Origin of the sequence: Cellulosilyticum sp. I15G10I2 (genome assembly GCF_900095725.1) — a bacterium.
Lineage (GTDB): Bacteria > Bacillota > Clostridia > Lachnospirales > Cellulosilyticaceae > FMMP01.
Map to the genome: position 1 here is coordinate 115,344 of NZ_FMMP01000028.1, position 115,343 is coordinate 230,686.

Annotated in this window: 115 protein-coding genes (2 of these 115 cut by a window edge); 12 read left to right on the plus strand and 103 right to left on the minus strand. The window is 34.9% G+C overall.

Translation table 11 applies throughout. The annotated features are described in order from the left end of the window. Both BN3326_RS19470 and ppk1 read left to right on the plus strand, forming a co-directional pair. Positions 1 to 814: the 3' portion of a Ppx/GppA phosphatase family protein gene (locus tag BN3326_RS19470; protein ID WP_070000920.1), read on the plus strand. 116 nt of this gene lie to the left of the window's left edge; 814 of the gene's 930 nt are visible here — the last part of the coding sequence; its start codon lies beyond the left edge, outside the window; its stop codon occupies positions 812 to 814. After that, a complete protein-coding gene (ppk1, locus tag BN3326_RS19475; RefSeq protein ID WP_070000921.1) occupies positions 795 to 2,945 on the plus strand; it encodes a polyphosphate kinase 1 in 2,151 nt (716 codons plus the stop codon). The genes BN3326_RS19470 and ppk1 overlap by 20 nt, the downstream gene beginning before the upstream one ends. 22 nt (positions 2,946 to 2,967) lie before the next feature. Here the strand turns inward: ppk1 and BN3326_RS19480 are convergent, their stop codons facing one another. Then, positions 2,968 to 3,411 carry a hypothetical protein gene (locus BN3326_RS19480; RefSeq protein WP_070000922.1) on the minus strand — a complete coding sequence of 148 codons (444 nt, stop codon included), beginning with the start codon at positions 3,409 to 3,411 and terminating at the stop codon, positions 2,968 to 2,970. 141 nt (positions 3,412 to 3,552) lie between these two features. Here BN3326_RS19480 and BN3326_RS19485 point away from each other — a divergent pair, with 141 nt between their 5' ends. Further along, the gene (locus BN3326_RS19485; protein WP_070000923.1) at positions 3,553 to 3,759 is read left to right on the plus strand and encodes a hypothetical protein; all 207 of its coding nucleotides are present in this window, start codon (positions 3,553 to 3,555) and stop codon (positions 3,757 to 3,759) included. Positions 3,760 to 3,972: 213 nt separating this feature from the next. On the opposite strand, the gene citG is transcribed toward BN3326_RS19485, so the two are convergent. The 10 genes from citG to BN3326_RS19535 all read right to left on the minus strand — a co-directional run bounded on the left by citG (position 3,973) and on the right by BN3326_RS19535 (position 14,657). Continuing rightward, positions 3,973 to 4,857, minus strand: a complete 885-nt coding sequence (gene citG / locus BN3326_RS19490; protein WP_070000924.1) for a triphosphoribosyl-dephospho-CoA synthase CitG — start codon at positions 4,855 to 4,857, stop codon at positions 3,973 to 3,975. A 32-nt stretch (positions 4,858 to 4,889) separates the two neighbouring features. Beyond that, the gene (locus BN3326_RS19495; RefSeq protein ID WP_070000925.1) at positions 4,890 to 6,398 is read right to left on the minus strand and encodes a tripartite tricarboxylate transporter permease; all 1,509 of its coding nucleotides are present in this window, start codon (positions 6,396 to 6,398) and stop codon (positions 4,890 to 4,892) included. Between the two features lie 15 nt (positions 6,399 to 6,413). Next, positions 6,414 to 6,884: a tripartite tricarboxylate transporter TctB family protein gene (locus BN3326_RS19500; protein WP_070000926.1), complete on the minus strand. Its 471-nt coding sequence runs from the start codon at positions 6,882 to 6,884 to the stop codon at positions 6,414 to 6,416. A 92-nt stretch (positions 6,885 to 6,976) separates the two neighbouring features. After that, positions 6,977 to 7,978: a Bug family tripartite tricarboxylate transporter substrate binding protein gene (locus BN3326_RS19505; protein WP_070000927.1), complete on the minus strand. Its 1,002-nt coding sequence runs from the start codon at positions 7,976 to 7,978 to the stop codon at positions 6,977 to 6,979. A 103-nt stretch (positions 7,979 to 8,081) separates the two neighbouring features. Next, positions 8,082 to 8,597: a citrate lyase holo-[acyl-carrier protein] synthase gene (gene citX / locus BN3326_RS19510; protein WP_070000928.1), complete on the minus strand. Its 516-nt coding sequence runs from the start codon at positions 8,595 to 8,597 to the stop codon at positions 8,082 to 8,084. A 13-nt stretch (positions 8,598 to 8,610) separates the two neighbouring features. Continuing rightward, complete coding sequence (gene citF, locus BN3326_RS19515; RefSeq protein WP_070000929.1) at positions 8,611 to 10,152, minus strand: citrate lyase subunit alpha; 1,542 nt, start codon at positions 10,150 to 10,152, stop codon at positions 8,611 to 8,613. Next, entirely contained in the window at positions 10,145 to 11,050 is a 906-nt protein-coding gene (gene citE / locus BN3326_RS19520) for a citrate (pro-3S)-lyase subunit beta (RefSeq protein ID WP_330389798.1), read from the minus strand. The genes citF and citE overlap by 8 nt, the downstream gene beginning before the upstream one ends. Continuing rightward, positions 11,047 to 11,343, minus strand: coding sequence for a citrate lyase acyl carrier protein (gene citD / locus BN3326_RS19525; RefSeq protein WP_070000930.1), 297 nt, complete (start codon positions 11,341 to 11,343; stop codon positions 11,047 to 11,049). The genes citE and citD overlap by 4 nt, the downstream gene beginning before the upstream one ends. 13 nt (positions 11,344 to 11,356) lie before the next feature. Next, positions 11,357 to 12,400, minus strand: coding sequence for a [citrate (pro-3S)-lyase] ligase (gene citC / locus BN3326_RS19530; RefSeq protein WP_070000931.1), 1,044 nt, complete (start codon positions 12,398 to 12,400; stop codon positions 11,357 to 11,359). A gap of 22 nt (positions 12,401 to 12,422) precedes the next feature. Continuing rightward, positions 12,423 to 14,657, minus strand: coding sequence for a sensor histidine kinase (locus BN3326_RS19535; protein WP_070000932.1), 2,235 nt, complete (start codon positions 14,655 to 14,657; stop codon positions 12,423 to 12,425). Between the two features lie 283 nt (positions 14,658 to 14,940). On the opposite strand from BN3326_RS19535, the gene BN3326_RS19540 reads away from it, so the two are divergent. Further along, on the plus strand, positions 14,941 to 15,639 hold the full coding sequence (locus tag BN3326_RS19540) for a response regulator transcription factor (protein ID WP_070000933.1): 699 nt from the start codon (positions 14,941 to 14,943) through the stop codon (positions 15,637 to 15,639). Between the two features lie 72 nt (positions 15,640 to 15,711). On the opposite strand, the gene fucU is transcribed toward BN3326_RS19540, so the two are convergent. Further along, positions 15,712 to 16,143 carry an L-fucose mutarotase gene (fucU, locus tag BN3326_RS19545; protein WP_070000934.1) on the minus strand — a complete coding sequence of 144 codons (432 nt, stop codon included), beginning with the start codon at positions 16,141 to 16,143 and terminating at the stop codon, positions 15,712 to 15,714. A gap of 146 nt (positions 16,144 to 16,289) precedes the next feature. Continuing rightward, positions 16,290 to 18,086 carry an L-fucose isomerase gene (locus BN3326_RS19550; RefSeq protein ID WP_070000935.1) on the minus strand — a complete coding sequence of 599 codons (1,797 nt, stop codon included), beginning with the start codon at positions 18,084 to 18,086 and terminating at the stop codon, positions 16,290 to 16,292. A 389-nt stretch (positions 18,087 to 18,475) separates the two neighbouring features. Between BN3326_RS19550 and BN3326_RS19555 the strand changes: the two genes are divergently transcribed. Beyond that, entirely contained in the window at positions 18,476 to 19,543 is a 1,068-nt protein-coding gene (locus tag BN3326_RS19555; RefSeq protein ID WP_070000936.1) for a GntR family transcriptional regulator, read from the plus strand. Between the two features lie 73 nt (positions 19,544 to 19,616). Here BN3326_RS19555 and BN3326_RS19560 read toward each other — a convergent pair whose 3' ends face one another. Beyond that, the gene (locus BN3326_RS19560; protein WP_070000937.1) at positions 19,617 to 20,090 is read right to left on the minus strand and encodes a hypothetical protein; all 474 of its coding nucleotides are present in this window, start codon (positions 20,088 to 20,090) and stop codon (positions 19,617 to 19,619) included. A 206-nt stretch (positions 20,091 to 20,296) separates the two neighbouring features. Here BN3326_RS19560 and BN3326_RS19565 point away from each other — a divergent pair, with 206 nt between their 5' ends. The 3 genes from BN3326_RS19565 to BN3326_RS19575 all read left to right on the plus strand — a co-directional run bounded on the left by BN3326_RS19565 (position 20,297) and on the right by BN3326_RS19575 (position 24,721). Continuing rightward, a complete protein-coding gene (locus BN3326_RS19565; protein WP_070000938.1) occupies positions 20,297 to 20,992 on the plus strand; it encodes a response regulator transcription factor in 696 nt (231 codons plus the stop codon). Further along, positions 20,982 to 22,418, plus strand: a complete 1,437-nt coding sequence (locus BN3326_RS19570) for a sensor histidine kinase (protein ID WP_070000939.1) — start codon at positions 20,982 to 20,984, stop codon at positions 22,416 to 22,418. Before BN3326_RS19565 ends, BN3326_RS19570 begins: the two co-directional genes overlap by 11 nt. A gap of 230 nt (positions 22,419 to 22,648) precedes the next feature. Next, positions 22,649 to 24,721 carry a methyl-accepting chemotaxis protein gene (locus BN3326_RS19575; protein ID WP_070000940.1) on the plus strand — a complete coding sequence of 691 codons (2,073 nt, stop codon included), beginning with the start codon at positions 22,649 to 22,651 and terminating at the stop codon, positions 24,719 to 24,721. Between the two features lie 72 nt (positions 24,722 to 24,793). Here BN3326_RS19575 and BN3326_RS19580 read toward each other — a convergent pair whose 3' ends face one another. The 19 genes from BN3326_RS19580 to BN3326_RS19670 form a co-directional block, all read right to left on the minus strand. Beyond that, complete coding sequence (locus BN3326_RS19580) at positions 24,794 to 25,660, minus strand: aldose 1-epimerase family protein (protein WP_070000941.1); 867 nt, start codon at positions 25,658 to 25,660, stop codon at positions 24,794 to 24,796. Next, entirely contained in the window at positions 25,657 to 26,088 is a 432-nt protein-coding gene (locus BN3326_RS19585) for an RbsD/FucU family protein (protein ID WP_070000942.1), read from the minus strand. Before BN3326_RS19585 ends, BN3326_RS19580 begins: the two co-directional genes overlap by 4 nt. 15 nt (positions 26,089 to 26,103) lie before the next feature. Then, complete coding sequence (locus BN3326_RS19590; protein WP_070000943.1) at positions 26,104 to 27,117, minus strand: aldo/keto reductase; 1,014 nt, start codon at positions 27,115 to 27,117, stop codon at positions 26,104 to 26,106. A gap of 12 nt (positions 27,118 to 27,129) precedes the next feature. Next, positions 27,130 to 28,059 carry a 1-phosphofructokinase gene (gene pfkB / locus BN3326_RS19595; protein ID WP_070000944.1) on the minus strand — a complete coding sequence of 310 codons (930 nt, stop codon included), beginning with the start codon at positions 28,057 to 28,059 and terminating at the stop codon, positions 27,130 to 27,132. 11 nt (positions 28,060 to 28,070) lie between these two features. Next, the gene (locus BN3326_RS19600; RefSeq protein WP_070000945.1) at positions 28,071 to 29,117 is read right to left on the minus strand and encodes a galactitol-1-phosphate 5-dehydrogenase; all 1,047 of its coding nucleotides are present in this window, start codon (positions 29,115 to 29,117) and stop codon (positions 28,071 to 28,073) included. A gap of 18 nt (positions 29,118 to 29,135) precedes the next feature. Further along, complete coding sequence (gene xylB / locus BN3326_RS19605) at positions 29,136 to 30,647, minus strand: xylulokinase (protein ID WP_070000946.1); 1,512 nt, start codon at positions 30,645 to 30,647, stop codon at positions 29,136 to 29,138. Positions 30,648 to 30,752: 105 nt separating this feature from the next. Then, positions 30,753 to 31,760, minus strand: coding sequence for a LacI family DNA-binding transcriptional regulator (locus BN3326_RS19610; RefSeq protein WP_070000947.1), 1,008 nt, complete (start codon positions 31,758 to 31,760; stop codon positions 30,753 to 30,755). A gap of 18 nt (positions 31,761 to 31,778) precedes the next feature. Beyond that, on the minus strand, positions 31,779 to 32,627 hold the full coding sequence (gene fba, locus BN3326_RS19615; RefSeq protein ID WP_070000948.1) for a class II fructose-1,6-bisphosphate aldolase: 849 nt from the start codon (positions 32,625 to 32,627) through the stop codon (positions 31,779 to 31,781). A gap of 174 nt (positions 32,628 to 32,801) precedes the next feature. Further along, positions 32,802 to 33,827 carry an ABC transporter substrate-binding protein gene (locus BN3326_RS19620; protein ID WP_083258971.1) on the minus strand — a complete coding sequence of 342 codons (1,026 nt, stop codon included), beginning with the start codon at positions 33,825 to 33,827 and terminating at the stop codon, positions 32,802 to 32,804. Positions 33,828 to 33,865: 38 nt separating this feature from the next. Then, on the minus strand, positions 33,866 to 34,891 hold the full coding sequence (locus BN3326_RS19625) for an ABC transporter substrate-binding protein (RefSeq protein ID WP_207646379.1): 1,026 nt from the start codon (positions 34,889 to 34,891) through the stop codon (positions 33,866 to 33,868). A 125-nt stretch (positions 34,892 to 35,016) separates the two neighbouring features. Further along, entirely contained in the window at positions 35,017 to 35,979 is a 963-nt protein-coding gene (locus BN3326_RS19630) for an ABC transporter substrate-binding protein (RefSeq protein WP_070000949.1), read from the minus strand. Positions 35,980 to 36,130: 151 nt separating this feature from the next. Then, a complete protein-coding gene (locus BN3326_RS19635; protein ID WP_070000950.1) occupies positions 36,131 to 37,159 on the minus strand; it encodes an ABC transporter substrate-binding protein in 1,029 nt (342 codons plus the stop codon). Positions 37,160 to 37,223: 64 nt separating this feature from the next. Next, a complete protein-coding gene (locus BN3326_RS19640; protein ID WP_070000951.1) occupies positions 37,224 to 38,246 on the minus strand; it encodes an ABC transporter permease in 1,023 nt (340 codons plus the stop codon). A gap of 31 nt (positions 38,247 to 38,277) precedes the next feature. Beyond that, positions 38,278 to 39,759 carry a sugar ABC transporter ATP-binding protein gene (locus tag BN3326_RS19645; RefSeq protein ID WP_442857208.1) on the minus strand — a complete coding sequence of 494 codons (1,482 nt, stop codon included), beginning with the start codon at positions 39,757 to 39,759 and terminating at the stop codon, positions 38,278 to 38,280. A 264-nt stretch (positions 39,760 to 40,023) separates the two neighbouring features. Further along, a complete protein-coding gene (locus BN3326_RS19650; protein ID WP_070000953.1) occupies positions 40,024 to 41,001 on the minus strand; it encodes a substrate-binding domain-containing protein in 978 nt (325 codons plus the stop codon). A gap of 10 nt (positions 41,002 to 41,011) precedes the next feature. Next, a complete protein-coding gene (locus tag BN3326_RS19655) occupies positions 41,012 to 42,769 on the minus strand; it encodes a sensor histidine kinase (protein ID WP_070000954.1) in 1,758 nt (585 codons plus the stop codon). Between the two features lie 2 nt (positions 42,770 to 42,771). Further along, entirely contained in the window at positions 42,772 to 44,370 is a 1,599-nt protein-coding gene (locus BN3326_RS19660; protein ID WP_070000955.1) for a response regulator, read from the minus strand. 240 nt (positions 44,371 to 44,610) lie between these two features. Further along, positions 44,611 to 45,876 (minus strand): L-rhamnose isomerase, encoded by a 1,266-nt coding sequence (gene rhaA, locus BN3326_RS19665; RefSeq protein WP_070000956.1) that lies wholly within the window; start codon positions 45,874 to 45,876, stop codon positions 44,611 to 44,613. A 347-nt stretch (positions 45,877 to 46,223) separates the two neighbouring features. Continuing rightward, positions 46,224 to 47,726, minus strand: a complete 1,503-nt coding sequence (locus tag BN3326_RS19670; RefSeq protein WP_070000957.1) for an L-fucose/L-arabinose isomerase family protein — start codon at positions 47,724 to 47,726, stop codon at positions 46,224 to 46,226. A 258-nt stretch (positions 47,727 to 47,984) separates the two neighbouring features. Here BN3326_RS19670 and BN3326_RS19675 point away from each other — a divergent pair, with 258 nt between their 5' ends. Beyond that, positions 47,985 to 48,845 (plus strand): AraC family transcriptional regulator, encoded by an 861-nt coding sequence (locus tag BN3326_RS19675; protein ID WP_070000958.1) that lies wholly within the window; start codon positions 47,985 to 47,987, stop codon positions 48,843 to 48,845. Between the two features lie 104 nt (positions 48,846 to 48,949). On the opposite strand, the gene BN3326_RS19680 is transcribed toward BN3326_RS19675, so the two are convergent. The 13 genes from BN3326_RS19680 to BN3326_RS19740 form a co-directional block, all read right to left on the minus strand. Next, on the minus strand, positions 48,950 to 50,209 hold the full coding sequence (locus BN3326_RS19680; protein ID WP_070000959.1) for a DNA polymerase Y family protein: 1,260 nt from the start codon (positions 50,207 to 50,209) through the stop codon (positions 48,950 to 48,952). A gap of 11 nt (positions 50,210 to 50,220) precedes the next feature. Further along, a complete protein-coding gene (locus tag BN3326_RS19685) occupies positions 50,221 to 50,490 on the minus strand; it encodes a hypothetical protein (protein WP_070000960.1) in 270 nt (89 codons plus the stop codon). 128 nt (positions 50,491 to 50,618) lie between these two features. Continuing rightward, entirely contained in the window at positions 50,619 to 51,119 is a 501-nt protein-coding gene (locus BN3326_RS19690) for a hypothetical protein (protein WP_070000961.1), read from the minus strand. A 19-nt stretch (positions 51,120 to 51,138) separates the two neighbouring features. Next, on the minus strand, positions 51,139 to 51,912 hold the full coding sequence (pstB, locus tag BN3326_RS19695) for a phosphate ABC transporter ATP-binding protein PstB (protein ID WP_070000962.1): 774 nt from the start codon (positions 51,910 to 51,912) through the stop codon (positions 51,139 to 51,141). Continuing rightward, positions 51,912 to 52,850, minus strand: a complete 939-nt coding sequence (pstA, locus tag BN3326_RS19700) for a phosphate ABC transporter permease PstA (RefSeq protein WP_070000963.1) — start codon at positions 52,848 to 52,850, stop codon at positions 51,912 to 51,914. Before pstA ends, pstB begins: the two co-directional genes overlap by 1 nt. Further along, positions 52,816 to 53,898 (minus strand): phosphate ABC transporter permease subunit PstC, encoded by a 1,083-nt coding sequence (gene pstC / locus BN3326_RS19705; protein WP_070000964.1) that lies wholly within the window; start codon positions 53,896 to 53,898, stop codon positions 52,816 to 52,818. Before pstC ends, pstA begins: the two co-directional genes overlap by 35 nt. Before the next feature lie 112 nt (positions 53,899 to 54,010). Next, positions 54,011 to 55,168: a substrate-binding domain-containing protein gene (locus BN3326_RS19710; RefSeq protein ID WP_083258973.1), complete on the minus strand. Its 1,158-nt coding sequence runs from the start codon at positions 55,166 to 55,168 to the stop codon at positions 54,011 to 54,013. 230 nt (positions 55,169 to 55,398) lie between these two features. Next, complete coding sequence (locus tag BN3326_RS19715) at positions 55,399 to 56,436, minus strand: LacI family DNA-binding transcriptional regulator (protein WP_070000965.1); 1,038 nt, start codon at positions 56,434 to 56,436, stop codon at positions 55,399 to 55,401. A 333-nt stretch (positions 56,437 to 56,769) separates the two neighbouring features. Continuing rightward, positions 56,770 to 57,615 (minus strand): carbohydrate ABC transporter permease, encoded by an 846-nt coding sequence (locus BN3326_RS19720; RefSeq protein WP_070000966.1) that lies wholly within the window; start codon positions 57,613 to 57,615, stop codon positions 56,770 to 56,772. Continuing rightward, positions 57,612 to 58,592 carry a carbohydrate ABC transporter permease gene (locus BN3326_RS19725; protein WP_070000967.1) on the minus strand — a complete coding sequence of 327 codons (981 nt, stop codon included), beginning with the start codon at positions 58,590 to 58,592 and terminating at the stop codon, positions 57,612 to 57,614. Before BN3326_RS19725 ends, BN3326_RS19720 begins: the two co-directional genes overlap by 4 nt. A 226-nt stretch (positions 58,593 to 58,818) precedes the next feature. Continuing rightward, positions 58,819 to 60,255, minus strand: coding sequence for an ABC transporter substrate-binding protein (locus BN3326_RS19730; RefSeq protein WP_070000968.1), 1,437 nt, complete (start codon positions 60,253 to 60,255; stop codon positions 58,819 to 58,821). Between the two features lie 364 nt (positions 60,256 to 60,619). After that, on the minus strand, positions 60,620 to 61,480 hold the full coding sequence (locus BN3326_RS19735; protein ID WP_070000969.1) for a helix-turn-helix transcriptional regulator: 861 nt from the start codon (positions 61,478 to 61,480) through the stop codon (positions 60,620 to 60,622). Between the two features lie 311 nt (positions 61,481 to 61,791). Continuing rightward, on the minus strand, positions 61,792 to 62,736 hold the full coding sequence (locus BN3326_RS19740) for a helix-turn-helix transcriptional regulator (RefSeq protein WP_070000970.1): 945 nt from the start codon (positions 62,734 to 62,736) through the stop codon (positions 61,792 to 61,794). A 94-nt stretch (positions 62,737 to 62,830) separates the two neighbouring features. On the opposite strand from BN3326_RS19740, the gene BN3326_RS19745 reads away from it, so the two are divergent. Then, on the plus strand, positions 62,831 to 63,250 hold the full coding sequence (locus BN3326_RS19745; protein ID WP_070000971.1) for a pyridoxamine 5'-phosphate oxidase family protein: 420 nt from the start codon (positions 62,831 to 62,833) through the stop codon (positions 63,248 to 63,250). Positions 63,251 to 63,428: 178 nt separating this feature from the next. Here BN3326_RS19745 and BN3326_RS19750 read toward each other — a convergent pair whose 3' ends face one another. From BN3326_RS19750 to BN3326_RS19895, 31 genes are all read right to left on the minus strand, one after another. Continuing rightward, positions 63,429 to 64,172 (minus strand): CPBP family glutamic-type intramembrane protease, encoded by a 744-nt coding sequence (locus BN3326_RS19750; RefSeq protein WP_070000972.1) that lies wholly within the window; start codon positions 64,170 to 64,172, stop codon positions 63,429 to 63,431. Positions 64,173 to 64,376: 204 nt separating this feature from the next. After that, positions 64,377 to 65,573, minus strand: a complete 1,197-nt coding sequence (locus BN3326_RS19755; protein ID WP_070000973.1) for a flavodoxin family protein — start codon at positions 65,571 to 65,573, stop codon at positions 64,377 to 64,379. A 400-nt stretch (positions 65,574 to 65,973) separates the two neighbouring features. Next, on the minus strand, positions 65,974 to 66,486 hold the full coding sequence (locus tag BN3326_RS19760; RefSeq protein ID WP_070000974.1) for a dihydrofolate reductase family protein: 513 nt from the start codon (positions 66,484 to 66,486) through the stop codon (positions 65,974 to 65,976). A 134-nt stretch (positions 66,487 to 66,620) separates the two neighbouring features. Beyond that, positions 66,621 to 67,037 carry an NAD(+)--rifampin ADP-ribosyltransferase gene (gene arr / locus BN3326_RS19765; RefSeq protein ID WP_070000975.1) on the minus strand — a complete coding sequence of 139 codons (417 nt, stop codon included), beginning with the start codon at positions 67,035 to 67,037 and terminating at the stop codon, positions 66,621 to 66,623. A 240-nt stretch (positions 67,038 to 67,277) separates the two neighbouring features. After that, entirely contained in the window at positions 67,278 to 67,853 is a 576-nt protein-coding gene (locus BN3326_RS19770; protein WP_070000976.1) for an AAA family ATPase, read from the minus strand. A 559-nt stretch (positions 67,854 to 68,412) separates the two neighbouring features. Then, complete coding sequence (locus BN3326_RS19775; protein WP_070000977.1) at positions 68,413 to 69,258, minus strand: cell division protein; 846 nt, start codon at positions 69,256 to 69,258, stop codon at positions 68,413 to 68,415. A gap of 220 nt (positions 69,259 to 69,478) precedes the next feature. After that, positions 69,479 to 69,865 (minus strand): VOC family protein, encoded by a 387-nt coding sequence (locus BN3326_RS19780; RefSeq protein ID WP_070000978.1) that lies wholly within the window; start codon positions 69,863 to 69,865, stop codon positions 69,479 to 69,481. Continuing rightward, positions 69,862 to 70,317: a GNAT family N-acetyltransferase gene (locus tag BN3326_RS19785; RefSeq protein WP_070000979.1), complete on the minus strand. Its 456-nt coding sequence runs from the start codon at positions 70,315 to 70,317 to the stop codon at positions 69,862 to 69,864. The genes BN3326_RS19780 and BN3326_RS19785 overlap by 4 nt, the downstream gene beginning before the upstream one ends. A gap of 195 nt (positions 70,318 to 70,512) precedes the next feature. Next, complete coding sequence (locus tag BN3326_RS19790) at positions 70,513 to 71,478, minus strand: hypothetical protein (RefSeq protein ID WP_083258974.1); 966 nt, start codon at positions 71,476 to 71,478, stop codon at positions 70,513 to 70,515. Between the two features lie 182 nt (positions 71,479 to 71,660). Further along, positions 71,661 to 72,143 (minus strand): GNAT family N-acetyltransferase, encoded by a 483-nt coding sequence (locus BN3326_RS19795; RefSeq protein ID WP_242876038.1) that lies wholly within the window; start codon positions 72,141 to 72,143, stop codon positions 71,661 to 71,663. 198 nt (positions 72,144 to 72,341) lie between these two features. Continuing rightward, a complete protein-coding gene (locus BN3326_RS19800; RefSeq protein WP_070000980.1) occupies positions 72,342 to 72,731 on the minus strand; it encodes a hypothetical protein in 390 nt (129 codons plus the stop codon). Between the two features lie 204 nt (positions 72,732 to 72,935). Beyond that, positions 72,936 to 73,160 carry a PF20097 family protein gene (locus tag BN3326_RS19805; protein WP_070000981.1) on the minus strand — a complete coding sequence of 75 codons (225 nt, stop codon included), beginning with the start codon at positions 73,158 to 73,160 and terminating at the stop codon, positions 72,936 to 72,938. 482 nt (positions 73,161 to 73,642) lie between these two features. After that, positions 73,643 to 74,095 carry a GNAT family N-acetyltransferase gene (locus tag BN3326_RS19810; RefSeq protein ID WP_070000982.1) on the minus strand — a complete coding sequence of 151 codons (453 nt, stop codon included), beginning with the start codon at positions 74,093 to 74,095 and terminating at the stop codon, positions 73,643 to 73,645. 133 nt (positions 74,096 to 74,228) lie between these two features. Next, complete coding sequence (locus tag BN3326_RS19815) at positions 74,229 to 74,888, minus strand: hypothetical protein (protein WP_070000983.1); 660 nt, start codon at positions 74,886 to 74,888, stop codon at positions 74,229 to 74,231. Positions 74,889 to 75,084: 196 nt separating this feature from the next. After that, complete coding sequence (locus BN3326_RS19820; protein WP_070000984.1) at positions 75,085 to 75,900, minus strand: class I SAM-dependent methyltransferase; 816 nt, start codon at positions 75,898 to 75,900, stop codon at positions 75,085 to 75,087. Between the two features lie 206 nt (positions 75,901 to 76,106). After that, entirely contained in the window at positions 76,107 to 76,451 is a 345-nt protein-coding gene (locus BN3326_RS19825) for a helix-turn-helix domain-containing protein (RefSeq protein WP_070000985.1), read from the minus strand. 24 nt (positions 76,452 to 76,475) lie between these two features. After that, the gene (locus BN3326_RS19830) at positions 76,476 to 77,288 is read right to left on the minus strand and encodes a hypothetical protein (RefSeq protein WP_070000986.1); all 813 of its coding nucleotides are present in this window, start codon (positions 77,286 to 77,288) and stop codon (positions 76,476 to 76,478) included. A gap of 325 nt (positions 77,289 to 77,613) precedes the next feature. Continuing rightward, on the minus strand, positions 77,614 to 78,189 hold the full coding sequence (locus BN3326_RS19835) for a GNAT family N-acetyltransferase (protein WP_070000987.1): 576 nt from the start codon (positions 78,187 to 78,189) through the stop codon (positions 77,614 to 77,616). A gap of 345 nt (positions 78,190 to 78,534) precedes the next feature. After that, positions 78,535 to 78,855, minus strand: coding sequence for a hypothetical protein (locus tag BN3326_RS19840; RefSeq protein WP_070000988.1), 321 nt, complete (start codon positions 78,853 to 78,855; stop codon positions 78,535 to 78,537). A gap of 315 nt (positions 78,856 to 79,170) precedes the next feature. Then, positions 79,171 to 79,776, minus strand: a complete 606-nt coding sequence (locus BN3326_RS19845; RefSeq protein ID WP_070000989.1) for a GrpB family protein — start codon at positions 79,774 to 79,776, stop codon at positions 79,171 to 79,173. 217 nt (positions 79,777 to 79,993) lie between these two features. Continuing rightward, positions 79,994 to 80,590, minus strand: coding sequence for a hypothetical protein (locus tag BN3326_RS19850; protein WP_141722961.1), 597 nt, complete (start codon positions 80,588 to 80,590; stop codon positions 79,994 to 79,996). A gap of 221 nt (positions 80,591 to 80,811) precedes the next feature. Next, complete coding sequence (locus tag BN3326_RS19855) at positions 80,812 to 81,426, minus strand: class I SAM-dependent methyltransferase (protein WP_070000991.1); 615 nt, start codon at positions 81,424 to 81,426, stop codon at positions 80,812 to 80,814. Positions 81,427 to 81,682: 256 nt separating this feature from the next. After that, positions 81,683 to 82,066, minus strand: coding sequence for a type II toxin-antitoxin system death-on-curing family toxin (locus tag BN3326_RS19860; protein WP_171903875.1), 384 nt, complete (start codon positions 82,064 to 82,066; stop codon positions 81,683 to 81,685). Next, a complete protein-coding gene (locus BN3326_RS21800; RefSeq protein ID WP_141722962.1) occupies positions 82,066 to 82,239 on the minus strand; it encodes a DUF2281 domain-containing protein in 174 nt (57 codons plus the stop codon). Before BN3326_RS21800 ends, BN3326_RS19860 begins: the two co-directional genes overlap by 1 nt. Positions 82,240 to 82,555: 316 nt before the next feature. Continuing rightward, entirely contained in the window at positions 82,556 to 82,969 is a 414-nt protein-coding gene (locus BN3326_RS19865) for a GNAT family N-acetyltransferase (RefSeq protein ID WP_070000993.1), read from the minus strand. 368 nt (positions 82,970 to 83,337) lie between these two features. Continuing rightward, on the minus strand, positions 83,338 to 84,210 hold the full coding sequence (locus BN3326_RS19870) for a M23 family metallopeptidase (protein ID WP_070000994.1): 873 nt from the start codon (positions 84,208 to 84,210) through the stop codon (positions 83,338 to 83,340). 494 nt (positions 84,211 to 84,704) lie between these two features. Next, on the minus strand, positions 84,705 to 85,196 hold the full coding sequence (locus tag BN3326_RS19875) for a pyridoxamine 5-phosphate oxidase (RefSeq protein ID WP_070000995.1): 492 nt from the start codon (positions 85,194 to 85,196) through the stop codon (positions 84,705 to 84,707). Between the two features lie 49 nt (positions 85,197 to 85,245). Next, positions 85,246 to 85,842 carry a DUF6273 domain-containing protein gene (locus BN3326_RS19880; protein ID WP_070000996.1) on the minus strand — a complete coding sequence of 199 codons (597 nt, stop codon included), beginning with the start codon at positions 85,840 to 85,842 and terminating at the stop codon, positions 85,246 to 85,248. A gap of 427 nt (positions 85,843 to 86,269) precedes the next feature. Beyond that, on the minus strand, positions 86,270 to 86,698 hold the full coding sequence (locus BN3326_RS19885; protein ID WP_070000997.1) for a VOC family protein: 429 nt from the start codon (positions 86,696 to 86,698) through the stop codon (positions 86,270 to 86,272). Positions 86,699 to 86,929: 231 nt separating this feature from the next. After that, complete coding sequence (locus tag BN3326_RS19890; RefSeq protein ID WP_070000998.1) at positions 86,930 to 87,751, minus strand: creatininase family protein; 822 nt, start codon at positions 87,749 to 87,751, stop codon at positions 86,930 to 86,932. 250 nt (positions 87,752 to 88,001) lie between these two features. Continuing rightward, entirely contained in the window at positions 88,002 to 88,550 is a 549-nt protein-coding gene (locus tag BN3326_RS19895; protein WP_070000999.1) for a GNAT family N-acetyltransferase, read from the minus strand. 306 nt (positions 88,551 to 88,856) lie between these two features. On the opposite strand from BN3326_RS19895, the gene BN3326_RS19900 reads away from it, so the two are divergent. Next, positions 88,857 to 89,123 carry a type II toxin-antitoxin system Phd/YefM family antitoxin gene (locus BN3326_RS19900; protein ID WP_070001000.1) on the plus strand — a complete coding sequence of 89 codons (267 nt, stop codon included), beginning with the start codon at positions 88,857 to 88,859 and terminating at the stop codon, positions 89,121 to 89,123. Continuing rightward, a complete protein-coding gene (locus BN3326_RS19905; RefSeq protein WP_070001001.1) occupies positions 89,116 to 89,421 on the plus strand; it encodes a type II toxin-antitoxin system RelE/ParE family toxin in 306 nt (101 codons plus the stop codon). Before BN3326_RS19900 ends, BN3326_RS19905 begins: the two co-directional genes overlap by 8 nt. Positions 89,422 to 89,587: 166 nt before the next feature. Here BN3326_RS19905 and BN3326_RS19910 read toward each other — a convergent pair whose 3' ends face one another. The 26 genes from BN3326_RS19910 to BN3326_RS20040 all read right to left on the minus strand — a co-directional run. Next, positions 89,588 to 90,427, minus strand: a complete 840-nt coding sequence (locus BN3326_RS19910) for a TIR domain-containing protein (RefSeq protein WP_070001002.1) — start codon at positions 90,425 to 90,427, stop codon at positions 89,588 to 89,590. Between the two features lie 213 nt (positions 90,428 to 90,640). Then, positions 90,641 to 91,093, minus strand: a complete 453-nt coding sequence (locus BN3326_RS19915) for a GNAT family N-acetyltransferase (protein ID WP_070001003.1) — start codon at positions 91,091 to 91,093, stop codon at positions 90,641 to 90,643. Positions 91,094 to 91,304: 211 nt separating this feature from the next. Continuing rightward, positions 91,305 to 91,982, minus strand: coding sequence for a hypothetical protein (locus tag BN3326_RS19920; protein ID WP_070001004.1), 678 nt, complete (start codon positions 91,980 to 91,982; stop codon positions 91,305 to 91,307). A gap of 280 nt (positions 91,983 to 92,262) precedes the next feature. Further along, complete coding sequence (locus tag BN3326_RS19925) at positions 92,263 to 92,811, minus strand: GNAT family N-acetyltransferase (protein ID WP_070001005.1); 549 nt, start codon at positions 92,809 to 92,811, stop codon at positions 92,263 to 92,265. A 965-nt stretch (positions 92,812 to 93,776) separates the two neighbouring features. Further along, positions 93,777 to 94,118, minus strand: coding sequence for a cupin domain-containing protein (locus BN3326_RS19935; protein WP_070001007.1), 342 nt, complete (start codon positions 94,116 to 94,118; stop codon positions 93,777 to 93,779). A 333-nt stretch (positions 94,119 to 94,451) separates the two neighbouring features. Continuing rightward, a complete protein-coding gene (locus BN3326_RS19940; protein WP_070001008.1) occupies positions 94,452 to 95,261 on the minus strand; it encodes a hypothetical protein in 810 nt (269 codons plus the stop codon). 340 nt (positions 95,262 to 95,601) lie between these two features. Next, positions 95,602 to 96,375: a hypothetical protein gene (locus tag BN3326_RS19945; protein WP_070001009.1), complete on the minus strand. Its 774-nt coding sequence runs from the start codon at positions 96,373 to 96,375 to the stop codon at positions 95,602 to 95,604. Between the two features lie 443 nt (positions 96,376 to 96,818). Continuing rightward, the gene (locus BN3326_RS19950; protein ID WP_070001010.1) at positions 96,819 to 97,142 is read right to left on the minus strand and encodes a DUF5713 family protein; all 324 of its coding nucleotides are present in this window, start codon (positions 97,140 to 97,142) and stop codon (positions 96,819 to 96,821) included. Positions 97,143 to 97,537: 395 nt separating this feature from the next. Further along, complete coding sequence (locus tag BN3326_RS19955) at positions 97,538 to 98,011, minus strand: GNAT family N-acetyltransferase (RefSeq protein WP_083258976.1); 474 nt, start codon at positions 98,009 to 98,011, stop codon at positions 97,538 to 97,540. Between the two features lie 369 nt (positions 98,012 to 98,380). After that, the gene (locus BN3326_RS19960) at positions 98,381 to 98,950 is read right to left on the minus strand and encodes a hypothetical protein (RefSeq protein WP_070001011.1); all 570 of its coding nucleotides are present in this window, start codon (positions 98,948 to 98,950) and stop codon (positions 98,381 to 98,383) included. 214 nt (positions 98,951 to 99,164) lie between these two features. Beyond that, positions 99,165 to 99,626: an SLATT domain-containing protein gene (locus tag BN3326_RS19965; protein ID WP_070001012.1), complete on the minus strand. Its 462-nt coding sequence runs from the start codon at positions 99,624 to 99,626 to the stop codon at positions 99,165 to 99,167. Positions 99,627 to 100,095: 469 nt separating this feature from the next. Beyond that, positions 100,096 to 101,241, minus strand: a complete 1,146-nt coding sequence (locus BN3326_RS19970) for a zinc metalloprotease (protein ID WP_070001013.1) — start codon at positions 101,239 to 101,241, stop codon at positions 100,096 to 100,098. Between the two features lie 179 nt (positions 101,242 to 101,420). Further along, positions 101,421 to 101,747 carry an L-rhamnose mutarotase gene (locus BN3326_RS19975; RefSeq protein ID WP_070001014.1) on the minus strand — a complete coding sequence of 109 codons (327 nt, stop codon included), beginning with the start codon at positions 101,745 to 101,747 and terminating at the stop codon, positions 101,421 to 101,423. 243 nt (positions 101,748 to 101,990) lie between these two features. Beyond that, positions 101,991 to 103,076 carry a rhamnose ABC transporter substrate-binding protein gene (gene rhaS, locus BN3326_RS19980; RefSeq protein ID WP_070001015.1) on the minus strand — a complete coding sequence of 362 codons (1,086 nt, stop codon included), beginning with the start codon at positions 103,074 to 103,076 and terminating at the stop codon, positions 101,991 to 101,993. Between the two features lie 97 nt (positions 103,077 to 103,173). Then, a complete protein-coding gene (locus BN3326_RS19985) occupies positions 103,174 to 104,172 on the minus strand; it encodes an ABC transporter permease (protein ID WP_070001016.1) in 999 nt (332 codons plus the stop codon). A 3-nt stretch (positions 104,173 to 104,175) separates the two neighbouring features. Next, positions 104,176 to 105,150 carry an ABC transporter permease gene (locus tag BN3326_RS19990; RefSeq protein ID WP_070001017.1) on the minus strand — a complete coding sequence of 325 codons (975 nt, stop codon included), beginning with the start codon at positions 105,148 to 105,150 and terminating at the stop codon, positions 104,176 to 104,178. 12 nt (positions 105,151 to 105,162) lie between these two features. Further along, positions 105,163 to 106,659 carry a sugar ABC transporter ATP-binding protein gene (locus tag BN3326_RS19995; protein ID WP_070001018.1) on the minus strand — a complete coding sequence of 499 codons (1,497 nt, stop codon included), beginning with the start codon at positions 106,657 to 106,659 and terminating at the stop codon, positions 105,163 to 105,165. A gap of 205 nt (positions 106,660 to 106,864) precedes the next feature. Next, complete coding sequence (locus BN3326_RS20000; protein ID WP_070001019.1) at positions 106,865 to 108,376, minus strand: response regulator transcription factor; 1,512 nt, start codon at positions 108,374 to 108,376, stop codon at positions 106,865 to 106,867. After that, positions 108,376 to 110,091, minus strand: coding sequence for a sensor histidine kinase (locus BN3326_RS20005; RefSeq protein ID WP_070001020.1), 1,716 nt, complete (start codon positions 110,089 to 110,091; stop codon positions 108,376 to 108,378). Before BN3326_RS20005 ends, BN3326_RS20000 begins: the two co-directional genes overlap by 1 nt. A 136-nt stretch (positions 110,092 to 110,227) precedes the next feature. Next, on the minus strand, positions 110,228 to 111,646 hold the full coding sequence (locus BN3326_RS20010; RefSeq protein WP_070001021.1) for a rhamnulokinase: 1,419 nt from the start codon (positions 111,644 to 111,646) through the stop codon (positions 110,228 to 110,230). Positions 111,647 to 111,761: 115 nt separating this feature from the next. After that, complete coding sequence (locus BN3326_RS20015) at positions 111,762 to 112,307, minus strand: BMC domain-containing protein (protein WP_070001211.1); 546 nt, start codon at positions 112,305 to 112,307, stop codon at positions 111,762 to 111,764. Between the two features lie 14 nt (positions 112,308 to 112,321). Continuing rightward, entirely contained in the window at positions 112,322 to 113,629 is a 1,308-nt protein-coding gene (locus tag BN3326_RS20020; RefSeq protein WP_070001212.1) for a 4Fe-4S dicluster domain-containing protein, read from the minus strand. Between the two features lie 40 nt (positions 113,630 to 113,669). Continuing rightward, a complete protein-coding gene (locus BN3326_RS20025) occupies positions 113,670 to 113,939 on the minus strand; it encodes a EutN/CcmL family microcompartment protein (RefSeq protein WP_070001022.1) in 270 nt (89 codons plus the stop codon). Between the two features lie 20 nt (positions 113,940 to 113,959). Further along, positions 113,960 to 114,598 carry a phosphate propanoyltransferase gene (gene pduL, locus BN3326_RS20030; RefSeq protein WP_070001213.1) on the minus strand — a complete coding sequence of 213 codons (639 nt, stop codon included), beginning with the start codon at positions 114,596 to 114,598 and terminating at the stop codon, positions 113,960 to 113,962. Between the two features lie 52 nt (positions 114,599 to 114,650). After that, positions 114,651 to 114,926: a BMC domain-containing protein gene (locus BN3326_RS21805; protein WP_070001214.1), complete on the minus strand. Its 276-nt coding sequence runs from the start codon at positions 114,924 to 114,926 to the stop codon at positions 114,651 to 114,653. A 205-nt stretch (positions 114,927 to 115,131) separates the two neighbouring features. Beyond that, on the minus strand, positions 115,132 to 115,343 hold the 3' portion of the coding sequence (locus BN3326_RS20040) for a BMC domain-containing protein (protein WP_070001023.1). It continues 79 nt past the right edge of the window; the window shows 212 of its 291 coding nt (coding positions 80-291); its start codon lies off the right edge, out of view — the gene reads right to left on this strand; it ends in the stop codon at positions 115,132 to 115,134.

The following is a 115,343-nucleotide window of genomic DNA, read 5'->3' on the forward strand; positions in this document are numbered from 1 at the left end:
CTATATAGAAAAAAATCAATTAACCTCGCAAGGCATTGAAAAACTTAAACGTATCCTTATCTATATGTATGGACATATTCAGTTAATGGGATGTAATAACTATTGGTGCTTTGCAACAGCGTCCCTACGAAATATAGATAATTTAGAAGCGGTTGTGGAGCTCATAAAACAAAAAGCTGGTCTTACCATTCTACCTATTACGGGGACTGAAGAAGCTTATTATGATTACGTCAGCTTAAAAAACTCTCTTCTTGCAACCAGCTTTATAGGTTGTGATATAGGTGGTGGAAGTGCTCAGATTATTGAGTGTAAAGATAAAAACCTTATTGCCAGTACAAGTTTACCCATTGGTTCTCTCAGGATGTATAAAGACCACGTCGAAGGCTTTTTCCCAAACACAGATGAAAGTCAAAAAATAACAACTTGTGTAGAAAAACATTTAGATGCCCACTCCTTTATTTCTAATAATAGTCATAAAACACTTTATGCTATCGGCGGAACAGCAAGGGCTACTGCAAAACTTCATCGAGAACTCTCAAAAAATAATAATACGCTGCACGGCTATGTATTAACTCCCCAAGATCTTGATATGATGCAACAAACTATAGATCATTTAGGTATACAGGGTGCAAAGGTTATTAATAAAGTTCTGCCTGAGCGTTTACTGACTATTATTCCAGGAATGATTGTACTTCAAACGCTGGTTAATAAAATGAACATCCAGCAAATAGTGATATTAAAAAAAGGCATTCGTGAAGGTTTTCTCATTGAAAAATTAATGGATGGTGACTATAATGAACGAAAAAAAATATGATCTTTATATCAATCGTGAGCTTAGTTGGTTAAAATTTAATGAACGTGTATTAGATGAGGCTGATAATGCAGCAAATCCTGTGTATGAAAGATTGCGTTTTTCTGCCATCTACTGCAGTAATTTAGATGAATTTTATATGGTAAGAATGGGGAGTTTGCTAGATCAAACGCTTTTAAAAGCTGAAGTTAAAGAATCTAGAACAGGTATGACACCCCAAGAACAAATTGATAGTGTGAACCAAACCCTTCAACATCTCAAAGAAAAAAGAGACAGAGTATATTGGGATAGTATGATGGATCTAAGTGCCTATAATATAGTACACAGCAGAATAGCTAACTTAAATGCTGAAGAAAAATGTTATTTAGAAACGTATTTTATGAATCAAATTTTTCCACTTGTATCGCCCCAGATTATTGATAGGCACCATCCCTTTCCATTTCTTGAAAACAAAAAACTTTATATAGGCGTACATATACTTTCAAAAAATAATAATATAAAATTAGGTATTGTTCCTATTGATAAGCATTTTGACCGCATTATTTTTATTCCTCACCAAACACAAATGAAGTTTGTATTAATAGAAGAACTTATACATTATTTCATTGATAAAATATTTAATGAAAAATCTATAGTAGATAAAATTATTTTCAGAATTACGAGAAATGCAGATATTAATGTAGAAGATGATATAGGTGATGTAGATATTGACTATCGCGAAGTCATGCAAGAACTTCTTAAAAAAAGAAGAAAACTTGCGGCTGTCCGATTAGAAGTTTATATCTCTTATAATACAGAACTTATTAGATATTTGTGCAAAAAATTAGAACTCGATCAAAGTCAGGTCTTTTTACGCCATGCACCTTTAGATATGGGGTTTATATTTCATTTAGAAAACAAATTGCCACCTCTAGAAGATTTGGTGTTCAAACCCCTTAAACCACAACAACCTGTAACTATTAATAAGCTAGAGCCTATGTATAAGCAAATTCAAAAAAGAGATATTTTATTACACTATCCCTATGATAGTATGAGTGCCCTTATTAGACTCTTAGAAGAATCAGCTATTGATCCTGAGGTTATTTCAATAAAAATTACACTCTATAGGGTAGCAAGAGATTCTAAGATTATCAATGCATTAGTTAATGCAGCAGAAAAAGGGATAGAAGTTAATGTAGTTGTGGAGCTGCGCGCAAGATTTGATGAAGAAAACAATATTGAGTGGTCTAAGCAATTAGAAGAAGCTGGTTGCAAGGTTATATATGGTATCGTAGGTTTTAAGATTCATTCTAAGCTTCTTTTGATCACAAGAAAATCAGGTCATAAAATTACTTATATTACACATGTAGGAACAGGTAATTTTAATGAAAAGACCGCAAAAATATATACAGACATTGCGCTTTTAACCGCCCATAAAGAAATAGGTATAGAAGCTTCCACCCTTTTTAACAGTCTATTCATGGGGGAATTTGTAAAACATGCGCACCATTTGTTAGTAGCTCCTAAATGTTTCAAAAATAGAATTATTGAATTAATAGATCAAGAGATAGCTCATGCAAACCAAGGACAGACAAGTGAAATTATTTTAAAAGTTAACTCTCTCACAGACAAAATTATCATTAATAAACTTATAGAGGCTTCACAAGCAGGAGTTAAAGTTATCATGATTATACGCGGTATCTGTTGTGTAAGAGCAGGTATAGAAGGTTATACCCATAACATGACGGTAATCAGTATTGTTGGGAGATTCCTTGAACATTCTAGAATATATGTCTTTGGTTCTAAAGAAAGAGCCCAAATCTTTATTTCCTCTGGAGACTTCATGACACGAAACACAGAACGTCGTGTAGAAGTTGCTGTCCCAATCTATGATGCATTCAATAAACAGGAGATTTTAGAATGGCTGAATACTATGATGCGTGACAATGTAAAGGCCAGAGTACAAAATAGTGATGGCACTTACTCTTTAAGAAGTACGCCGGCAGATCCTCTTGATTCACAGCTTTATTTCTATGAGGCAGCTTATAAAAAATCAGCCCAAAAACAAGATTTCTCTCTTCCTCCAAAAAGCAAGTTCAAAATAGTTGATCTCATTAAAAATAAGCTCAAACACCTTATACTAAAAAAATCATAAGCAAATAGCGGCTTATGATTTTTTAGTATTCTTCTACTTCCCACTCATCTTCCCATTTCATAATATTTTTAATGGCACGGGAGTTTTTGTCCATGAATTCTGTTGCGAAGTTATCCGCATCCTCTTCACTCATTATTCTGTTTGTCATATACTGAAATCTATGCCTTAATTCATGACATAATGCATGAAGTGTGTAAAGCTGAAAACTTTGCTTATCTTCTCCATCATCGTTTTCTGAAAATACAAATAGACATATTGTATCAGAACCCATGTTATAAAAACCTTCTGTTCTTCCAAATAATATAGGTAAAAAAGACAACCCTATAGGCAACAAATTTTTAAATAGATCCCGCCTTTTTTCATAGATAATAATTGTTTCTGGCCTATAGGCCTCATCAAATAGTTTTAAAAACTTTTTGATTTGTTTAGCTTTAAAGTAAAATTCTCTTTGATTAATTATTTTCATTTAATCTCCCTTTTAACGAATAATCTATACTCGTTTTATTTGTTACTTACTTTCACCCTCATTATAGCATTTTGACTTTATTTATGATATGCTATTAGCTAATTCAACTATCTTTTTCCAATTTAAAACGGAGGTCTGTCTATGTCAAAATATAAGATTTGTAAACATACCTATCATTATAATAAATTAATTAAGGCTTTAGAAGATAATCATATTGAATTTAAGGTCAAAGATTGTATTAAAAAATGCTCAAAATGCCGTGATAAACTCCTTATTCAAAAAGATGATGACTACATATCTGCTAAAACTATAGAAAAACTATTATCAAAATTAGATCATAAAGTATAGAGACAATAAAACATCCTGTAGTTTAGCAAGTTGCGTTGCTAAACTACAGGATGTTTTTATATGTGAAGCGTACGTATTCATTATCAGTAAACATATCCCTCCTCTAATGTCTTTTTGGCTATTTTTGCACATCATTTTAGGATTTTATATCATGTCTTATAATATATTTATGTTTTTTCTTAGAGACATCACCTGAAGATATTTTTATATGTATTATCTTTGCAGCAAGTAAAACATAATTGTTACCGCTAGTAAATCTGCAGCTCCACCAGGGCTAATATTTCTTCTTATGAAGTCTCTGTCCATATGTTCAACGTACGCTTTCCCATCTCCGGTAAATATGCCACCTAGTTCTAATGCTTCTTTGGCTCTTTTCTGTACATCAACTAGAGTTGTCATATCATGTCTTGAAAGTATATTTGTATCTTCTGTTATTGACATTAAATGAAGGAGTACATTCACTAAGATATCATTAATCGAATGACCTCTATCCTGCATATATGCATACATTTTTGGATAGGCCAGATTTGTTACAGTTGGAAATCCTTCTTCAGCTTCTCCTCTAATTCCTTTAATACCATAATTTAAATAAAGTTTTTCTCCAGCACTTAGCACTTCTTTTAAAGCTATATCCACAAAATCTTTTTCGCACAATTCTTTGACAAGTTTTTTTACTTCTTCTGATATCTCCAAAATATCAATGGCTAAATCACCCGTTTTGTAGAATACTATGGTTGCCGCTGAAGCAATAAGCCCTAAAGAGAATATCAGTCCCTTATGCGTATTCACGCCTTTTGTTGCTTCGTACATGCTCTTTTCTGCTTTAAGGCCTAATCCTCTTAATACCATAAATAGATTATCATACCGATCAAACTCATTTTCGGACTTTTCTATCATTCTCATTGTTTCAACGCAGCAATCATAAAAGTAACTAGATAGGGCTGCACTGCTGCTCATAAAGGTGAAAATATCCATATCTTTATGTGCACCACAATTATAGCGGTCAACTAAACCAGGCTTTGGAGATGCTGTTACCTCATATAATAAGGCTTGTATTGCACATTGGCTTATTTTTTCATAGATTCTTGAATTAGTCATTGTTATTCTCCAATATTCCGAATTTTTATAGCTTAAGCTGATACATTTGCTCTTCTTTTTTCTAACATTCTATCTTTCAGCATTGGATAAACGATTGATACAATAGTAATTACAATCAATGAGATTGCAATAGGTGATTTAAAGAATATCCCAAAGCTGCCATTTGATATTGTTAATGCCTGTCTAAACGAAGTTTCCATTGTCCCACCCACAATTGCACCTAAAATCATTGGTGCTGTTGGTATTTTAACACTTTCTAGTAACATCCCAAGAAGTCCAAAGCCCAACATAAGATAGAAATCCATTGTGCTATTTCCAATCGCATAAACACCAATAAAGGATAAACCTAATACACATGGATAAAGAATTTTTGGCGGTACTGAAAGTACACGGACTAATACACCACACAAAGGAATATTAATAAGTGCAAGTACCAAGTTTCCGACAAACATACTTGCAATCAACCCCCAAGCGACTGCTGGATGTTGTGTGAACAGCAATGGACCTGGCTGTAAGCCTAACATGAGTAGAGCACCCATCATGATTGCCGTTGTTCCTGAACCTGGAATACCAAGTGTTAACATCGGAATAAGCGCACCTACAGAGGCCGCATTGTTTGCTGCTTCTGGTGCTGCAAGACCAACAATTTCACCTTTCCCAAAGTCTTCAGGATTCTTTGAAAATTGCTTTTCATTATTATAAGCCATTAAAGCAGCCATCGTTCCACCAGCCCCTGGCAATGCGCCTACAATAAAGCCTAGCGGTGTACTTCTAAGAATAGGTAACCATGATTTTTTCCAATCCTCTTTTGTAATCCATATTCTTCCAAACTTAGTCTGCATTTTTTTCTTACCTGTAAGGATACTGCCATAACTTTTAAATACTTCACCTATAGCAAATATACCTATGATTACAATTAAGAAATCAATCCCGCCTTGAAGTTCCATATTACCAAATGTAAAACGGTTTGTTCCTGATTGCGCATCCAACCCTACCGTTGCGACCATAAGTCCAAGAAACATAGATATAAAACCATTAGTCATGTTTTTCTTAGACATAGAAGCTGTCATAGATAAAGCAGCTACCATAAGCAGGCAGTATTCAGCAGGACCAAATTTAATAGCAAATCTAGCAACAGGTACAGCTACAAAAACCATGAGTACCGCTGATATAGTTCCACCAATAAATGATGCAATACCTGACATTGCAAGTGCTGATTCCGCCCGGCCGTTCATAGCCATTGGATAACCATCAAAGGTTGCTGCCATGGCGGCTCCATCACCTGGTGTATTAATAAGAATTGATGCTCTCGAACCTCCAAACATAGCCCCATAATAAATGCCACACATCGTAATCAACGCTGCAGTAGGTCCCATTGTAAAGGTGATCGGCAGTAAAACCGCAACCCCTGTAGCAGGGCCCAGTCCCGGTAGCATACCAACAATTGTTCCAAGAACCCCTCCAAGGGTAACCCAGAAAATCATTTCTGGTGCTAGGGCTACTTGAAAACCCTGAAATAAGCTTTGTAATATTTCAGCCATTATTTAATAACCTCCTTATATATCTAGAATAGGAATTCTAGGTAATGGTATTGCTAAAATGTTTGAGAATAAAAAGTAAACTGATATACTAAAGATAATTGCTACCAAAATATTTGTTTTCCATTTATCTTTTCCATTAAGTGAAAATAAAATTGTTCCCAAGAATAAGAACGTTGAGATCACATAGCCTAAACCACTAAACACCAAGGCATAGCCAATGGCTGCAAAAACACTTATAACAATAAGTTTGAAAACCGGTGTTGCTTCAAATTTCTTTGCTGGCTGTTTCTCTTCCTTGCTTTGCTTTATAATGCCTATTACTAATTGTATCGCACCGCACCCTGTAAGAAGAATCCCTAACAATAACGGATATACAATGGGCGCAAAGGGGTCTCCTACAGGTGATCTTGGTAATCCTAAGGCTCCAATTATATATGTTAATCCAAACATAGTCACGCCTAACCCTACTTTTACTTTTTTGTTCAATTTTTTCACCTCTTAAATTATAGTGTATAAATTGTTATTATGTTTTAAAAAACAAAGCCACAAACTAGTGGCTTTATTCAGATTCTTAGATTTTACTTAGCTAACATGCCTAGATCTTCAAGTACTTCTTTATATTCCTCATTTGTTTGATCTAAAAATGTTTTAAAATCAGCGGAATTTGCATAGGATTTGGTCCATCCGTTTTTAGTACACGCCTCATCCCATTCTTTAGTTTCAACCATTTTAGCTAAAGTATCTTCCCAGAATTTGAGAACATCTGCTGGCATATCTTTAGGTCCAAATAACCCTCTCCAGTTATAAAATACTGAGTCAATACCCTGTTCTTTAAGTGTTGGGATCTCTGCTAAAACACCAGTACCAACTCTCTCATCAGCTGTACTTGCTAAAGCTAATAAATCACCACTTTCAACTAAACCTGCAACATCTGCAAGACCAGTTGATAATAAGTCAATATGTCCACCCAATAATTGAGCTGCACCTTCATTGTTTTGGAAACTAATATAGTCTAATTGACTGATATCTTCAATGCCAGCTGCTTGTGCTGCTACAATAAATTGAATATGATCCATACTGCCTGCTGCTGAATTTCCACCAAATTTTACACTCTTAGGATCTGCCTTTAAGGCATCAAAGATTTCATTGATAGTTTTATACTTTGAATTCTTTGAAACAACAAAGCAGCCATAATCTGTTATAAGTCTAGAAATAGGTGTTAAATCATTATAACTGTATTCTGATGTACCATTCAAATTAATTAAGAGTAGTGGTGGCGAATACACAACGATAGTGTGATCGTCGCCTGCTTTTTTCTGTAGGTCAGCAAGTGCAACTGCCCCGCCTCCTCCTGCATGATTTGTTACTGGCATTGGAACTGTTATAAGCTTAGTGGTTTGAAGTGTTTGAGCAACTGTTCGAATAGCAGTATCCCATCCACCACCTGCACCTCCTGGTGCAATAAAGTCAACTTTTTTACTTGGGTATGTGCCCCCTTTAGATTGACAACCCGTAAATGCAAAACTTAATACTATGACTGATGCAACTACTTTTGTGATTTGTTTAAAACTCTTTTTCATTAATGAATACCTCCCCTTTTTAGTTAATACTATAATTACTCCATTCTGAGTCTAGACTTGATCTTGAGCATATTTTTATTATTGTTTTTTGTATCACACCCTTTTATAGATTGTTTTTCAGAACCATATCCTCCATTTTTTGAATGATTTGTTCATATGTATGTTTTTGAGTACGTCTGCAAATAGCAGCTTCCTCATTACATATCAAACATTTTCTGCTGCTTTTATTAAACATTGTTCTTGATAAGATTTGATAATTTTCATCAATCACATCAAAATCAAATAGTCTGCCAATAGGGTGTTTATCCTCTTTTTCTATTAATCGCCTCTTTAGCTCTTTTGCCGGATAATCTAAAACAAGATACCCCTCTGTTCCTGTAACTTTATTTTCTACACTACGATAAAGCACTTTTATGTGATTTACTGCTATAAACTGATCTAACAACTGCATGCCTATCTCATGTATTTGTCTTGATAATGCTGTATCCTTTGCAGCTCCCGGCATATTCACCATAAAAGAAATGACGCCTTTACCATAAGTTTTTATGAGGTTATGTTGTTTTTCTTTTCGCTTCTCACGAGATAATAATAATTGCTGAAGAATTAATTCAAGATTCATGACAGATCTATCCTTATCTGCTAACTTGGTAAATCACATCAATTACAGAACCATCACGATAATTTACAACACCGACAATTCTGTCTTTAACTTTGATCTCATGGGGTTTACCTGTCACTTTTTGTGCTTTTTCTTGAAGTTGATGTATGGTAACTACAGGTAAGCCTGCTCTTCTTAGGGTTTCCTCTAGCTCTGGACGTAGTGGATTTACAGCGATGCCTTGATCTGTTACAAGCACATCTACAGTTTTGCCTGGTGTAACAACCGTATGTACACGATCACAGATCGTTGCTATTCTACCTCTCATCAGTGGTGCAACAACGATAGTCACACTTGCCCCTGCTGCTGTATCACAATGCCCACCTGAGGCACCTCTTATAACACCATCCGAACCGGTTATGACATTCACATTAAAGTCAACGTCTATTTCTAAAGCACTTAATACAACCACATCCAGTTGATTAACTGCACTTCCCTCTTGAAAAGCACTTGCATAATATGTTGCATCTATTTCATAATGAAGAGGATTTTTTCTTAAAGAACCAACTGCTGTTAAATCAAAGCTTTGTACGTCAAGCAGTTTACCTATTAACCCTTCTTCATGGAGTTGAACAATTTGACCTGTTATACCTCCAAGAGCAAAGCTTGCCTTTATGTTTTTAGCAAGCATTTTATCCCTCATAAACCGAGTTGCGGCTAAAGCAGCCCCCCCTGATCCTGTTTGGAAAGAAAATCCATCATAGAAGTAACCAGAAGCTTCTATAACATCTGCTGCATGTTTAGCAATCAATAGATCTCTTGGATTCTTAGTAAAGCGGGTAGCATCTGACATAATGCCTCCGTTATCCCCTACTTTATCTACTACTACTACACAATCTACTTGATACTGTGGAATACTAAAGGGGATATTGGGATAATCCACTAAATTGTCTGTAATCATAACCACATGTTCTGCATAAAGTGCATCCACTTTTGCATAGCCTAGGGAACCACATGCATTATCTCCACTGAAGCCATTAGCATTACCAAAAGCATCACAAGAAGGTACACCTAAAAACGCTACATCTATCTTAATCTCACCTGAAGAAATAGCTCTTGCTCTGCCTCCATGTGAACGGATTTGAACAGGTACCTCCATAAAACCATCGGAAATAAATTCTGCTAACTCGCCTCTTAAACCACTGGTTTCTAACTTCTTTATCACCCCGTTTTTTACATGAGGAATTAAAGCTTTATGTATATCTGTTAAGGAGCTTGCAGCTACCGTTAAATCTTTTATACCCAAGCTTGCAATAACATCCATAACCATGTTGATAACGAGGTCACCACTTCTAAAGTGATGATGGAAAGATATAGTCATGCCATCCTTGAGTTCGCAGCCTTTTACTGCCCGCTCAATCGTTGATATGATTTTCTTACGATTTGGATAGATTAATCTTTCTTTAAACTTTTTTGTCACTTTTTGCAGCTCATCGCCCACATAACCATCATAATGTTTTAGTTTTCCATAACCTGGTAATTGATCTGGAATATCTCTCCCTATGGCATTAATCATGAAATTCACCACTTTCCTCATTATATGTTCTAGTTGCATTCGCGAGGTCAAGGACTCTGATTGCTCTTTCAACGATTGGCTTATCTATCATTTTTCCATCTAATGCGATAACACCTAATCCGTTTGCTTCTGCCTGCTTTATGGCTTCTATTACTCGTCTTGCATGTTTAATCTCTGGTTGTGATGGGGTAAATATGTTATGTACTGTCTCTATTTGCCTTGGATTGATAACCGATTTGCCATCAAAACCCAACTGCTTTATGAGCTTTGTTTCTTGGATGAGACCCGCTTCATCCTCTACGTCTGAAAAAACCGTATCAATTGCCGATATCTTTGCCGCCCTTGCTGCAAAAACGATTTGACTTCTAGCAGCTAAAAGCTCTATACCTTCTTTTGATCTTGTCGTTTTTAAGTCTGTTACAAAATCCTCTGCACCAATTGCAATACCCACTAACCTTTTGCTTGCGCTTGCTATAGGATAAGCATTTAAGATGCCTAAGGCACTTTCTATCGCAGCAAACATCTTAATCGTCCCAACCTCTATGCCAGCTTCCTTTTCTAGTTCTGTAATGAGTAGATCAGCTTCTATAACATCTTCTGGTTTCTCCGTTTTAGGTAGCCTTATAATATCTGGTCTTGCATTGACCATCGCTTTAAAATCTTCTCTGCCAAAGGGCGTATCTAACCCATTCACCCTTATTACGATTTCTTTATCCCCATAGTCTACTGTTTTTAGGGCCTGAAAGACTAAAAAACGCGCTGAATCCTTTTCCTTAATAGAAATTGAATCTTCTAGGTCAAACATAACTGAATCTGAACCATATATATGAGCATCTCTAATCATTGCAGCATTATTCCCCGGTACATACAGCATCGTACGTCTTAATTTCCCAATCATTTTTGTTCCCTCCAGTTAAACTCTTTCATGTCACAGGCGCGGCTGAGCGCTGTTCTAAGTCTTGCTATGATGGTACAATCTAATGCACCCTTATCAGCTATAGACAGCTTACATCTTGTTATCCCAAACTCTTCTAATACCATTAATACAACTTTTTTAATTTCATCACCAAATTGCTGTTCTACGGAACTTTTTAGCTGAATCTGTATTTCCTTTTTTTCATTTTTTTCTACCATTACCATTAAATCACTTGACTCTAGTGTTCCTGCAACACCCTTTTGCACTATTTCCATTTTTTCCTCTCCTTTAATGTCTTGACTCTATTTGTTTAATTTTATTGATTATAGGCAGTGCTGCCTTTGATATTAGGAAGTTATAGGTTGTAGGGGGTACTATCTTTTTTATTGCTGCTAAATCATCCTCCTTTAGCAGCTTTCTAACTCTGGATGCACTTACCGCTTCCCCCCCTTGCTCTTTTCTTGGTATTTCATGGACATCTATTCCAAATGTAGGAAGCACCTTTTTCATTTCTTCATTGTATTTTTTGGTCACCATACAATAAGGTTCTTCTCCAATATATCTTGAATTAACCTCCAGTGCTTTTGCTATGTACAGACCAAATATGTTTAAATCAAGTCTTGCATGTATTTGTACAATGTCTTGGTCTTCCTTTAAAAAATAGGATGGAAATGTAGCTGATGATATAATGTAGTCAATGCCTTTGTGTATGCTTACGTTTTTGAGATCCCGGGTACCTTCTTTGACTAATTCATATCTTATCTGAGAAGGAAAAACTGATTTTTCCTCACATACAACAAAGACATGCACCCAATCATTATCTGCTGCTGCTGTTTCTATTAAGTATCTATGCCCCTTAGTAAATGGATTACAATTTACGACAATCGAAGCAATTTTTTCACCTTGTCGTTTTTCTTTTTTAAGCTGCCTAATAAAATCTACAATCCCATCTTTAGCATTTTCTAATAGTAGGACATCTTCTGTCTTTTCAATTGTGTAAAACCCCAAGCTATTAAACTGAAGTTCATTTGCTGGTTTTGTATAGACAAACAGATGGGTTTGGTTATTTTGATAGGCTTCTTGGATCAAATGTGTGACGACTTTATTCATTAATCCCAGATTCCTGTAACGATCATCAACCACAATGCATTTCAAAACATTGTCATTTAATGAACCTGTAGCAATAATTTTTTCTTTATCTAAGAGAACCATTGTGTACTCAATGTCTTCTTCGAATGCCAATCCCTGTCTTTTTAAAAAGCTTATGACTTCATCTTTTTCTGGTTTGTAATTTAACAACACACTGCGTTCAGCAAACTGTGAATATTCCATTCCTTCACATCCTTACTATTTGTCATTTATCGAAAAAGCGTCTAATACATTCACTTAGTTCATGTGGGGCAAAGGGCTTAATAATATAATCATCAATTATTCTCTCTTTTAAAAATTTTTCTATATCTTGATCTGTATAAGCTGTTATTAAGATTATTTTTACATCATTTTTTATGGCTTTTACTTTAGCTGCAAAAGTTAATCCTTCTATATTAGGCATCGATTGATCCACTACAATCACTTGATAATAATTTTCGTTTGTATAAAATTCTTTTAGTGCCTCAATACTATCTGTAAAAGCGCTGACTCTATATCCTAAATAAGATAACCCTTTCTTTAAGACTTTCGTAATTTGTTGATTGTCATCAACTAATAGAATTTTTTCATATCCTTTAGTTTTTTTCTGCTCTGTCACTTCATAACTCTCATGAGTTTTTGTGTATACTGGCAGATAAATATAAAATGTACTGCCTTGATCTACAATACTCTTAACTGTGATCTTTCCACCATATTTTTTAACAATCCCATGAACTACAGATAATCCAAGTCCTGTGCCTTCCCCTAGTGGTTTTGAAGTAAAAAATGGATCAAATATTTGGTTCACTGTTTCTTGATTCATCCCACAGCCTGTATCTGTTATATAGAGTCTAATGTAGCTTTGTGTCTTTGCATTATTCTCTTGCAATTCCATATCCTCTTCAACCTTAATGACTTCAACCCCAATAGTTAATGTGCCGCCTTTCTCTTTCATTGCATAGTAAGCATTCGTATAAATATTCATAAAGATTTGTTGAAAATCTGTTTCATTCCCTAAAACCCATGCATCACAATCTTTATTATTTACTATCACATTTATATTAGAGGGTAGTATTGGTTTTAAAAATTTGATAGACTCTTTGATTACCTTACCAATTTTTAAACACTTATAAACCCTTTTGTTTTTTTCACCATGACTAAAAATTAAAATCTGTTCAATTAATTCTTTGGCTCTTTTTGAGGCTTCATAAATATCCTGCACACCTTCATAAAATTCATTATCAGAATGCATATGCTGCAAAATGATTTCTGAATGTCCCATAATAGGCGTAAGCAGATTATTAAATTCATGAGAAATCCCCCCTGTTAAGGTCCCAATCGTCTTTAATCGTCTTGCATGTTGTAATTCCAGATCTTTTACTCTTAACTCCTCTGCAACCAAATTAAGTTCCTTTAAGTGATCCATTTCCAACTGATAGGCTTCTCTATCTTTTTTCATTTTTATAATGGTATAGGCTATCCAAGCAAATCCAATAACGAATGTAATCACTATAAGTATAGTAATGATAAGATATCTTGTAATAGGCTCTTGAATTTCATCATAGGACATAACAACAGCTACTACCCAAAACTCCTCATCAGAAACATATGTAGGAGTGAAAGCATTCATTTTTTTTACTCTCACAAGTCTTTCTTCTGGCCACCAATAGGAGTGATAAATAGCTGTCCCTTCTTTACCTTGTAACTGCTGATCTATTAAAAATTCTAATTCTTGGTAGTCTAATTCTGGATATTGTTCTCTTCGCCAGTCAATAACATCATTACCGATTTGTTCTTTAACCGGATGCATCAAGATGTTACCTTCACTATCTTTTACCATTGCGTATCCCTGCCTGCCTGCTTTTGCGGGCTGTACCAAACGTTTATACATGTTTTCAAACTCAATAACGCTAACAAGAATGCCCTTTAAATTGTCCCCCACTATAATAGGACGAGAGATATTCATTGCGTAATTATTATCTCTGTCTTTATAAGCTTTACCAAAATATTTGTCACGATGACTCATCGTATAATCAAGATCTGTTTGATAGTCATCTAGATTAATCAGATTTACTATGCTCGCCGTTTGTTGAGGATAATGAGTTATCATATGCCCTTGTTCATCAAATAACAAAACATGGTCTACTTCATTCTCCTGTGCATTAAAAAATGTCTCAAGCTCAGTAGTTAACTTTATACTTCTCTCATCTTCATCATTAATATCTAAATTTTCTTGAAAGCTTGGGGAACTGCATAAAACGTCTAAACTATTCATCTTTTCGTGCGTATAAAGTTCCAAGCTTCTAGAGATTGATTTTGATATCGTCAACAAATGCTGCTGTTGTTGTTCAATAATAGTATCTCTAAACCCTATATATCCTCTAAAGCTAATATTCCCAACACCAAATAGCACTAGGATGCATAAAATAATAATAATTCTATTGCGATTCTTTTGTTTCATTTGAACGCCTCCGAATAAGTAGATGAGTCTATCAAAGCAATTGCATTTTTTTTTTATCTTTGATATACTTAATTGTATACTAATTATTATTATTTAAACGTATTATTTTATTTATTAATACTAGAATAACCAATAAACCTTAATAATTTCTGAATACTTTCTTAATTTTTTTTAATAAACTAGTATATGTATTTAGTAATTTTTACCAATTAATCGCTTGCTTCTTCGTCTAAACTTCGCTTAAATGTGTTAAAATAATACTCTATGAAAACAGGTGCCTGATATGGAGAAATCCCAAGTTTTAATAATTGATGATGACCGCGCAGTACGAAAACTAGTAAAAACAGCTCTTAAATATGATAGTATGTCTGTTACAGAAGCATCTTCTGATTCTGATGCATTATTTTTGATACGCTCTAATTCATATGACTTAATTCTTCTTGACATTATGCTTGGAGATGCCAATGGATTAGACTTATTAAAACGTATTCATGATATTAATATTCACATTCCAATCATATTGCTCAGCGGTAAGAAAGAAGAAAATGACAAAGTATTGGGGTTAGAACTCGGTGCTGATGATTATATTACCAAACCCTTTAGTCCTGCTGAACTAAGTGCACGTGCAAAAGCACATCTTCGCAGAAGCAAAAAAAATCTGGGTAAAAGTATCGGTAATAAGCAGCTGGTTTGTGGTCCTTTTACCTTTGATTATCAAACTTACAGATTATATAAGAACAGTGTAGAAATATCCCTTTCATCAAAAGAACTTAAATTAATGAAATTTTTTTTAGAAAATACCAAGCAAGTTTTCACCAAAGATCAATTGTATGAAAGTATATGGCATGATTCCATCGTTGATGATAATACCATCATGGTCTACATACGTCATTTAAGAATTAAAATAGAAGATGATCCCAAAAAACCTAAATATTTAAAAACAGTTTGGGGCGTAGGCTATTTCTTTACTGTTGACGAATAGCATTTCTTAAAAATAAGGTCTTTATCACAAGCAAAAAAATCTCCTTACCCATCATCAGGTAAGGAGATTTTTTTATTCTACAACAACACCTTTTTTAAGAATAATATTAGCATAAAGAGCTCTTTCACTTGTCGCAACAATAGCGTAAGCCTTTTGTGCTCTATCATAAAAATCGAATCTCTCAATAAATTCTATCTTTGCGTCTTTACCGTCATGCTTCTTAATAACTTCTTTATAATCTTCCCAAATTGTTGGTACTGTTGGGTCACCTTCTACAACTTGCATCAGACCTACTGAGGTAGGTGCATAAGTATCAAGTGGAAAGAAAGGAAGTATAGCCTCTAAAATTTGAGTTACTGTATGTCCATCACATCTAACAAGTCTCCTGGCATTCGTGTCTGCTGGAAAATTACCATCTGCAAATACAATTTCATCGCCATGTCCCATTGACATAAGAATATGCATAAGATCTGGTGTTATAATAGCTGGTATTTTTTTTAACATAATGTCACCTCTTTAAATTGTTTAAATATAATAATACGCTTTTTACATTGTAACTTTGCTTCTTAATAAAAGCAGATAGCGTTGCACTATCTGCTTTTACTATAAATTATCTATAAATAGGGAGTTAATGACTTATAAATGAATAATTAACACTTTTTATAAAGAGGTCCAAACGTTTCACAAGCTCTGTAATCTGCGCCCTCTAAATCTTTAGTACCAAATGCGCCCCATGTTTTTGGACGGAAGATTCTTTCTTCTTCCACATTGTGCATAGCTACTGGTATTCTGAGCATTGCTGCTAAAGTAATAAGATCTGCACCAATATGACCATAGCTTACTGCGCCATGATTAGCTGACCAAGCATTCATTACGCTGTAAACGTCTTTAAATACACCTTCACCTGTTAATTTTGGTGCAAACCATGTTGTTGGCCATGTTCTATCTGTACGCTGATCAAGTGCATCATGTACATCTTTTGGAAGATCCACTGTATACCCCTCTGCAATTTGAAGAATAGGCCCAAGTCCCTTTACCAAAGAGATACGGCTCATTGTAACAGGCATGCTTCCTTTACTTAAGAAGCATGATGAGAAACCGCCTCCTCTGAAGTATTCTGTATTAGCTGGTGGCCAAACTGTTGCATCTAAGCACTTCTTCGCTTCTTCTTCTGTAATATCCCAGTAAGGTTTCATCACCGGATTACCGTCTTTATCTGACTGTTGCCCTGTACCATCTAAAGTTGTGGCTCCTGAATTGATAAGATGAATAAGACCATTTTCTGCCATACCTGTAAGCGTATGTCCTGTAACTCTCTTTACAGCATCTGGACTCCAGTATGTTCTAACGTCTGAGAAAATTTGTGATGTATTTGTTAATAAATGGCCAAATAACATAGCAACACCATTTAATGAGTCGTTTTCTGTTGCTACAATAAAAGCTTCTCTTATACCATTCCAATCAAATGAAGAGCAAAGAATAGCTTCCATAAAGTCTCCATTTGGCAGATAATCTGTCCAATGTCTTTGTCCCTGGAATCCAGATGCAATTGCATTATGTCCTTCAGCTTCTTCTCTAAAGCCCATATCTGCAAGTTTTGGATTGCCTACCATCAAATCACGGCAGATAATTGCCATTTTAACAATATATTCCCAATCAGCATCTTTTTGTGCTCTTGTTCTTTGAACATCAGCGCCATTAAAGTCTGTACCTTCTTTACAGTTTGCGTGAGTCCAAGCCATTGCTTTATCGTATTCGTCTTTATCATAGATGCCTTCTTCAACACGACGAGAAATTTCACACATATCCACATATTCATTTTTCATGCCAAGATAGTCACTAAAGAAATTAGGATCTACTACTGAACCTGCTATTCCCATAGATACGCTACCAATTGATAAATAAGATTTATCTTTCATAGTCGCTACTGCAAGACCTGCTTTTGTAAACTTGATTAATTTTTCTTGTACATCCTCTGGGATTGTATTATCTACTACATCTTGTACGTCTCTCCCATAGATTGTAAATACCGGAAGTCCCATTTGGTCATGTCCTGCCGCTGCTGCTGCAAGAAATACAGCCCCTGGTCTTTCTGTCCCATTAAAGCCCCAAATAGCTTTAACGCGGTGTGGATTTTGATCAATTGTTTCAGTTCCATAACACCAGCAAGGCGTTACTGTAAGTGAAACACCTACATTTTCCTTTTGGAATTTATCTTCACAGCGTGCTGCTTCTGCAACACCACCTATTGTTGAATCTGCGATAACACACTCAACTTTTTCACCGCTTGGATGACGTAAATTTTCTTCTAAAAAGGCCGCTACCAACTTTGCCATTGTCATTGTTTTATCTTCTAAAGATTCTCTTACGCCTCTTCTTCTTCCATCTATAGTAGGTCTAATACCTATTTTGGGAAGACTTCCGTTTAATCTAAATGTATTACTCATTTAAACCCCTCCTTATATAAAATAAAATTTAAAAATACTATTCAGTATGTTGGTACACTTTCAAATGAACCAGATGTTTAATCTCCTCCAAAACCGGTATACTATGTATATACCTGTTTCAAATCAATTATCTATACTCTATATATAATATATTTTATCATATTTGTCAATTCATTTATTAGTTTTAATATATTTTTATTTATTATTATGATTTTTTATGCTAATAATGGAATTTTAATTACAAAATAGGTTTATACTTAATAAACCAAACATAAACTTTTTATATACCAATTACTAATTTATAGTATAAAAATAATAAAAAAATGGTATTGCTTTATCTAAGACAAGTTTAGTATAATTTAATTAACATTATTAAAAGGAGCTACCCCATGGATTACTCTAATAAGACCTCTCCATTGTATCTTCAAATTTATGGAGATTTAAAAACGCTTATTGAACAAAATCATTATGAATATGAATCTTTTTTACCTGCCGAAAGAGTGCTTAGTACCCATTACAAGGTAGAACGTCTGACGCTTCGCAAGGCACTTTCACTTTTAGCACAGCAAGGCTATATTGAAAAATTACCCGGTGCTGGTAATAAAGTTATTTATAAATCTATGACATCCGAACCTATACAAGGCATCGCCAATGCGATAGTTTATGTTCTTCCCGATATGGCCAACGAAAGGGTTGCTCAGCCTTATCATATGGAAATATGCAATTACCTTGAAAAATATTGTAAAAATGATAATCTTGATCTTATTTTTACAAAAGTAAGCAGCAATCAGTCAACCCCTTCATTTTTACAAAATCCAGCTGCAATAAGAGGTATCATATGGGTAGGGGATATCAATCCTGAATTTTTAGAAATAGCAAGAAAAGGTTGTATCCCTTCTATTGTCGTATCCAATAACTATCCTTATTTTCCTCGCATCAATATGGATGATATTAACTGCGGCTATAGTGCAACGTGTCATCTTATTGAACAAGGCTGCAAGCGCATTGTTCATATCACAGGATTTCCTAACTATATCAGCACATTTAATCGAAGCGAAGGCTATCGCCGTGCGCTTCTTGTTAATGGCTTAGAGGTGCTTCCAGAGCTCACTGTACAAGGAGACTGGAACTTTTCGAGTGGTTATTCAAGTGTTATGGATCTTATTGAAAAAGGAATAGCGTTTGATGGGATCATGGCATCAAATGATATGATGGCTCTTGGAGCCATGAAAGCCGTTATCACCTCTGGGCTGAAGGTGCCTGAAGATATTAAAATTATTGGTATTGATAATATTGAACAAAGTAAGATTTCTATTCCGGCACTTAGTACTATCTGTGTAGAACAAAAAAGTATTGCTAAACTCGCCTTTTTATTTTTAAAACAAATTATGGAAGGCGCCTCAATCCCAGATGAGATTCTTATTCCTGGTAAACTTATTAAAAGAGAAACCAGCTAGTAAAGCTAAAAGAAAGCACTAAAAATTCCCCTTAAGGTTATTGATAACCTTAAGGGGAATTTTTAATGCTTATTTATTGTCCTTGATAAACGACTCCACAATTGCCGCGTCCTGCACCACCTCGTCCATTGCCGAGTCCGTTACCGTTGCCGTTACCACAGCCAAAGCCAGCACCTAGATTTTGACCTATTCTTGCAGTCCCTGTGCCATCACAGTTTATCTGATTTTTTTCTAATGCAGCAATAATTTCATCCGCTTTTCCTTGTGTCATAGTTCCTGATGCCACGCGCTCTGCTAAGGCGTCCTTTTTAATTTCTAGTACCTCAGACTTAAACTCAGTCAACTTCCCAGCTTCATCTGCAATAGCGCCATAAGTCTTCCCTGTTTCAGCTCTTTCAGCTACGATACCCTCTACCGTTTTTCCCGTTACCCCAGCTAACGCCTCAGCTGGCGTATTATAGCTAGAAGCTGCATAAGCAGTCAGTGAAGTGACACCTACTGCAAGTATCATTACGCCTCGAGATACTACTTTTTTTAAATTTTTCATATAAAATGACCTCCTTATTAATTTTGTTTTTTTAGGTTTAGTAACTTGTGATTTACTATGGCTATAGCATATCCAAAAAGTGTGGCAAAAGTGTGTTTTTAATTTTTAAAATATGTAACGTTTTATTTGCAAAAGACATACTTTTGCCACAGTATTTTTTCTCTAACATGTTATAATAGGGTATTAAAAACTATTGAGGTGATTCTATGTCAATCATTTTAATTACTGATGATAATAAACAAATTACTTCTATTCTGGCGGAATATGCAAAAAAAGAAGGATTTACGCCTAAAATTGCATTGGATGGACTAGAAGCCATTGACTTGTTTCATAAAGTTCATCCCGATATTGTACTGCTGGATGTTATGATGCCCAAAATGGATGGGTTTGAAGTATGCCGTGAAATCCGTAAAACTTCTAATGTTCCCATTATCATGATTACAGCACGGGGTGAGGACTTTGAAAAAATTATGGGACTCGATATTGGTGCAGATGATTATATTGTAAAACCTTTTTCACCTGGCGAGGTAATGGCTAGGGTCCGTGCCATTTTAAGGAGGATCGTACGGGTAGACGAGCAAAAACATCAAGAATATGCCTATGACAATCTGAAAGTCAATCTTGATGATTATGTTGTAACCCTTAATGATCAGATCGTATCCCTTACCAAAAAAGAAATTGAACTTTTGTGGACACTTATTACTAATAAAAATAAAGTATTTTCTCGTGATAATCTTCTCAACAGCCTATGGGGGTATGATTATTTTGGAGACAGCCGGACAGTAGATTCGCATATTAAACGTCTTCGTGCCAAGCTGGATGCCTCTCCTCATGATACTTGGGAAATCAAAACAATATGGGGTGTTGGTTATAAATTTGAGGGCAAAGCCGATGAAAAATAAAATCGCCTTTAAACTGACACTATACTTTTCCGCTGTACTTCTTCTATTTTCTATTATAATCGGCAGCGTTTTTATAACTCTTTTTAAACGTCACACTATGGCACTTCACAAAACAGATTTAGAAGAACGCGCGGTAACAATGGCAAGTACGCTTTCAAGTTTTATTAACAGCCCAAATTCTGGCATGGGAATGATGGGGGGCAGACAAGGCGGCTACGGTGCATATCTTCGTTTTTTAGATGAGATTGCTATGACTGATGTCTGGATTGTGGACAAAGATCTCCGTCTTATTACAAGCGGACAAATGGCAGGCAGTGCCTATAACTATGCGGATTTACCTCTTGATGCTGAGGCTGTTGTAGAAGAAGTTTTCAAGGACAACACTACCTTTAGCGAGGGGTTCAGCAACCTTTTAAGCACCCCCACCCTGACCATAGGAACCCCTATTTATTCAGAAGGCAAGGTTGTCGGAGCTCTCCTTCTCCATTCTCCGGTAAAGGGCATGCAAGAGGCACTTTTGCAGGGAATTGGCATTTTAACAATTAGTATAGCTTCAGCTCTCGTATTATCTATTCTTTTATCCATCGCACTTGCAGTTTCTTTTACAAGGCCTTTAAAAAAAATGAAAAATTCTGCTGTCCAGCTTGCCAGAGGAGATTATAGTGCTAAAACGGGTGTGCAGAAAAAAGATGAGATAGGTGAACTTGCCTCCGCAATCGATCTTTTAAGTGTGCAGCTTGGTATTGCCAGCCGTGAAACTGAACAGCTCTTCAAGCTTCGTCGAGACTTTGTTGCAAACATTTCACATGAACTCAGAACGCCAGTCACTGTCATCCGTGGTTCTCTCGAAGCGCTTTGTGATGAAGTAGTAACTGACCCTTTACAAGTAAAAAGTTATCACCGTCAAATGCTGAATGAAAGCCTGTTTCTTCAAAGATTGGTTAATGATTTACTTGATTTATCCCGTCTTCAAAATACAGATTTTAAAATAGAGATGCAGGAGCTTAACCTTTGTGATGTGATAGGTGATACAATTCGTACTGCCCAACATATAGCACAATCAAAGAATATCCAAATCCAACAAGAACAGGATACACAGATATGTTTAGTATTGGGTGATTATGGCCGCCTCCGCCAAATGTTTTTGATCATTCTTGACAATGCTGTTAAATTCTCTTCTCCAAACGGTGTCGTAAGGATCTCTTTAAAAAGTAAGACAGTGTCCATCTGCGATAAAGGTGTTGGCATTGCACCAAAAGATTTACCTTATATTTTTGACCGCTTTTACAAAGTGAAATCCTCAGAAAATAAAAACGGCACTGGTCTTGGGCTTGCTATTGCAAAACAGATAGCTGACAGACACACCATTAATGTTGTGGTCCGCAGTACACCAGATGAAGGTACTGAGTTTCTATTTCAATTTTAGGAATATTAGTATGATAGGTGATCCTTACAATGTTTACCTCATATTCTTATAAAATACGAGGTAAACATTGTAAAACAACTTATAGAATTTACTTTGTAAATATGTATATCAACTAATTATTACACCCTATTTCTAGCATATATGACTTATTTTTTCGAATTGGTCCTCTATTGTTTCATAAAAGTATAAATTATGATAAAATTTAATCAAACCTAGTGAGGAGGCCATTGATGAAAAATAAGCTTAAAAACCCCCTATTAAAAAACAAAATGAATATTAACCGCTTGTTTGTAAAGCTAAAAACCTTAATCCCTAAAAAGAACAAGACCAACCAAAAAATTCTATCTATTAAAACTAGACTTATTACAGTCTGTATATTATTTGCTATTATTCCCTTGCTTGTGGTAAATATTATATCTTCTTCAATCTCTAAAAAAGCTCTGCATAACACTAGCCAGCAGCTTACAAGCGAACTTGTTAAACAGGTTTCTCATAATATCAATTCCTTTATTATTGAAGTTGATAAGAATGTTACTCAATTTGCTGTTGTTGATTTACTTCAAGGCGGTTTAATATCTGATTATACATCTGAGGATATATTAAAAAAACTCAGTGCAACCCGCGAGATGCAACAACGCTTATTATATTTAGAGACGATGGATAAAAACATTAGAGATGCCGTCCTAGTTATAAATGATAAAGATGTATTAGGTGATATCAATTATATTACAAAGGAGGATCTCCTAACTACTAAAGATTTAGACTTAGAAGCTAAACCCATTTGGATGAAGGAATTAGGTGCTTCTAAAAATAGTCTTTTTTATCTAAAGTCTGTTACCGCTTTATCTAAAAATACTAAAGCTACTATTGTTATTGAGGTTAACCCAGAAAGTGTCATCCAAACCATTAATAATATTCAGCTATTAGATAATTCTAATTTATACATAACTGATCATGAAGGCCGAATGATTTATAATGGTAATGATTCTGAACAAGTCGTTAAAGATAGTATATGGCAGATCATAAATCGTGAATCCGCATTTGGAACAGAGGTCGTTGATAATACCCTCGTTACCTATTCAATACTGCCAAACGGCTGGCACATTATTGCTGAAATACCAGAGAGGTCTTTAACAAGTCAATTAGAAGCTTCAAGTATGATGGTTTGGCTTCTTATTTTAGCTGTAGGTCTGCTTGCAGTTCTCATAGGAACTTTAGTATCTAAAGGTTTTTCTACGCCAATTATTAAGCTTATGTCACTTATGAAACACGCCGAAGAAGGTGATCTTACAGTAACGATGCCCGAAAAAGGGAATGATGAGATTACAAGTCTCTGTAGAAGCTTCAATCATATGATTTTTAATATGCGCAAGCTTCTTAGCGATACAAAACTCGTGGTTGTTCATACCTTAGATGACAGCAATATGCTTCGTACTTCTACAGAACAATCTGTTGAAACCTTTGAACAACTTACAATGTCTATAGGGGAAATTGCTCAAGCTACTACGCATCAAGCCGAAGATGCTCAACATAGTTCTGAGGTGATGTCAAACTTATCTTGTAGTATACAAGATGTCATGCAAAAGTCAAATACGTTATTTGAAAAAAATCAAGGTGCAAAAGAAATGATTCAGGCAGCAACTAAGAGCATTGATCTCCTTAGCCAAACGATGAGTTCATCAATTGAGGCATCAGCTGAAATTCAAAAGAGTATTATAGAACTAAGCACACTTACCAAGAGCATTGAAGCTATTATGAAGCTCGTAGATGGTATTAGTGAACAAACAAATCTCCTTGCTCTTAATGCTAGTATTGAAGCTGCAAGAGCAGGCGAAGTTGGTAAAGGATTTGCTGTTGTTGCTCACGAGGTTAGAAATCTAGCCGAGCAATCTAAAAGCTCTACGGTAAATGTTAGAAAGACTCTCCATACTATAGAGACTAAGACAAAAGATACTGTTGCCTTAGTTAAAAAGTCCAGCTCTATCTTTGCCAGTCAAGAAAATGCCGTTAAAGATGTTCACACAACATTTTTTAATATCATTAATAACTTGAAAAACATGGACATAGACCTTGAACAAGTTAATATTAAAGTTCAAGATATGCATACACTTAAGGATGAAATGGCTGGAAAAATAGATAATATTGCTACTGTTACTCAAGAATCAGCAGCTTCTACTCAAGAAGTTAGTGCATTAAGTGAAGAACAAAAAGCAGTTGTGGAGAAACTTTATGATTTATCTAATAGATTAACCGATACAATGAATACCCTTAATAACTCTATACAAACATTCAAAGTAGAATAGAAACAAAAAAGATGCAGTTCACGAACTGCATCTTTTTTGTTTCTATTCTACTTTCTACTTCTTATAATTTTTTTAAATAATACTGATGCCATGTGCACACTTAAATGTTTTCATTGATTCTAAGCAAATAGTATCTTTTTTATCAGCTAGTTCCTTAGATTCATCGCTAAAATCTGCATGGCCATACCACGGTTCAATACATATAAATGGTGCATTATCTTCTGCTCGCCATACTCCTAAAAAAGGAAATCCTTCAAAATCTACACTAAGCCCTTTATTATGTTGTTTAGAGGATAGCGAAATACTTTTACTTTTGTAATTTGTTAGAATAATCACACCATCTATCGGAAGCTGCTCATTGAAATATAGCTTTTTCCCTTTAAATTGTCTTGTTTCCCGTGTTAAATAAACATCTGAATCAATAGGTATTTGCAGTGCATCCTCCTCTTGTTCAAACTCCAAGTAATAGTCTCCTGCTGTTTCATTTTCAAATATCGGACACCTAAAACCTGGGTGGGCCCCTATTTTAAAGTACATTTTATCCTTGTCCTCATTAATTACCTCATACGCTATATCTAATCTTTTAACTTTTAAAGTATAAATAACTCTTAAGACAAAATCAAAAGGATAGCTCTTCTTCGTTTCTTTACATGCCCTTAAAACAAATACTATATTTTCCTTTGAATAGCTTTCTATTTCAAATTCTAAGTCTCTTGCAAAGCCATGGGCAGGGAGCGAATACTCCCTACTTTCTAGCGTATATTTGCCTTCTCGTATCTTACCTACTATAGGAAATAAAATAGGTGTATGTCTTTTCCAATACTTTTCATCTGCATTCCAAATATACTCTGTGCCTTCTACATCTTTAAGACTTATAAGTTCTGCCCCTAAAGTTGTTACTGTTACCGTTAAGTATTGATTTTTTAATTCGTAGTTCATTCTACCACTACACCTTTTTTCAGTATAATATTTGCGTATAATGCACTTTCACTTGTTGTCACAACGGCATAAGCTTTTTTTGCTCTTTCATAAAACTCAAACTTATTAATAGGCTGCACTGCCTTAGCGTCATTACCATGCTTATTAATAAGCTCTTTATACTGATCCCAAATGACAGGAACAACTGGGTCATTAGGTAAAACTTCCATTAGAATCACAGGATAATCTACATATTTATCAAGAGGCATAAACTTTAAAATAGCGTCCAAGAGTTCTGGCACTCCATGTCCATCACATCTTATCACTTGATCTGGATGACCAAACTTTGGGAAGTTGCCATCTGCTATAACAAGTTCATCTCCATGACCCATTTCCATTAATATTTTTAATAGTTCTGGCGTTAAAATACTTGGTATACCTTTAAGCATATGATATGCCCCCTCTTATTTTGTAATTGTGCCTTCTAAATCCCATAAATCAGTCCAATCTTTTGCACCTTCCCAAAGGAACACTTGCCCTTTAATAAGACGACAATTTCTATCTACTGTTTTAAGTGCTTCCATTTCTTCATCTGTCAGAGGATCTTCAACTGTGCATCTTAAGTTGCTTACATACTCGACTTCATGAATAGAGAAAGGTATTGGTATCTGCCCACGTTGTACGGCCCATTTAAGGCATACTACTGCTGGATGAATACCATGGTTTTTAGCAATTTCTGCTACAACTGGTTCTTCAATATCTGCTACATCATCTGCCGTTTTATCACGATCTGGACGTGTTGGTGAACCAATTGGACAAAAGCCTATTGGCTGAATACCATTTTGAGTACAGTAGTCATATAGTTCTGGTTGTTGGAAGCAAGGATGAAGTTCCATTTCATTAGCGACAGGTTTAATTTTGCAGTCTCTAAGAAGTAATTCCAGTTTTGGAATAGTCATATTAGATGTTCCAATACTTTTAACCAGTCCTGCTTCAACAAGTCTTTCCATCTGTCTCCAAGTCTTCATAAAGTTTTCATGGATATAAGGTGTTGCATCCTTACTGCGAGAATCTACATCACAACCTGGTGCATGATAGTTTGGAAATGGCCAGTGTACAAAGAAAAGATCGATATAGTCTAATTTTAAATCCTTAAGAGATTTTGCTACTGAAAGAAGTACATCTCCTTCGCCATGCATATCGTTCCATACTTTTGAAGTGATAAATAATTCTTCACGTTTCACTTCACCGTTTTTAATGGCAGCGTCAAATACTTCTCCTATTAAGTGCTCATTACCATACACTGAGGCACAGTCAAAGAGTCTGTACCCAGATCTTATTGCTCCTGCAACTGCATTTGAAACTTGCTCTGGAGTAAATCTGTCTGAACCAAAGGTTCCCATTCCTATTGCTGGCATTTCTACTCCTGTATTAAGCTTACGTTTTGGTACTAATTTTGGATCTACAAAATTCGTCATATGCTCATCTCCTCATAATTTATTTATAGTAACTCTATTTAAGAGTTCATTATAATCTTCTTCTTTAAAATAGCCTGTATCATTTGTTAAAGCATTGGCAGCCGATACTGCTACTGCCATTTTTATTGTATCCGAAATACTGTATTCTCTTGATAATCCTACGGCAAAACCAGCAATCATTGAATCTCCGCAGCCTACTGTATTGATAGGCTCTATGCTAGGCGGCATGCCATGATAAATACCTTCTTCACAAAGAACAAGCACCCCATCTTTGCCTAACGATACAGCTACTATTTCAATACCTTTATCTTTTAGACCTTTGGCTACACGGATAACATCATCGATAGAATGGATATCTTGTTTAGTAATCGCTTGAAGCTCATCTATGTTAGGCTTAATCATAGTAGGTTTTGCTTCAATAACTCCCGTAAGCAGTTCTCCGCTTGTATCAACTAAAACTTTCTTGCCTGCCTTTTTACATATTGCTACTAACTTACAGTAAATGTCTTTGCTAACTCCTCCCGGAATACTTCCCGAAATCGTTACAACTTTACTTTTCTCTATAGTGCGCTCAAATACTTCTAAAAAAACTTTTTCATCCTCTTCAGTTAAAGGAGCTCCTGGTTCTAAAAACTCGGTATGTCTACCTGTAGAAAGCTCTTTAATATTAATACATGTTCTTGTTTCATTATTTCCTTTAACAAATTGATGCTTAATTCCCAATTTATCAAGCGCTTCTAAGATCCATTCACCTGCATGTCCGCCTACAAAACCGGTTGCTGTCACTTCTTCCTGCAAAAGACTTGCGACTTTGGTAACATTAAGACCTTTTCCACCAGGTGTATAAGTACACTTTTGAACCCGCATGACTTCATAGGGCTTATACTCATCTACAATATAAAGCTTATCAATGGCTACATTCAGTGTTACTGTGGTTATCATAGCTTTACTCCTTATTCATTGATTAGTAATATTTTACCTTTGACTGCACCTGGTGTTTTATAGAGCTCAAAAGCTTTGTCTACATCCTGCATTGCAAACTTTTTAAAAATAAGTCCTTCATCGAATTTAAGCTGCCCTGTTGCAAAATAGTGTGCTGTAAGTTCCCATTCTTTACCTGGATAAGGTGCACTATAGGACATCCAAGAACCTGTGAGTTTAAATTCTTTTCTATTCATGTTTTCAAATAATTTAGGTGTGAAAGTAAGATCTTTAGTAGGTGTTCCAATAAAACACACATGTGCCTTATTAGCTGCAAGCTCAAAAGCCATTTTCATCGTATCGGTGACCCCTGCTGTTTCAAATACATATTTATAGCCTTTGCCTCCAGTAAGTTCCTTAGCTTGCTGCATAAAATCATCACTTAAAGTATTAATTGTTTCATCGGCACCAAGTTTTTTAGCAAGCGCTAAACGCTCGTCACTGATATCAAATACTACAACCTTCTTTGCCCCAAAGATACGTGCCCATTGCATTGTAAATAGCCCAATTGTTCCGCCGCCTAAAACAGCTGTATATTCTCCCCCTTGGTAATCATTACACATCAGCCCATGCAGCGCTACAGTAGAAGGTTCAAACATCGCCCCTTGTTCATAGGAAATGGTTGGGTCAAATTTAACAGCATTAACCTCCGGAAGTACAACATATTCTGCAAAACTTCCTTGCTCTCTTGAACCGATGAAACTATAATTTTTGCATAGTGCATGATTGCCGCTCATACAGTCTTCACATTTATGACAAGGAAGAAGTGGTGCCCCTGATACGCGGTCTCCTATTTGAAGAGATGTTACCCCTTCTCCCACTTCTACAACATCTCCAGCAAATTCATGTCCAAGTACAACTGGATAAAAATGTGCGCCGTTTGCTAAAACTCTAGGAATATCTGAACCACATATGCCTGTTGCTTTAATTTTGACTTTAACACATCCAGGTTTAATCTCCGGCGTTTTAAAATCATCATATCTAATATCTTCATTACCGTATAATACTGCTGCTTTCATAAAAAAATATCCACCTTTCTATAGCTTTTTCATACTATCTTTAAGTTTTTCATAAAGCTCAAGATACATATCAAAGTATTTTTGGTACTGATTATGTTTTTCCATATCGGGTTCATGAACACGTTTTATCTGAACAGTCTCCCGCACAGCCTCTTCAAAACTCTCATAGACACCTACGCCTACTCCAGCTAAAATAGCTGCTCCCAGGGTAGTTGCTGTATCTGATGCTGGCACAGCTATTTTTTTACCTGTTACATCTGCTTTAATTTGAGTCCATACCTCGCTGTTTGCAGCTCCTCCCATTGCATGCAAGGTGTTAACCTTGGCCCCTGTATTTTCTGCAACTTCTAAGTTATGCCTTAAGGAGTAAGCCACACCTTCAAAACTTGCCCTGATCATATGGGATCTTGTTTTTGAAAAATCAAGCCCAAAATAGATACCTTTTGCCTTTGGGTCCCATATAGGAGATCTTTCACCAGACATATAAGGTAAAAATACTAAGCCTTCTGATCCTGAAGGAATTGCATCTGCTTCGCTGCTCATTTCTTCAAAAGAGTTGGTACCATTTTGTTTAGCCATTTCTCTTTCAGCCGCCCCAAACTCTTGTTCAAACCATTTAACAACACCGCCCCCTCCTACAGTACCACCTTGTAAGAGCCACGTATTTGGAACAACGTGATAAGATAAGATAAGACGCTTATCCGCACTGTATTTATCAATGCAAATACTCATCCCGCCTGCTTGACCGCCTTGTTCTTGTGTTTGACCGCTGCGTACAACTCCTGCTCCTAAAGTACCACAAGCTGCATCTAACCCCCCAGCTACAACTGGCGTTCCTTCAAAAAGACCTGTTGCTTCTGCCGCATGTTTTGTAACGTATCCTACCACTTCGTGACAGTCATAAATATCAGGAAGCATATGTCTATCTATTCCTAGTTTTTCACATAGATTTTCATCCCATTTGCCAGTATGCATATCAAAACACTGATGACCATATCCCTGCGATTTTTCCTGCGTAATCTGATCTGTCAGTCTATAAACAATAAAACTATTAGACTGTAGTACTTTATCAATCTTGGCATAAATATCAGGCGTATGTTTTTTATACCAAAGTATTTTGGGAAGCGTATAAGATGGCTGAAGCGAATTACCACAAACACTGAAAATTTCATCTTCACTTATCTGTGATTTAATCTCTTCACAAATTTCACTTGCTCTTGTATCCATCCAAATAGGCGTATTACATAAAACTTCCCCCTTCTTATCAACAGCAATCGCTGACCAGCTTTGTCCATCAATTCCAATACCTGCTATAGTTGAAGCATCAATATTGTTTTCTTCCAGCATCCTTTTTGTGGTTGTACAGATCACTTGCCACCACTCATTCGGATCTTGTTCTGCCCACCCCTTTTGAGGATAGTATACGCGATAACTTCCTGTTTTTTGTGCAACTACATTCCCATTCTTCTCAAACACAGCAACTTTACATGATGAAGTCCCTAAATCTATTCCTAGTAATAATTTCTGCATTGTTTTCCTCCCTCCATTAAAATTATATCGAAACGTTTCGTCTCTATCTAATCTAGATTTATATAAAACACCATCCTGTGTCTTATACTCTCTAAATTAAACAACTTAAATATGTTTATATAAAACAGATTCACCTATTATTAATTCTGTCGATAAATTAACGATTTTAGCTTCATCATACTTATCTTGTACTAATCTTTTTAACATAATATGTGCTACATTTTCCGCTATCTTCTGGATAGGCTGCGAAATAATTGTCAGTCTGGGTTTAACAACTTGTGCGAGATGCATATTATCAAAACCTATTAAAGACAGTTGCTCAGGTACTTTAATGCCAAGTTCATTAATGGCTATGATTGCACCTAATGTAAGCTCATAGTTGGTCACAAAAATGGCTGATAACTTTTCATTTTCCATAACAAGCTGCTTTAGAGATTCATAACCACTCTCAACAGTATACTCCCCATATTTAACGAGCCCTTGCTTTGGAAATATACCTTTTTTTACAAATGCTTGTGTGTAACCCAGCTGTCTTTGATGTGAAGTAAATATATCACTTGGACCACATATAATGCCAATCTCTCTATGCCCATGGTCAATAAGATATTCTACTGCTGCTTCTGATGCACTAACATTATCTACAAGCACTGCATCTACGTTCAGCCCTTCTACATTTCTATCAATCAGTACAACTGGAATACCTTTTGAGAGCGGCAATTTAAGATGTGCGCCATCTCTTGATACAGGCATACAAATAATCCCATCTACCATCTTGTTAACTAGAAATTCTGTTGCTTCATATTCAAGTTTTTCATCTGTTCTACAGTCACATACCAAAATGCCGTATCCGTTTTGACGCAAAATATCTTCTATAATAGTAATGATACTTGTAAAAAATAAATTGCTAAGCTCCGGTATCACAACGCCTATTGTTTTAGACTTGCTTGTTTTAAGACCCCTTGCAAATTCATTTACTCTAAAATCTAATATACGAATAGCCTCTTCAATAGCTATCTTGTTTTCCTCTAAGACATTGCCCCCATTAAGATACTTTGAAATAGTTGCAAGGCCAAGTCCCGTTTTCTTTGCTATATCCTTAATTGTAGCTGCCAATATTTTTCACTCCACTAATTAATATTTCCCTTGACATCCACATACAATCATACGATTTTTTACTAATTGCTTCACATTTTCTCTCGCCACTTTTAGGTATGCTTTGGGATCATATACATCTGGGTTTTGCTTAAGTACAGCTTTTACCCCATCACTAAATGCAACTCTTAGCTCAGTTGCAAAGTTTACTTTGCAAATTCCTTCTTTAATACATTTTATCACATCTTCATCTGAAAGTCCTGATGCGCCATGCAAGACTAAAGGAATATCTACATATTTTTTTATTTCTTTAAGTCTTTCTATATCTAATTTGGGCGTTCCTTCATAAAAACCGTGCGCTGTTCCTATAGCTACTGCAAGAGATGTGATACCCGTTCTTTCTACAAATTCTTTTGCCTCTACGGGATCTGTATAGCCTGCATCTTTAACTTCCAGATCATCTTCTTTACCACCTACTTTGCCAAGCTCCGCTTCTACTGGAATAGCATTAGGCTTTGCTGCATCTACTACTCTTTTCGTAATCTCAATATTCTTTTCAAAGTCATAATGAGAGCCATCTATCATAATTGATGTATAACCCTCTCTTAAAGCCTGCATAGCAAGTTCAAAGCTATCCCCATGGTCTAAATGTATCGCAACTGGTACAGAAACTTGCTCTGCCATAGCTCTGGCATTTGCATAAAATTGTTTTACACTTGCATATCTAACTGTTGATGATGTTGTCTGCAGCATAATAGGTGCTCTAAGCTCCTCCGCAGCCTCTACTGCTGCTATAATCATTTCCATATTTTCTACATTAAATGCTCCAACTGCATATCCACCTTTTTGAGCATCATATAACATCTTTTCAGCTGTAACTAATGGCATATTATCTTCTCCTTTATTTAGGTAGAGCGAAACGTTTCGCTTTATATTTATAATATACTCTTTTTTGGTCATCTTGTCAATATATCTGCTATAAAATTATGTTTATTTTTTATCAAACTAATGATAAGGATATGCTTTACCAAAGCATATCGCGAAACAACATATAAGCTTGAGTTATTCATAAATAATTTCTTGTACTTCAGGTGTATCTATATTATTTCTATCATACCATATAAATCCAGTATTAATAAACTCCGGAAGTCTTAAGCCTTGATAGGCCCAATTAGCTGCTTCTACCACTCTATACCCCATCTCTCTTGGATTTTGTGCAATAGCACCTGTTATAATACCTTCTCTAATAGCCTGCGCTACTCTCCCTGCATCAAAGCCCACAATTGTAATTTCATCTTCTCTATTAAGTTCTCTGACTGCCTCAGCAATCCCTATACTTGAATCTTCATTTGCACCAAATATACCTTTAAGATCTGGGTTCTCAAGCAGCATATTCATTGCAGCTTCTTTTGACATTTCAAGACTTCCTTCTCCATATTGAACTGGAAGCACTTCAATATTAGGATAATTTATCCGCATCGTATCAGTAAAACCATCCGCTCTATCTATACCTACCTTACTCGTTCTATCTAATACAATAAGCCCTACTTTTCCCTCTCCGCCAATAAGCTCTGCCATCTTCTCCGCTGCAAGCACTGCCGCTTCATAATTATCTGTTGCAACTGTGGTTCTAACAATAGGGCTATCAACTCCAGAATCAAGACCAATTACCGGAATCCCTGCTGCTTGTGCACTTTCAAGATAAGGTCTTACAGCACTAGAGTCAAGCGCTGATAAAATAATAGCTTGTGGATTTCTTGCAAGTGCAGTTTCTATTATATCTAGCTGTTCTTGAACTTCTGCACCTCTCTGGGTCCCTTCGAATGTAATTTGGATACCATAATCTTCAGCTGCATTTGCCATACCTTCAAGTGCTGGATTCCATATACCAGATTCAAGTGCCTTTACAATAATAGGAATATAGGGTTGTTTTAATGCTTCTTCTTCATTGATAGGTATTTCCTCTGTATTTATTGGCATCTGCTCTTTTCTAACTATCGCTGCTTTTTGTAGTGTTATAGATGCTTGTTGTATGCCCGTAACAGAAAGTATACTAATAACTAATAATACGACTAATTTCTTCCTCATATTATATCCTTCCTTAATCCCTATAGATTATAATAGTACTATTCATAAAGTAATTCTTGAATCTCTGGATGAACTATATTCGTGCTGTCATACCATATAAAACCAGTGTCAATAAATGGGGGTAATGTCTCTCCTCTATACGCTCTAATCGCTGCTTCTACAGCTAGATATCCAATAGCAGATGGATTTTGAGTAACCGCCCCCGCAACAACACCTTCTCTAATTGCATCAAGCAAGATTCTCCCTGAATCAAATCCTATAATTAAAATTTCTCCTTCTTTATTAAGTTCTTTAACTGCTTTAATGACCCCATGAGCTGAGCCTTCATTGCCACCAAATATCCCGCTAACATCAGGATGCTCTCTTATAATTTCTTTTGCACGCTCTGCCGATAAGTCAACATTGCCTTCCCCATACTTAATAGCAACAACCTCCATACCTGGATACTGTTGTTCAATTATATCTACAAATCCATCTCTTCGATCCGAAGCAACCCGGCTTGTATCATCTTGGACAATAACAGCTACTTTTCCTGTACCATCAAGCAATTCTGCCATCTTACTGGCAGCTAATGCACCTGCTCCATAATTATCTGTTGCTACTGTTGTTCTGACAATTGGACTATCTACACCTGAGTCAAATCCAATCACAGGGATACCAGCTGCCCGAGCTCTTTCTAAATAGGGTGTAGCTGCCCTTGAATCCACCGCAGATAGAACAATAGCTTGTGGATTTCTATCAAGCACATTTCTCAATATATCCAGCTGTGCTTCAGTTTCTCCTTCTCCGTAAGTTCCTTCAAATGTTATCTCAATACCATAGTCTCTTGCCGCTCTCTCCGCCCCCATTCTCACTGGCTGCCAAAACTCAGCTTGAAGTCCTTTTACAATAAGTGGTATATATATATTATTTGCTGGTAATATGGTTGGCACTGTTGGCAATACTAGTACTGATTCTGTTGTACTTGCTACATTTGTTGCTGCTAGGGTTTTAGCTTGTATTTCTCTATCAATAGCGCCTATTATAAGTAATAATATAAAAACTAATACTAATATTTTTTTCACATTAACGCCCCTTTCATTACCGCCTTTACATTCTAATCTGTATTATTATAATTTCTCTATTTTCTAAGATACCTCTGTCTGCTTGATCTATAAACTTTATTTGCTGTTTCACTAAATTGAATATTTCATTTATAAAGAAATTCTTTGATTTCAGGATTGTCTATATTAGATTTGTCGTACCATACGTATCCAGTATCAATAAATGCTGGCAGCGTTTCTCCTCGATATGCTTTAAAGGCTGTTTCTACAGCTTTATATCCTATTTCTTTTGGATTTTGGGAGACAGCACCTACTATTATCCCATCTCTAATAGCCTCAGTAAGTATATTCCCCGAATCAAAGCCTATTGCTGTAATTTCTCCTTCTTTATTAAGTTCTCTCAATGCCTTAGCAATCCCTTCTGCTGATCCCTGATTTCCGCCAAATATACCTTTAAGATCTGGATGATTTTTAAATATATCTTTTGCAATTTCTGAAGATTTCTTGGCATCTCCTTCTCCATATCCAACAGCTACTACGTCCATACTTGGATACTGTTGTGTAATTGTATCTATAAATCCATCCCGTCTATTAGTAGCCACCTGACTTGTTGCGTCTTGGATAATAATAGCTACCTTTCCTTTTTTATCAAGCAGCTCAACCATTTTCTCTGCAGCAAGTTCTCCTGCGCCATAGTTGTCTGTCGCTACTGTTGTTCTGACAATTGGACTATCAACTCCAGAGTCAAAACCAATAACAGGTATCCCTTTCGCTTGTGCTTCTTCAAGATAAGGTGTAACTGCTCTTGAGTCAACTGCAGATAAAATAACTGCCTGCGGACTTCTAGATAATGCTATATTCAACATATCAAGCTGTTGTTGAGTCTGTGCTTCTTCTTGTGGTCCTTCAAATGTAATTTTGATACCTAAGTCACGGGCGGCTTCTTCTGCCCCGAGCCTAACAGATTCCCAAAATGAATACTTAAGTCCTTTTGCAATAATAGGTATATAAACATTTTCAGTTGTTGTAGGCGCTGCTTCTTGTATGCCGCTAAAACTAAATACCATTCCAAGATATAACATTACTTCTAGTACTAGTGATTTTCTCATGTTTTTCGCCTTCCATTATTTATATATACTCAATTATTCTTACCTGAATCTTATTAACTTATTACGCAATCTAAAAAAACATAGCAAAAAAGAGTACCAACTTATAATAGTCAGTACTCTTCTTTTGCTATGTTAAAATTAAACTAATATTTTATTCGTAAAGAACTTCTTTGATTTCTGGAGTATCCATGTTTGTTTTGTCATACCATTTGAATCCTGTATCAATAAATTCTGGGGTTGTTTCGCCTTTGTAAGCTTTGTAAGCTGCTTCTACCGCTTTGTAACCAATACCAACTGGATCTTGAGTAATTGCACCACTTACAAGGTCACCTTTGATAGCATCTAGAAGTAATTTACCTGAGTCAAAACCAATAACTACAAGGTCTTTTTTATTAAGTTCTTTAGCTGCATTGATAACCCCTGCGATTGAGCCTTCGTTTGCTCCAAACATACCTTTGATATCTGGATTAGCTGTCATAATTGCTTTTGCAGCTTCTGTTGATTTTGCATGATCACCTTCACCGTATTGAACAGGAACTACTTCAATATTAGGATATTTTTCTTCAAGTGTTTTTACAAATCCATCGCGTCTGTCTACGCCTGTTTGACTTGTTTGGTCATGAACGATAAGACCTACTTTACCAGCTCCGCCAATAAGCTCTGCCATTTTGTCTGCTGCAAGTCCTGCTGCTGCATAGTTATCTGTTGCTGCTGTTGTTTTAACGATTGGACTATCTACCCCTGAGTCAAATCCAACAACTGGAATACCTGCTGCTTCTGCTTTTTCAAGGTATGGTGTTGCTGCTCTTGAATCTAGTGCTGCCAGAGCAATTGCTTGAGGATTTTTTGCTAGTGCTGCTTGTAACATATCAAGTTGTTTGTCAACTTGTGTTTCTGATTCTGGTCCTTCAAATGAAATTTCCACGCCATAATCAGCTGCTGCTCTTTCTGCTCCAAGTTTAACTGCTTGCCAAAATTGATGTTGGAATCCTTTTGAGATAACTGGAATATATATTTTTTCTGGTGCCGCTGGTTGATCAGCTGGTTTTTCTGCCTCTGTTGCTGCTGGTTTTTCTGCTGGTGCTGCTGGCGCTGCTGGTGCTTCTGTTTTTGGTGCACATCCAACTCCAAGACTCATAACAAGTGATAAGGCTAAACCTAATACTAACGATTTTTTCATGTTTACTTCCCCTTTCATGATTTGCAAAATTTATTCTTTACTCTTAGTGAGTTAGAATCTGAGATTATTTGTTTCCTCTTTTACGTATTGTATCTAATAATACCGCAAGAACAAGTACTAACCCTGTAATAACAATCTGCCACTCCTGAGCTACACCCATAACTTTTAATCCATTTGTAAGTGTACTTATAATAAATGCTCCTATTACTGTACCAAGAATAGTTCCTTCTCCACCAACCATTGAAGTTCCGCCGATTACAACTGATGCAATGGCATCTAGCTCATAACCTTGACCAAGTGCTGGCTGAGCTGAATCCAGACGTGCTGCCATAACAATACCTGCCACCCCTGCAAAAGCCCCACAAAGTGAATAAATAGCTGTTTTCCATTTCACCACATTAACCCCTGAGAGTCTTGTTGCTTCTTCATTGCTTCCTATAGCGAAATTATATCTGCCAAGTTTTGTTTTGTTAAGGATAACAGCAGCTATAAGTGCCATAAATAAGAATATAAATATACCATTTGGTATGCTGTATTTGCCTTCTGCTCCAAATTTAATGATAGAACCTACTGTAATTTGTCTGAAAGCTGGTGTATCACTGAAGTAAATAGGTTTTGTTCCTGAAAGAACAAGAGAAAAACCTTTTGTAATCATCATAACACCAAGAGTTGCTATAAAAGGCTGCAGCTTTAATCTTGACACTATCGTTCCACTTATAAAACCACAAAATGCTCCAGTACATACGGCTATTATAATCCCTAGCCACAAAGGCATTCCCATATTAGTAATGGTAACGCCTGCCATAACAGATGAGAATGTCATAACTGTTCCTATAGATAAGTCTATTCCACCTGTAATAATTACAAAAATGATACCAAGTGCTAAGATACCATTAACACAGGTTGAAAGCATAATGGATACAATATTATCAAAAGTTAAAAAGAATGGTGATGCTATTGTAAAGAATATTAAGAGTACAATGAGTGCCCCAAAAGCTAAGAACTTTTGAATATTTGCTGGATTCAATACTGATTTTTTAAGATCACCATCTGCTTGTGCCGTATTTTTAGTTGCTACATTTGCCATTTTTTATTCCCTCCTTCATAAAGTTGCTACTTTACGCCTCTCTTTTTGTTGCATATTTTATAATTTCTTCTTGACTTGCACTATTAATATCTAGTTCTCCAGTTATACGTCCCTCACACATAACGATGATTCTATTGCTCATACGAAGTATTTCAGGAAGTTCAGAAGAAATCATAATAATTGCTTTTCCTTCTTTTGCGAGTTGTGAAAGAAGTTTATATATTTCACTTTTTGCACCTACGTCTATCCCCTTAGTAGGTTCATCAAATATTAAGATATCACAATCTCTTAGAAGCCATTTTGCAATAACTACTTTTTGTTGATTACCACCAGATAAGTTCTTAACCTTTTGTTTAGGTCCTGGTGTTTTAATACTGAGTTTTTCAATATACTCTTTACTTGTACCTGTTATAGTACTGTAATTAGTAAACCCTAACTTATTAGTATATTTATCTATACATGGCAATGAAATATTTTGTTCAACTGTTTCGCCGAGTGTAAGTCCATAGCGTTTTCTGTCTTCTGATAAGTAACCAATTCCATACCCAACAGCATGTTCTGGTCTTAAAATCGTTACTTTTTGGCCTTTAACATAAATTTCACCTGAATCATACTTATCTGCTCCAAAGATGGCCCTCATAACTTCTGTTCTTCCTGCACCCATCAGCCCTGAAAAGCCAAGTATTTCACCTTTATGCAGTTTAAAGCTGACATCTTTAATCTTTTTGCCGCTATTAAGATGTTTAACTTCCAGCGCAACTTGATTAAGATCAGTATAGTTATGTTCGTTAGCAGTCTCATAAATGGTTCTTCCAACCATCATATTAATAACTTGCTGTATATCAGTATCTTTGGTATCAACTGTATTAACATACGTCCCATCACGCATTACTGTGATTCTGTCTGTGATTCTTTTAATTTCATCCATTCTATGAGAAATATAAACAATCCCTACACCTTTTTCCTTAAGGCGATTAATCATTTTAAAAAGTTCATCGATTTCTGATTCTGTTAAAGCAGTTGTTGGTTCATCCATTACTAATATTTGTGAATCAAATGACAGCGCTTTAGCTATTTCAACCATTTGCTGCATCGCAACAGTTAATTTGCCAACTTTAGCCTTTGGATCTAATTTGAGATTCATTGCATCAAACAATGCTTGTGCTTTTTTATTAGCTTCATTATCATTAACAAACAACTTGTTTTTTCCTGTAAACTCTCTGCCAATAAACATATTTTGCGCAGCTGTTAAGTGAGGCATTAAATTAAGTTCTTGGTGAACAATACAAATCCCAAGCTCCTGTGCTTCTTTTGTACCGCTTAAATTAATTTCTTGCCCTTTATAAATGACTTTCCCTTCATCTTTGCCATATACACCTGTGAGAATTTTCATAAGTGTAGATTTACCCGCACCATTTTCACCAACTAAAGCATGTACTTCTCCAGCTCTTAGGTCAAATTTGCAATGGTCTAATGCATGAACTCCTGGGAAAGATTTGTCTATACCTTCCATTACTAACAATGTGTCTTTCAAATTTCTCACCTCCAAAATAATTCATGCTACTTACATAGCTTTATATTTAACTTATATATACATTTTACATTTTATTTATCTTTTTTTAATATATTTTTCAACTTAAATAGTTTAAAATACTACTGTTTTGTTAATAATCAAAAAAACACTTAAACAATTTTAGTTAAATTGCTTAAGTGTTTTTTTATAATAGTTGAATATCTTATTCAAATAGTCGAATATCATCTGATATAAAATCTTTGCTTACTTAATAATAGGATAAAGTAATTTTTGATTCTCTGTAGCATACAATGTTTCTTTATTAATCAATTTATACCCGGTATCAAGATATGAAGCAATTTTCTTACCACGATAAGCTTGTATCGCATGCTTAACGGCTAAATATCCCATATTAAATGGCTTTTGTACAACAATAGCATCTATAACATTTTTTTCTAAAGCATAAATAATATTTCTTGAACTATCAAAGCCTACTACCTTCACCTTACCCTGTAAATCCATTTCTTGCACAGCATCACATACAGCATCAGTTACTTGTTGATTAGCTGCTACTATACCCTTAAGATTGGGGTAATCTTTAAGGATTTGCTTCGTGGCTCTATAGGCATCTGATGTTGTTCCTTCTGTATAAACAGTAGGATGCATAATAATATCTTTATATTTACTCGCTTCTTGTTTATATCCAAGATCTCTTTCATTAGCTGTACTTGCCCCTTCAACAAAATTAATCATAATGATTTCGCCTTGCTGGCCTAAGCGTTCTATAAGGTATTTTGTTAAAACTGCTGAAGCTTGTATACTATCTGTGGCTACGTTAGTAATATTTTGAACACCTTCTACTGTTGAATCAACTGTAAGCACTGTGATCCCTTGAAGTTTAGCTTCCTCCACTAAGTCCTTAAGCGCATCAACATTTGTTGCCGCAAGTAAAATAATATCTGCTTGCTCATTAATAGCCTCTTTTAGTATTTCTTTTTGACTTTCAATATTTCTTTCTAATAAAGGTCCTCTTGTTTCAATCTGGACATTTTCCTCCTTAGCTGCAAGTTCTGCTCCCATCCTTACAGTTTGCCAAAACTCGAACTCAGGTGATATTGATTTAGGTATAAGTATGATTTTATTAGGTAATCCTCTATAATTCAGTAGTTTAAAACTTATAAGGGCCCCTGCTGTTACAATCAATATGCTCACTATTAACACCCATTTGTTTACTTTTTTCATTCATGCCTCCCTAATCCATAATAGCTGGGATAGTAACATATACTTTTGTCCATTCACCAAGTATACTTTCATATTTCAGCCCATATTCTTTACCAAAATAAACTTGCAATCTTTCATGAACATTTTTAATCGCCACACCACCTGTTGTTATAGACGCCGAAATAGGTTTGGTAAGGATCGTATCAATTTGTTCCTCAGTCATTCCCTTTCCGTTATCTTCAACAGTTAGAATAATATTATCTCCATGTTTTTTGCCGCTAATCTTAATGTGTCCACCCTCTTCTAAATCCTTTATTCCATGATAGAGCGCATTTTCTACCAGAGGCTGCAGAATAATTTTTACGGTTGCATACTGATAAACTTCTGAATCAACATCTATGCTGTAAGTCAATTTATTTTCGTAACGTATTTTTTGTATTAAAAGATAATATTTAACATGTTCTATTTCTGAAAAGATTGGTATAATCTCTACACCCTTACTTAGACTTAATCTAAAGTATCTTGCAAGCGATGCTGTCATATTAACAACTTTTGCATGCTCTTCTCGTTCAGCAAGCCATATAATCGTATCTAACGCATTATATAAAAAATGGGGATTTATTTGAGCCTGCAAAATTTTAAGCTCACTTTTTCTGAGCATTTTTTCATTGTCTTTTATACGCCCCAAGAGTACCTTGATTTCAAGCAGCATCGTTTGGAAAGATCTTGATAAATTTTGGATTTCTTTTGTATTCGTATCAATAGCTATATCAACATCTAATCCTCCTTTTTCTACCTTTGCCATAATATTCTCGAGTTCTAAAATAGGTTTTGATATCTCTTGAGATATTTGCTGAGATAAGACTAAAGCGATCAAAATACATAGGATAGATATAATAATAACTGTTATGCTTATACTATTTTGAGATGTAAGCAGCTCCTCCAAGTAGGATACCCCGACTACCGTCCACCCTACTCCTTTAAGAGTATGTACTGTTACAAGTCTTGACTTAGCCTCTTTTTCAACGAAGCTTCCTTCTACTTGTTTATCTACACTGTAAAGATCTTCTGTTTTAAGCGCCGAATAAATAAGCTGCTGTTGCGGATGGTAAATAATATCTTGATTTTTACTTGTAATATAAACATATCCTCTGTTTCCTAAAGTAATCTGATTACATATATCAGCAAGTTTTTTATAACTCATATCAACCAGCATTACACCTAGTACTTCATCCGTCTCTTTATCTATAATCGCGCTGCTTACTGAAAAAACCCACTTCTCATTATTTTCTATATAGTTTTGTATATGTGATGAGGATAGCATAAGTTTCCCTTTGTTTTGCATTGCACTAATATACCAGTCCATCTTTGTAATATCTATATAATCTTTTATTTTATAACTATTACTATCTACAAGCGTAATACCGTTTCTTCCAAATATAATGATAGACTCTATATCATTAGCCATATTGGCATTAATTTTAAACTGTTCCAATGATACATTTTTAGCAGTAAAAGGGGCATCCACCTGTCTTCTTAAAATGTTTTGAAGACTTTCATCCTGACATAATACCCATGACACTTTTTTCATGTGATTAACATAATCTTCTATATTTCTCCCCAATTGTTTGGTAATTTCATAAGAATAAATATGTGCATTTTTTTCTGTAATGTCTGATAACTTATAGATGAAAAATATATCTAAAATAATAATTATAAACATAATAAGCGCAAAAAAATGAGTAAATATTCGGTATCTTATGTTTTTGGCTTTTTGCTGAAATTTCACATTTACCCCTCTATTTCTATTTTTCTATATTCTGAAGGCGTTCGACTGAATTGTTTTTTAAATAATGTACTAAAATACTGAGGATCTAGATAGCCTACTTTTTCAGCTATCTCATACGTTTTAAGTGAACTGTATTTGAGCATCTCCTTAGCTTTTTCTAATCTATAATCTGTCACAAACTGAATGAAGGTAGATCCTGTAGCTTTTTTAAAAATACTGCTGAAATAGCTTGGGCTTAAATGCACTTCTTTGCATACCATGCTAATGGAAAGCTCTGGAATCTGATAATTTTCTTCTATAAAACGGAGAATATTTTGAAGATGAATCTTATTAGGTGAAGCTTGTTCTTCTACATAATTATTACATTTCACATAAAGATCATATACCCATTGCTTTATTGCCTGAATTGTTTTCTTGCTTTTTAAATTGCCCACTACATTCATGGTGTTTGGAAAGAGTTCAATAATACTCTCATCTATTTGTACAAACTTTTTAAGCATAGAACTAATAAGTATATTCCATATGGTATGGCAAGATTCTATAGTCATTCTTGAGTGCTCCATTTTAACATTGACTTCCTCTAAAACTTTATAAAACTGCTTAGGATCTTTTATAGCCTGAATAAGTCTTTCTTCCCATTCTAACCATTCATTTGCATGCGTTGCATTAGGGAGCTTAGCATAGGAATCTTGCGTTATAATAGTATTCGTTCCAACAAAAAATCTATTAACCAATGCTTCATTTGCCGTCTCATAAGATAAATGAATATCTCCTATAGCATGTACAATTTTTCCTACACCAATAGTAATTGTAATCTCTAAATACTGGGTAATCATATTTTTAATATAACTTAAACGTTCTTTATAATTCTCAAAAATCTCTTTACCTTCATCCGTATAGTAAAGGATCCCATTTACCCCGTTTACTTCAAACGTTAATCCCCACCTATTTTTTTTAACAATTTCTTCTACTATGTTTTGTATGGCAAAAAAGGTGATTTCATTTTCATTGGAATTCAAACCTTTTATAAAATGGTCATAGTCTATAAGCGCAATACTATAGTACAATTTATTGTATGGAATCTCCGCACTGATACTCCTTTTAACAATTAAAGTCGTTTCGATTTCATTAAATATAAGTTCTTCTATACATCTTTGCTGAATCAAATAGTTAGATTGTTTAATTTTCTCTTTAAGCCTTTTTTGCTTTTTTTCTGCTTCTTGTTCACCATCAAGTTTAATCACTAATTTTTCGAGCAGTGTAATTACTTCACCTTTTGTGATTGGCTTTAAAATATAATCTTCTACTCCCAACCTTAAAGCTTCTCTTGCATAACTAAATTCATCATATCCTGTAATAAGAACAATCTTGATATCTGGATAAGTTTCTCTTACAATTTTTGTTAGTTTCATACCATCCATTTTAGGCATATTAATATCTAAAAAAACAATATGCGGCAGAACTTCTTTAATAAGTTCTAATCCCTTTTCGCCATCTGGGGCATCTCCTGCCATTTCTAACTCTAACTCTTGCCAAGGTATTAAGTCTCTCATGCCTTTTCTAACGACATCTTCATCATCAATCAGCACTATTTTGTACATAATTCCACCTGTATCCTCCCGGCGATTGCCTGCATATTATAGTTAAACACTTAACGTGAATAAGTTAAACCTTAAAATGTGAAATCTATATTAAAATACCAATATCCTTCTACATCAGCATTGATGAATAATTACCAACATTTTATTACTATTATAATACATTTTTAATACTTTTTACAATGGCATATTAAAACCCAGCCTATACAACTAAATAGACTGGGTTTATCTTAGGGGATTTAATTATCTTTTTAATAATACATCTTTTTCATACTGCTTTACTTCTTTAATCCATTCACTGCTGACTGGTATATCATTATTCATTAAGTAATAATCCCAAACTGCTGAAAGCGGTGTTGTCTTCATCTCTTCAAGTACTGCAAGTCTAGAAGTATAATCACCTTCTGCCTCTAACTGTCTAAGGTATGCTGTAGGTTCAAGAAGTGCAAATAATAATGCTTTTCTCATATTACGTGTTCCAATTACCCATGCTGCAATACGATTAATACTTGCATCAAAGAAATCTAACCCAATATGTGTTCTGTCTAAGTAATCACCTCTTACAAGTTCTTGTGCAATAGCAATCAATTCATCATTTAGGATTACTACGTGGTCACTGTCCCATCTTACAGGTCTGCTGACATGTAATAAGATTTCATCAACAAATTGCATAACTGCTGAAATTTTATCTGAAATAACTTCTGTTGGATGGAAATGACCCGCATCTAAACAAAGTAACTTTTTATTTGCTGTTGCATATCCCATATAAAACTCGTTTGATCCAACTACGTAGCTTTCAGATCCAATACCAAATACTTTTGATTCTACTGCATCTAAGTTATGCGCTTTATCAATTTCTACTGCAAATATTTTGTCTAATGAATCTTTAAGTCTTTCTCTTGGTGCCGTACGGTCAACCGGAATATCTTTATAGCCATCTGGAATCCATACATTTGTTACAGCAGGTGTGCCTAACTCTTTTCCAAAGTATTCCGCTATTTTACGTGACGCAATACAGTGTCTGATCCAGAAGTTTCTAATTTCATCGTCTTGGTGTGCCAGTGTAAATCCGTCACTACTCTTATCATGCGAGAAGCAGCTTGGATTAAAATCAAGGCCAATGCCTTTAGCTTTTGCCCACTCTACCCAATTTTTAAAGTGCTCTGGTTTAAGCTCATCTCTTTCTACTTTTTCGCCATGCGTTTCTGCATAAATTGCGTGAAGGTTAAGTCTTAACTTGCCTGGTATAAGTGACATTGCTTTATCAAGATCTCTTCTTAGCTGCTCTGGTGTTTTTGCTTTACCAGGGTAATTACCAGTTGCTTGAATACCACCCGTAAGCTGTGCATCTGGATTTTCAAATCCTGTTACATCATCACCCTGCCAACAATGAAGCGAAATGGGAATATCTTGTACTTTTTTAATGGCTTCCTCTACATCTACACCCCATTGCCCATAAGTTTCTTTTGCAAGTTCATAAGCTTTGGTAATTCTTTCTCTTTCTGTCATACTATTCATCCTCCTCATAATAACTTTATAAAATACTTTAATAATCTTTTTAGGTCAAACTATTAAACAGTTTCTTAAACTCTATTAACTTATATGAAAATAATTTCATGAAAACATTTTCATATCCTTGATTACATATTACCACTGTATGAAAATGTTTTCAACTCATTTCTTATGGCATTAAAAAATATAGGATATTGCCTATGAAACATCATGTAAATTAGTCAGATTATACAATAAAGATATAAGCTTAATTTATTCATCGCTATAATGTTGTTTCTCAGAATGATCTCACGTTAAATACTATCATAATTAAGTTAAACTTTAACATCTGAAATCTATATTATTTATATAATTGCTTGATGAATATCTAAAATATAAGCTATTTTTTCAAAAAGTGCTGCATTATGTCCTACACTCATCGCACAATGGTGTGTCGGTGCTTCTGCAAACCATTTATCCATATATCTATCTGGATGTAATGGAAATTTAACATGGGTCTGCGTATTGCCAATCATGAGAATCGGTGCTTTTACAGCATCTCCTTCGCTGATATTAAACTTCACTTTTCCATTGTGAGTTTGTGTTACGCCAAGTGTTGTAACTGGTCCTGAAATAACATTTGCTTCTACTGATACCCCTGTTCCTTTTTTACCGTGGAATACCCCCATACCTCTTAAAACAGGTTTGCCGTCTGATATCTTAATATGAAAAGGTCCATCATGTCCAAGAATAATCGTTTCTTCTATATAATCTACTGCAACAATCTCAGTAAAACTGCCTCCCTTTTTAAGCGTATCACAAATCTTCATAGCTATTGCCGTTTTAAGATCTCCTTCACCAGCACATGGCACCCCAGCTGCTGTAAGAAGTGAATGTCCAACAATAAATGCCCCTTGTACTTGCTCATAATGATTATCATCACTTCCATGATAATAATACGCTATACCATCTAAGTCATATTCTTTAACCATTCTTTCTTGGGCTGCTGCCACTTTACATGCCCATTCCAGCTGTTCTTTGGTTGGCTTTTTAGCGATAGGATCAGATGGTGAATCTCCTGAAATCACAAAGAATTCTTCTACTTGTTTAACTTTGGCTGCTATTTCTTCATCTGTAACTTGATTAAGATTTCTGTCTAAATCACACATTTCCAGTATCTCAACATGAATACCGAGCTGTGCCTGAAGCATTGTAAAGTCACTATACATATCAAGCATACCACTATAATTATTTCCCAGGAAACCAAACCTTGCATGTTGAAGGGTACGTTTAACGGTTGCCGCCATAGCCCACTCGTTAATTTCTTTCCACGCCTTAATGGCTTCTGGCCTGTTATAAGTGACTTCGTCTGCTACTGAAATAGACGGTGTTTCCTTCAGACCTAATAAACCATTAATAATCTTACATTTGATGCCTGCTCTGTTAAAAGCATTTGCAATTTCAGGTACTGGGCAAGCTCCGCAATGTGCAAGCCATTCTCCTGTAGAGGTCTTAGCATAATTCATTTGAGGTGTTGGCTGAAGATTTAATAAAATAACTGGCGCCTTACAAATTTGATGTAGTGGCAGTACTGTTGAACTCGTATAGTAAGTGGCTGAATGACTAAAAATAATATCTACATTCTTTTCATTAAACCACTCTCCAGCTGTTCTGCCTGTTATCTCATCATCAACAAGTCCAAAGTTATAAACTTCTCCTAATTCCGAAAGATTATTTTCTATGAACTTTCCATATTCAATCAGTCTTTCTTTCATACCTTCAAACTGACTCCAGTAAGCCTTCAGTCCTCCGCTATAAAGTCCTATTCTAGCTTTTTTGATAGGTTTTAAACGTCCAATCTCACTCATTTGGGCTGCCTCCTTGTTTTTATATAATATAAAAATATTGTTCTGACAAAAATCTATTTATTTTTAGATTTATTTTTAGATTTATTTATTGCCTTTTTATATTTTATATTATATATTGTTGTTATATCTATCTTTAGTATAAGCATTTATCTGCAGTGCTTCAATAACCTATGTTGCTCAAAAATACAAAAATATTGCTATTTTATTTTTAAGATTTTTATACTTATTTTTATATACTGTAGCTTGGGAGGTATGCCTATGTTTGAATATCAATTAGATATATCTAATGCCTCTGAGTGGGTGACGATTACCCCGCACACTGCATCCTATAAGCTTCCTTTTTATATGACGGAAATAGGCCTATTTTATGCAGGCCAGAATTATTTTACACAGAGGGATGAGAAAAATACTTACTTACTGATTTATACCTGCTCCGGAGAAGGGCATTTGAAATACGAAAATACTAATTATATATTAAAGCCCTATACGGCTGTGATTATTGACTGCAATAAGTATCATTATTATAAATCTACTTCTAAAGAGCCTTGGGTTTTTAGATGGATACACTTCGGAGGTATGTGCGCCCAGACTTATATGAACCTTATAATGGAAACACAATGTCATGCCATTATTATTTTAGATCCCTTAACATTTGAAGAATATCATAGCAGCCTGATGGGTTTATCAAGTGTAAGTGACACCTATTCAAGTGTATGCACTTCAACCCACCTTTCCAATATATTAATGCATATATTATCTAGTAAATTTAATGAAACAAATAATAAAAATTATATACAGCATAAGGAAAGTATTAATAAAGTCATAGACTATATTTCTAAAAATTATAGGCAAGAAATTAATATCGATGAGTTTGCTGAGCTTATCCACCTTTCTAAGTATTATTTTTTGAAGATTTTCAAGCAATATACAGGTGCAACCCCTTATGAGTATGTGATCAACTACCGCATTAACGAAGCAAAGATTCTTCTTAAAACTACCAATAATTCTATTAGTATGATTGCATCAGCTGTTGGTTTCTTAAGCGAAAGTAACTTTATTAAACAATTTAAGCGTATCACACATTTAACTCCCTTAAATTACAGAAAAACCTGGCAGTAAAATTTCTATTGATTGCATTATTCTAATATACATGCTTACAAAGAGAGAGTTAGATGGAGCATACTTCTCCTCTAACTCTCTCTTTATCATTCTTTTTAAAATCTTCATACCTGAGCCTTTGTTATGCCTGATTTTTTTTCTTTTGAAATGCCGCCAGCCATATGCTCTAGTTTTGAATCTATAAATGTAGCTCGCATGACTGAGTCTTCTCCATATTTGTTTCTTATATTATCTATCGCTTTATCTAACTTTTCATACTTATCGTATTTAAACATATCAAATATATTGTATTGATAAGCTTTGCCATCAGTAAGCCTGCTTGTGTGTACGCCTAACTGTCTAATAGGTGTTCTATGATTCCATAATGCATCAAATACTTTACAAGCATGTTCATAAACCTCGTTTGTTACATGGGTTGCAGAGGTTAATGTCTTTTGATGTGATGAATGTTCAAAATAAGTATCTACTAGTGTTACTGTAATACAACCGGCTTTAACATCATCAGCTCTTAACCGTGTACATACTGTTTCACATAAGGACAACAATACTAACTTTGCACTCTCTTCAGATCTGACATCAAAAGGAATAGTCGTTGAGTTCCCATACCCTTTATTAGGTACTGTTTCATGCATAATCTTCATGAAGTCTATCCCATTTGCATACTGATGTATTACTTCTCCTTGTTTTTTCAGATGCACTTTTAATAGGTTTATATCCGCCTTTGCGAGCTTACCAATTGTATTAATGCCTAGCATCTTAAGTTTTTTTTCTGTAGCACTCCCCACAAAAAACAATTCTCTTACATTAAGCGGCCACATCTTTTCTTCTATCTCTTCCGGAAACAGCGTGTGTACCCTATTTGGTTTTTTGAGATCTCCAGCCATCTTAGCTAAAAGCTTATTAGATGAAATGCCTATATTAACTGTAAATCCTAACTCCTTATATATCCTATTTTTTATAAGATTTGCTATCGTCACAGGCGAGCCATATAAACCTTGTGTGCCCGTCATATCCATATAAGCTTCATCTATAGAATACTGTTCAACTAAGGGAGTATATTCTTTTAGTATCTCCATAAAAGCCTTAGAACATCGCACATAAAGTTCATAATTAGGCTTTACGATAGTGAGACTGGGACATTTAAGTAGTGCTGATGTCACTGGCTCACCCGTTTTGATATCGTATTTTTTTGCAGGCATGGACTTAGCTAAAATAATACCCTTACGTTTCTCTATATCGCCGCCAACAGCAGAAGGTATATCTCTTAAATCAAGGGTTTCCTCTAAAATTCCAACCCTATAAGCAGCTTCCCAACTTAGAAAAGCCGAATTAACATCCACATGAAAAATAATGGGATTACTCATAATGCACCTACTTAATATAAGACTTTTCTAATGATCCATTTGTGTGATACAACATAATATCTTAGTTCCAATAACTGCTCTCTTTGGTCAATGACTACTTTACAGCCATAATCAAAGGTTTTTAATCCTGCAAAATTCTTTTCAGCAGCATATATTACTTGAACGATATCAGCAGTCACTAATCTATGTGTCTCATCTTCTAAACGAATACGTAAAGGAACAATATCTCCCACTGCATTACATTTAGAAATTGTCTCAATAGGTATATTTTTTAGTTCCATAAAACCACCTCTTGTTACCGAACATATGTTTGATTGTATTATATCAAAAAGGAAGATTCTTGTAAACTATAAACTTATCTTAAGACTTATACACTACTACAAAACTGGCGAACTTTTTAACTGTTCCTTTAGTTTATTATAACTGCTTGGATGATAACTTTGCTTTTCCCCTCTTCATCTGATATAAACCGCAACGTAGCATTTAATCCATTTTTTATCCGCTCTACGGTTATCGTCTCGTCCTCTTTTGCATTGCTTATTACATAACTCGGAGAATCTGCATAAATCTCATTATAATAATTATAGGCGTCTTCTGGAACTAAGTTGACCCTTTGAATCACATTAAAGATAGTTTTATCTGCTTCAATTTTGCTTTCTCCTTGTATAATTTGTGCACCATCTATAATAGGTACATAACTTATTGGAAAATTATCCGGTATTGGAACAGACTCCTCTAATACAGAAGTTTCTACACGCTTCATAATTTCTTCTGAGGTTGCTTCATCTTTTATTTCCTTAGTAGTCTCAACAGCTACCGGATATTCTTGAATTTCATATGTAACAAGATCACGTTTCCCACACCCTGTTATAAATAATGCACATACCATTACTACTAAAAATTTTTTCATACTTAGTGTCTCCTTTAGTTTAACTAAATTTTCCGCTTATATATCGTTGAGTAAGTTCTTTATCAGGAACATCAAAAAGCTTATTACATGTATCATATTCTACAAGCTCCCCTTCATAGAAAAAACCTACATAATCAGCTATACGTGCAGCTTGTTCCATATTATGTGTTACAATAATAATCGTATAGTTTTTTTTAAGTTCTCCCAGCAAATCTTCAATTTTCAAAGTAGAGATAGGATCTAATGCAGAGCACGGCTCATCAAAAAGTATAACTTCCGGCTCTATCGCCAGTGCCCTTGCTATGCATAAACGTTGCTGCTGTCCTCCCGATAACTTTTCAGCACTCATATGCAAGCGTTCTTTGACCTCTTCATAAATATGTGTACACTCCAGCGCTTTAAGTATGATCTTATTCATCTCTGTTGTAGGTATCTTAGGTGTTTTTTCTAAAATAGGCATACTTAAATTATCATAAATACTCGTTCTAAATGGATTAGGCATTTGAAATACAAGCCCTATTTTTCTTCTTAATTCAATAAGATACTGTTGTTTGTCAGACTGATAAATATCTTCTTCATCTACCAAAATATTACCGCTTAATTTAAAATCACTAATAAAATCATTCATGCGATTAATTGACTTTAACAGAGTTGTTTTGCCACATCCTGATGGCCCAATAAAAGCAGTTATAGCATTTTTTTGGATGGTCATATTGATATTTTTAAGAACATGATGCGTACCATAAAATACATCTACATTCTTAATATGAATACTTGCAGACTTTTCACTCATTATTTATCTTCTCCCTCTAATGCTTGTGATTTGCCTATTAAATCCACAATAAAGTTAAGTGAAATAATAATTATTATTAAAAATAATGATGCACTAAAAGCTACCTCTGGCATATTCCCTTCTCCTGCTGGTGATGTGTAATAAATATAGGATGTTAGTGTAGAACCAGTACTCGTCAGCGTACTCCACCAGTTTTTGACGCCATACCACGGCTGTACCCCTGTCATCCTTAGTGTTCCTCCAAGGGTAAGCCATACAATAGCAGTATCTCCGATAATACGTCCCATCCCTAAGATAATTGCTGTCACTATACCTTTTTGAGCAGCAGGCAAAAGCACTTTTATAATGGTATATCTTTTACTAGCTCCCATCGCATAGGAGGCTTCTATATATGCATTTGAAACAGCACTAACAGCTTCAATGCAAGTCTTAGTAACATAGGGTAGAATCATAACAGCCATAGTAATACTTGCGACTAAAAAGGATCTTCCAAAAGCTTTTTGGATCCCCTCTACATGATCCACTTTACTGCTTAAAAAAGCAAAAAAGGGATTTGAAAAAATAGCAAGGCCAAAGATGGCAATAACAATAGTCGGAACGCCTGAGAGTACCTCAATAGCAAGCTTAAAAAAATTTGCCATAACTCCTCTTTTAGCATACTGTGTAAGATAAACAGCTGTTAAAAGCCCCCAAGGAAAAGCTATTAATGTCCCCATAACTGTCAGAATAAGTGTTCCTATGATAGGGGTGCTTATCCCTCCTGCAGCTTCCTTGTGAAAAGTAGGATTAGGCTCTGTTACAAGAAAATTTAAATTCATTTTTTCTAGTCCTTCTATCCCTATATAAATAATAATTCCAAAACATCCAGCTATTGCAATAAGTGCACACATCCAGCATAAAACTTTATAGATATTGTTCTGAATAAGATATCTCTTCATGTAAATCTCCTGTGCTCCTTCCTTTACCACTTACTAAATATTCTACCACTCTAGTGAATAAACTCAAAATAATACTAGTTAGCAGAAGTACTGCAGCACATGCAAACAGTACAGATTCAACAGCCGGGATACTCATAGCCTCTGATTTATTAACAATAGCTGAGGAAAGCGTAAGCACTGGTGTCAGAAATAAGACACCGCCATGTATTAACTGTGGCACATTACTTATACCTCCGCATACCATAGATAAAGCAATAGCTTCTCCTGTTCCCCTCCCTGCAGCCAATATGACACCTGCCATAACACCAGCCTTTGCTGCTGGAAGAATAACTTTCCATATAACCTTCCAGTGAGAATAGCCTAATGCAAAGGCCGCCTCTTTGTACATTTTAGGGACTGCTTTAATTGCATCTACAGATAATATCGTTATAATAGGTAAGAGCATCATCGTCAGAACAAGTATTCCCGCAAGCAAACTCTTTCCATCTAATTGCATCGGCAAGACAGGATCTGAAATATACTTTATTTGCATATCTGTAGTAATAAACCAATTGCTAATAAGCGGTACAATAACCATGAGTCCTACAAGCCCATAAATAATAGAGGGTAAACAAGCGAGTAGCCTTACAACAGAAGATAAAAAACTTCTTAATCTATAAGGTGCAAGCTCACAAATAACAACGGCCGTTCCTACACCTAGCGGTACCGCCAGCAAAAGTGCTCCTACGGTTGTGAGCAGTGTTCCCATAATCAGCCCCAATCCTCCAAATATATAGGTTTCTGTAATATCACTGGCATTAAATGCACTTGAAACTTGTTCAGAAAAACCCCCTTCGGTTAAAAATTTAAGGCCACTAGCTTTAAAAACTTTAAAAGATTGTTGCAGAATAAATATAAATATAAATATCAAAACAACAGCACAAAGTGCTGTAAAGAACAATAATCCTATTTCAAACATATTATCTTTAAATTTTTCTTTAATCTTATGTCTGCTATATCTATCCATATCTAACCCTTCCCTACTATAAATATCAACTAATACAAACATGAGGCAGGATCCTCATTAAGCTATCCTACCTCTCGTCTGCTTCACTCCAACTCCTATTTTGAGATATGTGCCTGCTTATATTTTTAAAGTCTTTTAATACTACTATTAAATACTAATTAATTGGAAGATAATCTTCTGAAACTAGAATCTGCTGACCTTTTGGACTTCTTATGTAGTTAATATATTTTGCCGCTATTCCTGAAGGAACCCCTTTAGTTACTAACATAAGCGGACGAACGTATGGATACTTCCCTGAAAGTGCATTACTTTGTGTTGCGGCAACGCCTCCAACATTTACCCCATGTACAGTATTGTCTAAATAACCCATTGAAACAAATCCAATAGCATTCTCATTTTTTGCTACCGCCTGTAATAAAAGCTGTGTAGAATTATGCGGTGTTGCATAACCTGGAATAGCATCTTTTGTAAGAGGAGCCATAGCCAATTCTTCAAACGCTGCAAGTGTACCAGATCCTGTTTCTCTTGTTTGAATAAAGATTGCTGCATCTTTACCCCCAATTTCTTTCCAGTTTTTAATTTTTCCACTGAAAACATCTGCTATTTGCTGCTTCGTTAAACTCTTTAGAGGATTGTTTTTACTTACAACAACCGCTATAGCATCTTTACCAATAATCACTTCATGTAGACCTTTTTCAGTATCCTTTAATTCTCTTGAAGAGAGCCCTATATTAAATGTACCGTCTCCAGCCCCTTTAATCCCTGCACCTGAACCCCCACCTGCAACACTAATAGATAAGCCTGTATTTCTTTTGTTAAGAATATCTGCCACTTGTTGTGCAATCGGCTGTACAGTTGTCGAACCGCCTATCTTAAGCGTTCCTTTCATATCTGAAAAGTATGTAATGTCTATATTATTTGTACTTTTGTTAAAATCTACCTTTGCTCCAAATGCTTCACTAATAAAACGAAGAGGTACTAAGGTCCTTCCATTTACCGTTTTAGCTGCTGTTTCTAAAGTTTTGACTTGACCATTTACTGTTGCATTTTTTGAACCAATAGTTAGCTCAATCTGCTTATCAGCTGACTCAATCTTAACAGTGTTGCCATTTGTAGTGACTATTCCCCCTAGCCCCTCTGCAATAAACTTTACCGGCACAAGTGTTGTCCCTTTTTCTACTACCGGTGATACATCAAAATTAATCGGTGATCCATCAATTTTTGCTGTAACTTTAGATGCTCCATATGTCACGCTTGATAACATCATAAACGAAGTGACTAAGAGTGCTGATATTTTTACTAATTTTTTCATAAAAAACCTCCCTATATTTGTTAAGCTTATTTTGCTCTACTTATATTAAATAAATAATATACTTGTATTAAATACAGATTAACATTTGTTAAATTTAAAATAGTAAAAATTTTTAAACTATATATTCTTTTATATTTAATTAAGCCTGAATATTTTAATTAAATTCATAATAAAATGTCCCCTAAAAGATACGTATGATCTCTTTAGGGGACATTCCTATTTTGTAATTATTATACTGTTACCTGAAACATCTTATCAAGTTTTGTTGCATCTGTAGAACCTCTAACAACAAGCTCTCCATTAATAATCATTTGTCTTTCTTCGCTATTTGGTGTACTTATCTTATCCATTAATAACTTAACAACTTCTTCAGCTATGATATCTAACGGCTGCCTGTATGTCGTAAGATTAGGCACAACTATCTGACTTAAATAGATATCATCAAAGCCTGCTACAGCTATATCTTGTGGAATACGATACCCTTTTTCTCTTAAATACCCAATAGCACCTATTGCCATAATATCATTTGCTGAGAGAATCGCTGTTGGACGTACGCTACATGCTTCCATAAAATACTTGCATGCATGATAGCCTGCATTGATCTCATAATCTGCATAATAAATCAGTTCCGGCTCGAGTGGAATGTCATGTTTCTTTAAGCAATTTTGATAGCCATTTCTTCTTTCATTAGCCACCTTATATCCCGAACTGCCATCAATATAAGCAATCGCTCGATGACCAAGTGCTATAAGATGATTGGTTAATTCCCACATCCCTTGGTAGCCATCTATTACCACTGAACTAATGGCCTCATCAAACTCAAAATTATCCATAAATATAATAGGAAGACGTTTGGATAAATGCATAATATTTTTAATATTATGCTTGTTACCTCTATAAGTACATAAAATAATACCATCTACATTTCTTGTCATAAGATCCATGATAGACTCATGTTCAGAATCATTGCCTTCATCCATTCCTACTAATATCAAACGATAGCCTCTTTGCCTTGCATAATCTTCTATATGTTTAAAAAGCTTAATATGATAAGGATTTTCATAGCTTGGTACCATAACAGCGATGACTTTTGACTGCTGCTTTCTCATGCCTCGGGCAATCATACTAGGTTGATAATGCAGTTCTTCTATGACACTTTGTATCTTCTGTCTTGTTTCCTCATTTACTGGGGCTGTGTTATTAAGTACTCTAGATACTGTTGCAACCGAAACACCTGCTGCTAATGCTACATCTTTTATAGTCGCCATAACCACCGCCTCCTTTCACTGTCTTAAGCATGATTTAATTTCTTATAAACGAATACATATGAAAATGTTTTCATATAACTTCTTTGATACTAACATTTTCTTTGAATAATTTCAATACTCTTTTTACGCCCCTTTATTTTTAGCAGCATATACACTAAATGTCTTCTATGATTTTCATTATATGCTAACTACAAGCCACAAAAAAGTGTGCAAAAAAACGTACACACTTGTGAAATAGGAAAGGTCTTCCCACAAAACATATCACTTAAGTGAAGAGTGAGGGAAGACCTTTTTATATTAAAATAGACTATTTCATTTTCAAAGTTAAATAAATCATTCTTTCACGCCACCCAATGCAACACCTGCTATTATATACTTCGACAATGAGAAATATACTATAAAGAGTGGTAAAACCGTCAGAGCCAACCCTAAATACACAGAGCCATACTCCGTTTTATAGATATCGCCCCTTAGAAGACTTACCATGATTGGCATTGTATATTTATCACTGTTAGTAAGTAAAATCAACGGCATAAATAAATTATTCCAACTTAGTACAAACGCAAAAATGGCCTGCGTCGCGATAGCGGGTTTCATTATAGGTATTATTATTCTATTAAATATACTAAACTCACCAGCTCCATCTATTCGTGCGGAATTCACAATATCAATCGCCAGCGTAGCAAGTAAATACTGCCGCATATAAAATACGATTGCTGGCGAAGCGATTGCAGGAAGGATCAGTGGCAAAAAATTGTTCGTCATATTGATGCTATACATAAATTGATAAAAACCAATGCTCGTTACCTGAGCAGGAATCATCATAATAGCCATGATAAACGTAAAAAACGGCTGGCGCCATCTCCAGTTATACACTACTAAAGCATATGCAGTAAGCGATGAGAAGTACACTGCACAAGCTGTTACTCCTATAGAGATTATCGCTGAGTTAATAAAACCCCTCATTGGATTAAAGCTTTTACCAAGTAATATCTGCAAATTACTGAAAAAAAACTTTGAAGGTAACAGCGCTACAGCATTCTGCTGAATCTCATAGGTTCCACGGGTAGCATTTACGAACATAATCCAAAACGGTAATATACTTAAAAGCGTCAAGAAAATACAGACAGTGTAAATAACGATTTTCAATAGGTGAGGTAGCTTTATCCCCTGTTTCATATTTCTGCCCTCCCTACCGCCTTTTCGGCCTTTCTAAACGATTTCATATAGGCTTTCTTCTCTTTATTAGCTTTTATCTCATATTTATCCCGCATAAGATAAAAGATTATCGCTGATAGTATCGCTATTATAATAAACATAAGCATACTTGCAGCTGCCGCACGATTATAAAGATAACTTCCACTAAATGCTTGATTATAAATGAAAACACTTGTCGTAAGCGTAGCATTGTCTGGTCCACCTAGAAGAAATAGTCTTGGAATATCAAACATCTGTAAACCGCCAATCATACTTGTAATCAGTGTAAAGAGCAATATCGTCCTCAAGTTTGGAAGTGTTATGTAAAAAAACGTTTGCACACTTGATGCCCCATCAATCTCCGCTGCTTCAAAAAGTTCGGGATTCAAACCTAGGACCCCTGATATAAGTACGATCATTGTATAACCATACCACATCCAAAACTGGATAAATGCCACGATGCCCCTTGCTGTCCATTTCTGAATAAGAAAATTCACTGGCGTTTCAGACAAGCCAAACACTTTAAATAAATCATTAACAGGGCCCATGGGGTAGCCGAACAGCGCATTAAAGAGTATAGCTATCGTCGCCGCTGTAATAATATTGGGCATATACATCAGCACTTTAAATGCACCTTGCCCCTTTATCTTATAGCGTCTGCTGGTAAACCACGCAGTGAGCAGCAGCGCAAGCAGTATTTGTGGAATAAAGTTGATGATCCAAATCAATAACGTATTCATTAATGACGTCTGGAAAGATGGATTTTTAAGCACCAGCTCGAAGTTTTGAAATGGATTTGCTAAGAAATTAAAATCCTTTTTACCCATACCTTTTAAATCCGTAAAGCCAATCAAGGCTGTATAAATTGTAGGATATAACGAAAAACACAGGAATGCAAGCACAAAAGGCAGGGAAAATAAGTAACCATATTTAGCATAGCTAACTCCCTTACGTCGCATAGGCATTTACCTCCAGTAAAATATTATAGTCTTATTATATATTGAAAGCATAATGAGCCTATGTAAGCCATGCCATTTATCAAGCTTGCTTAAATAAATGGCATGGCTTGCATGGATCAATACAATGAGAACAAATGCAAAACCTTTGAACTTCTCGTCCGCAAATTCATGAGATCATTTTGGGGCGGTTGAAAAGACTTTCGTCCGCCCCTGATTATAAATTAAACTATTCTACAACAACATCAAGGTTATCAGCAATCAGCTGCTTGAAGTCAGCTAAAGTCTGTTCACGACTCTTGTTACCAGCAGTGTACTCACGTACCTGATTACGCCAGTTCAGATTGATTGTTTCGTCATACTGTGTTAAATTCTTACCATTCGCAAACTCACCAGCAGGAACGAATACATCGAACATATTCTGTCCACCCAAGAAGTCAAGAGCACCATCTGACTTTTTCATAACTGTACCAGAAGCAACTGTATCCTTTGTGCCACCTGGTCCGTTCAAAGTACCGTTTGCCCAGAAGTACTGAAGTCCTGTTTCAGAGCTATCGAGTGTAATCCACTCAATAATATCTCCTACAGTTTTTTGAAGTTTAGTATCTTTATTCGCAAGAACCCATGTTCCTCCCCAGAAAAAGCCCACTGGAGGTTCACATATTGCCCAATCTCCAAATGTACCTTCACCAGGTTTAGTACCACCACTGTTACCTGCCATAACGTAGTTAATAAGCCATGCTGGACCGAAATAACCAAAGATTTTTTGTGGGCCGGCATCTTTCATATCAGCAAACCAAGCGTCTTGCCAGTCCTGTGTATCGTTATGGAAACCATTGTCTTTAAGTTTCTTAGAAAGATCTAAGAATTCTTCACGCTTTGGATCAATGTTGAGCTTGCCATCCACAATCCAACCCTTTTCAGAGCTGTTCTCAACGGCATGCCATACGTCACCATCTCCTGATGCAATACCATATCCTTTAGCTTTTAATTCAGCTGCTGCTGCAAAGAACTTATCCCAGCCTGGACCGATTTTATCCTTGATTACCGCAGGATCATCTGTTCCCCAAACATCTTTTGCAATAGAACGGCGATAGATAAACGCACCGCCAGTGGCTTGATACCCAAGACCGACAAGGTTACCCTCAGGGTTTGTACCAATATCAACTGTATACTGAGCGATTTCAGCCTCTTTTAAGAGTTTATCCACGTCAATGCCAAGATCTTTATATGCCGCAGTGTACTTATAAGCATCTCCTTGCGTATACTTCAGTACAAACGCAGCTTCTGCACAGAAAATATCCGGTGCATCTGCCCCACCACCTGTAAGTGCCTGGTCGAGTGCAGGCTGGTATGCACCTTCTGTTGTAGCGATAATAGTAGTTTTAATTTCATAAGGAAAATCTGGATGAAGCTCTTTGTACTTCTCGAGCATTTTAGGCACTTCATCGGTAAAACTCCAAACGTTAAGAACTTTAACATTTGGATCATCGGTAACATCCGCTGCTGGCTCTGTGCTTGTTGTGGCTTGAGCACTTGAAGTGTTTGAATTGTTTGATGTGTTTGTACTAGAGCTCTCTTTGGTGCTATTAGTATTAGCACATCCTGTTAATGTCATAGACACAAAAAGTACGCCAGCAAGAAAACATGTAAAAATACGTTTCATAATATCCCCCCTAAAAATAGTGTTAACTATAGTAATACACTAGAATTATATAAGATATCATCCAGACATGCTTCTTGTATCTTGCTATCTTATGTTCAAATATTGCTTATTTTTTATAATATTTTTATATAAAATTTATAATCATAATAGTAAAACTCTTTTAACACTAGTAATTTATTATACAAATCATGCTTATTCAGTCTAAACATTAGTGGATTTTAGTTATCTACTTACTTCACAAAGTTCCCAAATATTGCTCTATACCTTTAATATAGGAACTATAATCAAATAAAAAAAATAAGCATAGGCCATAATTATTCTATGCTTATCCCAATACAAGTGATAATTAAACTAGTCTATTAAATTAAATGACGTAAATAGCTCTATATTCCTTTGGCGTACAATGATTTTTCGCTTTAAATACACGATTAAATGTCGCCAGACTGCTAAATCCAGATTTCATAGCAATCTGCATGATAGGTAAATCTGGGTTGATCAATAATTTCTCTGCATGCATGATCCTGCAACTAATTAAATACTCATAGCATGATGTATTCATAACTTGTTTAAAAATGCGTGCAAAGTGATATTTACTAAATCCTGCTATACTAGCAATGTCATCTACATTTATATTCTCAGTACAATGATCACTGATATAGTTACATACATTTAAAATAACATCTATATATTCATGCTGTCTTTGTTTTTTTATACTTGATAACTTGTCATTTCTATTGATACAACTACGTCCTAAAATGGTAAAAAAGCGGATAAGCATAGAGTAAGCTGAAGCTTCTCCAAATACTCTATTTGAAAAATATTCGGAAGTTATATCTAGAATAAGCGATGAAAGTTCTTTATGTATATCTGGCATAGAAGAAGGCGTAACGCACACACAAGGGCGAAATATATGAAATGCTGAGTTGAAACCATTTAAACTGCAAAGCAAGGTACAGTCAAATTGAAGTATTATCCGATATCCAGTGGGCGGTGCATAGAGCTGATGCAGCTCACCTGGTGGAATAATGATAATATCTTCTACATCTAGATTATATGTTATTTCATTTATAGTGGCCTTAAAATTATTTTTAATGGGCATGATGATTTCGATATCAGTATGCCAGTGCTGAGGATAATCCTCATATTCCTTGTTTGGATAGATTCGAATCTTAAAATCGCCTTGATAATTTACGGTTTCATGGGTTCCTTTTAAATTTTCGATCAATAAAACAACCCCTCCCACTCAAATAGAATAGTATTCATGTCGTACAAATCAAAAAATATTTTTCTGTGTGCTATAATGGCATGTCTTGATACTCTTTATATAACCCCTAGATTAATATCTTTTTTTAAGATGCCGTTTCTCAACAATTCACTAAAATAATTATTGTCCATATTTTCTAATTATACCATTCTTTTTCTAACAATTTCTTGTTCAATTTAATAGAGCAAAATTTTACACAAAAAAACCTCTAAAAAAGATAACATCTTTTCTAAAGGGCATTTTTGCTTATTAAGAGTTGTATTTAAGGTCTTTCATTTGATTCTATTATAATGATTTCGTAATAGAGAAATTTTATCTTCTAAAAGTCTCTTTAACTTTTGTGGTTTTATGGAAGTAATGTTATCCGTATAATTAAGCAAATAGTTTGTAATAAAATTCTCTTCACCTATATTGTAAAACCCCTTAATAACGTATTGTTTATCTTCGCTGTGAAGTTGCATGGATGGATAATGCTCCTTATAGAATAAATCTACTCCTTTAGGCGATATTGTAACTTCAAAATCCGTTGCGCCTTCATGTTTAAATACAGCTTCTGAAAGGGCAGATAATTCATCAATAGATTTTGGCCTATAACCTTTACCCTCACAAAGAGCGCTGATTTTATCACAACGAAATACCTGTACATAATTTGTATTAAAATTAAATGCTGTCACATACCATTGACCATATGTTGCTGAGATATTAAAAAACTGTACAGTATATTGTACTTTGATTCCTTTCTTGTTATATGTTATTTTAGCAATTGTTTCATCAATTGCCATCTTTAATATATCTTTTAAAAAAGGACTATTATTATAATGCTTGGAGACTTCCAAGCTTAGTATTTTTTCCATTTTACCTAGTACTTCAATATGTTTTTGAGAAATACAAGCTTCGAATTTTTGTTTTAATACAGATAAACTTAAGTGAAATGGTGTAGATTCATAAGCCTTTAATGTTATCATTGCAAAATATAGGGCATCCATTTCGTCAATAGTAAAAATAATCGGAGATAATAACCTATTGTTTAGAATACCGTACCTTCCATTTCTTCCAGCTTCAGAAAAAATCGGCATACCTATTTCTTCAAGAGACCGTATATCCCGTAAGGCGGTACTTTTAGAAATATTATATCTATCCATAATATCTTTTAAATTAAAATAATTCTTATCCTTAAGATATATCATAATATTATTTATTCTTTCAGTTTTTCCCATTACACGCTTCCCCTCTAGATAAATAAAAAAGTGTCACCTATTGATACCATTTAATAATATACTATAGTTAAAATAAAATCAAAGGAGAAGTAAAATGAATACAAAAAAAGAATTCCAAAGAATTATGAGTACTCAAGCAGAAATTGCCCTTGCTACAAGTGTTAATAATGTAACTAATGTTAGAATCGTAAATTTCTTTTATGAGGGAAATTCCAAAACCTTATACTTCGCTACTTTTGGGGATAATGCAAAAATAAAAGAATTTGAGCAAAATAGAAATGTCGCTTTTACTACCATACCTCATAATGGAACCGAACACGTTAAAGCAAAAGGGCAGGTTTTCAAAAGTAGCTTAAGTGTTTTTGATGTACAGGATCATTTCATATCAAAAATACCGGATTATAAAGATACGATTGAACAGGCCGGTCAATTTCTTATATTATTTGAAATCAAATTCGATACAGCAGAAGTTACATTAGACTTTGAAAATATTGATATATTATCATTAGCTTAATAAATACACTCTGTTTGTAAGACTAGTGTGCAATATCACATAAAATCCCCGTACTCAAAATGTTCCTCAGCCCTAGATAGTTCTTATTTTGGGCTGAGAAATGTTTTTTGGCTTTTTCAAATTCAGAATTCAAGATAGGAAAGCGAGCTTAAGTATATTGTTAGGCTGAGTAGGCTTCCTATATAAGCCCTGCGCTTAAAATAAATATTGCCCCTCCATGAGTTATGGTAGCAGGAATAACGCCATATCTACTACCAACTAGTCCTGCTATTATACCTTCCCAAAGTGTAAATATTAAAATAGGGAGTCCAATGTCAGTAACAGTAATTGCTAAGAAAATATGACAAGCTGCAAATATTACACCTGTATTAATACCCGCGATCAAACAATTTTGACTGTTTTTCAATATACCGAGCGCATATCCACGAAATAAACACTCTTCTAACAGGTTGCCAAACATTGAAAATAATAATAATGGTAATAAAATTGAGATATTAACGCTGCCACCTCTATTGTTAATATCTATACCACTATATAATATTAAAAAAGGTGTCACGACAACTATACATCCAAGTATTCCATATATTAAACCTGTAAATTTTTTATCACGAAACCACATTAAATACTTTCCATTTTCTTTATCAAGTTTATGTAGAGCAAAAACAGCAATTAAACTAATACCTGCAAATATTATTAAAAATATGGGATCTGAACTCATCCTCAACCATATTATTCCCTTTTCTTTACCAAGAGTCCATAATCCTAATGGCGTCATAGCATCACGCACCAGTATAAAAGCAAAAATATAGATAACTGTTCTAAAATAAACATTTGGTTTAATTAGAACAAACACTAACATTATCAATCCTATTCCTGGAAAAATTCTTAAAAAGTAACTTATTAGCATCTGCAACGTATTCATTCACACACCCTCTCTTTCTATTCTTAAATTTCTCCTAACGTTTTCGAATGTATATATACTTTTGCTGTTATATTCAAATTCAACTCTATAAAAGTTATTTTTCCAAACAGTCTTTTATAAGTTATTGATGCAAAAATATTGCGAATCAGCCCTTTCAAATATGCGAATTCATTGACAGAATTAAGACATATCACTTTTCTTATTTTAAAATATATAAGGGCAATCAAATCGTTTTTCATATGCATCATTTTTTTTAAGTTGTTGATCCCAGAAAAAATTTACTAGCCCAGTCTTACTAAGTACCTCAAAGAGAATTTCCATACCCTTTCCCAACCGAATGGGTCTAGACAATTGGCAAATACTCTTTGTGTCGAAACTTCCTCCCCACACCAAGTTAGCAATGGATTTTACCATTGGTTCAATAATCTTTTCTTGAGCTTTAATAGGCCTCATCTGCAAACCTTCTATCCCACCCTTAATGGCTGTACCCATGTAAGTTCTTCCCAATCTAAGGGCTAGTTGTTCAAAATATGCCTCAAGATAGTGAGACTGACTACTTTCCGGAAAGCCAGATTGCACAAAAAAACTTATACTTCCTCTGGAAGCTTGTAGTTTCTCGATAAATCCCATCACGTGGGAAGGCATTGCATGGACATACAAGGGCATGAAAAACATGACATTATTCTCTGTTTTAAAAGCATCTGCCCACTCCCCCCATTTATCTACTTCCTTCAAATCACGAATCTCAACCCTATCCCCAAGGGTTTCAAGGGTTTTTTTCAGAATAAGTCCGGAATTACTGCCACTCCTTCTCGGCGAACCATTGTAAATCACTAGTTTTTCCATGGGTTCAATTGAATTAAAGGCCACAGCCTGTCTTTTAGCCTTCCTTGGTTCCAGTAAACCTAGTTGAATACTGCCATCTTTTATAACGCGGTAGGCCTTAGATTGAAAATGGTAGGCAGTACGATACAAATAATCTTCAATAACATGCTCTTCTTGAGTAGTTAATCCTTCAGTATCATAGTAAAATACCATATCAGGATAACACTTATATCTAGCAACATGATGACATTCTCCATCTACAATTTTTATATATGGATGATAGTGTGGAATTGTCCTATCAAAAAAAGCTTTAGCCTTATGGCTAATAAATCCTTGTGCTGTATCGATTAATAAAATTATAGCATCACTGTTTACATAGTCGGAATAAGATTCAGCCATTTGATCTTTCATCACACATCTACCAGGAGTCTTGAGCCAACAGTTCCAACATCCAATGCACGCATTAATTGATTTATCATCCAATCTAACAACCTTTAAAGGTTCATCATAAAGACTTTGTATGATCTCATAAATTTCATTATCTTGCCTCTCTCTTAGATCAAATATAGTTTTCACCCTTATCTCTCCTTCAATCTCTTTATGTTATGTGCTATTGCATACAGAATATAATCTGATACCATTTCGTTTCGTAGTACTACATTTTTTCTAGTCATTAGATATCAACTCAGAGTCCGTTCTGATCTTGAGCAGTAATAAATATAGTAAGATAAAGACGGTTGCCCTTTGATAAACCTAGAATGCTAACATCATGTTTTTGAAATAAAATCTTCTATTGGCTGTATCCCCTTAGGCCTCAAACCCTAAACTCTCATACAGCTTTCTTCCATCATCTGTTGCATGTAAACTTACACTCAGATAATGATTTCCTGTTGCCAACGTCTCTGAACTGGACCCACAAAGCTTTTCTTCGAAGGCGGTATTTGCCCCCAGCAAAGAGAGATGCGAAGCAAATGAATTATATTTTTCTATAAATTAATTCCGCAAATTGTCCATACTTTTTTACTTCTTGCAAGTAAAATCGCTTCAATACTTCTTTTTGTGAAAATAATGGTATTCCCCCCCCCAATAACACAGGGGCAATCTGTATTATTATATTATCAACCATGTCATTATCTAACAGAGGAGCTAATATTGTGTTTCCTCCAACAATCCAAATATTTTTATTCCTCTCTATTTGCCTTACAAATTCAACAATATCACAATTCGTAGGAATAAAGTCCCTGACTGATAAGCGTTCAGCATGTGTAAAAACATAATTTTTAGTAGTCGGATAAAGACTGCTGATATTCTCTATATTTTTAATTTCATTAAATGTTCTTTTGCCCATTACAGTAATATCCATGCTTTTATAAAAGCTTTCATAACCAGTTTCTTCTATTGTACCAGTTTGATAAAGCCAGTCCAGATTATGGTTTTTGTCAGCAAGATAACCATCCATAGTAATGCAACCGTAAAAAAATACACTCATTTTTCAACCCTCCCTAGTATTCACTTTATCAAACTATAAATAATCCCACACTCACGTTGGACAAAATACCTAGCATTATCTGTTGTCTAGCGACCTCGTACTTTAAACGTTCCTTCGCCTTATATATTTATGGATTAATCATATATTACATTTTTTCCTTCATCCCTTAGCTTTTTCAAAGATGAAAGCATATGATTTATTTCTTCATCGGAATGTCTTTCCCATGAACCTAATTCAGCTATTATTTTCAAAGGAGCTTTAGATCTATAAGAACGTGTTGGATTTCCTGGAAATCTTTTGTCAGTTAAATTCGGGTCATTTTCAAATTCACCTAATGGTTCTACAATATAAATTCTTTCTTTTGATTTAGCTGTCGCTAATTCAGCACCCCATTTAGCGGCATTTAATGTTGCAGTAAAATATATATAGTTAGATTTTTTATCTTGGTAATTTGACAAGTGTTGTGATTCTAATAAATCTCCAATTTTTAGTTCTGCTTTAGTACCATGAAAAAAAGGACCATTATCTAAAATATCTTCTTTGTCATTCATGCTGACACACCTCTTTTATACTTTTAAATTTGTGTATAATATCTTACCATGACGCTTTACCCCTATTATTCCAACGGAAATACATCTATATAAAACATGACTTTTTAGCTACCATCTCCACACTCAAGACGTTTCTCAACCTTAGATAGCTCTTATCTTGAATTTGGATAACTCCAACTCGGTTAGGCCGGGGAATGTGCGCAGCGAACGAGAATGCATTGTTATAAGATGGGATACTTGTCACCCAATAGGAATACCCAAGCCATGATTACTTTCAGCTTCAATAAATTCTAGTACTTTGTCTAATTTCTCTTCTAGCTCAAATACCCCTTCCAATCTTATTACCTTACAACTTAGTTCATGAAGCCATTTTTCATGTAATATTCTGCTTCGAATATTCAAGTCCCCATCATCATATTGAGATGCCCAATCTATAAATTCTATGTGCTGCTTATATAACTCACCACTTGGCTCTATCTTTTCTTCGTATCTTCTTCTTTCTCTTTCCATTAACCTATTCATACGTAATTCATTAGGTATCCAAAGAAATATTACTAAGTCAAAATATGGTATGAAAATATCTCCCCAGCCACAAAGCGATCCTGATAATATCCACTTTTTATTATTTAACAAATCTCTTTTCAATGTTTCTTGTCTTTCTTCACAAATTGTTTTTTCCTGAAATGGAGGGTTTGTAGGCTTCCAGTAATAATCATCTGTATCAAGATGAACATAATTAAGTTTCTCAGATAATGCCTTTCCCAAAGTAGTTGTCCCTGACCCAGATGCTCCTAATATATGTATCCTATTAATCAATTTAATGCCTCCCTTTTCAAAAGCCAAGTATTTTTCTATCTCAAGTATCCTATCTTATAACTTTTTCGAACTCAAGACGTTCTTATAGGAAGTGATAACGCTTTTCGTCCCCGTGTTCAAAACGCCCGAGACACTTAGCCAGCTCTGGCTTAATGTCTTGGGTGTGTGCGGCACCGCTCCAGAGACTTCCCCCACTGCACAAACTTGAACACATTGTTATCTAGTTTTCAACTGTTTACAAAAAAAGATGACCTATAGTTCTATCTCTATAAGGTCATCTACTCTCTGTCGTCTAATAGTTTTCTTCCATGTAAGACATAAAGCTCATACATTATTTCTTCCCAAGAAGCTTCATCTGGTAATCTATTTAAAGTTTCTATTGCATCTGATTTAGCATATCCCTTGATATCGCCTCATTCAAAATAGCTATTATTAATTATACCATATTTCTCATTTTAAAATACATAAAAGTTTATGTACTAAGAATAGTTGTTAGATAATGTGCCCAATCGGAAACTATCAACAGACGAATCTCACGTCTATAATGAACTTATTGTTCTTATTTAGTTTTAATTAACCAAGTTATTGCCATTAAATAACCTATTATTGGCGAAATACCATATCCCATTAGTGGAACTGGAAAATTCCCAAAAGAAGTGGTAATAATTAAGATTACAAAGTATAAGCCTAGACACTTTGATAATATTCTCTCGTTCATCTTTGATAAAAATAAAAATGGCATTGGTAAAATAATAAGCGAAATAATTCCAAGAATAGACCATATCAAGCCCATACCCATTACCAACCCAACTATTTCTTCTACATATATTACCGCTGGAAGAGAATCTAAGAATATCCATGAAGTGATTATCAAAGAGATTAATATACCGATTATAAAACATGAAAGAATTTTGTTATTAATCTTACTAAAAAGGATTATCATCATAGGAATTGCAAACGCAGTTAACTGCGATGCATCTGGTTGTAAAACTAGCAGAATAGCTACTATTATTGTAATTACTGCAACCAATAATTCATTATTATTTTTCAAAAGTGCCCATAACTCAATTATTAGTATAGGAGCAAATATACTTGATATATATAACCTTATTGGTCCTAAGGATAACCATCTATGAACGCCATCCATTCCTAGATCAATAAAAGTTATTACATATAACATAAGTATCAAGACAATTCTTATTTTTCCATAATTTCCGCTTTTTTTAATTTTTGAATTTTTAGATATTACGCAACATGAAACTAACCAGCCAGTTAACAGGCAAATAATATTTAGTACAAAGTTTATACTCGGAATATTATTTACACTCATAGCAATTGCTCCGATAATAACAGCAGGCAATGCCACAATTAGTGTTATGAAATAATCAAATCTGCTTTTAGTCATATTCTTACCTTACCTTTTTGTCTATTTTACTTTTTATTTTTTATCTATAGCCGTATCCACAAAAACTAGATTGTGCATGTCATTCAACAAGATATCTCAGATAACACCCCCTTGAATTGTCATTTTAAAAAATACCCATTCCGCTCATAATCTCACTCACAAATTGGAATTTGTCAGTTTCGTGTTCTGCTCATTTTATCTTTTTATCCCAAAAGTCGCATTATACAAATAAGCACCATCTAATACCATATTTATCAATGAAATCTGCCATAAGTAAACTGTATTCACATGGTGCAAGCGGCATCAAAATTTTAGCATCAATTTTTAACACTTCATATGCTTTCCGCACCTTTTCTTCGTTACCTTCTCCATAATGTAAACAAAACTGCATTACGTTTCCTGTAAACGTTTCCTCACCAATAATAGCATATTCAGAATTTCGTTCTGCCACAGCTAAAATTTCCCCTTGAATATCAAGCTCTGAGTGAAAAAACGTTCCATCTTCATTTGGATAACTGCTGATGAGAACAGCATCAAAAGCCTTTTGATAAAGAGCCACCGCCTCATCACTTCTTGTAACATATGCTTGCATCATTGATCTTTTCATAACGAATCCTCCCTATACTCCCACTTTAGATAAATCATATCAACGAGTTGTTTTCCGTTTTCAAATATCGGGTGGTCATAGTTGTCCGTAAAAAAGTTTTTTATTCGATGTGATTCCGTAAAGCCACATTTATGATAAAAACTAAGTATATCAGAGGTGTCTCCAGTTCCTACAAGCATAGTTTTACAATCGGGATAATAGGAAAACAGAAACTCTATCAGTCTTTTGCCGTAGCCTTTACGTTGGTAATCAGCCATGACCGCAATGTTTTTGAGTTCATAAATACCATCCGCTTCTTTTGTAATCACGCATTCAGCTTTTATACCGCCGTCATCTAAAATAAACATTTCACCGCGTTCGAGATATTTATCTACCATATTTTCTTGCTCGTCTGCTAACAATAACAAGTCAATGTATTGTTTTTTGTCTTCCATTACTTTCCTTATCTCCATAACGATCCTCCTATAAATTCCTACTTAGCTGCATGTTACAGGCATTATATGTCGTATTTCAAATCTTATAGTCAATTTTTTCAAATCCGCAACAGGACGTGGCGTCCTCTGCTTCATCTGTTAAAATAGAGTGACCCCTAATTAGCCAAAGCGAACTTGAGTGCATTGTTATACATTGTACTTCACGGAAACATCCTAGTAAATAATTCTCTGAAAAAACATCACTATGTCATTAAGTATCTCTTCATTAATTGTATGTCCTATACCTTCATACATCACTAACTCTGCAGGTACTTCCACTTCTTCATAAATCCCTTTAGATATTTCCCATCTTTCATGCATATCCCCACCTAGTACATTTAATATTAGTTTCCTTTCTTCATCACTAAATGCATCATCATAAGGTAGAGTATCATTTTCATCTTCGCTTCCCATATATATGTACTGAGCAACATCCGAATATGCAGTTAAATCAAATTCCACTCCCGTAATCTCTTTTAAATCATATATTCCAATTGGATAGATTAATTGATATTCCATCAGATTTTCAATTGGCAAAATAGGCATACAGTTGACGCCTCCTGCAGCAACTCCTTTTACTCTTTTAGGATGAATTGCAGCAAATCTATTAACAAAATTCCCAGATGCAGAAAATCCTGTCATTAATACTTCATCCCATATCTTTATCCCTCTTTTTTTAAGAAGTTTTTTCGTATTATCAAGCATGCCTATCAGCTGCAAATCAATTCTTCCTAAATCTCCTTCTTTGTTCATAAGAGAATCTCTATCTAAAGCATGGGTGTACATCTCCCACTTGCTTTTAGGTCTGTCAAAAACAGGTACTAACAATGGTATCTTTAGCTCTTTAGCGATTTGCACACTTAGGCCACCCTTTATCTTTTCAATTACATCTGCTTCATGCACTTTATGATCATCACTAACTGTTCCAGTGTTATTAGGTTCTACCAGCAAATAGTTGATATTTTCTCTATCAATATTATGTGGAATATACAAATAATAGTTTGTATAGAATCCTAAGTCACTATCTGCTTTAACTTCTATTATTTGATCTTTATTACCAATTATTTTAATTATGAGAATTATGATAATAGATATTAATATTGATAGCAAGCCAATTATAGTTATCAGTTTTCTACTCATTTTATTCCTCCAATTGGATAGTGAATTATTGCGTATAACATCTCCGTATTCAAGATGCCATAGACACTTAGCCAGACTTAGCTTAGTGTCTATGGCATCTTGAACACATTGTTAGGCGGTTGATACTATGGATCCTTACTAAAGTCAAAGCAATAACTATCATCTCTACTTAATGATTGATATCATTCTACTTCTTTTGCATATTTAAACATTGTTAGTATATCTGAATGCTTGTATTCTCCTACCTTAATATATCCCATCTTTTGATAAAAATAATGATTTCTTACACTCTCAAACGGAGTAATCAATTCCCATTTTTTAGCTTTAGTATTATCTTTTTCGATAAATTCAATGGCTTTCTGACCTATTCCAAGATTATGGAATTCTGGAACAATACACAAAACTCTTAAATAATAATTTTCTTCATCTATTTTACGAATTATTATGTCCCCAACTATCTCACAACTACATTCAATAACATAAACTATACAATTACTTATGTAATTAAACATGTCTTCTTTTGATTCGTTATAAGACGGGCATTCATTATACTTTATATAATCCTCATGAAAACTTCTATTTTGCACCTCAATTAACTTATCTATATCCTCAATAACTGCCCTTCTAAAATTTATATTCATCAGAATGTGCCCTTTCTTAATCATAGTATTATCTATCACCTAATGTCCCGGCACACAAGATGTTTCTCAGGACTAGATAGCTCTTATCTTAAGCTGAGGAATGTGCTTTGGCTACAACTTCTAAAAAGGGGTAACCCTAATCAGTCAAAACGAACTTGAGTGCATTATTAGGTGATGTAGCATCCAAAAAACACCAATCAAAATAGTTTGTATGCTCAAGCTTTATAGTCGTAAAATAGAAATCTTACAATTACCTTTAAGGTCGAATTCTTCAATCTCATAATCTAGCGCTCCCTCTCTATATATGGCTTCATATATATTAGCTATATCCTCAAGTTTTCCTGTATAAGTCCTCCATCCATGATCTGGCAGTTCTACTACTACATTCTTTGAACCCGGATAGGTTTGACTAATAATATCAAATGAATAATCATACTTTCCTTCAAACTCTCCTATCACATAATCAAAACTATTATTAGCCCAATTAAACCCTAAACCCTTAAGTTCCGCTTTAGAATATAATTGTGTCATGAAATTCCAAAATTCTCCAATAGCATCAAATTGTTGATTGTTAGTACAATCAAATCGTATCAGTATACCATTAAATCTCATGTTACACCTCTTTCTTCGTTGAATATAACTATAATTCCTACAAAAAGAATCACTACGCAATGTTACCTAATGTCTCCGTATCTCCGTCCCTCTAAAGTGTACTTACAGTTTTTTTACTGAAAAATCCACCTTACAAAATGCCCATTCCACTCATAATCTCACTGACAAATTGGAATTTGTAATACTATTAATAATAGACTATTATTAATAGTCTATTATTACCTTTCTACACCCTTCGCAAACATATGCTGTGTGACTTATCTGCCATTCATTACAATCAACTAATACAATCCCATTATGTTTTTCAATTATATTATTGCTAACAATAAACTTTACTTTTTCCTCATCAGGCAACCAGAACAATCCCGCACCTGCTCTTGCACCTATCTTTCCAAATTTCATCTCGTTACCGCACATTGGACAATTCATGGTTATTCCTCCTGTGGATTTCTTTTTATATTTTTCCTTTTATCTTAAATCTTAGTAATCTCCTTCACAAATTTCTATTTTACCTACATGTTATAGGTATTATATGATTAAAAATCCATTTTCCTACTGTCTCGACGTGAATTGGATAACTTACTATATTTTCGATTTCAAGTATACTCCCTCTCATTTGTCCCCCTTTTATTCGATGTTTTTTAGAATATTTTTTCGCTACATTTATTTTGCTTTTTAGTCACATCTTGTATAATCTACTAAACAATCAATGCCAAATATCAAGAAAACTACGGCTACTTACAATGACCTTGCGACCCAAAAGAACAACCACGAAATGAGGGGGAATTACGTATAACATCTGTGATTCCATGCGCCCTCGAAGTATGAGAGGGTGTGCGTAGCGCACTGGAATCAACTTGTTATACGAAGCCCGACTGGTTTTCTTCATATTTCATCTGATACAAATTAAATCAAAGCTTCATTATAAATCCAGTCTTAATATCATCCCTAAATCCTGAACTTCTATAAAAATTAAGTGTTTCATCCTTCTTTGAACTTGTTAACACCATTACCTTATAACAATTATTATTCATTGCTACTTCTACTGCCTTTTTTATTACCTGCTTTCCAAATCCTTTGTTCCTATATTTCTTATGTGTAACTACATTCTCAATTAAGCCATAAGGTCTAGCACACCTTGTTAGGTTCTTAATAATTGTAATGTTACATGTTGCTATTAAGATGCCCTCTTTTTCTACAACTATATAATATAAATTAGGGTTATTATATATTGAATCCCATAATTTTTTCAGCTCCTCATTATCTTCCAGCTCTGGATCACTATTGTCAAAGTGCTTGTATAAATCTAACAAAGCTCTAAGTTCGTCATATCTAATGAATCTTATATTGTAATCAGCACTCATGATCTGCCTCCATTATCTTTTTATCCTACCTATTTCCTAATGTAGAGGGGGTGTTGCATAACGTCTCCGTACTCCAGACACCCGAGTATTTTGTTATATGGTGTTATGCACGGAAGTTAGCTATGGTCTAGATCTACCATTTGAAAATTAATGGTAAGTGAGGTCTAAAGTCCTTAGATTGATTCAATACTCCTTTGTCAAACTCTAACACCATAAGATTTTCCTTATCTTTTTTAATATGTACATTACCAAGATCGTTTAATATATAAGCTGTTTCAGATAAGTCATCTTCTACATTTATATACACACTAACGGATGTAACTTCCTTTAAGGGTATACTGTGTTTCATTGGTTCTCTTTCTTTATCAGCTGTATCCTTCCTATTAGCAAAAGATAGATAGAAATACATCGGCTCACTCAATGGTGTACCATCAGCCACTTGAATCTTGAGTACCTCTGGCAAATAAGCTGGATGATAATCCCAAGTTTTAAATGGTACAAATCCCTCTTTTTCTATTGTAGGTCTAAACCCAACTCCGAATGGACAAACCTTATTCACAGTAGCTAAACATCTTTCATAGAGTCTCATTGGTTTAGTACGCTTGTTTTGCACCTCTGTAAGATCTTCAATCCATAAAAGCTCTACCATCATATTCTGAAAATAAAATCTTCTATTTGCAGTTCCTTGTCCCAAGTGAGTATTCTGAGACCCTTCTATAAGACCAAAATCTACAAGCAAATCACCCTCTGGAGCTTTCTTCTTTGTACAAATAAAAATATGATCAACTTCCAAATGACTTCCCCTCTCTACATATTAAATGCAATAGTGCACAATATCATATAACGTCTCCGTATGACTGACATGGCAGAGACTTAGATAGAACTCTTATCTTGGGCTGAGAAATGTGCTTTGCTTCTTCGAAGGTATGACTCAAAATAGGCAAAGCGAACTTGAGTGCATTGTTATACGAATTATTCTTTATCCCATGTTATTTTTTAGCTTCAACAAACATAACATCTTTACTTGCAAACGTATTCTCAGTAATTAAATTATTATTGGTAGAAACCAGCTTAAACTTATTTTTATTTAATAATTTTTCTATTTTACTAATAGTATAATAGTTATCCCATGTAATATATTCTCTAGGTTTTTTATCCTTCTCAATTATTACAGTTTTTGTTCCCCAAATATTTTGTTCAACAAAATGTTTTACCTCTTCTAATAATAAGTGGGGGACACTGCTCCAAAAGTCTTCACCAGTTGAATACCGCCAATCTCTATTCTCCTTTTTGTTATCACACAGACCAGGTTTAAAAACGTCAAATATAAAAACACCATCATCATTTAATATATTGTAGATTTTATCTAACAAAATTTCCTGTTCGGTAGGAATTAAAGCTCCAAAGTCACAATAAATACATATTACTGCATCATACCCAGTACCAATATCTTCTTTTAAATAATCTTTACAAAAATAACTTATTGGTAAGCCTTCTTCTATGGCTTTATTTTGTGCATAGGATATGGAACATTTTGATATATCAACACCAGTAATAGAATATCCATTCTTTGATAATAATGAAGAATACAAGCCAGGCCCACATCCCAAATCTAGAACCTTGCTGTTTTTAGGTATTTTAGTTTCTATCCACTTAATTGTCTTATTAATAGTATTTATGTTCCTACTTGCTGCATCATTATCTAAATCAAGATGCGCAGCTAACATATTTTTTGATATATAACCATCTGTCCATATAGAATCTTTACTTCTTTGATAAAGTTTTAATTCATTATTAATATTCACTATTTTACATCCTTCCTAAAGAGAAATTTCGTCTAACGTTTCATACTTGCGACGTTCCACAGCCTTAGATAGCTCTTATCTTAGGTTGTGGAATGTGCTTTGATTTCAACCTTTAAAAAGGTGTGTCCGTAATCAGTCAAAGCGAACTTGAGTGCATTGTTATCTGACGTTACACGCTGAAAGACCCACTAGTTATAAGATTATACTTATAATAAATTTGTGATAAAATATAGTACGCTAATGGACAGCACCCCTAAGCCAAGCCATACATAGCCATTTATGTTAAGCCTACTTTTTTTGTTAGGTAGTTGTACATCTATACCTTCAATCACAGTCCTTTCGTTTTGCTCTTGTTTTTTCTCAATAAGAATATAATCTGTGCTTACATTATAAATTTCTCCAATGTGAATAATGTTATTAATATCGGGACTTGATTGACCCGATTCCCATTTAGAAATTGCCTGCCTTGAAACACCTAATTTGTTTGCCAGTTCTTCCTGCGACAGTCCTGCTTTCTTTCTGAGTGTTAGCAACCTTTCGCATAAATCCATGTTTATTCATCCCTTCTAATAATACTATTTATAAAGCTTTTCTTTACTAAGGATTTCGTTCAAGAAATGCTCACTACTTTCCGCCATACTTTTGCTCAATTCAAGCCAATAATCAATTTCATTTTGAGATAAATCTTGATTCCTTTCAATTTCATCAATAAAATCTGTTTTGAGATAATTGATTTTACTTCTATATGTTTCTTTCATTGTTTTTGGATAATGAAATAATTCAGCACTTACTACACTGCAGCTTTCCCAAAAATCTATTAACTTGATTTTATTATATCCTTCACATATAAACCGCTTTGTTTGAGCAACTCGGTGAGTCATTCCACAAATGATCAGCACTTTCCCTCTATCAGGCAACAGTGCCTGTATATTTTTATATATCTCATCATCGCGCAGACGGTCATAAGCAGTATTAAAGCTATTGTTAGCTCTCATATTTGGAGCGCTACACCACCAATCAATTCCCTTTACAGGTATGTTATTTTCATTTGCATAACACCATGAAAAAATCATTTCCGACGGTCCATCTAAAGCTTTAAAAGAATCGAAGATTTCCTGTCTGGTTTCTATAAGCAATAAGTCTGGCTTTATGGTGTCAATCGCATACTTAATATCTGCCAATGAATAGTTATAGTTTTTTTGATAATGGGCTGAATGGATCGTCCCTAAGATGTATATTTCTTGCTCATCATTTATCTTTAGTAAGACGATATTATTTTCCTTTTGCACTCTTTGCCACGCATATATGAAGTACCTTCCTAAAACAATGAGAATTGTCAAAGTGGTTAAAAGCAGTATTCGTTTCCAATATTGTTTAATAATTGACATGTTTCATTCCCCCTTAGTTTAGCTTCATTATAGTAAAAACTAAGGTTGCGTACTACCAAGCACACTTTATAATCTGTCAACCCATGGTTGCTTTTTCAAATAGTTCCTATTGCACAGTATGTAAATAATCTATGTTTTAAGCCTAGTACCAATGTCAGATAACGTTCTCGCACTCAAGACGTTTCTCAGCCCTAGATAGCTCTTATCTTGGGCTGAGGAATGTGCTTTGGCTGCAACTTCTAAAAAGGAATGCCCCTAACCAGCCAAAGCGAACTTGAGTGCATTGTTAGATGATGGAATTGACGGAATATACCAACACCCCATCTTATAATGCGTTTAAATTAGTCTTTATAAGTACCGCAGTATCTTCAAATCCATAATCGCCATCTCCATATTCATTTAAGAATTCTGGAAGCAAAAATTCATTAATCGTTTTTTCTTTTTCATTTTCTTGTACTTTCTTAAAGCCAACTTTTTCATATGCTCTAACTGCACGATAATTTTTTATTGATGGTCTAATGATATAATCCTTAATATTGTAACTTGACTCCAAATAATCACATAATGCTTTCAAAGCTTTTGTTCCATTACCATTTCCACAGTATTCTTTTCCTTTAAGCCAAATGTCCAATTCAGCTTTCTGTGGTTTAAGATGAAAACAGGCATAACACAAACAACCTATATCTTTCCCATCATCTTGAATGATCATAACTGAACCTTTTCCCCTAGTTTCTTCTTGATAATAAAAATTCTCAAAACCTTCCTTAAACTCCTCCCAACTTGGAATAGGGTTATTAGGATAATCTGGCTCACCCATATGCATTTGAGCTGTATCAGATAAGCAAAGCCATTCATATGTCTTATACTTTTCTGTTATATCAGCATGTCTAATTTTTATCATGATTTATTTCCCCTTTTTACGCTGCTTAATAATAACAATACCCCAAAAAAACTAGTCAATTCTTTCATATAACGTCCCCGCACTCAAGATGTTTCTCAGGCTTAGATAGCTCTTATCTTAGACTGAGAAATGTGCTTTGGCTTCAGCTGCTAAAAAGATATTACCCTAAGAAGCCAAAGTGAACTTGAGTGCATTGTTCTACGAGATGGGGGCGACCCGAGAAGCCAGAGCTCGGCATGGACGCCACCCCCGTAGACAATCTCCCTAAAATTACTAATGCATAATATATAAAGATAACGAATTACAGCTACATCACATTATGCTTATAACCTTGATAAACCAAAGTTATTTTTTTGATTTCTTTTTCTTATAGAAAATAAAGCCACTACATAATAAATAAAAAGTCACAACAATAATACCGAGGGGGAGTTCTATAGGCAAAATTTGTCCTGTATCTTTGGTACTCATGTACATCAAATGAATACCAGGCAGCATTCCTAAAAATCCACTCCTAAATTCCCCTTTAGATAGCAAAATACCGCTTATCAAAAATAAAGCAATCCATGCATATACAAAAGGTGAAATAGAAAGTTCGGTACTAATTATTATCAATCCATAAAAAATAATAAAAATAATTGCTGGCATATAAAAAACAATTTTTTTCAAATTCTCATCCTCCATCAAATATAAATAATCTCAACTTCGCAATATAAAACATATGTGACATATCAAAAACTGCAAATGTCTTTCCCCTGATCAACACTTCGAAGGCTATTCTTTCACAATCCGTGCCAGGACGGCACGGTCCTCTGCCCCCATTTCGTAGAACGTCCTCGCACTCAAGACGTTTCTCAGCCCCAGATAGCTCTTATCTTGGTCTGAGGAATGTGCTTTGGCTTCGGCTACTAAAAAGGTGTGACCCTAAGTAGCCAAAGCGAACTTGAGTGCATTGTTAGGTGCTATTGTACACGGAAATTACTATTAGCCTAAAGTTTTTCTTGTATTTTTTGGCACATAGCGATCTGCATATTCCCTTCTCGCTTTCTCGGTAAAATTAGTAATAAATTCAGTTTTTGCGTCTGTATAACCATCTCTATTATTCTCGTATTTTTTCCATAGACTCAATTTCAATCGCCCATATTCTGCAGCAACTTCATAATGTTCAATAAGATAATCTCTAAAATATAGTTCATTCCAATCACCTAAATAACGCACATGAAGATGATATACTCTTTCTGCAAACCCATTTGGCGTATACCCTTTATTAAGTGAAAACTTCACTTCTGGTTCTAATTCACTGGACATTAATGTCCAACCATTATTGACCAACGTTGCTATTATCTGTGATATATCGCTTGTTCTATTTAATTCCAACAAAATATCTATAGTTGGTTTGGCTATTAGGTTATTGACAGCGCTACTTCCAATGTGATTAATTCTATTTATATAATCATTACTAATACACCTAAAAATATTACTCTTTTCACTTTTGTACCATTCCTTATAGCACGAGTTGTGTTCTTTTAAAATGATCGGGAATAGCTCCCATAGTTCTTCTAGTGACATTTGAGATAGTTCTTTTTTCATTCTTACCCCCATAACCAAAGATGATAAATACTATCCTGTTTAACCTAGTGCACAATGGCACCTAACGTTTTCCCATTGTCGACGTCTTGGAGCTGGACCCACAGAGATATTCTTCGAAGGCGGTGCTTGTACCCAGAGAAGAGATGTGCACAGCGAACGACAATGCTCTGTTATGTGGTGGTGTCAACGGAAATTCTCATTAACCCCGAACTATAAATTATCTTTCCCATCCAATAGCTGTTGTTCCTTCGATATCATATAATATCCATTCTCCATGCTCATTTCTTCTAAAGTAGTTTTTTCTGTGAAATTCTGATGCTATATCAATTATCTTACTATTACTTTCTTCCTCTATTACTAACTCTATTTTATCTAAGCTTGAATATTCCTCTTTATATTTTGTTTCTTTAATATATGCCCTTTTAATACTAACACCCTTATCATAAATTGTTGGAATATAGTTTATAATATTCCCTTCACCAAAAACTAAGTTCCCATTATTATCTGTAACCACTTTCCCATTATTATCAAGATCAACAATGACCTCGAATATGTGTACTCTTAACCTCTGCTCTTCCATATATGAGAAATCATATATATTAAAAAATTCATTGCTGGACTTTATAGGTATATTAGGTCTAGTTTCAAATTTAGAGTTTGTTATCTCATTAACTGGCTTCCAGGCTTTTTTCAGTATTATTTCTGCTTCTGATAAATCAAATTCTGTTTCTTTTACTTTAATTGGCTTAATAGTATTACTACATGCCGATAACATAATTGCAATTATAATACTAACAACTATGATCTTTTTCATCATTCCCTTCTCCTCCCCCTCAGCTTAGCAATTACTCTATCTAGTAATAAAAGCCTAGTTGACACTGTCACATAACGTCCTCGTATCTCCGCCGTCTCTGAACTGTACCCTCAGAGCCCACCTCTTCACTGGGTGCTCGCACCCAGTGAAGAGGTGGGCGTAGCGAATGGAGATACATTGTTATATGATGTTGCACAAGGAAGCTACCAATAAACTCCTTGTTAGCTTCTATGTTTCTTCTGCATACAAACGATTTGTACATTCTCACTTCTCACTACCTTACTACATTGAAATCCATGCATTTCAAAGCAGCTCACTATTTCTTTCGGCGAATAAAACTTGACGTCACCTTCCTTGGATAACTTGACAAATGGATTACATAAAACCCTTAAAATAGGCGGGAGATAAATCTCTGCTATGTATAAATAACCATTTTTCTTTAGTACTCTTGCTGCTTCCCTTGCAAAAGAGTCGGTATCTGGAAAATGATGATATGCAGCACAAACTGTCATTAGCTCAAAAAAATCACTTTCAAAAGGTATCTCTTCACAACCGGACACTTTAAATACCATATCTCTACAATTCTTCTTTGCATTACTAACCATCTTATCAGATATATCGATACCATATCCATGAATTTCATTCTTTACTGATAGCATTTTCAATAAAGTTCCGTTACCACAGGCAACATCTAGAATATTTATACCTTTCTTTAGAACTATAATCTTGCACAATAAATCTTTAAACTTCTTAGTAAATTTACCCTCCGGTGTATCGTTATAATTATCTGCTTTGTTATTGTATGCAATCTTTGAATACTCGTTATAGTCCTTCATGTATACCCCCTATAAAAATATGATATTCATATAATTGTTTTTAACCTAGTGTGCAATGTCATATAACGTCCTCGCATTCAAGACGTTTCTCAGCCTTAGATAGTTCCTATCTTAGGCTGAGGAATGTGCTTTGGCTTCTTCCAAGGCATGACCCAAAATAGACAAAGCGGACTTGAGAGCATTGTTATCTGCAGTAACTATTATTTAATGTTTTGATTTAATTAAACCCTCTCATAACACAAAAGACCATAAACTGTTAGTCAAAATGTTTACGGTCTTTTATCCAATGAAGTATATTAATTTGTTTATAATCTCCTGCTGCAGTTCCTAATCCTAAATCTATAAGCTCCTGTTGAGTATACTTTATTCCTATATTATTCAGCTTTAACAAAAAAAGCATTATTGCTATACCTATTCGCTTGTTACCATCAACAAATCCATGATTCTGAATTAAAGAATATGTTATTGCTGCAATTTTTTCTTCAACAGTTGGATATAAGTCTTTTCCATCATAAGTTACATCGGCTTTATTTAAAGCACTTTCAACTAAATTTCTATCCCTAAGTACATGGCTCCCTCCTGTTTGTTGAATAATTTTATTATGAAATACTATAATATTGTCCAAATCAATTGACTTCATCATTTACTTAATTCCTTTAATGCTTCCTTATTTTCTATAATAACATTATCCATCATTTTTTCTAATTCTTTCTGATTCTTCATATCTAAATATTCGATAAAATCAATAGCTTCTTCTTTCTTATCTTCTGGTAATTTCATAAAAACATCTAATAATTTCTCTGCTAGAGACATACCCTCACCTACTTCTTAGTTTTCTTAATAAAATTATACAGAATAAATTGAAATAATACTAGGTCTAAATTGCAGATAACGTTTTTGCATTGTCGACGTCTTGGAGCTGGACCCACAGAGATATTCTTCGAAGGCTGTGCTTGCACCCAGCGAAGAGGTGGGCGCAGCAAACGGAGATACATTGTTATCTGGAGTGCCACATCCCATGGACTGGAAATCACTATGATTGCCAAACATCCTAGCACTTTTGCTTCCCATCATTCCACAAATCGTTCCTTATTTATTCTTAAATTGCAGTTATATGTATTTTAGAGATTTATATTCTTATATTCATCATCATACCATTACCCTCTTTTTCGTTTGGACGCAATCTGAAGCCTAGGTTGGTGTAAAAATCTTCTTTGCCTTTAGCAGACATAAGTCCAACAGTTATACTTGTGTTTGGTAAAGCATTAATTTTTATATAGTTTAACAGACGGTTAATGATTTCTGTTCCTATACCTTTCCTCTGGTATGCAGGATTTATAAATAAGTCCTGAATATATACGATTCTAGAATTATCTCCAATCAATCTCCCCATGCCTACTACCTGTCCATCTACTTCAACCGAAACAATATACAGACTATTTTTTATTGCTCTCTCAATTTGTAATAGATTGGGACGCCCAAAACCTACAGATTCCTGTATGTCACAAAATTGCTCAGCTGTTATTGTTTCTAAGAATCTCATTCTTCTAACCTCCAAACATAATTTACAAATGTACGTAATTTTTCTAAATCATGATCAATTTTTACTTTATTACAGCTCCTATAAATAGATTTTAAAAAGTCTCAAAAAGTGTAACAGAATTTTTTTCACTACTATGGACAAGCAATTCCCCTGGATGCATTTCAGATAACATCCCTGCACTCAAGACATTTCTCAGCCTTAGATAGCTCTTGTCTTAGGCTGAGAAATGTGCTTTGGCTTCAGCTGCTAAAAAAGAGTGACCCTAAGAAGCCAAAGCGAACTTGAGTGAATTGTTATAGGAAGTAGTGACATATTTTATGAATAAAGTGACACAAGCCCATAAGATACCGCTCATTTTTCGTATACCTCTAATTAGCAGAAACATTGTATCCACGAGAAATGTACCCTTCTAAAATTTGCTCCTTTGGCATAGATAGTCTATGATCAAATCTTTCATAATTGGGAGCGATAGTAAGTTTAATATTATTGAACTTTATTGGTAAACCTGCACTATTATAAAAACTTTGACCTGTTTGTAGTTGAAAGTGCAAATGTGGCTCTGTTGAGTTTCCTGTATTTCCACACTTTGCAACAATATCTCCCCTTGAAATACTATCTCCAACCTTTACAGTTATGCTATCCTTTTTCAAGTGAGCAAAGGTACTATATTCCTTTTCAGAGTGTTTTATAACAATGTAGTTTCCAGCAATATGAGGTGATTTTGAAAAAAACTTTCCATTTTTAAATATCAAACTGTCCTTTGCATCATTTGATATTTCAACTACTATACCATCGGCTGGAGCTAAAATATTTTTGTCATAACAGTAATAGCTTTCACATTGATTAAATTCATTTCGATAAGATTTTCCTTCTTCATCTAATATAATGAAATCATAAGCATATCGCTGAGTTGGAATATCCCAAGAATGTGAGAATTCTTTCGTATAGCAACCATTTACAACTAACCACTTTCCTTCAAAAGGTAATGTATATTCAATTTCACTTTTGTAGTTAAATATAGCGGGAACTTCATTTCCAAACTTTTTATTTACTTTAAATATACCAATAGTTTGCAAAACTGAACATTTAAAAACTGAGAAATTTAAAGCTATCTCTACAAATGTAAATAGTCCAAACAGGCAAAGCAGTTTGAAAATCAATAAATCACTAAAAAGAGTTGATACTAAACTAACTACACCTATATACTTTGCAGTTTTAGAAAACTGATATAAATAGTACATCATAACCCCTTTCCATATTTAGTAAAAATAAATAATATTCACTTCGTATTTATCTGCTATTATGTATTAGTCTTGTTTTCCATAATAGACCCCAAATAACAACCCCGATATCACTATTTCCTATAACGTCCTCGCACTCAAGACATTTATCAGCCCTAGATAGCTCTTATCTTGGGCAGATAAATGTGCTTTGCTACTTCGAAGAAATGATCCAAAACAGGCAAAGCGAACTTGACTGCATTGTTATCGGATGTATGAGGCACCCCTAAGCTAGAGTAGGACTAAACGTCGGGGACTTAAAATTCACCTATCTACTACCTATAATCTATTTGCATAATATGAATAATACGACCCTGAATTATAAATTATAAATTATCATTTATCAAAATATCCTTTGCACTCGTGATCTTACTGATCAATTGGAATTTGTCAAGTACACCTTATGCTAATAAAGTGTACTAAGGAGAATGCTCATTTAGATATCGTTTAATTCTTTACCTTATTTTTCCTTCTTCAGTCTCTAACTTATTCACAAAGTCCATATTGTAACGCACAGCACCGTGGTCTCTAAATATCATGCCTCTTGTTATGCGGATTGCCAAAATAACGCAGTTTTCATCCTGTTCATTGTTTGCCTGGTCATACCAATCGATAAATGCTTTGCGAAGTTTAGCCCTTATTTCAGCATTTTTCGGGTCTAAAACCCATCCGAGATTTTCGCCAATTCCACTACCGGAAATCCCTTCGAAACAAACCGCAAATGCAACCTCTTTGTTTTGAGCTATCTGCTGCATTTTATTTGATTTTGCCCAAGTAGTAACATAAAACACGCCGTCTTCATAATAAGCGTTCACATCACGGACATAAGGACAGGGGATTCCGTCAGTGCTCGGTTCCATTGCGATGGTTGAGAGAGCAATGACATTATCCTTTCCGTTGCCGCAACTTTCTTCTATTAATCTTAATCCTTCTTCGTATCTGCTCATCCTTAACTCCTCCTCTAAATTTTTCGTCATTATAGCATGGCGAATTATATTACAGTTTCAGCCACAAAGCGGGGCGAACACCGCCTCTATACATAACTTCGCTGATGTTGCCTTTCAATATATTGTTTCCTTGGATACCTATATTACCATCACCGTGAACGTATACGGCCTTTATATTAACGCGCCCAGGCGACCGAAGCCACCACCACCGCATTCCACTCTTATACATGGCAATTCGCTTGCTATTATTTTGGTCTTTTCTTTCGAACCAATATCTTTGATTTTTCCCCGGATTTAGCAGTTTTGAACTGCTATCACCGAAATATTGGCATACTGCTTCCTCAATACTTAATAAAAATATTTTGTCTTGCGTATCTTCTCCACCTTTTGAACCATACCATTGATTGTCGGGATTTTTATTTGATACTGGTATTATTCTTGCTTTATCAGTTGCATTGAATTTGTTATAAAATTCACCGTTAAGATATTTTCTTAATGAGCAATCTGCCCATGTTATATCTTTATAAGCATCATGGTAAGCACGCTGTTCTATAATACATTCAGTTATAATCAGTGCTACATCGTTTTGTATGTCAAGCACTCGCCAATCGTAACAGCCAAATGATATTTTATCTCCTACTTGCATATTTACCTCCCATACCTAATATAAATAATCTCTTGTTCGCCATATTCTCCAAAGATACCCCAAAACAAATTCCAGTTTAGCTATATGCTATAGACATTGTATGGAATATTTAAAATTTTATTGTCAATCTTTCAAAATCCGTCATGAACGTGTCCGCCTTTGCCTCATCTTTCCGATAACGTCCCCGTGTTCAAAACGCCCTAGATACTTAACCAGACTTGGCTTGGTATCTAGGGTGTGCGCTGCTCTGCTCCAGCGACTTCACCCTCTGCGCGAACTTGAACACATTGTTAGATGATGGTGCGTACGGAATTTACCATAAACTATACATTTATCATTTGCTTCATAAAAAGACTTTGTTGACTTATCTTCGCATTATAAAAAAATAATGAACCAAATCAGCTTCATATTATATTTTAAATAAGTGTTATGATTTCTTGTACATACTTGGATCCCAAGGCTTACCTGGATCATAGTCATCAGGAGGGCGGTGTTGTGGAGCAGTTATATACCACAACACACCAAATTTATCAATAACTTCAGCTGCGCAAGGAGTCCATGGCATTGGGCCTATCGGTGTTTTAATAGTTCCCCCATCACTTAAAAGGGCATATGCTTTTTGCACCTCATCCCCGTTATCAAAACTGATGCCCAGCTGCACCGTATGTTCTTGTATATTGTCGTTTGATGATTCGACCACTGAAAAGATTTCTTGTCCATTTTTATAAAGTTCTGAATGAAAGTATGTTCCGTTAGAGTTTTTTACATGATACCCTAATTCCAAACCAAATGCTTCTCTGTAAAGCTCGACAGCATCCACACTGTTTCTAACATATAATCCTATTCCTAATTTCACTTTGATTACCTCTTCTCTTAATATAAATAATGCTTAGTTCGTTATATCAAACTAGTACGCACTGTCATCTAATGTCCTCGCACTCAAGACGTTTCTCATCCTTAGATAGCTCCTATCTTAGGTTGAGAAATGTGCTTTGGCTGCAACTTCTAAAAAAGAATGCCCCTAACCAGCCAAAGCGAACTTGAGTGCATTGTTATATGTCGTTGTCCGTTGACCCATTTAGATTCACTAAATTCTTGTACTTTTAATTAGTTCTGCTGTCATACTAGTAAACTCTAAAATGAATTTTTTTGCATCTTCTATAGATATATTAGATGGGTCCCCACAATAACCCAGCGGGGTAACTTCTTTCGCTTCTTCTCCACCTCGTTGCCATTTTCTCAATAGCTCAAATGTGGTTTTAGAGGATTGTAATTCTCTAGCTTTATTCTCATCTACTAATTCATCAAACTCAGCTAACATTAAACTTGTTTCAACACCTCCGGCATGTATATCAAGGTAATGCTGTGGCTGTCTGTTTCTGACATCTTCATCTCTTTGTACTAAAACATATACTTCATTTCCTTCCAACCCAACTAGACTAGCAAAAAATTGAGGTATAATATCGTATACATTTATTTTTACATCTGATTCATATATCTCTCTAGTGATATCAAGTATGGTTTTACTATGTAAAAAATCACCATGCATGTTTAGAAAATATACCCTTTTGAATCCCCATTGTTCAAGGCATTCTATAGTGTCTTTAATAACCGCCTTCATTGTACCAACCTTTACTGTAAATGATCCTGCAAATCCCCCAGTCGCAACATTAATTCCCCAATAATAAGGTGGAGCTATAACAGATTTTATCCCCATCCCCTCAAGTGATTTTTTTATGTGTTTTAAAACCGCATATGTAAGATATGTATCAGTACCTAGTGGTAAGTGAGGCCCATGTTCCTCAATAACTGCTATTGGAAACAAAACAACTGCTTCCTCCTCTATTAACCTCTCAATTTCTAGATAGGTCATATCAGCCATTGTATCTTTAAATATTGAATAGTTCATATACTAGCCTCCAAAATCGCTTTCTTATTTAATCTTGCCAATTAGAAATGGACACTGTCATATAACGTCCCCGCACTCAAGACGTTTTCCAGCCCTAGATAGCTCTTATCTTGGACTGAGGAAAGTGCTTTGCTGCTTCGAAGGCATGACCCAAAATAGGCAAAGCGAACTTGAGTGCATTGTTATATGACGGTGTGTGCGGAAGCAACCAATAGCCATAAACTTTTGAAAAATACTACATTCACAATAACTATTTGTTCCTCTTAAACCATTCTTCCTTTAAAATTGCATATTGATATGCATCTTGCCAAACAGGTTGCCTATTAGCATCTCTCTTGAAAAATATTGGTTTTATAAAATATCCTTCTCTTCTCATCTTTAATCGTTCCAACAATCTCCATGATGAGGTATTATCTGGATTACAACCTGCTGTTATTCTATGTACATCCAGTTTCTCAAATCCATATTCAAGCATCTTCTCTGACGCTTCTGTAGCATAGCCTTCTCCATAATATTGAGGATTAAAAACGTACCCTAGTTCCCAAGTCATAAAATCTTCCGGTTCTTGTTGTTGGAAATAAATATTACCTATTAATTTTTTATTATCCTTGAGGCATACCGCCCAAAATCCAGTATTCTTAGATCGATTAAATGCTTCTCTCCTACATTCTTCTTTACTTTTAACATCATATGGTTCATACTTTACAACTTCTTCTAATGACAGATATTCATATAAATCTTCCCAATCATCAGGTTTAAACTGTCTTAAAAATAATCTATTCGTCTCCAAAATATCCATTCTAACACCCCCTTATATTCAACGTAAATTTAATAAATACCTAGCCCACACTGTCATATAACGTCCTCGTATCTCCGCCGCCTCTGAACTGTACTCACATAGCCCTTCTTCGTAGCGGTGCTTGCACCAGTGAAGAGGTGGGCGCAGCGAACGGAGATACATTGTTATCGGAAGTCCTTCCTTTTAATGAAATATTATCACTCTTTAAACACCAGTTTTATCTAGATTACTAAATAAACCAATAGAAAATTTATCATAATAATGATATAATAATGATAAATAATAGTTTTAAAAGGAGTGATTAATTTGCCAATAATAAAACCAATTTCTGATTTAAGAAACAACTTTAACATGATATCTGATTTATGCCACACTAATGCTGAACCAATCTTCATCACCAAAAACGGTCATGGTGATATGGTAGTTATGAGTCAAGCACTTTACGAGCAGCAACAAGCTCTAATCGAGCTATATCAAAAGTTAGCAGAAGCTGAGGTTGAAAGCCAATCTACTATTACTAGAATATCTCATAAAGATTTGATGACTAAAATGAGGTCTAAAATAAATGAATAAAAAGTACCAAATAGAATATTTGCCAATAGCAGAGAAAGATCTTACAGATATAATTGAATATATTACTCTTGATAGTCCGCAATCAGCTCTATCTCTTCTTGAAAACATTGATGAGTCAATATCCAATCTAGCTGACTTACCTTTTATTGGAGTAACTCCCAGGGATCCAAGGCTTGAACGCTTAAATTATAGGATTCTAGTAGTAAGCAGTTATTTGGTGTTCTATGTGGTTAAAAATGACTGTGTTGAAATAAGACGTATACTTCATGGAAAACGCAAATATCAATTTCTTTTATAGACTTATCTCTACTACAGTCTAATTTCCGATAACGTCTCCGTATCTCCGACGCCTCTGAACTGTACCCACAGAGCCCTTCTTCGTAGCGGCGCTTGCACCAGTGAAGAGGTGGGCGCAGCGAACGGAGATATTTTGTTAAGCGAAGTATCTGGAAGTTAGCCAAATATTAGTCTTTCAATACATTTTCAAGTCTATTACATATTCTATCTCGTTTTCTTTCCCAAGTTGAAAAACTCAAAGGATTTCTAATGTTAAATATCTCCTCAATTCTTTCTTTGAAGGAATTCCATTTTAATGAATCTAATAATAACATTCCTTGTGTTAAAGGAATCACACCTTTAATATTCTCATATGATAATGGTGGTACTATAATTGGAATGTGCTCTTTTGATAATACCCACGAAGCTCCCATTTCACACATACATACTGGACTTTCATAAAAGTTATTTGAAAGTACAAACAGCACTAACACATCTGAAGATAATTCTGTTTTTATTGCATTTAAAAAATCCTCTCCTAATCCAATTCCATATCCTTCGAAAGAAGTACAAAATATTTGGTTCGATTCCACCCCTATGGTCTCTAATATTTCAATGATCTCTTCAACCACCTCTGAATCCTTTGATGAATGACTAATAAAAATTTTTGATATCTCATTTGATAAACTCTCATTTGCACCATCATCAACTTTCTCTATATCCTCTTCTTTTAGTTCTTCTATATAAGTGTTAATTGAGTCAATAAGTAACTTAAAGTCACGCCTAAAACATTGTAAATGATCTGATGTATAGTCACTATTGGAAGTATAAATCATCGCCCGATAAAAAAATCTTAATTTCGTAAAATGTTCGAATTCTACAGAGTCTTTTCCATATACTTTTATCAATGTTCTCTCGACCAAGTTCTTCCAGTTTTTAAAGTCAGGATCATCACTTTTCTCTATTTTTACAGTATTTGATCTTTCAATTAATTTCTCCAAGATTCTAATCTTTTCTTTTGTTTTCATCACAATTCCTCCCCAAATTTATGATAAGTAAGATATTTCGCTTAACGTTCTCGCACTCAAGACGTTTCTCAGCCTTAGATATCTCTTATCTTAGGCTGAGAAATGTGCTTTGCTTCTTCGAAGGTATGACCCCAAGCAGGCAAAGCGAACTTGAGTGCATTGTTGTGCGGCGCCCAACTGCTTTTCTTCATATTTCATCTGATATAAATTAAGTCAAAGCTTCATTATAAATCCAGTCTTAATATCATCCCTAAATCCTGAACTTCTATAAAAATTAAGTGTTTCATCCTTCTTTGAACTTGTTAACAACATTACCTTATAACAATTATTATTCATTGCTACTTCTACTGCCTTTTTTATTACCTGCTTCCCAAACCCATTGTTCCTATATTTCTTATGTGTAACTACATTCTCAATTAAGCCATAAGGTCTAGCACGCCTTGTTAAGTTCTTGATAATTGTAATATTACATGTTGCTATTAAGATACCATCTTTTTCTACAACTATATAATATAAATTAGGATCATCATATATTGAATCCCATAATTTTTTCAGTTCTTCATTATCTTCCGGCTCTGGATCATTATTGTCAAAGTGCTTGTATAAATCTAACAAAGCTCTAAGTTCGTCATATCTAATGAATCTTATATTATGATCAGCACTCATGATCTACCTCCATTATTTTTTTATCCTACCTATTTCCTAATGTAGAGGGGGTGTTGCATAACGTCCTCGCACTCAAGACGTTCATCAGCCTTAGATATCTCTTATCTTAGGCTGATGAATGTGCTTTGGCTTCAGCTGCTAAAAAGAAATCTCCCTAATCAGCCAAAGCGAACTTGAGTGCATTGTTAGCTGATGTAGTCATTAACCCTTTTCAATCTTTTCCCTGTTTTATTACCAATTCATCATTATCATTAAATAGAATTATTTGATAATTATCATACCAATAACTTATATTGAATAAATCATTCTCTGAATCCTCATCAACATATGTAAACTTTAACTGGTCAATAATGATTTTAGATTCTTGAGGATGAATATAGTACTCCGTGGGTAAAATCAGTTTGCTTTCAGATATTACTGAACTCATAATTTCTGGTAACACTAATGCAACTTTTAGCTTTTTTACATTACTACTATAATTTTTTAATTTTAATTCTAATTTTATTGAATTACTTTTATCATAATGAAGATCATATTTACTATCAATTAATTCTATACTCTTTAAACCTCTACTTAGAGCATAATAGGGTGCCTTTATTGCATTTATCCACTGAAATATATTCGGTACAATAATAAAGAACATTACTAAAAATATTACAACTCTACTACTTTTGAAATAATTGCTCTTAACAATCTCATTATAACTCCATACTAAAATTATAATAGCCAACAAACCGTTAACGTATATTCTGCTATTTGGACTTGGTTTTATTGTCGGTATTATAAACTCAAATATAGACTTATTGGTATGGGGTAATTGCATTGAACAAATTGCAGCCAACAATACTCCCCCTGCTCCTAGCCAATATCTTTTAGAATCCTTTTCCATATCTTCGCTCCCCTATCTTATTTTTGCTTATACAGAAATGATTATGTCTGCTAACGTCCCCGCACTCAAGACGTTCCTCGGCCCTAGATAGCTCTTATCTTGGGCTGAGAAATGTGCTTTGCTTCTTCGAAGGCATGACCCCAAATAGGCAAAGCGAACTTGAGTGCATTGTTAGATGATGTCCCCCCTCGGAAGTTGCCAGTAATCTCAACTAATATCAATCTCTTGATATTAGACTAATGCGTACTTTATAAATAAAGCGAAGTAAGATAACTTCTGATTATGTCTTATTTTGGAACAACAGATGATAGTCATCTTTAGTCAAAATATATTTTTTTGCATCATAAGTTTTATCAAAGGATTCATATGTATCATCGCAATAATATCTAAACCCGCTTTTTTCGATTACTCTTTTCGATTGTAGATTAAATGATTTATGGCCACACCACAAAACATCTACTTTAATCTCATCAAAAGCATATTGGATTGCTTCTCGCACAGCTTCAGTCATAAGACCTCTGCCCCAGTATACTTTGCTTAAAACGTACCCAATCTCTCTTTGTATATCAGCTCTATAACTTGTGTCAGCAGTTCTATTATGAAAACCTAAAGAACCAATTACTTTATTTTCTTCTTTTAATACCAAAGCATACTCTATGCCACTATCAATAAAGCCTTTTAATATTGTTTTAGTAACTTCAATATTCTCATGATGCGGCCACCCAGTCATTTCGCTAATACCTTCAATACTGGCATACTCATAAAAGTCAAATATATCAGATGCTTTCCAATCTCTCATTATCAGTCTTTTGGTTTCTAACGTTTTCATAATACACCTCCTAATATAAACAATTTCCAATTCACACTTAGAAAGTACTTCGACCTAGTAGCGCTCTATACATTAACAATTAATATTACATATGTGATACTACTCTTTTTACTAGAGGGGGATGTCATCTAACGTCTCCGCACTCAAGACGTTTCTCAGCCTTAGATAGCTCTTATCTTAGGCTGAGAAATGTGCGTTGCTTCTTCAAGAGAATGACCCAAAATAGGCAAAGCCAACTTGAGTGCATTGTTAGATGATGTTGCGTACGGAAATTACCAACACCCATGATTCAATCGATTTTATTGTATAATCAAAGACCACATTACAAATCTTTTTTTTCAGTATGTTTATAAAAACTGGTAATAACCACATACCCAAGTATTACTTGAAATAATGGTACAGAATCTACGATATACCTCATCAAATGTATTTCTGGATATATTTTTATATTTTGAGAAATCTGACTACCAATATAAATCCATATATAGATTAGACCAAAATATTATGATGGTATGCCAACTATAATTAATTTGGGTAAATTGATTTTCCATATTCCATCTTTTCTTATTTCTCTAATTATATGTTCTAATCCTAAAACTAGGCCAATACATACACAAATAAGCACACTACTCACCATATAATAATAATTAAAACGAAATTCTTGTCTTAAAGATTCCTTAAATAAATTTTCAACATATACTTTAACCAATCTTTTGTTTTCATGATTTCCCCCTTAATTTAACTGCCACTACGCAATTTTGTACTAGTACACAATATCATCTAACGTCCTCGCACTCAAGACGTTTCTCAGCCCTAGATAACTCTTATCTTGAGCTGAGAAATGTGCTTTGGCTTCAACTTCTAAATAGTAGCGCCTCTAACCAGCCAAAGCGAACTTGAGTGCATTGTTAGCTGATGTTGACATACTGAAGACTTGCAATAGCCATAAATTATTCAATTCAGTTTTAAATTTTATTCTTTATTTGATATCTATCTTTTTGATTAAAGAAAGTCATGTCTGCATATCCAGCATAAATTTTCCCACTATGCTTAACACCTTTGGGAATGAAATATCTATCACCTTTTTGATATGTACTCTTAATACCATCAATTATTAAATCAATTCTACCTTCTAGCACCACTCCCCATTGGCTTTCATGAGAATGTTCCGGCAAATCAACATCTTCATTAAAGCTCATGAAAATAATTTGATGCTCCAGCCCTTGTGCCAAATGTGCTCTAATTCCTTTTAAGTTTATATCTGCTTCTGGTAAACTCAGTATTGGTTCTGGAAATAATTCTAACAATTTAACTGCCCCCTATCATATAATTTACTTTTTAAATCTTTTCAACGATTTATCTTATGTGCAATATATATTATTTTAAAGCTAAATAGTATTATGAGACTTACTGTGGGTAAGACGCCAAAAAAAGTATGTCAATATCAGCTAACGTCCTCGCACTCAAGACATTTCTCGGCCCTAGATAGCTCTTATCTTGGGCTGAGAAATGTGCTTTGCTTCTTCGAAGGGATGACCCAAAATAAGCAAAGCGAACTTGAGTGCATTGTTAGGCGAGGGAATCAATGGGACTCTTCAATAACCTCCACCTAAGATAATTTATTAAAGTATTTCAATTTATTAGTCTTTTATGAATCTCCATCTCATTCCTAATGCGTTTATACAAGTTCCTTCATAATCTTTTATATCTAATATTTCATAGTCATCATCATAAAAGAATATTATTTCATCCTTTAAGGCAATAGTGGCTGAAAATAAATTAGAACCATAATTATCATTAGCAGGTCGTAGATTCAGTGCTAAAACTCCTTCAAATACAATTTCAATCGTTTCTGACCAATCACTATCAAATATCATAGAAACTTGTCTAATATAATCTATTACATTCATTCCTTTATTAGTTTTTCCTGAGCCACTTATATAAGTTAAACTTCTTAGCACCGAATCATGAAATCCAGAAAATAGGTTCATTAAACTGTTAATATCTTCATCATTCTCGACATAATTCCAGCCATCTAGTTTAGTACAAAATTCATCATGATCTCCTCTTAATTCTTCATATGAAACCTTATGTCCTTGCAATAACTTAATTAGCAAGTCCTTTTGTTCAAAAACAAATTCATATCCTCTATATTCATAAAGACTATTGTATTTGTTACTAACGTTAAATTTATTTCTAAATTTCTTTATATCGGACTCTGTTTTTATAATCCAAGGCTCAGGCAATTCATTACAGCTAATTATGTTAACATTAACAGGCAAATGTACTACTTTATTTGCTTTATCTAAATATTCATAGAGACAAAAGTATCGGTCTTTACCTTGACCTTGAAGAACTAGATACTTTTCAAAGTATCCTGAATTTATTATTGCATATACTTCAGACACAAAGTAATTATTCGTCTTTTTATCATATACCCTAACTCTCATTTACTGCCTCCCATGAATAATTGGTATCAATAACATCTATGCGGCACTCTTTTTATTGAAAAAGCTAATTGATTCTTTCGCCTAACGTCCTCGCACTTAAGACGTTTCTCAGCCTTAGATGGCTCTTATCTTAGGCTGAGGAATGTGCTTTGGCTTCAACTTCTAAAAAGGAGTGACCCTAATCAGCCAAAGCGAACTTGAGTGCATTGTTCTACGAAGTGGGGGCGACCCGCGAAGCCAGAGCTCGGCATGGACGCCGACCCCGTAGACAATCTCCCTAAAGTTGCTAATGCATAATCTATAAAGAATATGAATTGCTTAACTTCAGATTATGCTTATACTATTCGATTGAATCTATCCGATATTCTTGTAAGATTTTATTTTGAGCCACATCAACGACAACAAATTTGAAGTAATAATATCCGGCTCCCGGCGAACCATTTTTATTATCATTCAACATAATAATGCAAAATTTATCGTTACTGATTTGCGCAACTGTACTCCAATCAGGCAATTTCGGCAAAGATGGGTTTTCTTTAGCTTTTTCAAGATATTTTTGGGCGGCTATGCCATACTCCTCTTGTTTATAATATTCCATATCCGAGGGTAGTTTGAAATCATCATCTTTTTTTGTCACCAGTTCAATGCTTTTCTTTTCAAACTCAGCTTTATACCAATCTTTATCAACTATTGGTTTGTAGTTTATGGATTTTTCAGCAGTGAAAAAAGCCACTAATCCATCAGTAGTAAAAAAGCAGTTTGTAGAAGAAGGCTCCTTAACATCTTTATGCAAGCAACTTACATCAAGCGATTGGTCAATAGTATTTTCACTTATATTGTATCTAAAAATGAGTTCTGTTCCAAAATTATAAGTTGCAAAAACATAATCAGGGCCGGCATAATATATCTGCCATGGATCAGTACCAACAGGTCTTTGCTTCAAAATTACGAAGCCATCTTTAACGTCAATAAACTTCGGTACTTCTGATTCAATGCTTGCAGTACTTTGACTAGATATAGTTAACTTATTTTGCTCTGCGTTTTCTTTTTGACATCCGACAATAAAAATCGTCATAATAACTATCAATGAAACTATGCAAATCGACTTTTTCATTTGCTTCACCCTCCTGTTCATAATATAAATTTTCTAACTTCACTGTTTAAACTAATGTGCACAATTTAAAACATATGTAGCATATCAAAAACTGCAAATGTCTTTCCCCTGATTAACACTTCGAAGGCTATTCTTTCACAATCCATGCCAGGACGGCACGGTCCCCCTGCCCCCATTTCGTAGAACGTCTCCGTGTTCAAGACACCCAAGACACTTAGCCAGACCTGGCTTAGTGTCTTGGGTATGTGCGGTTCTGCTTCGAAGCCTTCATCCACTGCACGAACTTGAACACATTGTTATACGTTGTTGTTGCTGGACCCCTTAAAGATACCAAACATACAAAAAAAGGGAGTCCCTCACTATATTTTAATGTGCAACTACTCTTATGCATCCATCCTCTGTCATGTTAATTGTCATTTAGAATGTACAATAATTAAAGAAACTTACCATTCTCGTTCTCTTATGGCATCTTCTATGTCAATATTAATATCATAACATTGAAGAACATATTCAACAGAAACACCAATACTATCTCTTGCTACTGTTTCTATCTCACTCTCATTTTCATCAAATTCATCTTCCAATTCATTAATAGATATAGTCATCTCATCTAGTTTTTCCTGGATTTTATCAATATCTTTTTCCCCAATTTCTAGAAATGATACAACTTTTAATATTTGTTCTTTCACCTTGTCAACTAAAAAATCAGGGAAATATCCATCATCATACATATCTTTCAGCAAAACATTCTCATCAATTTTGTTCATTTTAATTCCTCACTTTTAATATAAAATTGAAATCCTCTATATTGTTTGTTTACCTAACAATATCTATTCTCTTCTAATTGTCACTTATATAGCTTTATTATAATATATTATTATTTAATTTATCATCCTATCTATCAGATTTACGTGAACCCCAAAAGGAATACCGCAAAGCAACAATTGCGTATAACGTCCTCGCACTCAAGACGTTCATCAGCCTTAGATAGCTCTTATCTTAGGCTGATGAATGTGCTTTGGCTTCAGCTGCTAAAAAGAAATCTCCCTAATCAGCCAAAGCGAACTTGAGTGCATTGTTATACGTAGTTCCCCCTCAGCCTTTAAACTTATTTTTCTATGTTATTTTATGTTTTTTGCGTCTTACTACATAAATATCTCAACTATAATTCTTTAGTAAAAACACTGGTTCTCTGTGCATACTCATCACTTGTTTCTTCAATAAACTTCCAGCCTCTTTTTCTATAATACTCAGAGGTATGTTCAGTTCTTAAGTATAGTTTTTCATATCCCATACTTTTGCACACTTCTATTACCTTATTAATTAACTTTTCTGCTATTCCAGCTCCTCTAAATGTTTCATCCACATATAAGCCAGCTAGCCACGGTGTTAATTCAGGTTTCGTTTCTAAGTCATTGTCAAAGATTGATATTACCCCTACACACTTTCCATCCTGTTTAGCAATAAAGCTCATAGGAAACGTATTTAACTTACGGTTCTTAAACCGATTAATTACATATTCTAAAGTCCTATCAGGTTTTCCATCTCCAAATTCATTAAAAACCCATTTTGCCACTGTCTCAATATGAATTGGGTTACTTACTATATTTTCGATTTCAAGCATACTCCCTCTCATATGTCCCCCTTTTATTCCATGTTTTTATAATATTTTCTTGCTACATTTATTATTTTTTTAATCACATCGTGTATAATCTACTAAATGAGCAATGCTGAAACATCTAGAAAAACTATGGCTATTTACAATGGTCTTGTGACCCAAAAGAACAACTCCGAAATGAGGGGGAATTACGTATAACGTCCTCGCACTCAAGACGTTTCTCAACCCTAGATAGCTCTTATCTTGGGCTGAGAAATGTGCTTTGCTTCTTCAAAGGTATGTCCTCAAACAGGCAAAGCGAGCTTGAGTGCATTGTTAGCTAATGTAAAAAACGGAAGTTATCCGATACATAACTTAACTATTATTAATAACATAATAACTAGATGATTAAAAAGCAAGACTATATCTTCCAGATTTGTTTACAATAATTTGTTTCTCAACGAGTTCATTTACTAAATTTTGCACCTGTAGCTCTCCCCTTTTGCATATGTATCTATCACGATATGGACACTTTATATCATTCTGTACACATTCCGTTTCATGATGCATAAGAACATCTATTGTGCTTTTCTTATTAATAAGTAAATCAAGTAATAAACACCTCTCCTTATCATCAATCATATAAAACGTTTGTGATATTTTGCCTGCCATTCCAGCCAAAGTTGTGACAGCTCCCTTAGTTAATGACGCATCTAATAATAACATTACTAATATTATTAGTGATTTCCTGATATTAATGCTGTATTTCGCATCAAGTGATACATAGTTCATGAACTCTCCACATCTTATTTTAGGGACTTTTTTCTCAAGCATTATACTCTCTTCAGATTCAAGTATCTCTTTATGTTTTAAAATAAAATCAAAGGTTTTATCTACAAGCAATCCAGAATTTGTAAAATCCGCTAATTCTCTCATAACATCTATTTTATTACCATTTTGGATACAAATATATTCCATATTTTCTCCTTTCGATTTTTCACAGTATCTTAATGTTCTCAAAACGTAGCTATTTATGTCTGCTGACGTCCTCGCACTCAAGACGTTCCTCAGCCTTAGATAGCTCTTATCTTAGGTTGAGAAATGTGCTTTGGCTTCAATTGCTAAAAAGATGTGACCCTGATAGCCAAAGTGAACTTGAGTGCACTGTTAGGCTGAGTTTATTAGCATATTTTTAAGTCTTTGTCACCTTTGTGTTTTCATATGATGTTCTAACTGTTTCTATTCTTCCATTATGAAATTTCGTTCTAATCTTTGTGAATTCCATAAAAAACAATTCAATTGCGTCTAACGAATACTCGTCAAATGCTTTACCTTCTTTATAAAAAGCAATATCCTGTTTCAAATTCGTCAATCTTGAGTAATAATCATGTTCCTGAACCGATTTTGAAGCATAATCAAATAATGACTCAATAGAATAAACACCAGTTAAAACAGCCGACAAGATAAAACCAACAGTCTTTCCCCATGAAATGTCTTCGACTCCCAATACCATGGTTGTTATTATTCCAATTAGAATAGCTGCAATGCGCCAACATCTAGCTTTTGTACGAGTTTTAACAAATTTAGGCTTAATGTTTCTTATCTTGTTATCTAACTCTGTTTCTATCATTTTAAGTTTTTCAACTGCTTCCATATTTTCATCCCCTAAGTTTATCTTTATAAATTTTGCCTAACTAAAGTATTATCCCAATTCTTATCGATATACATATCTTAAATAGTGGTATTCCCGACGTTGATGTCGGGAAATTTTGCTATAGTTTAAGTCTATGTCTATCATTCAAAATACTCCTTTATTTGATAATTTATCTAACGGACTCTGTATATTGGAAATATTTTTCTGCGCAGCGTATGAACAGACACTTTATTACGAATCTTAGCTAGAGAACAAGCTTTTTCAAATATTTTCTCAATTGATTTAAGGCAAGTTCTGATAAAAGTGTGTATCTATCTTTACGACCTTTTATATAATACCTCCTCCTGCCCTTTTCATAGTTATTTCAGATATTTTTCTATATATTTTATATTATAACATTTTTTTCTGATAATTTCATAAAAAATAAGTAAACTGCAAAACCTTAAATATAAGATTTACAGTCTACTTATTATAAGTCGCCTGAATCGTCTGCGTATGCCATCAGCTCACGCTCTGCAACAATCTCGCTGGGATGGGGATATTTCTTAGTGATTTTTTCAAAGCTTTCTTTGATTTTAGCAACCTTGGCTTCATCTTTTTCTGCGAGCAGGGCATAAACATATTCAGTGCGCAACACAGAAGGAAAGTTTTTCATTACCTTCATAAACTTTTTTTGTTGCTTGTCCAGCATATTATTAAGTCTATCCTGTCTGTTTTCTCCAATCAGTTCACAATAGATACGATCAACCATCATTAAGTGACGATGTATTCCCACAATACCAGTGTTCATTTGAAGAAGTTTCTCCATAGTTTGTTCAGCTTCTTCAAACTTCATCTGATCCATCAGACGGTTACAGGCAAATACACCCATTACTGCAGTCACGCTATTTTTCATAGATGCTTCCGAAGGGATTTCAAACCATTCTTCCGGCATATCTTTTAGGCGGACACCAGCGGCTATCTGCTCGTTAACTTTTAGTTGAATCCAAAAAGAACGTAAAGCCTCTCGATTTTTTCCAAGTGAAAAAGCATTATAGCCGTCATTATCCACGGCTCCAAGCCGCATGGGAATACCGTTCATAAGAGCGTAAGCAAATCCTACTACAGCGAGCATCATTAACAAGGTAGATAATATACTAACATTCTTCCCAATAAGTGCAAGTGCGGCAAATAGAAGTGCGGATATAATGTTGATAAACGAACCACCCAAATTGTAGAGAGCATAGGGGTATTTTCCCTCCTTCATTTCTGGGGGAATCATCAGACATTGCCCACCCGTTCCAGCAATGGATAATCTACGACATTTAATCGTTGTGCCTTCTTTGATCCACATAAAGCTTCCAATACGAAAAGAGGAGAAACCATATCCTGTCATAAGTCCGAAAAGCAGATGCCCAGCTTCGTGGATGATAATCTGTAGAAAAATTGCTATATACACTCCACTGAAAAGAAATCCCATTGAAAAAAGCATTTCACCTATAGATTTTTCTGCCCATTCCATAGTCCTCATATATTTAGCGATAAAACTACCGCACACCGCTCCAATCAGCATGAAAAACAGTATTGGAAGGATCTGTTTGATTATACTCGTTTTCTTATTGTTCGTATCACTCATAATTCTCACCTTCTATTCAACAGTTTCTTTAGATTATAATTATATTATACTTTTTAAAAAATTTAATGCAAACCCCCTAGAATAATGCTATACTCCTTTGCAAAAACACTTAAAACAAAAGTGCCGTCTAGATTTTTCCAGAAGGCACTTTTGCTTTGATATTACTTTTACTGATTCAATTACTTTAAGTAAAATACTTCTCTCATTGGAACGATTGGATTTGGCTCAGAAAAATCAAAAGAACCTTCTACCATTTTAGAAGTAATGGCATTCCATCTATTGCAGGCTTCACTTTTATCAATATATGCAAAAGCAGCCTTTACATCATCACATTCAAATACATAGAAAAATTGGTTACCATTTTGAAAAATAGAATAGTTTTTAATCCCTGCTTTTGAATGTGCCTCTAAAATTTCTGGCCATGCATTTAAATGCATCTCTACGTACTCTTCTAAGCACTCTTCTTTAATCTTCCACGTCCAAGCAAATTTATTACTCATTTCCATCATGCTTCCTCCTTATAATCTATTCTTTACTAATCCCTAAGCCCTACTAAGTTATAATACGAACCTATAGCGATTAAATTATAACACTTGCCTTTAATTAATTATACTTCAATTCACAATGACTAGCGAGGTCGAATACTATAATTATCCTTCCTCAACTTTAAAGAAAAGCCCGCCTCCAAGAGAGACAGGCCATTTCTTTATAATTAATCTCATACTGAGACTAACGTTTATGCTGAAATTCTAGTATACGCTCTTCCATTCTTCAATGTTTGCTGGTTCAAATTTGAATGGGTCTCCAAGCATGATCTCTGTTCCGTCCCCAGCTGTAATAACTTCTTTTTCTCCAAGTCTTCCTGAAGTGAATTTATCACCTTGAGCTCCTGTTATTGCTCCATCAGCAAGTGCCATAGCTGAATAACCTGCTAAGTACCCTACATCAATTGGGTTCCATAAGTACATCCATGGGCAAACACCATTCGTGATGTATTCTGCCATTTCACTTGGAAGTCCAAGACCTGTTAAAGCTACTTTGCCTGATAAACCTTTATCTGTTAAAACTTTACCTGCTGCTGCCATACCAACTGTTGTTGGTGAGATAATCCCTTTAAGATCTGGATAAGCTTTAAGTAATGCTTCTGTTTCTGATGTACTCTTATCACGAAGGTCATCACCATAAGCTACTTTTACAAGTTCAATATCTGCATATTTTGCATCTTCAAGCTCTTTTTTCATCCATTCAATCCATAAGTTTTGGTTTGCTGCTTGTGATGTTGCACTAAGAATTGCTATTTGACCTTTTCCGCCAATCATTTCAGAAATCGCTTGAACTTGAACACGTCCGATACGTTCTGGATCTGCTTGGTTAACGTGTACCATACGGCTGTCTGGATTAACACTTGAGTCAAGTGACATTACTTTAATGCCTGCATTCATAGCTTTTTTAAGTACTGGCTGCAGTGCATCTGGATCATTTCCTGCAAGTGCAATAACAGTTACTTTTTGTGCTATTGCTTCTTCTATCATTTGGATTTGTGCTTCTGCTGTTGGCTCTGCTGGTGCTTTTAAGATAACTTCGCCTGCACCTGCTTCTTCTATAGCAGCTTTAAACCCTTCTGCTTGTTTTTCATTGTATGGATTTCCAGTGCTTTTAACTATAAGTACAAATTTCTTTGCGTCACCGCTTGCCGCATCTTTTGGTGCTGCTGCTTCTGTTTTTGTGTCTGTAGAAGCTTTTGACTCAGCTGGTTTGCTGCCACATCCAGCTAAACTTGATGCTAATAAAACTGTACCTAGGCTAAGTGCTAATAATTTTTTAAATTTTTTCATACTTTTTTACCCCCGTTTTATTTTTTTTACTTCTTAACTTATTTAAAAGAGCTTACTAAGCTCATTTAAAACATGAATAAAGTCTGTACATATGTTCTTATACTGTTGCTTTCTTTTTTGTTATGCTCTCTAAATTGATATTAGGAATTGTAACCGCAATAATTAATATAACACCTATAATAATCATCAGTGCTTGTGCCGGTACATTGATAAGTCCTAGGCCATAACGCAGAAGTCCAATAATAAAAACTGAAATAATTGCTCCTAGCATACGTCCTTTTCCACCTAGGGTACTAATACCTCCAAGTACAACCATTGCAATAACATCTAGTTCATAACCTAGTGCTATATTAGGACGTGCACTGCCTGTTCTTGAAACTAAGAACAATGCTGTTACAGATGCCATAAGTCCCATAAGTGTGAAGACAATAACTTTAATTTTATCCGTTTTAATACCCGAATAGCGACATGCTGTTTCATTGTTTCCCATACCATAAACACTTCTTCCAAAAGTAGTTTTATGAAGGAGTAGCGCAAATAACACGGCAAATATAATGAAAGCTATAAGCATAAAAGGAATCTTTCCTACATACCCCCATCCTAAATACGCATACCACTCAGGAAATTTACCCGCTGCTTGATCTTCAAGAATAATATAAGCAATTCCTCTATAGATAGTCATGGTAGATAATGTAACAATCATAGCTGGTAATTCTCTAAATTTAACAATAAGTATACCATTTATAAAACCGCATACAGCGCCAATTGCAAGTGCAAGTAAAATAGCCAGAGGCATCGGAACCCCCATATTGTAGGCAACGCCCATAATAACAGAAACTAATGCTGTAGTCGAAGCAATTGAAATATCAATATCTCCGAGTATGATAATAAATACCATTGGCAGTACCATAAAAGCTTTATCTAAAAAGGTCATCGTTGCTCCCATGATGCCATCAAAGCTTAAATAATAAGGAGATAGATTAGTATTCATAATATTAATAATGATAAAGACTGCAACTAACATCCATTCCCATTGGAAGAAAAACTGCTTTAAATTGAATTGTTTTTTGTTTTCAATAATTCTTTTATTTTCCATAGCTTATATCTTCCTCCTCATGAGATTTTCTTTTGTCGCACGTCTTTTTACAAGTGCGTTCATAAGAATAGCTGCAAGAATGATAACCCCTTGTATGGCATTCTGCCAAAACGGTGATACATTAATAAGTGGCAAGGCATTATTTAAAATACCAAATAATAAGGTTCCTACCAAAAGGCCTGATACTTTTCCATATCCCCCCGCTACGCTTACGCCTCCAAGTACACAAGCTGCAATAACATTAAGTTCATAGCCTGTAGCTGTATCGCCTTGTGCAGATGCAAACTTAGATACCCATAAAACACCGGCAAGTCCTGCCAAGGCACCCATGAGTGTATAAACAAGCCATAAGATTTTCTTTGTATTAATACCACTTATTTTTGCTGAAGCAACATTACTTCCAACAGCATAAATTTGTCTTCCTGTTCTTGTATAGTTAATAAAATAATAAAAGATAATATAAATAACAATTGCTATAAAAATAAGCGTATTAATGCCAACAATTGAACTGGTTGCTATCCCTTTAAAACTTGCAGACATCTGATGGGCACTTACCCATTTGCCTCCGCTTATCATAAAAGTTAAACCTCTAAAGACATTAAGCATACCCAGCGAAGCAATAATCGGAAACACACCCAGTATGGATACTAAAAATCCAACAATAGCACCACAAACTGTTCCTACAGCAATCCCTATAAGAATTGCAACAATAGGTGATGCATCAGGATTACTGCTTACAAAAAGTGCTGCACTCATCCCTGATAATGCAAGCGTTGATCCAATAGATAAATCAATTCCGCTTGTTAAAAGAACCATCATCATACCAACTGCTAATATACTAAGTATTGCTGTATTGGTAAGGAGGTCATTGATATTTTCAAAACTTAAAAAACTGGGATTCTTAAACTGTATAAAAATGCAAAGTAAAACTATAAAACCTAGTAATCCCGCTTCTCTGAATTTAGTGATATTGCGCATCCTCTCTCCTCCTTACTTTTTCTCTAACATCGCAAATTCTAGTATTTTTTCTTGACTAATACCGCTTGCATCAAGTGTAGCTGTTATTCTGCCATCTCTCATAACCGCTATACGGTCACTCATTCCTAATACCTCAGGCATCTCTGATGAAACCATGATAATCGCATAATTTTGCTTTGCAAGTTCTCTCATAATTTCATAGATGGCGTATTTCGCACCTACATCTACACCTTTTGTGGGTTCATCTAATATAATTACCTTAAGGTCAGATGCCAGCAGTTTTGCAACAACTACCTTTTGCTGATTGCCCCCTGATAAAGAATCTGCCGTGTCAAATATACTGACTGCTTTAACAGTTACCTTTTCTGCCAGTGTCTTAGCAACTTCAGCTTCTTTCTTTTCATTTAACCAGCCGCCCTTAGAAATATTTGCAAGGGTTGAAAGCGTAATATTTTGACCAATTCCCCACTGTAGTACAAGACCTTGCTTTTGTCTATCTTCCGGAAGATAACCTATCCCCATATGCATTGCATCAAGTGGCTCTTTAATCGTTATTTCTTTACCTTCAAAATAAATTTTACCCCTATCAGGTGTTGTAATACCAAATATACTTTCGCAAACTTCTGTTCTTCCCGCTCCAACAAGTCCTGTAAGGGCTAATATTTCCCCTTGTCTTACGCTAAAAGATATATCTGCAAAGTAACCTGTTTGACTAAGTCCTTCTACCTTTAAGACTTCTTTGCCGATTTCATTTTGTTTAGGTGGGAAAAGCTGTGTCATTTCACGGCCTACCATAGCATAAATAAGTTTTTCATTAGTGATTTCATTAACACCCCAACAACCTATGTACTGAGCATCTCTAAGTACAGTTACTCTTGTTGCAAGTCTATACATGTCTTCAAACCTATGAGAGATAAGAATAATAGATACGCCACTGTCTCTTAATTGCTCTGCTATTTTATATAACTGCTCACTTTCTGTCTTAGTAAGTGCTGCTGTTGGCTCATCCATAATAATGACCTTAGCATCCATAGACAGTGCTTTAGCAATCTCAACAATTTGTTGTTCTGCCACACTCAGTGTGCCCATTTGTACCTTAGGATCTATATTGGCACCGACACTATCTAAGAGTTCCTTTGCCTTTTTATGCATATCATTCCATAAAATACGTTTTGTTTTAGGTGAGACTTTTTCATGTCCTATAAAGATATTTTCTGTTACACTAAGATCTGGGTAATTTGTAACATGCTGATATATAGCTGCAATGCCAAGTTTTTGTGAATCTCTTGTATTCTTAAAATTTACACGTTGGCCCTCATAATACATTTCTCCTTCATTTGGAGCATGTACGCCTGTAATAACTTTAATAAAAGTTGATTTTCCAGCTCCATTTTCTCCCATTAGGGCATGTATTTCACCTTTTTTAAGATTAAAATTCACTTGATTCAGTGCTTTTACTCCAGGGAATATCTTTGTTATGCCTTTTAGCTCTAAAATAAATTCCGACACATTCACCACTCATCCTTTCTTAACGGGTGTGTTATTCAAGTACATATATATATATTTAAATTTTACTTGTCTTCTTTAATTAAATACTACCAAAATGTACATTTAAGATAAATGCATATTATTAAACTGGGCATGTAAAAAAGTAAACTCACGCCTTATTAATGCAATTAACAAGGCGTGAGTTGATAACATTCTGACAACAATATTATTTTTTAATAACATATTCAGTGGGCCACATACCTGCCTGTTTTTTAAAAGTTTTTGAGAAGTGATATTGATCACTAAACCCTACCATTGTAGCTACTTCCTTGCAAAGAATATCCGGCTGATTAAGCATAATCTGCTTTGACTTTTCAATTCTATAATAAGTCAAGTACTCAGAAGGTGACATACCTTTATACGCACGAAACAATTTACTAATATAAGAAGGCACAAAGCCAAATTTTTTAGAGAGCATATTCGTTGTAATAGATTGCTTGTAATTAAGCTGCAAATATTCTTCTATCTTTTGTGCAATATCAGGAATATTATTCTTATCATTGAACGCCGTATCTTGCTCATTGGTGCCGAGTATAATAAAGGCAATATCTTTGGCCAGTGATTTATTATCTACAGTGTTTGAAATGGCAGTATCTAAGTCCATCTTAAGTGAGGATGTATCTTTACCTGCTTGATCTTGTTTAAAGTACAGACTACTGATGGTATCATAAAAAAAGGCTACTATCTGAAGTTGTGTCAAGTTTACTTCGGAAAATTTGACAAGTGTTGTTAAGATACAGTTTCTAAGCTGTTCACCACCAAGTTGCGCCGCCGAGCGAATAGTTTCAGCAATAAGTTGTGTATCTAAATTTACATGCTCTTGCTCTTCCTTCACATTAAGCCATATTGTTTGTGAAGTAAAAAGTTTAATGCTAATATAAAGTCTTGCGCGCAGCGCCTCTAAAACTTGTCCGATGTCATTAAGTTTGACAATATTCTGAGTAGCAGCCAATGTCATCGGCAAATAACTATCTGTTTTAAAGGCACATGCCAACTGATCTGCTGCTTCAACAATACGCTTTTTATCTTTCACTTCAAAGACAACCACCATCTCTGCTGCTGTCTTACCATTAAAAAACATGCTGTTTTCTTCTTCTAAAAGTATAGAAGCTAACCGCTTCTCCATGTCCATTTGGTCCCAAACACTTTTAGCTGGCAGCATCGAATCATTTGGGATAAGAGGAAAGGCGCCTACACAGATTAAAAAAACAGCATAACCCGTCTGCTCTATTATGTCTTTTTCTTCTACATGCTTTTCATTAATAAGACTCATAATTTTTTGTCTTTGTTTTTGTTTATCTCTTATGAATACTTCCTTTTCTATTTTACTGAGTACTGTATTGATGGCATCCGGCGCAATGGGCTTTAGAAGATAATCATAAACTTGGAATTGAAGAGCTTTTCTGGCATATTCAAAATCCTGAAAGCCACTGATAATGACAACTATAGTCTCAGGTTTCTGTACTCTAATGCGCTCTGTAAGTTCAAGTCCATCCATAACCGGCATTTTAATATCTGTAAAGACTACATCTATTTCTTCTGTTTCTAGTAACTCTATTGCCTTTTTACCATTTATAGCTGTGCCTACCACCTGAAATTCATCACTGAAAGCCTCAATAAATTTAGTAATCACACGCATAATTGGTGGCTCATCTTCAACTATCATCACACGAATCATTAAATATCCCCCCGCATTGTAATAATTAAGCCTTGAGGCTTATTATTTTCAATAGAATACATTATTTCCTTACCTGTGTTTAATTTCATTCTAATCAGTGTATTAACAAGACCTAATCCTCCGATCTTCATCTGTGAATACTTATCCCTGCTGCCTTTCCAGTAATCCTCTATTTTATCTATTATTTGCTGTATTTCCTCTTCTTTAAGACCACATCCATTATCACATACTTTAATATACCAACTATTCTCTTCGATACCGGCAGTTATTTTTACAAAATAGGGAGGCTCTACAGATACAAATGCATGGGCAAAACAATTTTCTGCAAGAGGCTGTAAGATAAGTTTAGGCATAGGCATAGCAAGTATTTCTTCCTGCACTTCTATTTCATAAATGAAATAATCTTCATAGCGCCATTTCATAAGCTGAAGATAGCTTGTTACATTTTGAATTTCATCTTTTAGGGTTACAGTTATTTCTTTATATGAGGCAATATAACGAAGCATAGAAGAAAGTTCATGACACATCATTACTACATTATCATTCCCTTGTTCAACTGCTGATGCACTAATAATAGATAAACTATTATATAAAAAATGCGGATTCATCTGAGCTTGCAGTGCTAAAAGCCATGCCTTCTTTTCAAGCGCTATTGATTCGCTTAACCTGTTTAACATAGATGAAAAAGCAATATTGAGTTCTCTTACTTCATCAATGTTATTATCACTTTGATACTCCTCAGATATATTTTGAATGCTTAGCTGGCTTACTGTATCCTTTAATAAAATAATAGGTTTGCTTAGGTTTTTAGCAATAATGACAATGGCTAGTATCATAAGTAGCGTAATGGCTATACTTCCAACCAGAACTGTTACAATAAGTAATTTATACGGAGCTATCATCGCATACTTACTTTGCGAAAGAATAACCGTCCATCCATATCTTTCAGATGTTTTTGAAACTTTATTTAAGGAACTTCTTTTTTCACTTTGATCTGATGTATCAAAAACCATTCTCCCATCGTCATCTATAATTGTTATATCTATAGATTCCATAACGTCAAATTCAATACTTTCAACCAATGTTTTAATATCTTGCTGAATCTCTACTATGCCAAAAACTTCTTGTGAATAAATATTCATAAGCGGTCGTCTTATTGTGACATACTTCGAACTGTAATTGTCTGACCATCTATCTGGCTGCGGAGATAAGATAATTGGCTTATCACGTTTAGCTTTAAGTGCTGTCATTTCTTCTTCTGTAGCTTGCTCCATCAAAAATCTTTGGATGCTTTCTTGATCTGCTATAGCACCTGAACTTATATAGTCATAGTATTGATTGTAGACACTTATTCTCCACATCAATTTATGCGGGCCATTTATGGTAGTTAAAATACTTCTCATATCAATATCTAAAAGCAAGTTGCTCTCAAAATGATTTTCTAGGGTCTTATCTTGCTGTAATCTATTAAAAACACTTACAAGCTGAGAATTTGTCATGACTTGATAAGCTATATTATCCATATCATTTAAATAATACTCAACCTGTTTAATGGTCTTATCCGCAAGTTCCTGTTGACTTAAAGTTGAGATCTTTTCACTTGTTATAATGATATAATTATAAAATGCAATAAAAAAAATCAAAACCATCATGGCAAAAACAATAGAATAAGAATATACTTGTTTGCTGATAAAAATAGATTTTTTTCTAAACATTATGTCTTAGCTCCTTACCTTCTACTGTTTTGAAAAGGATAAAAAGAATGTTGTAAAAAGTAATTGTTATCTACCATTTACAACATTCTCTTTACCCTTTATTGTAGACAATGTCTTTTATTGTGGACAATGTCTTTTATTGTCTGTATTCCTTTTGCTCAAAAGAATCTTTAACAATTTTTCTACCTTCTTCAAGAGAACTAATATCGCCTAAAGCTTTCATTTGCATCAGCATATTTCCAATACAAGATGCCTCAATAGGTCCTGCAACTACTTTCTTGCCTGTAATATCCGCAACTTTTTGGCATAAATATTGATCTTGTATGCCTCCGCCAACCATTCTGATAACATTAATATTTTTGCCAGTAAGCTCTTCAAAGGCTTCTAAAACTTCTTTATAGAGGATACCAAGTCCATTATAAGCTGCTTTAGCAATATCGCCTACTTCGCTTAAGGTAACACCATAAGTCTCTTTACAATAAGCTATAATTTCTTTTTCCATATCCAGCGGTGCCATAAATCTTTCATCTTTTGCATCGACTGCATATTCACTATTTGAGTTCTTAACAGCTGCAATAATATCTGGGAAAGAAAGATTTAAACCACGTTCGTTCCACACTTTACGAAGCTGCTGCAAGAACCATAAGCCATTAATATTTTTAAGGTAGCGAATCGTTCCCTCTACGCCGCCTTCATTGGTGATATTGAATTCTTTTGACTTTGCATTCAAAATAGGCTCTCTAAGCTCCATTCCCATTAAACACCATGTCCCGCAACAAAGATAAACTTCATTTTCTGATTCTAATGGTGATCCTGCTACAGCCGATGCCGTATCATGACTGCCTACTGCAACAACTTTAACATCCCCAAGCCCTGTTTCTTTTTTGATAAGATCAGTTAAAGTTCCTACAACAGTCCCTGGCATAACAAGCTTCTGCATCTTATCGATTGGCATTTCTAAGGCTTCAAATAACTCTTTTGAGTATTCTCTCCCTGCAGCATCTAAAAGTGCTCCTGTTGATGCAATGGTGTATTCATTAAATGTAGCGCCCGTTAAAAAGTATGCAATAAGGTCTGGCATAAACAACCACTTATCACCCAATGTTCTTACAGTTTCACTGGTTTTAAAGTCATGATAAAGCTGATAAACTGTATTAAAACTCATCTTCTGAATACCTGTGATATCATAGAGCTTACTGTCTGTTATTTTAGAATAGAAGTCCTCCATAATCTCACTGGTTCTATGATCTCTATAATGTACCGGATTGGTAAGCAGCTTGCCTTTTTTATCAAGCCATGCACCATCTACGCCCCATGTATCAATGCCGATGGAGGTAATCTCTATATCTGAAAGTTTTGCAGCTTTTTTAAGGCCCTGTTTTATCTCATGAAAAATCCTCATAAAATCCCAATAAAATGTATCACCTAAGTAAACTGGTTCATTTGGAAAGCGATGTATTTCTTCTAACTTTAATTGATTTTCTTCCATACTTCCTAAAATTAATCTTCCGCTAGACGCACCTAGATCTATGGCAATATATGCTTTTTTACTCATAATAGGCTCCTTTACTATATAATTTTTATAATATTTCTGCTTAAATTGTACAAAAAAATACCTGTCTCAAACAAAAGATACTTCTCTTATTTTTGGAGTGCAGGTATTTTAGAAATTATAAGTTATCCCATATTTGCGGATCAGGGTTTGCAATGACAGCACTTTGAATGTACATAGCATTTTCCAGCAATGTATTTTTTGCCCGCTCCATCGATGCTTCTACGGCTGATAACTCCCCGCTGAATATGGCAAACGATTTTCCAGTCATGCCTCTGGCGAGTCTTATTTCTATCAGTTTAACAGGACTCGTTTTCACAACTTCATCTGCAATGCCTACTATAGATGCTACTGAGTAACTTTCTATAATCCCAATGGCTTCGGCCTTTCCTTTTTCAGTTACGCCGTAAATAGCGGCAAACAAGGTTGGATCTGGGTTTCCTAGTAAATAAGTATCAACGAGTACCGTATCAAAAGGAGATACTACAGCTGCTTCTAAAGCTGCTTTTACAGAGGATAATTTACCGCTGAATAAAATAATATATTTACCAGGGCATACAACCTGTGACATAACCAGCTTAATATCTGCTGCTTTTAACATAGTATCTGCCGCTTTTATGCCTAATGCAACTGATCTATACTCTGCTACGCCCAAAGATTTCATTTCATCCACTTTAATTATCTCCCCTCTATAATGATTTCAGTTTGTGTTATCTTTTTTACTACACCATTAATGCTGCTATGTATATTCGCACTTATACCCGTTAGATCTCCACTCGCAATTTTTTGTGCTGTACGTACATAGTCACCTACATTAACAATCGGGGATGCTGGTTTTCCTATGTGCGCTGCGATAGGCATATATACAATCCTAGGTATTATTTTCTGGGCCTTAAACATAGCTGGTTTATCATACTGCTTTAGTCCTAGTTTATCAAGCAACCTGCTTGAAGGTATCTCAGCTGTTACATTATGGCTTGGCCTTGGATATTCCTCACCACTAGGCTTGATGCCTTCTTTCATAAGTTCTCTTTTAACCATCATCATAAGCTCTGCTGGACTTAAATCATGATGGCAAGCATAGTAAGAACATGTATTACAGCCGCAGCACCCCAGTGCTGTATGCAGCTTATCTGAGTTTTGAACTAAACCATTTGCAAAAGCATTCATAAGTTTATGGGGTTCTACCTTATGACCTAATCTATTTCTTGGACATAGGTCTGTACACATCTGACACTGTGAACAAGCGGACATAACTCTTTTGATGCTGCCTATACCTATAGCTTTTTTCTTATGATAAAGCACTGTATCTTTAGGTAATAAGATAATAGCTTTTGTAGTTTTGGTAACTTTGATATCTGCTGATACAAAACTTCCCATCATCGGCCCCCCGAGTAAAATATCATATTCAGGGATAGTTACTGTAACGTGTTTGATGATTTCTTCAAAGGTCGTACCTATAGCCGCTTTGATTACTTTGGGCTCCTCAACTGCTCCTGTTACCGTAATATATTTATCAGTTACAGGCTGCTTCTCATAAATACACTTATAAATATTATACAGGGTCTCTACATTAAGTGCGATAACCTTCTTCTGGCTCGGAAGCTGCCCTTTAGGAATAATAATATTTGCACATTTATAAATGAGAGTAAGTTCATCACCTGCCGGATAAATATTAGGCAGTGGGCAGATTTCAATAGCATCATCTAAAGAAGTGATTGTGTTTAACTGAGCAATAAGTGCTTTATGTTTTGATTTGATTCCCCATATTGCTTTTTTGAGTCCTAAAGCATTTAGCATATCTCTAATAATAGTTACAAGCTCTTCACTAAACTGCATCATGATTTCATAATCTGTATACATAAGCGGTTCACACTCAGCCCCATTTATGATCAAATACGCCATGCCCTTAGCTAGTTTAATATGGGTTGGAAAACCAGCTCCACCCGCTCCTATTATGCCTGCTTCAAAAATTTGCGCCCTCATCGTCTCATATGTCACGTAATCTCACCTCTTCTCTTGTCTGCTACTCACCAATATGATTCTCATCATCTACGATGCCTACTATTGCTGCATCTATTGGTGCATTTATATTGTCAATGCTGCATCTTGCACTGCTTCCTCTTGTTATTAGTACCATTTCTCCAATCCCTGCGCCAACAGTATCTATGGCTATAAATCTTTCTTTCCCGGCATCCATACATGCCAGTGTCTCAACCATAAGAAATTTGTTGCCAATAAGTGCCGGATGCTTACGTGTAGAAATAATACTTCCTATTACCTTTGCGATTGTCATATGTCTTGCATCCCCTTTATTTAATTCTTTATTATCGTTGCGCCTTGAGAACATTTTACGCCCAGTGCATTGGCTTCATCTGTATCGATATGCATTTCCAGTGTAAAACTTGGATGGACTCTTACTTGAACATTTTCAAAGCGTCCTTTTCTTTCTTCACCTATTTCTACAGCAACCACTTCATTATCTTGAAGTCCAAAAACGGCTGCATCTTTATCACTCATATGAATATGTCTTTTTGCAATAATACAGCCTTCACTCAGATAAAGGGCCCCTTTAGGTCCTACTATTGTAATAGGAGCAGATTTTGCTATATTGCCAGACTCACGTATTGGTGGGTTAATGCCAAGTCTAATAGCATCTGTTTTTGCAAGTTCTACTTGTGTTTCTTTTCTTACTGGCCCTAATATACGCACATTCTCTATAACTCTAAGATTGATCCCAACTAGCGTTACACATTCATTTGCTGCATATTGTCCACCCATAAGTTCTTTTTTAGGATGAAGTGTTGCCCCTTCTCCAAATAAGACTTCAAGATGTTCCTGGGTCACATGCAAGTGTCTGGCGGATACGCCTACTGGCACAACATGTTTGGTCTCTTGTACAGGAGCAGCGCTTCTAGCACCACTCCTATTTAATTCTTTTTGTACGGCTTCCATAATCAGTTGTTGTAATGCCTGCTCATTTGTATTCAAGGCTTTCACCTCTTAATTAGAATTTTGGTAGTATTTTTTCGATATCTGCATGTGGTCTTGGAATAACATGTGTTGCAATAACTTCACCAAGTCTTGATGCAACTGCAGCCCCTGCTTCTACTGCTGCCTTAACTGCACCAACATCTCCTCTTACCATAACTGTTACAAGCCCTGAACCGATTTTTTCTGAACCTACAAGTTCTACATTTGCAGCTTTAAGCATTGCATCTGCCGCCTCTGTTACAGCTACTAAACCTCTTGTTTCGATCATTCCTAATGCTTGATTATTCATTATTTTTTTCTCCTCTCTAACCACTGTTTTTTGGGGTGTATGCTCAACTACTATTTTTTCCGTTTTAGGTACTTGCTCTGTCTTAGCAGCTTGCTCTATTTGATCAAGTTGCCCTTCTTTATGCGCTAATTCAGTTTTACTAGCTGTTTGTGCCTTTTTAGTGCTGGATGTGTTTCTTACTCTACTTTCAGCCACTAGCTATCACCTACTTGTTTAATTTTCTTGCACTATGCAGCACAAGTTTTTGTACTTCTTCGTGCGGGCTATTGATCGTAATAGCTGCTGCTACTTTACCTAGTTTTGCTGCTGCTATTTTACCATGCTCAATAGCTTCTTTTACATCTGATATAGACCCTTGTATAATCATGGATACGAGTCTTCCGCCAAGTGCTCTTTCGGTTGTAACAAGACTTACAT

Excerpts from the sequence above, each read along its gene's own strand:
- BN3326_RS19640 (WP_070000951.1), bottom strand. The coding sequence starts at position 38,246 with ATGGCAAATGTAGCAACTAAAAATACGGCACAAGCAGATGGTGATCTT.
- BN3326_RS19915 (WP_070001003.1), bottom strand. The coding sequence starts at position 91,093 with ATGAGTGCTGATCATAATATAAGATTCATTAGATATGACGAACTTAGA.
- BN3326_RS19715 (WP_070000965.1), bottom strand. The coding sequence starts at position 56,436 with ATGGCGACTATAAAAGATGTAGCATTAGCAGCAGGTGTTTCGGTTGCA.
- BN3326_RS19865 (WP_070000993.1), bottom strand. The coding sequence starts at position 82,969 with ATGAGATTCTTAGAAACAATAACAGCTGAGCAATTTTGTGACATACAG.
- BN3326_RS19960 (WP_070001011.1), bottom strand. The coding sequence starts at position 98,950 with ATGGAATATATTTGTATCCAAAATGGTAATAAAATAGATGTTATGAGA.
- BN3326_RS19565 (WP_070000938.1), top strand. The coding sequence starts at position 20,297 with ATGTCAATCATTTTAATTACTGATGATAATAAACAAATTACTTCTATT.
- BN3326_RS19955 (WP_083258976.1), bottom strand. The coding sequence starts at position 98,011 with ATGAGAGGGAGTATGCTTGAAATCGAAAATATAGTAAGTAACCCAATT.
- BN3326_RS19965 (WP_070001012.1), bottom strand. The coding sequence starts at position 99,626 with ATGGAAGCAGTTGAAAAACTTAAAATGATAGAAACAGAGTTAGATAAC.
- arr (WP_070000975.1), bottom strand. The coding sequence starts at position 67,037 with ATGAATGACAAAGAAGATATTTTAGATAATGGTCCTTTTTTTCATGGT.
- BN3326_RS19675 (WP_070000958.1), top strand. The coding sequence starts at position 47,985 with ATGTTTGAATATCAATTAGATATATCTAATGCCTCTGAGTGGGTGACG.
- BN3326_RS19970 (WP_070001013.1), bottom strand. The coding sequence starts at position 101,241 with ATGAGTGATACGAACAATAAGAAAACGAGTATAATCAAACAGATCCTT.
- BN3326_RS19750 (WP_070000972.1), bottom strand. The coding sequence starts at position 64,172 with ATGAATACGTTGCAGATGCTAATAAGTTACTTTTTAAGAATTTTTCCA.
- BN3326_RS19710 (WP_083258973.1), bottom strand. The coding sequence starts at position 55,168 with ATGAAAAAATTAGTAAAAATATCAGCACTCTTAGTCACTTCGTTTATG.
- BN3326_RS19880 (WP_070000996.1), bottom strand. The coding sequence starts at position 85,842 with ATGCAAGTAGGAGATAAAATATCATTTGGCTGTTACGATTGGCGAGTG.
- BN3326_RS19620 (WP_083258971.1), bottom strand. The coding sequence starts at position 33,827 with ATGAGGAAGAAATTAGTCGTATTATTAGTTATTAGTATACTTTCTGTT.
- BN3326_RS19745 (WP_070000971.1), top strand. The coding sequence starts at position 62,831 with ATGAATACAAAAAAAGAATTCCAAAGAATTATGAGTACTCAAGCAGAA.
- BN3326_RS19760 (WP_070000974.1), bottom strand. The coding sequence starts at position 66,486 with ATGAGTGTATTTTTTTACGGTTGCATTACTATGGATGGTTATCTTGCT.
- xylB (WP_070000946.1), bottom strand. The coding sequence starts at position 30,647 with ATGCAGAAATTATTACTAGGAATAGATTTAGGGACTTCATCATGTAAA.
- BN3326_RS20000 (WP_070001019.1), bottom strand. The coding sequence starts at position 108,376 with ATGATTCGTGTGATGATAGTTGAAGATGAGCCACCAATTATGCGTGTG.
- BN3326_RS19950 (WP_070001010.1), bottom strand. The coding sequence starts at position 97,142 with ATGAACAAAATTGATGAGAATGTTTTGCTGAAAGATATGTATGATGAT.
- BN3326_RS19855 (WP_070000991.1), bottom strand. The coding sequence starts at position 81,426 with ATGAAGGACTATAACGAGTATTCAAAGATTGCATACAATAACAAAGCA.
- BN3326_RS19690 (WP_070000961.1), bottom strand. The coding sequence starts at position 51,119 with ATGAAAAAATTTTTAGTAGTAATGGTATGTGCATTATTTATAACAGGG.
- BN3326_RS19550 (WP_070000935.1), bottom strand. The coding sequence starts at position 18,086 with ATGAGTAATACATTTAGATTAAACGGAAGTCTTCCCAAAATAGGTATT.
- BN3326_RS19575 (WP_070000940.1), top strand. The coding sequence starts at position 22,649 with ATGAAAAATAAGCTTAAAAACCCCCTATTAAAAAACAAAATGAATATT.
- citX (WP_070000928.1), bottom strand. The coding sequence starts at position 8,597 with ATGAATCTTGAATTAATTCTTCAGCAATTATTATTATCTCGTGAGAAG.
- BN3326_RS19830 (WP_070000986.1), bottom strand. The coding sequence starts at position 77,288 with ATGTCAATTATTAAACAATATTGGAAACGAATACTGCTTTTAACCACT.
- BN3326_RS20010 (WP_070001021.1), bottom strand. The coding sequence starts at position 111,646 with ATGAGTAAAAAAGCATATATTGCCATAGATCTAGGTGCGTCTAGCGGA.
- BN3326_RS19845 (WP_070000989.1), bottom strand. The coding sequence starts at position 79,776 with ATGAAAAAAGAACTATCTCAAATGTCACTAGAAGAACTATGGGAGCTA.
- BN3326_RS19795 (WP_242876038.1), bottom strand. The coding sequence starts at position 72,143 with ATGATTAAGAAAGGGCACATTCTGATGAATATAAATTTTAGAAGGGCA.
- BN3326_RS20005 (WP_070001020.1), bottom strand. The coding sequence starts at position 110,091 with ATGTTTAGAAAAAAATCTATTTTTATCAGCAAACAAGTATATTCTTAT.
- BN3326_RS20020 (WP_070001212.1), bottom strand. The coding sequence starts at position 113,629 with ATGAGGGCGCAAATTTTTGAAGCAGGCATAATAGGAGCGGGTGGAGCT.
- BN3326_RS19890 (WP_070000998.1), bottom strand. The coding sequence starts at position 87,751 with ATGAACTATTCAATATTTAAAGATACAATGGCTGATATGACCTATCTA.
- BN3326_RS19945 (WP_070001009.1), bottom strand. The coding sequence starts at position 96,375 with ATGAAAAAGTCGATTTGCATAGTTTCATTGATAGTTATTATGACGATT.
- BN3326_RS19835 (WP_070000987.1), bottom strand. The coding sequence starts at position 78,189 with ATGATAAAAATTAGACATGCTGATATAACAGAAAAGTATAAGACATAT.
- BN3326_RS19585 (WP_070000942.1), bottom strand. The coding sequence starts at position 26,088 with ATGCTTAAAGGTATACCAAGTATTTTAACGCCAGAACTATTAAAAATA.
- pduL (WP_070001213.1), bottom strand. The coding sequence starts at position 114,598 with ATGGAAGCCGTACAAAAAGAATTAAATAGGAGTGGTGCTAGAAGCGCT.
- ppk1 (WP_070000921.1), top strand. The coding sequence starts at position 795 with ATGAACGAAAAAAAATATGATCTTTATATCAATCGTGAGCTTAGTTGG.
- BN3326_RS19920 (WP_070001004.1), bottom strand. The coding sequence starts at position 91,982 with ATGGAAAAGGATTCTAAAAGATATTGGCTAGGAGCAGGGGGAGTATTG.
- BN3326_RS19650 (WP_070000953.1), bottom strand. The coding sequence starts at position 41,001 with ATGAAAAAAGTAAACAAATGGGTGTTAATAGTGAGCATATTGATTGTA.
- BN3326_RS19535 (WP_070000932.1), bottom strand. The coding sequence starts at position 14,657 with ATGAAACAAAAGAATCGCAATAGAATTATTATTATTTTATGCATCCTA.
- BN3326_RS19870 (WP_070000994.1), bottom strand. The coding sequence starts at position 84,210 with ATGTACTATTTATATCAGTTTTCTAAAACTGCAAAGTATATAGGTGTA.
- BN3326_RS19860 (WP_171903875.1), bottom strand. The coding sequence starts at position 82,066 with ATGAAGTCAATTGATTTGGACAATATTATAGTATTTCATAATAAAATT.
- BN3326_RS19895 (WP_070000999.1), bottom strand. The coding sequence starts at position 88,550 with ATGGATATTTTGGAGACGAATAGATTATTTTTAAGACAGTTTAAACCT.
- citG (WP_070000924.1), bottom strand. The coding sequence starts at position 4,857 with ATGACTAATTCAAGAATCTATGAAAAAATAAGCCAATGTGCAATACAA.
- BN3326_RS21805 (WP_070001214.1), bottom strand. The coding sequence starts at position 114,926 with ATGAATAATCAAGCATTAGGAATGATCGAAACAAGAGGTTTAGTAGCT.
- BN3326_RS19790 (WP_083258974.1), bottom strand. The coding sequence starts at position 71,478 with ATGAGTAGAAAACTGATAACTATAATTGGCTTGCTATCAATATTAATA.
- BN3326_RS20025 (WP_070001022.1), bottom strand. The coding sequence starts at position 113,939 with ATGACAATCGCAAAGGTAATAGGAAGTATTATTTCTACACGTAAGCAT.
- BN3326_RS19825 (WP_070000985.1), bottom strand. The coding sequence starts at position 76,451 with ATGGATTTATGCGAAAGGTTGCTAACACTCAGAAAGAAAGCAGGACTG.
- BN3326_RS19540 (WP_070000933.1), top strand. The coding sequence starts at position 14,941 with ATGGAGAAATCCCAAGTTTTAATAATTGATGATGACCGCGCAGTACGA.
- BN3326_RS19810 (WP_070000982.1), bottom strand. The coding sequence starts at position 74,095 with ATGAGTGCTGATTACAATATAAGATTCATTAGATATGACGAACTTAGA.
- BN3326_RS19630 (WP_070000949.1), bottom strand. The coding sequence starts at position 35,979 with ATGAGAAAATCACTAGTACTAGAAGTAATGTTATATCTTGGAATGGTA.
- BN3326_RS19560 (WP_070000937.1), bottom strand. The coding sequence starts at position 20,090 with ATGAAAAATTTAAAAAAAGTAGTATCTCGAGGCGTAATGATACTTGCA.
- rhaA (WP_070000956.1), bottom strand. The coding sequence starts at position 45,876 with ATGACAGAAAGAGAAAGAATTACCAAAGCTTATGAACTTGCAAAAGAA.
- BN3326_RS19730 (WP_070000968.1), bottom strand. The coding sequence starts at position 60,255 with ATGAAACGTATTTTTACATGTTTTCTTGCTGGCGTACTTTTTGTGTCT.
- BN3326_RS19990 (WP_070001017.1), bottom strand. The coding sequence starts at position 105,150 with ATGCGCAATATCACTAAATTCAGAGAAGCGGGATTACTAGGTTTTATA.
- BN3326_RS19495 (WP_070000925.1), bottom strand. The coding sequence starts at position 6,398 with ATGGCTGAAATATTACAAAGCTTATTTCAGGGTTTTCAAGTAGCCCTA.
- BN3326_RS19685 (WP_070000960.1), bottom strand. The coding sequence starts at position 50,490 with ATGGAACTAAAAAATATACCTATTGAGACAATTTCTAAATGTAATGCA.
- BN3326_RS19975 (WP_070001014.1), bottom strand. The coding sequence starts at position 101,747 with ATGGAAATGAGTAATAAATTTGCTTGGACGTGGAAGATTAAAGAAGAG.
- BN3326_RS19485 (WP_070000923.1), top strand. The coding sequence starts at position 3,553 with ATGTCAAAATATAAGATTTGTAAACATACCTATCATTATAATAAATTA.
- fba (WP_070000948.1), bottom strand. The coding sequence starts at position 32,627 with ATGCCATTAGTTACAGCTGAAAAGATGTTATATGATGCTCAAAAAGGT.
- BN3326_RS19875 (WP_070000995.1), bottom strand. The coding sequence starts at position 85,196 with ATGAGCAGATACGAAGAAGGATTAAGATTAATAGAAGAAAGTTGCGGC.
- pstA (WP_070000963.1), bottom strand. The coding sequence starts at position 52,850 with ATGAAGAGATATCTTATTCAGAACAATATCTATAAAGTTTTATGCTGG.
- BN3326_RS19940 (WP_070001008.1), bottom strand. The coding sequence starts at position 95,261 with ATGAGAGTTAGGGTATATGATAAAAAGACGAATAATTACTTTGTGTCT.
- pstB (WP_070000962.1), bottom strand. The coding sequence starts at position 51,912 with ATGAGTGAAAAGTCTGCAAGTATTCATATTAAGAATGTAGATGTATTT.
- citC (WP_070000931.1), bottom strand. The coding sequence starts at position 12,400 with ATGGAATATTCACAGTTTGCTGAACGCAGTGTGTTGTTAAATTACAAA.
- BN3326_RS19985 (WP_070001016.1), bottom strand. The coding sequence starts at position 104,172 with ATGGAAAATAAAAGAATTATTGAAAACAAAAAACAATTCAATTTAAAG.
- BN3326_RS19850 (WP_141722961.1), bottom strand. The coding sequence starts at position 80,590 with ATGAAAAAGATCATAGTTGTTAGTATTATAATTGCAATTATGTTATCG.
- rhaS (WP_070001015.1), bottom strand. The coding sequence starts at position 103,076 with ATGAAAAAATTTAAAAAATTATTAGCACTTAGCCTAGGTACAGTTTTA.
- BN3326_RS19785 (WP_070000979.1), bottom strand. The coding sequence starts at position 70,317 with ATGGAGATAAGGAAAGTAATGGAAGACAAAAAACAATACATTGACTTG.
- BN3326_RS20015 (WP_070001211.1), bottom strand. The coding sequence starts at position 112,307 with ATGAAATCTTTGGGCGTAGCAGAGTATAGATCAGTTGCATTAGGCATA.
- BN3326_RS19660 (WP_070000955.1), bottom strand. The coding sequence starts at position 44,370 with ATGTACAAAATAGTGCTGATTGATGATGAAGATGTCGTTAGAAAAGGC.
- BN3326_RS19720 (WP_070000966.1), bottom strand. The coding sequence starts at position 57,615 with ATGAAACAGGGGATAAAGCTACCTCACCTATTGAAAATCGTTATTTAC.
- BN3326_RS19925 (WP_070001005.1), bottom strand. The coding sequence starts at position 92,811 with ATGAAAACGTTAGAAACCAAAAGACTGATAATGAGAGATTGGAAAGCA.
- citF (WP_070000929.1), bottom strand. The coding sequence starts at position 10,152 with ATGATTAATGCCATAGGGAGAGATATTCCAGATCAATTACCAGGTTAT.
- BN3326_RS19570 (WP_070000939.1), top strand. The coding sequence starts at position 20,982 with ATGAAAAATAAAATCGCCTTTAAACTGACACTATACTTTTCCGCTGTA.
- BN3326_RS19775 (WP_070000977.1), bottom strand. The coding sequence starts at position 69,258 with ATGACTAAAAGCAGATTTGATTATTTCATAACACTAATTGTGGCATTG.
- citE (WP_330389798.1), bottom strand. The coding sequence starts at position 11,050 with ATGATTGGGAAATTAAGACGTACGATGCTGTATGTACCGGGGAATAAT.
- BN3326_RS19725 (WP_070000967.1), bottom strand. The coding sequence starts at position 58,592 with ATGCGACGTAAGGGAGTTAGCTATGCTAAATATGGTTACTTATTTTCC.
- BN3326_RS19780 (WP_070000978.1), bottom strand. The coding sequence starts at position 69,865 with ATGAAAAGATCAATGATGCAAGCATATGTTACAAGAAGTGATGAGGCG.
- BN3326_RS19905 (WP_070001001.1), top strand. The coding sequence starts at position 89,116 with ATGAATAAAAAGTACCAAATAGAATATTTGCCAATAGCAGAGAAAGAT.
- BN3326_RS19800 (WP_070000980.1), bottom strand. The coding sequence starts at position 72,731 with ATGAGATTTAATGGTATACTGATACGATTTGATTGTACTAACAATCAA.
- BN3326_RS19645 (WP_442857208.1), bottom strand. The coding sequence starts at position 39,759 with ATGGAAGGTATAGACAAATCTTTCCCAGGAGTTCATGCATTAGACCAT.
- BN3326_RS19590 (WP_070000943.1), bottom strand. The coding sequence starts at position 27,117 with ATGACGAATTTTGTAGATCCAAAATTAGTACCAAAACGTAAGCTTAAT.
- BN3326_RS19480 (WP_070000922.1), bottom strand. The coding sequence starts at position 3,411 with ATGAAAATAATTAATCAAAGAGAATTTTACTTTAAAGCTAAACAAATC.
- BN3326_RS19505 (WP_070000927.1), bottom strand. The coding sequence starts at position 7,978 with ATGAAAAAGAGTTTTAAACAAATCACAAAAGTAGTTGCATCAGTCATA.
- BN3326_RS19910 (WP_070001002.1), bottom strand. The coding sequence starts at position 90,427 with ATGAAAACAAAAGAAAAGATTAGAATCTTGGAGAAATTAATTGAAAGA.
- pfkB (WP_070000944.1), bottom strand. The coding sequence starts at position 28,059 with ATGATAACCACAGTAACACTGAATGTAGCCATTGATAAGCTTTATATT.
- citD (WP_070000930.1), bottom strand. The coding sequence starts at position 11,343 with ATGGAAATAGTGCAAAAGGGTGTTGCAGGAACACTAGAGTCAAGTGAT.
- BN3326_RS19635 (WP_070000950.1), bottom strand. The coding sequence starts at position 37,159 with ATGAAAAAATCGTTAGTATTAGGTTTAGCCTTATCACTTGTTATGAGT.
- BN3326_RS19555 (WP_070000936.1), top strand. The coding sequence starts at position 18,476 with ATGGATTACTCTAATAAGACCTCTCCATTGTATCTTCAAATTTATGGA.
- BN3326_RS21800 (WP_141722962.1), bottom strand. The coding sequence starts at position 82,239 with ATGTCTCTAGCAGAGAAATTATTAGATGTTTTTATGAAATTACCAGAA.
- BN3326_RS19680 (WP_070000959.1), bottom strand. The coding sequence starts at position 50,209 with ATGAGTAATCCCATTATTTTTCATGTGGATGTTAATTCGGCTTTTCTA.
- fucU (WP_070000934.1), bottom strand. The coding sequence starts at position 16,143 with ATGTTAAAAAAAATACCAGCTATTATAACACCAGATCTTATGCATATT.
- BN3326_RS19670 (WP_070000957.1), bottom strand. The coding sequence starts at position 47,726 with ATGAGTGAGATTGGACGTTTAAAACCTATCAAAAAAGCTAGAATAGGA.
- pstC (WP_070000964.1), bottom strand. The coding sequence starts at position 53,898 with ATGTTTGTATTAGTTGATATTTATAGTAGGGAAGGGTTAGATATGGAT.
- BN3326_RS19740 (WP_070000970.1), bottom strand. The coding sequence starts at position 62,736 with ATGGGAAAAACTGAAAGAATAAATAATATTATGATATATCTTAAGGAT.
- BN3326_RS19805 (WP_070000981.1), bottom strand. The coding sequence starts at position 73,160 with ATGAATTGTCCAATGTGCGGTAACGAGATGAAATTTGGAAAGATAGGT.
- BN3326_RS19580 (WP_070000941.1), bottom strand. The coding sequence starts at position 25,660 with ATGAACTACGAATTAAAAAATCAATACTTAACGGTAACAGTAACAACT.
- BN3326_RS19600 (WP_070000945.1), bottom strand. The coding sequence starts at position 29,117 with ATGAAAGCAGCAGTATTATACGGTAATGAAGATATTAGATATGATGAT.